General features: G+C 64.4%; 103 protein-coding genes, 2 tRNA genes and 2 pseudogenes (2 of these 107 running past the window's edge). 43 read left to right on the forward strand and 64 right to left on the reverse strand.

All coding sequences use genetic code 11. The features are described from left to right. The 3 genes from HDG33_RS15155 to HDG33_RS15165 form a co-directional block, all read left to right on the forward strand. Positions 1-77 carry the 3' end of a quinone-dependent dihydroorotate dehydrogenase gene (locus HDG33_RS15155; protein WP_184029305.1) on the forward strand. The gene continues 985 nt to the left of window position 1, outside the view, so only the last 77 of its 1,062 coding nucleotides appear in the window; its start codon lies off the left edge, out of view; its stop codon occupies positions 75-77. Between the two features lie 106 nt (positions 78-183). Then, on the forward strand, positions 184-978 hold the full coding sequence (locus tag HDG33_RS15160) for a cystine ABC transporter substrate-binding protein (protein ID WP_090805719.1): 795 nt from the start codon (positions 184-186) through the stop codon (positions 976-978). 185 nt (positions 979-1,163) lie between these two features. Beyond that, entirely contained in the window at positions 1,164-1,823 is a 660-nt protein-coding gene (locus HDG33_RS15165) for an amino acid ABC transporter permease (RefSeq protein WP_184029308.1), read from the forward strand. 34 nt (positions 1,824-1,857) lie between these two features. Here the strand turns inward: HDG33_RS15165 and HDG33_RS15170 are convergent, their stop codons facing one another. The 5 genes from HDG33_RS15170 to HDG33_RS15190 all read right to left on the reverse strand — a co-directional run bounded on the left by HDG33_RS15170 (position 1,858) and on the right by HDG33_RS15190 (position 7,469). Continuing rightward, the gene (locus HDG33_RS15170) at positions 1,858-2,904 is read right to left on the reverse strand and encodes a Gfo/Idh/MocA family protein (protein WP_221311418.1); all 1,047 of its coding nucleotides are present in this window, start codon (positions 2,902-2,904) and stop codon (positions 1,858-1,860) included. A 186-nt stretch (positions 2,905-3,090) separates the two neighbouring features. Continuing rightward, positions 3,091-3,810 carry a FadR/GntR family transcriptional regulator gene (locus tag HDG33_RS15175; RefSeq protein ID WP_184029312.1) on the reverse strand — a complete coding sequence of 240 codons (720 nt, stop codon included), beginning with the start codon at positions 3,808-3,810 and terminating at the stop codon, positions 3,091-3,093. A 374-nt stretch (positions 3,811-4,184) separates the two neighbouring features. Beyond that, positions 4,185-4,340 carry a hypothetical protein gene (locus HDG33_RS15180; RefSeq protein ID WP_409259018.1) on the reverse strand — a complete coding sequence of 52 codons (156 nt, stop codon included), beginning with the start codon at positions 4,338-4,340 and terminating at the stop codon, positions 4,185-4,187. Beyond that, positions 4,340-5,482, reverse strand: coding sequence for a sugar phosphate nucleotidyltransferase (locus HDG33_RS15185; RefSeq protein WP_184029315.1), 1,143 nt, complete (start codon positions 5,480-5,482; stop codon positions 4,340-4,342). Before HDG33_RS15185 ends, HDG33_RS15180 begins: the two co-directional genes overlap by 1 nt. Before the next feature lie 136 nt (positions 5,483-5,618). Continuing rightward, positions 5,619-7,469, reverse strand: coding sequence for an alpha/beta fold hydrolase (locus HDG33_RS15190; protein ID WP_184029318.1), 1,851 nt, complete (start codon positions 7,467-7,469; stop codon positions 5,619-5,621). Between the two features lie 470 nt (positions 7,470-7,939). On the opposite strand from HDG33_RS15190, the gene HDG33_RS15195 reads away from it, so the two are divergent. Continuing rightward, positions 7,940-9,409, forward strand: coding sequence for an oligosaccharide flippase family protein (locus HDG33_RS15195; RefSeq protein WP_184029321.1), 1,470 nt, complete (start codon positions 7,940-7,942; stop codon positions 9,407-9,409). 98 nt (positions 9,410-9,507) lie between these two features. On the opposite strand, the gene HDG33_RS15200 is transcribed toward HDG33_RS15195, so the two are convergent. Then, complete coding sequence (locus HDG33_RS15200) at positions 9,508-10,041, reverse strand: GNAT family N-acetyltransferase (RefSeq protein WP_184029325.1); 534 nt, start codon at positions 10,039-10,041, stop codon at positions 9,508-9,510. 368 nt (positions 10,042-10,409) lie between these two features. Between HDG33_RS15200 and HDG33_RS15205 the strand changes: the two genes are divergently transcribed. Genes HDG33_RS15205 through HDG33_RS15225 form a run of 5 tightly spaced genes read left to right on the forward strand, consistent with a single transcriptional unit; the run spans position 10,410 to position 16,803 of the window. Then, complete coding sequence (locus HDG33_RS15205) at positions 10,410-10,661, forward strand: acyl carrier protein (RefSeq protein ID WP_013089253.1); 252 nt, start codon at positions 10,410-10,412, stop codon at positions 10,659-10,661. Beyond that, entirely contained in the window at positions 10,658-11,965 is a 1,308-nt protein-coding gene (locus tag HDG33_RS15210; RefSeq protein ID WP_184029329.1) for an acyl-CoA dehydrogenase family protein, read from the forward strand. Before HDG33_RS15205 ends, HDG33_RS15210 begins: the two co-directional genes overlap by 4 nt. After that, entirely contained in the window at positions 11,966-13,030 is a 1,065-nt protein-coding gene (locus tag HDG33_RS15215; protein WP_184029332.1) for an amino acid--[acyl-carrier-protein] ligase, read from the forward strand. Beyond that, on the forward strand, positions 13,027-14,100 hold the full coding sequence (locus HDG33_RS15220) for a DUF1839 family protein (protein ID WP_184029335.1): 1,074 nt from the start codon (positions 13,027-13,029) through the stop codon (positions 14,098-14,100). The genes HDG33_RS15215 and HDG33_RS15220 overlap by 4 nt, the downstream gene beginning before the upstream one ends. Before the next feature lie 15 nt (positions 14,101-14,115). After that, a complete protein-coding gene (locus tag HDG33_RS15225; protein ID WP_184029338.1) occupies positions 14,116-16,803 on the forward strand; it encodes a glycoside hydrolase family 2 protein in 2,688 nt (895 codons plus the stop codon). Between the two features lie 164 nt (positions 16,804-16,967). Here HDG33_RS15225 and HDG33_RS15230 read toward each other — a convergent pair whose 3' ends face one another. Beyond that, complete coding sequence (locus HDG33_RS15230; protein ID WP_184029341.1) at positions 16,968-17,108, reverse strand: hypothetical protein; 141 nt, start codon at positions 17,106-17,108, stop codon at positions 16,968-16,970. Between the two features lie 324 nt (positions 17,109-17,432). Here HDG33_RS15230 and HDG33_RS15235 point away from each other — a divergent pair, with 324 nt between their 5' ends. Then, positions 17,433-18,167, forward strand: a complete 735-nt coding sequence (locus HDG33_RS15235) for a Crp/Fnr family transcriptional regulator (protein WP_090804319.1) — start codon at positions 17,433-17,435, stop codon at positions 18,165-18,167. A gap of 36 nt (positions 18,168-18,203) precedes the next feature. Continuing rightward, positions 18,204-19,589: an undecaprenyl-phosphate glucose phosphotransferase gene (locus HDG33_RS15240; protein WP_184029357.1), complete on the forward strand. Its 1,386-nt coding sequence runs from the start codon at positions 18,204-18,206 to the stop codon at positions 19,587-19,589. Positions 19,590-19,865: 276 nt separating this feature from the next. On the opposite strand, the gene HDG33_RS15245 is transcribed toward HDG33_RS15240, so the two are convergent. Further along, on the reverse strand, positions 19,866-20,288 hold the full coding sequence (locus tag HDG33_RS15245) for a type II toxin-antitoxin system HigA family antitoxin (protein ID WP_026225425.1): 423 nt from the start codon (positions 20,286-20,288) through the stop codon (positions 19,866-19,868). 494 nt (positions 20,289-20,782) lie between these two features. After that, positions 20,783-22,012 carry a glycosyltransferase family 4 protein gene (locus tag HDG33_RS15250; RefSeq protein ID WP_184029360.1) on the reverse strand — a complete coding sequence of 410 codons (1,230 nt, stop codon included), beginning with the start codon at positions 22,010-22,012 and terminating at the stop codon, positions 20,783-20,785. Between the two features lie 356 nt (positions 22,013-22,368). On the opposite strand from HDG33_RS15250, the gene HDG33_RS15255 reads away from it, so the two are divergent. Continuing rightward, complete coding sequence (locus tag HDG33_RS15255) at positions 22,369-22,611, forward strand: hypothetical protein (protein ID WP_184029364.1); 243 nt, start codon at positions 22,369-22,371, stop codon at positions 22,609-22,611. Positions 22,612-22,660: 49 nt separating this feature from the next. Here HDG33_RS15255 and rpiA read toward each other — a convergent pair whose 3' ends face one another. The 3 genes from rpiA to rnr form a co-directional block, all read right to left on the reverse strand. Beyond that, complete coding sequence (gene rpiA / locus HDG33_RS15260) at positions 22,661-23,356, reverse strand: ribose-5-phosphate isomerase RpiA (RefSeq protein ID WP_018418246.1); 696 nt, start codon at positions 23,354-23,356, stop codon at positions 22,661-22,663. A gap of 138 nt (positions 23,357-23,494) precedes the next feature. After that, the gene (rlmB, locus tag HDG33_RS15265; protein WP_184029367.1) at positions 23,495-24,238 is read right to left on the reverse strand and encodes a 23S rRNA (guanosine(2251)-2'-O)-methyltransferase RlmB; all 744 of its coding nucleotides are present in this window, start codon (positions 24,236-24,238) and stop codon (positions 23,495-23,497) included. A 130-nt stretch (positions 24,239-24,368) separates the two neighbouring features. Further along, the gene (rnr, locus tag HDG33_RS15270) at positions 24,369-26,852 is read right to left on the reverse strand and encodes a ribonuclease R (protein WP_184029370.1); all 2,484 of its coding nucleotides are present in this window, start codon (positions 26,850-26,852) and stop codon (positions 24,369-24,371) included. Between the two features lie 414 nt (positions 26,853-27,266). Between rnr and HDG33_RS15275 the strand changes: the two genes are divergently transcribed. From HDG33_RS15275 to tssA, 5 genes and pseudogenes are all read left to right on the forward strand, one after another. Further along, positions 27,267-27,353: transfer RNA gene (locus HDG33_RS15275), tRNA-Leu, on the forward strand. Between the two features lie 227 nt (positions 27,354-27,580). Then, a tRNA-Leu gene (locus HDG33_RS15280) sits at positions 27,581-27,667 on the forward strand. 140 nt (positions 27,668-27,807) lie between these two features. Then, positions 27,808-28,033 (forward strand): annotated as a pseudogene (locus HDG33_RS15285) (integrase arm-type DNA-binding domain-containing protein); the annotation flags it as partial. A 16-nt stretch (positions 28,034-28,049) separates the two neighbouring features. Continuing rightward, positions 28,050-28,265, forward strand: a complete 216-nt coding sequence (locus tag HDG33_RS15290) for a hypothetical protein (RefSeq protein ID WP_409259024.1) — start codon at positions 28,050-28,052, stop codon at positions 28,263-28,265. Positions 28,266-28,509: 244 nt separating this feature from the next. Beyond that, a complete protein-coding gene (gene tssA, locus HDG33_RS15295) occupies positions 28,510-29,550 on the forward strand; it encodes a type VI secretion system protein TssA (protein WP_184029384.1) in 1,041 nt (346 codons plus the stop codon). Positions 29,551-29,618: 68 nt separating this feature from the next. Here tssA and HDG33_RS15300 read toward each other — a convergent pair whose 3' ends face one another. From HDG33_RS15300 to tssB, 19 genes are all read right to left on the reverse strand, one after another. After that, entirely contained in the window at positions 29,619-29,999 is a 381-nt protein-coding gene (locus HDG33_RS15300) for a hypothetical protein (RefSeq protein WP_184029397.1), read from the reverse strand. Between the two features lie 288 nt (positions 30,000-30,287). Then, on the reverse strand, positions 30,288-31,007 hold the full coding sequence (locus HDG33_RS15305; RefSeq protein ID WP_184029407.1) for a PP2C family serine/threonine-protein phosphatase: 720 nt from the start codon (positions 31,005-31,007) through the stop codon (positions 30,288-30,290). After that, complete coding sequence (tagF, locus tag HDG33_RS15310; protein WP_184029425.1) at positions 31,004-32,560, reverse strand: type VI secretion system-associated protein TagF; 1,557 nt, start codon at positions 32,558-32,560, stop codon at positions 31,004-31,006. Before tagF ends, HDG33_RS15305 begins: the two co-directional genes overlap by 4 nt. Then, positions 32,557-36,153: a type VI secretion system membrane subunit TssM gene (tssM, locus tag HDG33_RS15315; protein WP_184029443.1), complete on the reverse strand. Its 3,597-nt coding sequence runs from the start codon at positions 36,151-36,153 to the stop codon at positions 32,557-32,559. The genes tagF and tssM overlap by 4 nt, the downstream gene beginning before the upstream one ends. 4 nt (positions 36,154-36,157) lie before the next feature. Continuing rightward, positions 36,158-37,570: a type IVB secretion system protein IcmH/DotU gene (gene icmH / locus HDG33_RS15320; RefSeq protein ID WP_184029463.1), complete on the reverse strand. Its 1,413-nt coding sequence runs from the start codon at positions 37,568-37,570 to the stop codon at positions 36,158-36,160. After that, a complete protein-coding gene (gene tssK, locus HDG33_RS15325; protein ID WP_184029478.1) occupies positions 37,567-38,904 on the reverse strand; it encodes a type VI secretion system baseplate subunit TssK in 1,338 nt (445 codons plus the stop codon). The genes icmH and tssK overlap by 4 nt, the downstream gene beginning before the upstream one ends. Before the next feature lie 105 nt (positions 38,905-39,009). Further along, positions 39,010-40,518, reverse strand: a complete 1,509-nt coding sequence (gene tagH, locus HDG33_RS15330) for a type VI secretion system-associated FHA domain protein TagH (protein WP_184029481.1) — start codon at positions 40,516-40,518, stop codon at positions 39,010-39,012. Next, the gene (locus HDG33_RS15335) at positions 40,515-41,069 is read right to left on the reverse strand and encodes a DUF6931 family protein (RefSeq protein WP_184029484.1); all 555 of its coding nucleotides are present in this window, start codon (positions 41,067-41,069) and stop codon (positions 40,515-40,517) included. Before HDG33_RS15335 ends, tagH begins: the two co-directional genes overlap by 4 nt. After that, positions 41,066-42,952 carry a type VI secretion system tip protein TssI/VgrG gene (gene tssI / locus HDG33_RS15340; protein WP_260330431.1) on the reverse strand — a complete coding sequence of 629 codons (1,887 nt, stop codon included), beginning with the start codon at positions 42,950-42,952 and terminating at the stop codon, positions 41,066-41,068. Before tssI ends, HDG33_RS15335 begins: the two co-directional genes overlap by 4 nt. A 199-nt stretch (positions 42,953-43,151) precedes the next feature. Beyond that, positions 43,152-43,352, reverse strand: a complete 201-nt coding sequence (locus HDG33_RS36955) for a hypothetical protein (protein ID WP_221311420.1) — start codon at positions 43,350-43,352, stop codon at positions 43,152-43,154. Next, positions 43,342-44,346, reverse strand: a complete 1,005-nt coding sequence (locus tag HDG33_RS15345; protein WP_184029487.1) for a TcdA/TcdB catalytic glycosyltransferase domain-containing protein — start codon at positions 44,344-44,346, stop codon at positions 43,342-43,344. The genes HDG33_RS36955 and HDG33_RS15345 overlap by 11 nt, the downstream gene beginning before the upstream one ends. Before the next feature lie 64 nt (positions 44,347-44,410). Continuing rightward, on the reverse strand, positions 44,411-47,215 hold the full coding sequence (tssH, locus tag HDG33_RS15350) for a type VI secretion system ATPase TssH (RefSeq protein ID WP_184029490.1): 2,805 nt from the start codon (positions 47,213-47,215) through the stop codon (positions 44,411-44,413). An 84-nt stretch (positions 47,216-47,299) separates the two neighbouring features. Next, positions 47,300-48,316, reverse strand: coding sequence for a type VI secretion system baseplate subunit TssG (gene tssG / locus HDG33_RS15355; protein WP_184029493.1), 1,017 nt, complete (start codon positions 48,314-48,316; stop codon positions 47,300-47,302). Then, a complete protein-coding gene (tssF, locus tag HDG33_RS15360) occupies positions 48,280-50,172 on the reverse strand; it encodes a type VI secretion system baseplate subunit TssF (protein WP_184029507.1) in 1,893 nt (630 codons plus the stop codon). The genes tssG and tssF overlap by 37 nt, the downstream gene beginning before the upstream one ends. Before the next feature lie 5 nt (positions 50,173-50,177). Next, positions 50,178-50,681 (reverse strand): type VI secretion system baseplate subunit TssE, encoded by a 504-nt coding sequence (tssE, locus tag HDG33_RS15365; protein ID WP_184029511.1) that lies wholly within the window; start codon positions 50,679-50,681, stop codon positions 50,178-50,180. Between the two features lie 13 nt (positions 50,682-50,694). Continuing rightward, positions 50,695-51,507 (reverse strand): type VI secretion system accessory protein TagJ, encoded by an 813-nt coding sequence (locus tag HDG33_RS15370; RefSeq protein WP_184029524.1) that lies wholly within the window; start codon positions 51,505-51,507, stop codon positions 50,695-50,697. A gap of 57 nt (positions 51,508-51,564) precedes the next feature. After that, the gene (locus tag HDG33_RS15375) at positions 51,565-52,068 is read right to left on the reverse strand and encodes a type VI secretion system tube protein Hcp (protein WP_090804249.1); all 504 of its coding nucleotides are present in this window, start codon (positions 52,066-52,068) and stop codon (positions 51,565-51,567) included. A 111-nt stretch (positions 52,069-52,179) separates the two neighbouring features. Next, positions 52,180-53,673, reverse strand: coding sequence for a type VI secretion system contractile sheath large subunit (gene tssC, locus HDG33_RS15380; RefSeq protein ID WP_184029554.1), 1,494 nt, complete (start codon positions 53,671-53,673; stop codon positions 52,180-52,182). An 8-nt stretch (positions 53,674-53,681) separates the two neighbouring features. Beyond that, a complete protein-coding gene (gene tssB / locus HDG33_RS15385; RefSeq protein WP_090804246.1) occupies positions 53,682-54,203 on the reverse strand; it encodes a type VI secretion system contractile sheath small subunit in 522 nt (173 codons plus the stop codon). 95 nt (positions 54,204-54,298) lie between these two features. Between tssB and HDG33_RS15390 the strand changes: the two genes are divergently transcribed. The 4 genes from HDG33_RS15390 to HDG33_RS15405 all read left to right on the forward strand — a co-directional run bounded on the left by HDG33_RS15390 (position 54,299) and on the right by HDG33_RS15405 (position 57,936). Further along, positions 54,299-54,526, forward strand: coding sequence for a hypothetical protein (locus tag HDG33_RS15390; RefSeq protein ID WP_184029557.1), 228 nt, complete (start codon positions 54,299-54,301; stop codon positions 54,524-54,526). Positions 54,527-54,621: 95 nt separating this feature from the next. After that, positions 54,622-55,614 carry a hypothetical protein gene (locus HDG33_RS15395; protein WP_184029560.1) on the forward strand — a complete coding sequence of 331 codons (993 nt, stop codon included), beginning with the start codon at positions 54,622-54,624 and terminating at the stop codon, positions 55,612-55,614. Further along, positions 55,611-56,501 (forward strand): DUF3365 domain-containing protein, encoded by an 891-nt coding sequence (locus tag HDG33_RS15400; RefSeq protein ID WP_184029563.1) that lies wholly within the window; start codon positions 55,611-55,613, stop codon positions 56,499-56,501. Before HDG33_RS15395 ends, HDG33_RS15400 begins: the two co-directional genes overlap by 4 nt. A 28-nt stretch (positions 56,502-56,529) precedes the next feature. Then, positions 56,530-57,936 (forward strand): serine/threonine-protein kinase, encoded by a 1,407-nt coding sequence (locus HDG33_RS15405; protein WP_184029566.1) that lies wholly within the window; start codon positions 56,530-56,532, stop codon positions 57,934-57,936. A 29-nt stretch (positions 57,937-57,965) separates the two neighbouring features. Here the strand turns inward: HDG33_RS15405 and HDG33_RS15410 are convergent, their stop codons facing one another. The 6 genes from HDG33_RS15410 to HDG33_RS15435 all read right to left on the reverse strand — a co-directional run bounded on the left by HDG33_RS15410 (position 57,966) and on the right by HDG33_RS15435 (position 62,895). Further along, positions 57,966-58,193: a hypothetical protein gene (locus HDG33_RS15410; protein WP_090804235.1), complete on the reverse strand. Its 228-nt coding sequence runs from the start codon at positions 58,191-58,193 to the stop codon at positions 57,966-57,968. Further along, positions 58,190-58,744, reverse strand: coding sequence for an RNA polymerase sigma factor (locus HDG33_RS15415; protein WP_184029569.1), 555 nt, complete (start codon positions 58,742-58,744; stop codon positions 58,190-58,192). The genes HDG33_RS15410 and HDG33_RS15415 overlap by 4 nt, the downstream gene beginning before the upstream one ends. Positions 58,745-59,257: 513 nt before the next feature. After that, positions 59,258-60,142, reverse strand: a complete 885-nt coding sequence (locus HDG33_RS15420; protein WP_184029572.1) for an anti-sigma factor — start codon at positions 60,140-60,142, stop codon at positions 59,258-59,260. Between the two features lie 221 nt (positions 60,143-60,363). Then, on the reverse strand, positions 60,364-61,428 hold the full coding sequence (locus tag HDG33_RS15425; RefSeq protein ID WP_184030016.1) for a catalase family peroxidase: 1,065 nt from the start codon (positions 61,426-61,428) through the stop codon (positions 60,364-60,366). Next, on the reverse strand, positions 61,412-62,344 hold the full coding sequence (locus HDG33_RS15430) for an anti-sigma factor (protein ID WP_184029575.1): 933 nt from the start codon (positions 62,342-62,344) through the stop codon (positions 61,412-61,414). Before HDG33_RS15430 ends, HDG33_RS15425 begins: the two co-directional genes overlap by 17 nt. Beyond that, positions 62,344-62,895, reverse strand: coding sequence for an RNA polymerase sigma factor (locus HDG33_RS15435; protein WP_184029578.1), 552 nt, complete (start codon positions 62,893-62,895; stop codon positions 62,344-62,346). Before HDG33_RS15435 ends, HDG33_RS15430 begins: the two co-directional genes overlap by 1 nt. Positions 62,896-62,919: 24 nt before the next feature. Here HDG33_RS15435 and HDG33_RS15440 point away from each other — a divergent pair, with 24 nt between their 5' ends. Continuing rightward, positions 62,920-63,090, forward strand: coding sequence for a hypothetical protein (locus HDG33_RS15440; protein ID WP_184029581.1), 171 nt, complete (start codon positions 62,920-62,922; stop codon positions 63,088-63,090). Positions 63,091-63,246: 156 nt separating this feature from the next. On the opposite strand, the gene HDG33_RS15445 is transcribed toward HDG33_RS15440, so the two are convergent. The 5 genes and pseudogenes from HDG33_RS15445 to HDG33_RS15465 form a co-directional block, all read right to left on the reverse strand. Next, entirely contained in the window at positions 63,247-63,996 is a 750-nt protein-coding gene (locus tag HDG33_RS15445) for an SDR family oxidoreductase (RefSeq protein ID WP_184030020.1), read from the reverse strand. Positions 63,997-64,436: 440 nt separating this feature from the next. Next, on the reverse strand, positions 64,437-64,718 hold the full coding sequence (pqqD, locus tag HDG33_RS15450; protein ID WP_184029584.1) for a pyrroloquinoline quinone biosynthesis peptide chaperone PqqD: 282 nt from the start codon (positions 64,716-64,718) through the stop codon (positions 64,437-64,439). Between the two features lie 5 nt (positions 64,719-64,723). Further along, positions 64,724-64,813, reverse strand: a pseudogene (locus tag HDG33_RS15455) (pyrroloquinoline quinone biosynthesis protein C); the annotation flags it as partial. Between the two features lie 65 nt (positions 64,814-64,878). Beyond that, complete coding sequence (pqqA, locus tag HDG33_RS38235) at positions 64,879-64,953, reverse strand: pyrroloquinoline quinone precursor peptide PqqA (protein WP_090805708.1); 75 nt, start codon at positions 64,951-64,953, stop codon at positions 64,879-64,881. A 302-nt stretch (positions 64,954-65,255) separates the two neighbouring features. Beyond that, positions 65,256-67,241: a sigma-54-dependent Fis family transcriptional regulator gene (locus HDG33_RS15465; protein ID WP_184029587.1), complete on the reverse strand. Its 1,986-nt coding sequence runs from the start codon at positions 67,239-67,241 to the stop codon at positions 65,256-65,258. A gap of 369 nt (positions 67,242-67,610) precedes the next feature. On the opposite strand from HDG33_RS15465, the gene HDG33_RS15470 reads away from it, so the two are divergent. The 4 genes from HDG33_RS15470 to HDG33_RS15485 all read left to right on the forward strand — a co-directional run bounded on the left by HDG33_RS15470 (position 67,611) and on the right by HDG33_RS15485 (position 71,730). After that, the gene (locus HDG33_RS15470) at positions 67,611-69,338 is read left to right on the forward strand and encodes a methanol/ethanol family PQQ-dependent dehydrogenase (protein ID WP_184029643.1); all 1,728 of its coding nucleotides are present in this window, start codon (positions 67,611-67,613) and stop codon (positions 69,336-69,338) included. A gap of 116 nt (positions 69,339-69,454) precedes the next feature. Continuing rightward, positions 69,455-70,726 carry a c-type cytochrome gene (locus HDG33_RS15475; protein WP_184029646.1) on the forward strand — a complete coding sequence of 424 codons (1,272 nt, stop codon included), beginning with the start codon at positions 69,455-69,457 and terminating at the stop codon, positions 70,724-70,726. A gap of 86 nt (positions 70,727-70,812) precedes the next feature. After that, positions 70,813-71,127: a high-potential iron-sulfur protein gene (locus tag HDG33_RS15480; RefSeq protein ID WP_184029648.1), complete on the forward strand. Its 315-nt coding sequence runs from the start codon at positions 70,813-70,815 to the stop codon at positions 71,125-71,127. A 192-nt stretch (positions 71,128-71,319) separates the two neighbouring features. Then, entirely contained in the window at positions 71,320-71,730 is a 411-nt protein-coding gene (locus HDG33_RS15485) for a GFA family protein (RefSeq protein ID WP_184029659.1), read from the forward strand. Positions 71,731-71,739: 9 nt separating this feature from the next. On the opposite strand, the gene HDG33_RS15490 is transcribed toward HDG33_RS15485, so the two are convergent. Continuing rightward, entirely contained in the window at positions 71,740-72,147 is a 408-nt protein-coding gene (locus HDG33_RS15490; protein WP_184029671.1) for a GFA family protein, read from the reverse strand. Positions 72,148-72,177: 30 nt separating this feature from the next. Continuing rightward, complete coding sequence (locus HDG33_RS15495; RefSeq protein WP_090804206.1) at positions 72,178-72,462, reverse strand: hypothetical protein; 285 nt, start codon at positions 72,460-72,462, stop codon at positions 72,178-72,180. Positions 72,463-72,545: 83 nt separating this feature from the next. On the opposite strand from HDG33_RS15495, the gene imuA reads away from it, so the two are divergent. The 8 genes from imuA to HDG33_RS15535 all read left to right on the forward strand — a co-directional run bounded on the left by imuA (position 72,546) and on the right by HDG33_RS15535 (position 86,656). Then, positions 72,546-73,253, forward strand: a complete 708-nt coding sequence (imuA, locus tag HDG33_RS15500; protein ID WP_184029676.1) for a translesion DNA synthesis-associated protein ImuA — start codon at positions 72,546-72,548, stop codon at positions 73,251-73,253. Continuing rightward, positions 73,183-74,652: a DNA polymerase Y family protein gene (locus tag HDG33_RS15505; protein ID WP_184029679.1), complete on the forward strand. Its 1,470-nt coding sequence runs from the start codon at positions 73,183-73,185 to the stop codon at positions 74,650-74,652. Before imuA ends, HDG33_RS15505 begins: the two co-directional genes overlap by 71 nt. A gap of 19 nt (positions 74,653-74,671) precedes the next feature. Then, positions 74,672-77,821 (forward strand): error-prone DNA polymerase, encoded by a 3,150-nt coding sequence (locus HDG33_RS15510; protein WP_184029682.1) that lies wholly within the window; start codon positions 74,672-74,674, stop codon positions 77,819-77,821. A 47-nt stretch (positions 77,822-77,868) separates the two neighbouring features. Further along, a complete protein-coding gene (locus HDG33_RS15515) occupies positions 77,869-78,828 on the forward strand; it encodes an SOS response-associated peptidase family protein (RefSeq protein ID WP_184029686.1) in 960 nt (319 codons plus the stop codon). Between the two features lie 232 nt (positions 78,829-79,060). Further along, positions 79,061-81,457 (forward strand): phosphoketolase, encoded by a 2,397-nt coding sequence (locus HDG33_RS15520; RefSeq protein WP_184029689.1) that lies wholly within the window; start codon positions 79,061-79,063, stop codon positions 81,455-81,457. A gap of 33 nt (positions 81,458-81,490) precedes the next feature. Beyond that, positions 81,491-83,986, forward strand: a complete 2,496-nt coding sequence (locus HDG33_RS15525; protein ID WP_184029695.1) for a glycogen/starch/alpha-glucan phosphorylase — start codon at positions 81,491-81,493, stop codon at positions 83,984-83,986. Continuing rightward, positions 83,976-86,072, forward strand: a complete 2,097-nt coding sequence (gene glgX, locus HDG33_RS15530; protein WP_221311421.1) for a glycogen debranching protein GlgX — start codon at positions 83,976-83,978, stop codon at positions 86,070-86,072. Before HDG33_RS15525 ends, glgX begins: the two co-directional genes overlap by 11 nt. Positions 86,073-86,188: 116 nt before the next feature. Then, positions 86,189-86,656 carry a DUF4440 domain-containing protein gene (locus HDG33_RS15535; RefSeq protein ID WP_090805706.1) on the forward strand — a complete coding sequence of 156 codons (468 nt, stop codon included), beginning with the start codon at positions 86,189-86,191 and terminating at the stop codon, positions 86,654-86,656. Between the two features lie 39 nt (positions 86,657-86,695). On the opposite strand, the gene HDG33_RS15540 is transcribed toward HDG33_RS15535, so the two are convergent. The 15 genes from HDG33_RS15540 to HDG33_RS15610 all read right to left on the reverse strand — a co-directional run bounded on the left by HDG33_RS15540 (position 86,696) and on the right by HDG33_RS15610 (position 101,771). Next, on the reverse strand, positions 86,696-88,150 hold the full coding sequence (locus HDG33_RS15540; RefSeq protein WP_184029699.1) for a DUF2252 domain-containing protein: 1,455 nt from the start codon (positions 88,148-88,150) through the stop codon (positions 86,696-86,698). Between the two features lie 63 nt (positions 88,151-88,213). After that, on the reverse strand, positions 88,214-89,950 hold the full coding sequence (locus HDG33_RS15545; protein WP_184029702.1) for a SulP family inorganic anion transporter: 1,737 nt from the start codon (positions 89,948-89,950) through the stop codon (positions 88,214-88,216). After that, the gene (locus HDG33_RS37310) at positions 89,947-90,303 is read right to left on the reverse strand and encodes a hypothetical protein (RefSeq protein WP_260330433.1); all 357 of its coding nucleotides are present in this window, start codon (positions 90,301-90,303) and stop codon (positions 89,947-89,949) included. The genes HDG33_RS15545 and HDG33_RS37310 overlap by 4 nt, the downstream gene beginning before the upstream one ends. A 4-nt stretch (positions 90,304-90,307) precedes the next feature. After that, positions 90,308-90,688 (reverse strand): potassium channel family protein, encoded by a 381-nt coding sequence (locus HDG33_RS15555; protein WP_184029705.1) that lies wholly within the window; start codon positions 90,686-90,688, stop codon positions 90,308-90,310. Between the two features lie 52 nt (positions 90,689-90,740). Next, positions 90,741-91,754, reverse strand: a complete 1,014-nt coding sequence (locus tag HDG33_RS15560; RefSeq protein ID WP_184029708.1) for a DUF2955 domain-containing protein — start codon at positions 91,752-91,754, stop codon at positions 90,741-90,743. 7 nt (positions 91,755-91,761) lie between these two features. After that, positions 91,762-92,898 (reverse strand): HlyD family secretion protein, encoded by a 1,137-nt coding sequence (locus HDG33_RS15565; RefSeq protein WP_184029711.1) that lies wholly within the window; start codon positions 92,896-92,898, stop codon positions 91,762-91,764. Further along, positions 92,895-94,436: a TolC family protein gene (locus HDG33_RS15570; protein ID WP_184030051.1), complete on the reverse strand. Its 1,542-nt coding sequence runs from the start codon at positions 94,434-94,436 to the stop codon at positions 92,895-92,897. The genes HDG33_RS15565 and HDG33_RS15570 overlap by 4 nt, the downstream gene beginning before the upstream one ends. 29 nt (positions 94,437-94,465) lie before the next feature. Next, complete coding sequence (locus HDG33_RS15575) at positions 94,466-95,587, reverse strand: AI-2E family transporter (RefSeq protein WP_184029714.1); 1,122 nt, start codon at positions 95,585-95,587, stop codon at positions 94,466-94,468. A 447-nt stretch (positions 95,588-96,034) separates the two neighbouring features. After that, positions 96,035-96,436, reverse strand: coding sequence for a GFA family protein (locus HDG33_RS15580; RefSeq protein WP_184029718.1), 402 nt, complete (start codon positions 96,434-96,436; stop codon positions 96,035-96,037). A gap of 93 nt (positions 96,437-96,529) precedes the next feature. Continuing rightward, a complete protein-coding gene (locus HDG33_RS15585; RefSeq protein WP_184029720.1) occupies positions 96,530-96,958 on the reverse strand; it encodes a nuclear transport factor 2 family protein in 429 nt (142 codons plus the stop codon). 180 nt (positions 96,959-97,138) lie between these two features. Next, entirely contained in the window at positions 97,139-98,071 is a 933-nt protein-coding gene (locus HDG33_RS15590) for a hypothetical protein (protein WP_184029722.1), read from the reverse strand. Between the two features lie 129 nt (positions 98,072-98,200). Further along, complete coding sequence (locus HDG33_RS15595) at positions 98,201-98,596, reverse strand: tautomerase (RefSeq protein ID WP_184029725.1); 396 nt, start codon at positions 98,594-98,596, stop codon at positions 98,201-98,203. A gap of 337 nt (positions 98,597-98,933) precedes the next feature. Further along, positions 98,934-99,362, reverse strand: coding sequence for a YciI family protein (locus tag HDG33_RS15600; protein ID WP_184030054.1), 429 nt, complete (start codon positions 99,360-99,362; stop codon positions 98,934-98,936). Between the two features lie 190 nt (positions 99,363-99,552). Further along, positions 99,553-100,590: a phosphate ABC transporter substrate-binding protein PstS gene (gene pstS, locus HDG33_RS15605; protein ID WP_311548307.1), complete on the reverse strand. Its 1,038-nt coding sequence runs from the start codon at positions 100,588-100,590 to the stop codon at positions 99,553-99,555. 272 nt (positions 100,591-100,862) lie between these two features. Next, on the reverse strand, positions 100,863-101,771 hold the full coding sequence (locus HDG33_RS15610; protein WP_184029730.1) for a LysR family transcriptional regulator: 909 nt from the start codon (positions 101,769-101,771) through the stop codon (positions 100,863-100,865). Between the two features lie 138 nt (positions 101,772-101,909). Here HDG33_RS15610 and HDG33_RS15615 point away from each other — a divergent pair, with 138 nt between their 5' ends. Further along, positions 101,910-102,674 (forward strand): SDR family oxidoreductase, encoded by a 765-nt coding sequence (locus HDG33_RS15615; RefSeq protein WP_184029733.1) that lies wholly within the window; start codon positions 101,910-101,912, stop codon positions 102,672-102,674. 292 nt (positions 102,675-102,966) lie between these two features. Continuing rightward, the gene (locus HDG33_RS15620; protein ID WP_184029736.1) at positions 102,967-103,269 is read left to right on the forward strand and encodes a DUF4148 domain-containing protein; all 303 of its coding nucleotides are present in this window, start codon (positions 102,967-102,969) and stop codon (positions 103,267-103,269) included. A gap of 229 nt (positions 103,270-103,498) precedes the next feature. Here HDG33_RS15620 and HDG33_RS15625 read toward each other — a convergent pair whose 3' ends face one another. The 3 genes from HDG33_RS15625 to HDG33_RS15635 form a co-directional block, all read right to left on the reverse strand. Next, positions 103,499-103,687: a hypothetical protein gene (locus HDG33_RS15625; protein WP_090805701.1), complete on the reverse strand. Its 189-nt coding sequence runs from the start codon at positions 103,685-103,687 to the stop codon at positions 103,499-103,501. Between the two features lie 208 nt (positions 103,688-103,895). After that, the gene (locus tag HDG33_RS15630; RefSeq protein ID WP_260330435.1) at positions 103,896-104,198 is read right to left on the reverse strand and encodes a hypothetical protein; all 303 of its coding nucleotides are present in this window, start codon (positions 104,196-104,198) and stop codon (positions 103,896-103,898) included. After that, the gene (locus HDG33_RS15635; RefSeq protein WP_184029739.1) at positions 104,195-104,569 is read right to left on the reverse strand and encodes a phage holin family protein; all 375 of its coding nucleotides are present in this window, start codon (positions 104,567-104,569) and stop codon (positions 104,195-104,197) included. Before HDG33_RS15635 ends, HDG33_RS15630 begins: the two co-directional genes overlap by 4 nt. A gap of 224 nt (positions 104,570-104,793) precedes the next feature. Here HDG33_RS15635 and HDG33_RS15640 point away from each other — a divergent pair, with 224 nt between their 5' ends. Beyond that, positions 104,794-105,195, forward strand: coding sequence for a DUF6566 family protein (locus tag HDG33_RS15640; protein ID WP_184029752.1), 402 nt, complete (start codon positions 104,794-104,796; stop codon positions 105,193-105,195). A 148-nt stretch (positions 105,196-105,343) separates the two neighbouring features. Here HDG33_RS15640 and HDG33_RS15645 read toward each other — a convergent pair whose 3' ends face one another. After that, positions 105,344-105,589, reverse strand: coding sequence for a hypothetical protein (locus tag HDG33_RS15645; RefSeq protein ID WP_184029767.1), 246 nt, complete (start codon positions 105,587-105,589; stop codon positions 105,344-105,346). Between the two features lie 118 nt (positions 105,590-105,707). After that, positions 105,708-107,117, reverse strand: coding sequence for a 3-deoxy-D-arabino-heptulosonate 7-phosphate synthase (locus HDG33_RS15650; RefSeq protein WP_184029782.1), 1,410 nt, complete (start codon positions 107,115-107,117; stop codon positions 105,708-105,710). A 371-nt stretch (positions 107,118-107,488) separates the two neighbouring features. Here HDG33_RS15650 and HDG33_RS15655 point away from each other — a divergent pair, with 371 nt between their 5' ends. The 6 genes from HDG33_RS15655 to HDG33_RS15680 form a co-directional block, all read left to right on the forward strand. Continuing rightward, on the forward strand, positions 107,489-108,739 hold the full coding sequence (locus HDG33_RS15655) for an MFS transporter (protein ID WP_184029795.1): 1,251 nt from the start codon (positions 107,489-107,491) through the stop codon (positions 108,737-108,739). A 332-nt stretch (positions 108,740-109,071) separates the two neighbouring features. After that, complete coding sequence (locus tag HDG33_RS15660; RefSeq protein WP_184029809.1) at positions 109,072-109,935, forward strand: TetR/AcrR family transcriptional regulator; 864 nt, start codon at positions 109,072-109,074, stop codon at positions 109,933-109,935. Positions 109,936-110,135: 200 nt separating this feature from the next. After that, complete coding sequence (locus HDG33_RS15665; RefSeq protein ID WP_184029822.1) at positions 110,136-112,634, forward strand: acyl-CoA dehydrogenase; 2,499 nt, start codon at positions 110,136-110,138, stop codon at positions 112,632-112,634. Between the two features lie 144 nt (positions 112,635-112,778). Continuing rightward, positions 112,779-114,194, forward strand: a complete 1,416-nt coding sequence (locus HDG33_RS15670; RefSeq protein ID WP_184029824.1) for a 3-oxoacyl-ACP reductase — start codon at positions 112,779-112,781, stop codon at positions 114,192-114,194. Between the two features lie 14 nt (positions 114,195-114,208). Beyond that, complete coding sequence (locus HDG33_RS15675) at positions 114,209-115,141, forward strand: MaoC/PaaZ C-terminal domain-containing protein (protein ID WP_090804158.1); 933 nt, start codon at positions 114,209-114,211, stop codon at positions 115,139-115,141. Between the two features lie 59 nt (positions 115,142-115,200). Then, positions 115,201-115,343, forward strand: the start of a protein-coding gene (locus HDG33_RS15680) for an acetyl-CoA C-acetyltransferase (protein WP_184029827.1). 1,159 nt of this gene lie beyond the right edge of the window; only the first 143 of its 1,302 coding nucleotides appear in the window; the start codon lies at positions 115,201-115,203; its stop codon lies off the right edge, out of view.

Below are 115,343 nucleotides of genomic sequence, written 5' to 3' on the forward strand. Positions count from 1 at the left end.
CGCTGGTGCAGCTTTATACTGGTTTCATCTACCGAGGTCCGGCGCTCGTCGCCGAATGCGCGCAGGCGTTGCGCTAGGCATCCGCGCCGCCGCATATAGACATAAACAAACGGTATTTAGGTTGCGATAGGCTCGTTTGCTATGCTCTCGACCGTCAAAACATCAGACGTACAAAGGAACACGATGAAATTCGGCCTGTTGAAGAAGCTCCTCGCCACCGCGCTGATCGGCGCGTCGCTGAGCGCCGTTACCGCGCACGCGGAAGACCTGCTCGACCAGGTCAAGCAGCGCGGCACGCTGCGCATCGGTCTCGAAGGCACCTTCCCGCCGTTCAACTCGAAAGCGCCGTCGGGCGAGCTGGTCGGCTATGACGTCGACATTGCCAAGGCGGTCGCGGCCAGGCTCGGCGTGAAGCCCGAGTTCGTCACGACCGAGTGGAGCGGCATCATCGCCGGTCTGCAGGCGGGCAAGTTCGATGTGATCGTCAACCAGGTCGGCATCACCGACGCGCGCAAGCAGACGCTCGATTTCTCGCCGGCGTACACGTACTCGGCGGCGCAACTGATCCAGCGCAAGAACGACACGCGCCAGTTCACCTCGCTCGAAGACCTGAAGGGCAAGAAGCTCGGCGTCGGTCTCGGCACGAACTATATGGACATGGCGAAGGCAGTGCCGGGCATCGACGTGAAGACCTACCCGGGCGCACCCGAATACCTGCGTGATCTGGCCGCCGGCCGGCTCGACGCGGCGTTGAACGACCGTCTGATGCTCGCGTACCTGCTGAAGAACTCGAACCTGCCGCTGCGCACCGGCGCGAACGTCGGCCCGGGCAACCCGTCGGGCATTCCGTTCAGAAAGGGCAACCCGAAGTTCGCGCAGGCGATCGACGACGCAATGACCCAGCTCGAAGCGGACGGCACCTTCACGAAGATCTCGGACAAGTGGTTCGGCATCGACGTCAGCAAGCCGATCAAGTAACACGCGTGGAGTCGAACGAAGGGCGGCATCGATCACGATGCCGCCCTTCGCGCTTTTGCGGCCCACGCGAGCTGCGGGAGCCGAGCCGCGCGTCGCGTATACCCCAAGCCGCATCGCGCGACCCGCGCCTGAACGCGCGCCAAAGTTTATGATGTGCGCTTTGTGCGTCAATAAGAACAATGCCCATGTCCATCACATCCCTGCTGCTCCAATCGCTGCCGGTGCTCGCACAAGGCGCGCTGCTGACGATCAAGTTCGCGATCCTGTCGATGATCTTCGGCCTGATCGGCGGCGCCATGCTCGCGCTGATGGGCATCAGCCACAGCCGTCCGCTGAACTGGATCGCGCGCGTCTATGTGAGCGTGATGCGCGGCACGCCGCTGCTCGTGCAGATCTTCGTGATTTATTACGGTCTGCCGAGCTTCGGCATTTCGCTCGATCCGACGCCGGCCGGCGTGATCGCGCTGTCGGCGAACGTCGCCGCGTATCTGTCCGAGAGCATGCGCGGCGCGATTCTGGGCATCCACCAAGGCCAGTGGCTCGCCTCGTACAGCCTCGGGCTGTCGCGGCGTCAGACGCTGCGCTACGTGATCGCGCCGCAGGCGCTGCGCATCGCGGTGCCGAGTCTGTCGAACAGCCTGATCAGCCTGATCAAGGACACCTCGCTCGTGTCCGTCATCACGGTGACCGAATTGCTGCGCAGCGCGCAGGAAATCATCGCGTCGACCTACCAGCCGCTGCCGCTTTATCTTGCGGCCGCGGCCGTGTACTGGGTGCTGTGTCAGGTGCTCGAGTGGGCGCAGCGCTGGTACGAGCGGCGGCTGTCGCTGCCGACGCGGCACTGAGCGCCGCCCGCTCCTTTTCGTTGCCCCCAGCGGCTCATTCCCCAGCGAACTTGAGCCCCAACGCCGCGCGCGCCGCGTCGGCCATCGCGATCATCTGTCGCGACGTGTCGTGCGGCATCAGCGGACTCTCCAGCACACCCGCGCGGATCAGCTCGCAAAAGTGCGCGGTCTCGTAGTTCAAGCCGCCGCCTTCGAACGGTTCGTCGAGTTCGACGACGCGGCCATCCGCGTAACGGATCGTCGCGCGCGACGGGTTCCACCACGGCTCGTGCAGCGTCACGTGACCGCCTTGGGCCATCAGCAGCGCATCGCCCTTGCCATGCAGATCGAGCCCGCAGAATAGCTGCGCGATACCACCGCGCTCGTGCTGGCTGTTCAGACTCGCGAACGTATCGACGCCGGTCGCGCCAAGCCGGCCGAAGGTCTGCACGTCGCGTGGCGCGCCGAGCCAGTCGACCGCGAGAAACATCTCGTAGATGCCGATATCGAGCAGCGCGCCGCCCGCATGCTCGAACGACAGCGACGGATGATCGGCCGGCACGCCCGGCACCGAGCAGCCCGCGCGCACGAGCCCGACCTCGCCGATCGGCTCGGCCGCGAGGTGCTCGCGCAACCTTCTGTAGAGCGGATAGAACGGCGGCTTCATCGCTTCCATGAAGAGCCGTTGCGAAGCGCGCGCGGTGTCGAGCACGCGCTCGAGCTGCGGACGATTGATACACGCGGGTTTCTCGCACAGCACGTGCAGCCCGGCTCGCAACGCGGCGATCGCATAGTCGGCGTGACTGTCCTGCAGCGTCGCGATATAGAGCGCGTCGATACCGCTCGCGAGCAGAGTATCGAAACTGTCGCAGACGGCGCCGCCGAATTCATCGGCGAACGCCTGGGCCGGTTCCACGCGACGCGACCACAGCGCCGCGAGCCGCGTCCGCGGCACGAACGCGAGCCCTTGCGCGAAGCGGCATGCAATCCGGCCGGTGCCGACGATCCCCCAGCGGATCTCGCGCGATGAAGTGGTGTCCTGCGCTGCCCGATCGGTCGGTTGGGTGCTGGCTGCGTGCGGTGCCGCTGTCGTATCTGTCATCGTGTGTGCAAAGGTCCATGCGGTTCGGAACAGCCGCTATTGTCACCGATGCCGCTTGCGAACGCGGCGAACCCGGCCAATCGAACCATGCGGCATCACTGCCGCGCACCGACCTTCGACACCCCACCCCGCCGCTCCCGCGGCCGGACGTTCACAGATACGCTCAGCCCGCGCTCGCAATCACGCTCAAACCCGCGCTGGCGGCTCCGAGGAAAACCGCCCGCCGACCTCCTCGGCCGCGTAATCGATCATCGCGAGCGCAGCGATCTCGGCCTCCTTCGGATCGCGCCGCTCGATCGCTTCGATGACGCGCTGATGCGATGCGATCGCACTCTCCCACAGCCCTTCGCGGTCGTGCACGATCGGATTGAGGGTCGACAGCGCGCCGCGAATGATCGCCGCCATCTGCTTGAAGAACTGGTTGCCGCTCGCGATCACGATGCGCGTATGGAACAGCTCGTCGGCTTCCTGATAGCCGGCCTCGCCCGGACGGATCATGCGAAACGCCTCGAACGCCTCGCGAATCGCCGCGACTTCCGCGGCACTGCCGCGCGCGGCCGCCTGCGCCGACGCGCGCGGTTCGATCAGCATGCGAAACTCGATCACGTCACGCAGAAACATCGGATCGGGCTTTGCGCGAAAACGCCAATTGACGACGTCCTCGTCGATCATGCGCCAGTCGCTCATCGGCCGGATGCGCGTGCCGATCTTCGGCCGCACGTCGAGCATGTCGCGCGCGAGCAGCATCGATAGCGCCTCGCGCATCACGGTGCGGCTCACATCGAATTCCTTCGACAGCACATCCTGCGGCGGCAGAATCGCGCCGTATTTTTCCTCGACGATGCCGCTGACGAGCCCGTCCATGACTTTGCTCACCAACGAGCGATCCTTGTTTGCGTGTTCCATGACATATCCCCGAAGCGGTGTTGACCCCGCGTGGCCTGTTGATTGAAGGGCCCGTACGTATCTGTTATGCCAATAGAATCGTTTTTCGATACGTTGCAAGCTTCGAAACGGATGCGCCAGTGGGACACTTCCTGACAGGGTTATCCCTCTGAAGATTTGTTTCGTTCGTGTAACGCCATCTGTTTCGTCAGGCACAAAGCTCGCTCGTCAAGCGTGCCTGCGTTGCGGGGATTGATTTGTGCGCATTCGCACGTTGGCGTGATGAAATTGTCTGATTTGCACGGACGTGGTCGGACGCCTGCGTGTTCCGGCGAACAAAGATGTCGTGCGAAGCGCAAGCGGCGCAGCTGGGTCCGCGGCGTGCGGACGCCGCATCACGCCGAGTCTTCGTTCGACGCGCTCGCCGCGACCGCCGCGAAGCGCGGCGCGCAAGGCGGCGCGAAGCGGCTCTGCGCCTCGCCCGCGAAATGCCGGCTGTGCGGCTCCTGCGCCTCCGACAGCACGCTGACGCCGAACAGCTCGGTGTCCATCAGCCGTGCAAGCGCACGATGTCGTCTTCGCCGGGATCGCCGCCCGAATGCACCTCGATGATTTCCAGCGGCGTCTTGCCAGCATTTTCGAGCCGATGCCTGACGCCCAGCGGAATCAACGTCGACTGATTCTCCGACAGCAGGAAGCGCTCGTCGCCGTCCTTGCTCGACGCGTCCCATACCGAGTCCCAGGCGCCGAGGTCCGACCAGCCCGCGTCGAGCGGCACCGTCACGCCGACGAGACGCGCGTCGCTGCCCATGCGCTCCATCACCGCATGGTCGACTGCGTCGGACGGACACGCGGCGAACGCGTCGCGCGCAAGATGCAGCGCGCCGGCCTCGTCGATGCTCGCGCCTGCGAATGCGTCCTTGCAGGCCGCCGCGATCAGCGGACGGCACAGGCCGATCGCGTCGAGCCACACCGACGCGCGCACCACGAACATGCCGCTGTTCCACCAGTACTCACCCGACGCGAAGTAGCGCTCGGCCAGCTCGGCATCGGGCTTCTCGACGAAGCGCTCGATCGTCCGCGCGCCCCGGTTTCCCAAGGCCGCGGCGGTGCGGATATAGCTGTAGCCGGTCGCCGCGCGCTGCGGCGGCACGCCGAGCGTGACGATCGCGTCCCGCGAAGCATGCGCGAGCGCTTCGTTGAGCGCCGCGCCGAACGCCGCTTGATCGGCGATCGGATGATCGGCGGGCAGCGCGACCAGGATCGGATCGTCGCCGGCCGCGGCCGACGCGCGCGCGGCGAGCGCCGCGACGGTCAGCGCCGGAGCGGTGTTGCGCGCCATCGGTTCGAGCAGTATGCGCACCGGCTTGCGGTACTGCTCGACGCGCTCGAGCGTCGGCAGCCGCAGTTCCTCGCAGCAGACCACCAGCGGCGCGGCGGGCGGCGTGGTGCGGGCCGCGTCGGGCGCGGCCGGGACGAACGCGTCGTCGAGCCGGCGCAGCGTCGCTTCGAGCAGCGACTGGTCGCCCATCAGCCCGATCCGCTGCTTCGGATTGCGTTCGCGCGACAGCGGCCACAGCCTCGCACCGGAGCCGCTCGCTAGAATCACCGGTTGCACGGTCAGTTCGCGCAGCGCGGCGGCGGTCCCAGCCTGCGGCGCGGGCGGATTACCTGGTTCTACCATTCGATTCATTTGCGATCCTGTCGAATCCAGATCCTGTTCACGGGCCGACATGACGCCAGCAAGTGCCTCGTGGTCGCACGCGCGTTCAGTCGTATGCGCGCGACACACACGGCGGCCTGGGCGGCCCTGTCTGTCCGCGTGCTCCCTATGCTTCTCCGAACGGACGCAACGCCCCCGCGGCGCGATGTTCATCGTGCCTGTGCAGCTCGCCGTCGAGCGCCGCGCTGTCGGGCTGACGCAGCTTCGTGAAGCCGCCGCGATAGACGTTCTCGACGTACGACATGATGTTTTCCTGCGCCACCGACGACAGGATCGCGTGATCGGTGTGCTTGCAGAAGGCCACGTGAATGCGCGTGAAGCGCGCGAGCCGCGCGCCGCGCACGCCGAAGTAGCGCTCGAGCTCCTCGACGCCTTCGTCCAGCACACCGAACACCAGGTGCGTGTCGACGCCCCGTGCTTCGAGGTTCGCGAACAGATGCCGCTCGTCACGCGCGCCGAATTCGAGGCCACACAGTTGCTCGATCCGGTCGGCCAGCGTTTCGCCGGTCCGCGCGAGCTGGCGTACCACCAGCTCGCGCACGAGGCCCCAGCCGCCCGTCTCGCCCTTGAGCACGCGCAGCCATTTGCCCGGCTGCTTCATCGAGCGCATGTAGTTGCGCGTCGAGCCGAACGCGGACACCGGGATCATCGGCTTGCCGTGTTCGTCGCAGACGTTATGCCATCTGAACTTCTGCACGTTGACGATCACCGCGCCCACCACTGCCGCTTCGTGCGTCGCCGCATGCAGGCCGGTGTAGGCGCCCGAGCAGATGCCGAGCAGCAGCGCGCCCGCATGACCGCGCGCGGCAAGCCAGCGCGACGCGTACGCGGCGTCGCCGGCACTCGACTGAGAGTACAGCGCGTCGAGGCTCAACGTGTCGCACGACGGCATGCTGTCGCCGACACCACGGACGTCGATGCGCAGCGACGCGATCCCCTGGCGTGCGAGACGCCGCGCGAAATGTACGCCGAAACGCCCATTGCCGATCCGCGACACCGCGCCGGTATTGAGCAGCAGCACCGCCGGCGCGCGCGCCGCCGCGGCGCCGTCGGGCCGGCAGTAGATGCCGAACACCTTGCCCTCGTTCAGCCACACCGGCGTCTCGTGCAGCCTCGGCGCGACATAGTGGCCGCCCGCCGGCTCTTCGCCTCGCTCAGGCACGCGCACCACCGTTTGGGCCGTTTGCGCGTTCCCCGCCAGCAGCCAGTTCTCGATGGTCTCGAACGCGGCGTGCGGTATTTCGCTTTCGAGCGGTTCCATCATGAAGCGGCTGTATTCGTCGAACGGGTGCCGCTCGAGCTCGACACCATGTTCGCTGTAATGCGCGGCGAGCGCACCGGCGCGAGCCGGGTTCAGTGAATCGAGCAGCAGCACACGCGCGGCCGGCCGGCTCGTCGCGCGATACAGATCCGCCGCGAGCAGGCTTTGCAGCGTGTCGCGATACATGCGAAAGCCATACGCTTCGACGAACTCGTCGGTATCGGGCTCGACCACGCAATCCATCGCGGCCGGATCGTTCAACCACTGCCGGTAATGCGCGCGCAATTCGCGCTGGTAAGTCTTGCCCGACAGCACCGGCGACATCAGCACGAGACCGTGCACATCCCCAAGTTCCTGCGCGGCAAGCGCGGCCAGCATGCCGCCGAGACGCAGACCGCACACGCTGACACGCTCGACGCCGGTCGCCTCGCGCAGTTGCGCGACCGCCTGCTTGACGCTGTCGATCCATGCGCGCCACAGGCCGGCGTCGGTCGGGTCGCCGGCTGAATCGCCGGTCGCCGGGTAGTCGAAGCGCAGCACCGGCATGCCGCGCGCGGCGAGGCGCTCGGCGAGCCGGCGCATGCCGCGATACGTGCACAGCGTGTCGTAGCCAAACGGGGAACACATCACAACGCCATCCGGGCCGTTGGCTGGATGCAACCAGCCGAATTTGCCGTCGAAGACGATGGGTCTCACGGTCCGCTCCTTACGATTTCTTCCTTTCAAGTGATTACAACAAAGGTGCTCTCGCGCATATGTGCGTCGCGCCACATTGGTTTGGGATCCGAATCGCGCTGCGCTGGCGTGTGTCGATGAGCGTGCTGTGCAGTGCAGCATGCCCCGCGCATGGACCGACGCGCGGCGGATCGCGTCGCTCATGCGCTGTAGTCGATGCCGGCGGCTGCGTGCAGCGTGCCGCGAGCAATACGTGGTGGAGACGGCGCGGGCGCGCCCGGGCATGCTCCGCAATGCGGTGCGCGCGGCCGGCTCGGGCCAACCACCGCGCTACCCTATGACCTTTGCCATTTAACCCCCGCCCGATCGCGGCTATCTGTACGGCCACCCACACAGTCACGCGGCGCCCGGGGGCAAGATGCAAGACCTGCGAAAAGTTGATGCCGCCGCGTGTGTCCGCGCGGCCCTTCTCACCGGCCCGGCAATGGAACATGGAACGAAGCATCGTCAGGAACATCTTCATCAACTTTGCCGGCGCCGTCGCGCCGACCTTCGTTTCCCTCGTGACCGTGCCCACCTACATTCATCTGCTGGGCGCCGAGCGTTACGGGGTGATCAATCTGGTGTGGGCGCTGATCGGCTACTTCAGCGTCCTCGATCTGGGCACCAGTCTGGCGACCGAAAACCAGATCGCCAAAGCTCGCGCGGCCAGCGACGATTCGATCGAACCGATCTTCTGGAGTGCGTGGTTCATGAATCTCGGTACCGGCATCATCGGCGGCGCGCTGATTTATGCCGGAGCCATCGTCTACATCACCTACGGCGTGAAAATCGAGCCGACGTTCCAGCATGAAGTGATGGCGAGCCTGCCGTGGATCGCGCTCGCTGTGCCGATCGCGAACGTGACCTGGGTGTTCGCGGGCGCGATTACCGGCGTCGAGTGCTTCACGAGCTACAACATCAACCAGACGCTCGGCACCGCGCTGTTCCAGTTGCTGCCGATCGCGGCGGTCCTCTGCTTTTCGCCGTCACTCGCGATCGCGATTCCAACCGCCGTGATCGCGCGTTTCGTCGGCGGCCTGATGCTGGGCGTGGCCGCCATTCGCGCGCTCGGCATTCGCCGTATGCGGATGCCGCAATGGCGCTTGATGATTGGGCTGTTCCGCAACGGCCGCTGGCTGCTGATGTTTTCCGGCGCCAACATGATCGCGTCGACGCTCGACCGCGTGTTCATCGGCGGACTGCTCGGTGCGCGCTTCGTCACTTACTACGCGACGCCGCAAAACCTGATCAATCGATTGAACCTGCTGCCGCTCGCGATGGTGCGCACCCTGTTTCCGCGACTGTCGGCGGCGTCGCGCGAGGATGCGGATGCGCTCGCGCACAACGCGCTCGCGTTTCTCAATGGAGCATTTACGCCTTGCGTGATCATCGCGCTGTTCGCCCTGAAGCCGTTTTTGCTGCTGTGGCTCGGACCGCAGCTCGCCGCCGCGGCGCCGGTCGCGAGCGTGCTGATCCTCGGCGTGTGGCTGAGCGGCCAGTCGAGCATCCTCGGCAGCCTGTTGCAGGCGCAGACCCATCCCGTGGCAGTGGCGAGCGTCAGCTGGCTTCAGTTGCCGTTCTTTACCGGCGCGTTGTGGTGCGGCATCCACTGGTTCGGCATCATGGGCGCGGCGGTCGTCGTCGTGCTGAAGGTGCTGCTCGATTACTCGGTGTTGCTCGCGTTCTCACGGCTGCATGCATGGACGATCGTGCGCAACATGCTCGCGCATCTCGCGTTTCTGCTCGTCGCGCTCGCGCTCGCGGATTCGATCAGCGCGTTGCTGTTGGCGATCGTCGTCGCGCTCGCGTTGAGCGCGGCGAACTTCGGCATGTCGCTGCGCGGGTCGAGCGAGTTGCGCGACGCGCTTTACAGGCTCTGGCTGCGTTGCGCGCCGTCGTCCGGACGGGCACGAGGCTGAGTCCCGGCGCGCGCAATCAATGACGCCGGTCCACCGCTGGTGCACGGTCGGTGGACCTGGATGCCAAGGCTGAAAACACGTACCCAGCCGACGCGGCATCACAACAGCTCGAACGTATTGACGAACGATGCGCCGTCGCGCTCGCGGCGCCTCAGACCGAAGCGCGCCTGAGCGCCGCGCACCTGACGCGTGAGACCGATGAACGGCATACCGTGTTCGAGGTACGGTCCCTCCGTCTTGCGAAAGCCGAACTGCTCGTAGAACCCGCGCAAGCCAAGCGGTGCGCTCACGCGCGTGGCGCGGCCCGGCCAGCGTTGGGCGACCGCTTCGAGCACACGCTCGATCAGCATCTCGGCGGTGCCGTCGCCGCGCCGCAGCGGACTCGTCAGCACCTTGTCGATCGTCACTTCCGGATCTTCGGAATCGCCGGGCTGCACCCGCGCATAGGCGAGCACCGGCATCGGCCGCGCCATGTCTTCGACCGCGAACACATGCAAGGCCTGCTCGTCGCGACCGTCCGCGTCGAGGCACACATGCGACTGCTCGACGACGAATACCGCACTGCGCGCACGCAGCACGACATACAACTCACGTGCAGATAGCTGATCGAACTCCAGCGTTTTCCAGTTCATCACGCCCCCGGCTGTCAAAATTTTCGGCGGGTCCGGCGATGCCTGCCGTGCGCGACGGCAGGCCGATCCATGACGGTCCCTCATCATCGACTACACGGTAACGTGCGCTAAAGATGTGCTTCCGTGCGCCATCGCACTGACGCTCGGGGTTGACGAATCTTAAATACGAGCCAACGAATCGCAGTCTTGCCACGTGCGCCCGGTAGCGCGGATGGCATCACGCAGGCCCGCCTGCAACACCGCACTGCACCATCGCGAACGCACGCCGCGGTCTTCGCACCGCACGAACCTGCACACGAAAATCAGGTGCCGACGTCATTCGACCTCGGCACCGATCGGCAGACCTTTGACCATAAGGGGAGCACTGCATGAAAACTGCATTGAGACGCATCCTTTCTGAATCCGCACGCCTGGATGTCCCGGTGGAAAGCCTCGCCGACGACGCCGACCTCTATGCTGCCGGACTCTCATCGCTCGCGACCGTGCATCTGATGCTTGCCATGGAAGACGAATTCAACGTCGAAATTCCTGACCGTATGCTGACGCGCCGCCTGTTCTCGAGCATCGACTCGATGGCCGCCGCGATGACGGAGTTGCAGCAGGCCAAGGCGGCGGCATGAGTGCGCCGCTGCTGGGTCAGGCCGCCGCAGCGGCCTGCGGGGCGGCCTCGAACTCGACTACTGACGCCCGGACCGGCGATGGCCAGGGCGCTGCCACCGGGGCGCTGAGCGCGCTCGATACCGGTCCCGAATGGCGTGCTGCAGCGCATCGTTGCGCGGCGATCGCCGCGCAGTACGCGGACGCCGTGGACCACGAGGCGCGCTTTCCGGTCGAGGCGTTCGACGCGCTCAAGGCCGAGCGTTTGCTGTCGGCGATGGTGCCGACCGCTTTCGGCGGCGCGGGCCTGTCGCTTGCCGATATCGGTGCGATCTGCGAAACACTGGCGCAGGGCTGCGCATCGACCGCGATGATCTATGCGATGCATCAGATCCAGGTCGCGTGCATCGACTCTCATCGCGGCGCCTGCGCCTGGCAAGCGAGCCTGCTTGCACAACTGGCCGAGCAGCAATGGCTGCTCGCGTCGGCGACGTCGGAAGAGACGATCGGCGGCAACATGCGCACGAGCGCGTGCTCGGTGGAGCTCGATGGCGCGCGTTTCCGGATCGAAAAGCTCGCACCGACGATCTCGTACGGCGCGCACGCCGACGGCATCCTCGTGACCGCGCGGCGCACCGCCGACGCGGCCGCGTCCGACCAGGTGCTGATCGTCGCGCTGCGCGCCGATACGCAGCTCGAGCGGCGCGGCGGCTGGGACGCGATGGGCATGCGCGGCACCTGCAGCGAGGGCTTCCGGCTGGTCGCGACGGGACTGGCCGAACAGATCCTCGCGACGCCGTTCGCCGACATCGCCGATCAGACCATGCTGCCCGTGTCGCACACGCTGTGGGCGTCGGTATGGACCGGCATCGCCGTCGACGCGGTCAATCGCGCGAAAGCGTTCTTCCGCGCGCAGGCGCGCGCGAAGCCCGGCACGATGCCGCCGGCGGGCCTGCGGCTCGCCGAAGCGGTCGGGCTGCTGCAGATGATGCAGGCGCGTCTATCGGTCGCGCTGGAGGCCGCGCGCGCCGCGCATCAGGCACGCGAGGGCGCGACCCAGGCGGACGCCCCGCTCGCGGCGATGCTCGGTTTCGCGTCGGACATGAACACGCTGAAGACCAGCATTTCGACCACCGCGCTGCAGGTCGTACAGGAAGTGCTGATGATCTGCGGCATGGCGGGCTACAAGAACGGCACGCCCTATAGCGTCGGCCGCCATCTGCGCGACCTGCACTCGGCGCCCTTGATGATCAATAACGACCGTATCGCGCAGAACACCGCGAGTCTGCTGCTCGCGCAACGTCCTGCCGCGCCGGGGAGACCCTGAATGAAGCTGATGACCGATACCGCCGCTATCGCCGCGGCCGCCGCCGCGGACGTGGGGCCTTCGCTCACGCTGCGCGACGAGATGCTGGCCGCCGGCCTGCTGATCGATACTGGTGAAAACGGACTGTATGGCCGCAGCCAGGTTTTCGAGGACGTGATCGACCGGCTGAACCTCGCGATTACGCAGCTGGGTAAAGATCAGCAAGCCGAAGTATTGCGTTTTCCGCCCGCGATGCGCCGCATCGACTTCGAGGATAGCGAATACCTGAAGAGCTTTCCGAATCTCGCGGGCACCATCCATTCGTTTTGCGGCGACGACATGGGCCACCACCGTCTGCTGCGCGCGCTCGACGATGCGATGGCCGACAGCGACGACGACCGCGGCGACGCGTGGCTCGCGCAACAGAAACCGACGCGCGTCGTGCTGACGCCGGCCGCCTGCTATCCGATCTATCCGGTGATGGCGCGGCGCGGCGCGCTGCCCGCCGACGGCCGCACCGTCGACGTGCTGTCGTACTGCTTCCGTCATGAGCCGTCGCTCGATCCGGGCCGCATGCAGATGTTCCGTCAACGGGAATACGTGCGTCTCGGCAGCCCCGAGCAGGTGATGGCGTTCCGGCAGATGTGGATCGAGCGCGGCTCGCTGCTTGTGAAGCTGCTAGGCTTGCCGGTCGAAGTCGATCTCGCGAACGATCCGTTCTTCGGCCGCGGCGGCAAGATCGTCGCCGATAGTCAGCGCGCGCAGGCGCTCAAGTTCGAGTTGCTGATCGCGGTTGCCGATCCGCGCGGCAAGACGGCCTGCCTGTCGTTCAACTATCACATGGACCACTTCGGCGCGATCTGGAAGATCGCCTGCGAAGACGGCGCGACCGCGCATACGGGCTGTGTCGGCTTCGGCATGGAACGCATCACGCTCGCGCTATTCCGTCATCATGGGCTCGACGTCGACGCGTGGCCCGACGACGTGCGCGCGCTGCTGTGGGGCGATACCGAGACCCGCGTCGCGGATGCGCTGCAGGCGGCGCAATCTACGCAAACCGCGACCGTCGCCGGGGAGCGCGCATGAATCCATCGCCGACTTCGGCGCTTGCCGGCGCGCTCGCCAACTCGTCGCTGCCGCGACGCGCAGGCGATCCGCCGACGCATCAGCAGACCCACGCGGTGCCCGGTGCCGGCACGCAGTTGCGCGAGCACGTAGCGCACGCGCTGCATCAGGGCGAACGCGTGTGGCAGGAGACCAACTGCTATGTCGATCTGTGGATCGAGCTGCTGCACGGCTTCGGGCTCGATCCGCGCGCGGCGCTCGCGTTCACGGTCACGCAGGATTTCGAAGGCGATCAGTTCACGTTCTTCAAGTTTCCGCTCGATGATCTCGAACGTCTGTATGGCACCCAGGTGCAGGAGCTCGCGATCTACGACTCGCTCGAAGAACGCGTGCTCGCGCAGACGCTGCGCGGCCACACCGTGCTCGTCGAGGTCGACGGCTACTACCTCCCCGATACGCGCGCGACCTCGTATCGCCGCGAGCATCCGAAGACCACGATCGGCATCGACTTCGTCGACACCGCCGCGCGCCGCCTCGGCTATTTCCACAACACCGGCTACCACCGGCTCGAGGGCGACGACTACGACGGCGTGTTTCGCAAGCTGCCGCATTTCACCGCGCAGCCCGATCTGCTGTTTCCCTACGTCGAGTTCGCCAAGCAGGCGCGGCCCGCGCTCGCAGGCACCGCGCTCGCGGAGGCGTCGGCGGAACTGCTGTGCGCGCATCTGGAACGGCGTCCGTTGACCAATCCGATTTCGCAATGGCGTGCCGCGTTTCCCGCGCATCTCGATACGCTGTTCGAGCGCGACGAGGCGTACTTCCATCTGTACTCGTTCAATCTGATGCGGCAGCTCGGCGCGAACTTCGAGTTCCTGTCGAAGTATCTGCAGTGGCTGTTCGCGCAAGGCTTCGAGATCCCGCCGACGATACCGGCCGCCGCGCAACGCATCGCGTCGGAGTCGATGGTGATGCAGTTCCGGCTCATTCGCGCGATCGCGCGCGGCCGTCGCGATACCTGCGAAGACTGCTTCGACGTGCTTGAAAGCGCTTATGAAAAAACGCTGCCACCGCTGGCCGCCTTGGTGCGCTAATACGGTGATGCGTTGTTGCGCGCACTTCGTGTCGCGCGGTTTTTCCGGGAATTGACCGTGGATGTGTCGACACTCGATCCCCCCGCTGACGAGGGCGATGCTGGCCGTGCGCGCGCGACCGGCGCGATCGCGCAAGCGCATCATGCAGGCACTGCCCGCGCCGCGCCCTCGCTATGGCCGCAACGGCTCGACACCGGCTGGGCCTGTCTGAGCACCCCGCCGCACGCCTATGCGTCGCCGGCCGATCTGCCCGCGCAAGGCTGGCTCGCCGCGCAGGTGCCCGGCACCGTCGCGAGCGCGCGGCTCGCCGCCGGTCTGCTCGATGTCGATCACCCGCCACCGCTCGCATTTGACGATCACTGGTATCGCGTCACGCTGATCGGTACGGGGCGGCGCCGCTTGCGTTTTCATGGACTCGCGACGCTCGCGCAAGTGTGGCTCGACGATGTGAAGCGGCTCGATTCCGCATCGATGTTCATCGCCCATGATCTGGATATCGACCTGGACGGCCGCGCGACGCTCGTGCTGTGCTTTCGCTCACTGACGCCAGCGTTGGCGGCCAAACGCTCGCGTGCGCGCTGGCGGCCGCGGCTCGTGTCGCCGCCGACGCTTCGCAACGTGCGCACCACGCTGCTCGGCCATATGCCCGGCTGGTGTCCGTCGATTCAGACGGTCGGCCCGTGGCGTCCGATCGAAATGCTCGGCGACGCGCCGCACGCATTCGACACGATTGATCTGACCAGCCGGCTCGAGCAAGAGGATGGCGTTGTTTCGTTGACTTTACGTTTCGTACGCCCCCACGACGTCGCGGCCTGCCGCGCGACACTTTCCTGCGGCGACCATGTTTCGTCTTTGCAATGGCACGATGCACATACACTCACCGGCGACGTGCGCGTGCCCCACGCGAAACGCTGGTGGCCGCATACGCATGGAGAGCCCACTTTATATCCTCTGACGTTGCAGCTCGTCGACGGCAACGTGATCTCTCAGTCTCTGGGCTCGATCGGCTTTCGTCGTATCGAAGTGGACCGCGGCGCCGATGCTGCGGGTTTCGTCTTGCGCGTGAACGAAGTGCCCGTATTCTGTCGCGGCGCGTGCTGGACCAGCGCCGATCTCGTCACGCTAGCAGGCACCGAAACGCAATTGCGCCATACGTTCGAGCTCGCGCGCGCCGCCGGCATGAACATGCTGCGCGTCGGCGGCACGATGCTCTATGAGTCCGATCTGTTTTATGCGCTCGCCGACGAGTACGGCCTGTTGATCTGGCAGGACTTCGCGCTGGCGAATTTCGACTACCCGAACGATGCAGCGTTCAGCGCACTGATCGAGCGCGAAGCGAGCCAGTTCCTGAGCCGCACGCGTCGCTTTGCCTCGCTCGCGGTGCTGTGCGGCGGCAGCGAGGTCGACCAGCAGGCGGCGATGTTCGGACTGCCCGCGGCGCAGCGAGCGCAAGCGTTGTTTACCGAGCTGCTGCCCGCGCTCGTCGCGCGCGATCGCGAGGACGTGCCCTATGTCGGCAATTCGCCATCGGGCGGCGCGTGGCCGTTTTCGACTAACGAGGGCGTCACGCACTACTACGGCGTCGGCGCGTATCAGCGCCCGCTCGCCGACGTGCGCCGCGCGCAGGTGCGCTTCGCGGCCGAATGCCTGGCATTCGCCAACGTCCCCGACGAGGCAACGCTGCACGACGCGCTCGGCACGATCCACACGCACGATCCGCGCTGGAAAGCCGCCGTGCCGCGCGATCCTGGCGCAGGCTGGGATTTCGACGACGTGCGCGATCATTATTTGCAGGCGCTTTATGGCGTCGAGCCGGCGCGCTTGCGCTATGAAGATGCGGCGCGTTATCTCGATCTGTCGCGCGCGGTGGTTGCCGAGCTGATCGGCGACGTGTTCGCCGAGTGGCGGCGCGCGGGCTCGTCGTGCGGCGGCGGCCTCGTGTGGCAGTTGCAGGATCTGCGCGCGGGCGCGGGCTGGGGCGTGATCGACGCGACGGGACGGCCGAAAAGCGCGCTGCACGGCTTCGCGCAGACACTGCAGCCGTTGCAGATCACGCTCACCGACGAAGGCCTGAACGGCCTCGATATTCATCTGATCAACGAGCGCGCACAAACGTTTTGCGGCGAACTCGAACTGGTCTGTCTGCGCGACGGCAGCGTGAAGCTCACGTCCGCGCGACGCGCGCTGACGCTTGCCCCGCGCAGCCTGCAACGCATCAGTGCGGCCGCGCATCTGGGCCAGTTCTTCGATTTCACGCATGCGTACCGCTTCGGCCCACGCGCGCACGATGTCACGATTGCAACGCTCTACGATGCCGCAAGTGGCGAGATCGTGTCCGAAGCGTTTCATCTGCCCGAGCGTAGCGTGCACGCGCGTGATGACCTCGGTATGACCGTCGAGGTCGAACGTCGTGGCGACGGCAGCGGCTGGCAGCTTGCGATCGAAACGAAGCGCTTTGCGCGCTTCGTTCATATCGTTGACCCCCGTTATCGCGCGGCGCGCGACTGGTTCCATCTCGCGCCGAACCGGCGCTGTATCGTGCCGCTGCATGCGCTCGAACCGCTGCCGAGCGCCTTCGCGGCGTCGCCGCAAGAACTCGTTGCTCGCGCATCAAACGCGGCCTTTAAAGCGGATGAAACATGCGGGGCACCCCAGGGGGAAGTCCGCGCGATCAATGCGCTATCCGCCATCTTCTACGGCTAGTGGTCATTCCGAACTAGTCGCACGGACGCGAAGCGCCCCAAAGCTCGCTTCGCAGGTCTCGAACTGTCTGCCCGGCTCGCTCACTGTTGGCTCGAACGCGACTGTTGCCTGCTTTGAAAGGCCTTACGTGCGACAGCGCACGCACTCCATTTAACACTTCTGAATCATTTCCGGCACTTCACGAGGAGCGCTTCAAAACGTGCATGCGGCGCCAGGTTCAAATCTGAGACAACTTCGACAGCACCCCCGTTTTTGGCCGTGAAGCCTTTGATATCAAGGGATTCGCCCAAACCCAAAGCTTTCATACGATGCATTCCCCATCCGGCGGGGGTGTGCAGAACTGAAACAAAAAGCCGCTTTTACTCTCCCGACGCGCTCCGGGTTTCTTCGCTGCGCCGCATCAGCAGGCGTTTTCCCTAACGTTGGCACGGTCCTCGCTACTACCTCTACGCAACAGAGTGCCACCGCACACGAGCGCAACAACAGAGGCGGTGGCAGACAGGCCTAAAACGGGGCCGATGCTGTTCATCCAAGCTGCTCGCCGGGCAGCCCACTCCCGAGGATGCGGGCATCGGATCAAATAAACGGAGAGAGTCGCGCGAGGCGCGACTTTCATGCGAGGACCGATCATGTTGACGCTTCAATCCGATTTGCACGGTAACCATCTGCTGGGCGCAATGCCGTCGCACGAATGGCAGGCACTGGCTCCCCACCTCGAACTGGTTCATCTGCGCACCGAGCAACTGCTATGCGACTCGGGTCAACGGATCCATCATGTGTACTTCCCCACCACCGCGATCATCTCGATGCTCTCGACGATGGAAGACGGCAGCTCCGTCGAGATCGCCGCGGTCGGCCGCGAAGGCATGACCGGCGTGCCGGTCCTCACGGGCGGCGAAACCATGCCCAACCGCGTACAGGTGCAATGCGCGGGCTTCGCCTACCGGATGAGCGCACAGGCGCTCAAGCAGCAGTTCGCGCGCTCCGACTTTCTGCGCCGCCTGATGCTGCTGTATATGCACGCTCTTCTGACCCAGGTCGCGCAGACCGCCGCGTGCAATCGCCATCACGCGCTCAACAAGCAACTGTGCCGCTGGCTGCTGATCGAGGTGGACCGCGTGGCGTCGAACGATCTGAACGTCACGCAGCAGCTGATTGCCGACATGCTCGGCGTGCGCCGCGAAGGCATCACCGAAGCGGCCGGCAAGCTGCACGACGAAGGCCTGATTCATCATAGCCGCGGTCATATCAAGGTGCTCGACCGCAAGGGCCTCGAAGCCCGCGCGTGCGAATGCTACGGCCTCGTGAAACGCGAATTCGATCGTCTGCTGCCGCGACTGCGCCAGGCCGAGACCGTCGAATAAGCGGCACGCGGCTCGATGACCGGGGTCGATTTTCCTATGTTCAGGATTACTGCTCGATGTCTCGACGCACTGTTCGTGATTGCAGGCGGTCTGCTCGCCCACTGGATGCGCTTTTCCGCACCGATCGCGTTGGCCGATACCGAGCGTCTTCTGGTCGCGTTCAAGTGTGTGCTGGTTCTGTTGCTGTTTCCGGGCTTCGGGGTCTATGAGACGTGGCGCGGCAAGGCGCTCGCGCCGGTGCTCGCGCGAATCGCCGCCGCGTGGCTCATGGTGGTCGCGACCGCGCTCCTGCTCGCGTTCACGCTGCATCGGACGGATGCGGTGTCGCGCCTGTGGCTCGGCTACTCGACGCTGATCTCCGGCGCGTTGATCATCGCGACACGCTGCATCATGCACGTGGTGCTGCGCTTCGTACGTCGCCGCGGCATGAACGCGCGCACCGTCGCGCTCGTCGGCGCACCGGGGTTTGCGCGCACGCTGCTCGCGCATCTCGAGCATGCGCCGCAAGCGGGCTTCAAACCGGTGTGCGTGTTCGACACCAGCGTGCAAGGCCACGACGCGTATGGCGCGCGTCTGACCCGCCTACCCGTGCTGACGGATCTGGAAGCGTTCGCGACGAAGGTACGCAATGACCGCGTGAACGAAGTGTGGCTCGCGTTGCCGCTTTCCGAGGAACACACGATCTACCGCTTCACGCGCACCTTCAGACACGACTTCGTCAATCTGCGCTTCATTCCCGACGTGCGCGGTCTGTCGCTGTTCAATCATGCGCTCGTCGATGTCGTCGGTTTGCCGACGCTGAATCTGAGCGCGACGCCATTCTCGTCGCCGCAGATGTGGCCCAAGCTGATGTTCGACCGCCTGTTCGCCGTGCTCGCGCTCATCGTGCTCGCACCGGTGTTCGCCGTGCTCGCGATCGGCATCAAGCTCACGTCGCCGGGACCGGTGTTTTTCCGGCAGGTCCGCAAGGGCGTCGACGGCCAGCCGTTCGGCATCTACAAGTTCCGCTCGATGACCGTGCACGAGGAAGAGCGCGGCCAGATCACGCAGGCGACCCGCAACGACTTGCGCGTGACGAAGCTTGGCAGCTTCATGCGCCGCACGAGTCTCGACGAGTTGCCGCAGTTTCTGAACGTGCTGCTCGGTCAGATGTCGGTGGTGGGTCCGCGTCCGCATGCGATCGAACACGATGATCTGTACAAGGACCAGGTATACGGCTACATGCACCGTTACCGCATCAAGCCCGGCATCACCGGCTGGGCCCAGGTCAACGGCTATCGCGGCGCGACCACCAAGGTCGAGAAGATGGAAGCGCGCGTGAAGTTCGATCTCTTCTATATCCAGAACTGGTCGTTCTGGTTCGACATGAAGATCGTCTTCATCACGATTTTCAAGGGCTTTGTCGGCCGCAACGCGTTCTGACCATGCCATCGAGGGAATCGCATCCGGGAGTGTCGGTCATCGTGCCGGCACTGCGGCGCATGCGAAGTGCGGGTACTGAAGGCGGTGCGCTGAAGGATCGCCGGAATGCGCCTGCGTGCCATTCGAGAAAAACACCCAACCGGGCAACAACGCGTACACGCCGCTGCGAATAGAAGCGCCAACGCCGCCGGCCCGATCGACAGCCGCCGTGGTTGACGCAAGATGAGCCGCCGCGACGGACCACGTCATGGACGGGTCCGCCGCGCGACACCGCCTCTACAGGAACGCGCTGACATCGGTCTGAAACCGTACCGCGAGCGCCTTGGCGACTTTCTTGCTGATCGCGCGGCGCCCCGCGAGAATATCGCTGACCACGGTCGGCGACGCGATGCCGGCCAGATCCTTCTGCTTGAGACCATGCGTGATCAGCAGATGGCGCAGGACCTCGCGCGGCTCCGCTTTTGGAATCGTCAGGTTGCGCGCTTGCCAATGACCGACCAGTTCCGTCACGATCGCGTGCAGATCGGCGAGCGGATCGTTGTCGTTGCCGCTTAGATGATCGGACAGCGAATTGGCGACTCGCACCATCTGGTGATAATCCTCTTCGGTGCGAATCGGCGTGATCGGCAACTGGCTCTTCAGCGCAGCCCACGTTGCGGAGATGTCGGGAAAGGGTCCCGGAAGGCGATCGGCATTCATGAGTTTAAATTCGTCCTCGTCCAAAAGCCGTCGGCGCGTTAATCGGTGACGCGCGAATGACGACTGCCTGTTGTAGTGAATCGCCGTGACACGCCGAATTGCCGGCACGGCGAACTTCGCAGTGAGGAAATTCAGCGATCACGATAGCGAACGTCTGCTTCAGGTCGTTATGGCCACGCGAGGCATGCCGCGCCGGCGAATATCTCGCCCATAGCGCGTGGCGCGCACCCCGATGTCGTTTTTTGAAGTCCAATACTGCTTGCTTGACAATGGCCCGCCGCGGCTGGCCTTGCACGCGCGGCGCCTATCGCGCGATACGCGATACGCGCTGCCGACACAAAGCGCGAAGCGGACGCGCCCACACCAAGAGCCGCCCGGACGCGTTGGTCAGAACGGCTCGTTACTGCCCGTTGCGAAATCACTGCATGACGACGAAAACCTCTTTCTCTCCTATCGAAAACTCCACGAGGCGAGAACAGCGAAAGACCCTCACCTCATTGCCTCCACCTGCTTTTCGGCGCCGTGTCGCTGGCGATGCCGAGTTCCCGGGTCGCGAGATCGGGCTGCGCCCACCTCACCTGCTCCCCCAGCTCCATCGCCGGCAGACCCTGAGCGACCGCCGCAATCGTGCGCGTGACCTCGGCCATGAACGCCCGCCGGAACACCTGAGCCGAAAACCGCTCGGCATTCGCGCGACAGGCCGCCGGCGTGATGTACGCGCTCAGCCGCTCGAAGCGGTCGATCGCGTCGAGCATTGACACCGCCGTCTGACGCGCGAAGAAAACGCCGGTCGGATGCGGGTCGCCGACCGGCACTACCGTTTCGAGCGCCCCGCCCCTGGCGAACGCAATGACCGGCGTGCCGCAGGCCTGCGCTTCGAGCGGCACGATGCCGAAATCTTCCTCGGCGGCGCACACGAAGGCTCGCGCACGCGCCAGATACTCCTTCAGTACGCCGAATGGCTGATAGCCGAGGACCGTCACGTTCGGTCCTGCCTTCGCGCGGATCGACGCCATCTGCGGCCCGTCACCGATCGCGATCAGCTTGCGCTGCGGCGTGGCGTTGAACGTCTCGACGATCAGATCGACGCGTTGGTGCGGCACCATCCGCGACACGGTCAGATAGAAATCGTCTTTTTCGGTGCGCAGTTCGAATTCGTTCACGTCGACGGGCGGCGGAATCACCGCGGCATCGCGCCGATAGGTTTTCATCATGCGCCGCGCGACCGATTGCGAATTCGCGATCAGACGATCGACACCATTCGTCGACTGCGCGTCCCAGCCGCGCAGGTAATGCAGCAATACCCGCGCGGCCCACGACTTCGGCCCGCGCAGCAGATTCGCTTCGCGCAGATACTGATGCTGCAGATCCCACGCATATCGCATCAGCGAGTGCACGTAACTGATGTGCGTCTGATGAGGGCCGACCAATACGCCCTTCGCGACTGCGCAAGAACTGGTGATGATCAGGTCATAGCTCGACAGATCGAACCGTTCGACGGCGAGCGGCATCAAGGGCAAATAGGCGCGATAACGGCTGCGCGCAAACGGCAGGCCTTGAATGAACGACGTGGTGACCGGCTTACCGGCAAGCGGCGTGCGATCTTCGAGGAAATCGACGACGCTGAAAACGTCGGCGTCGGGAAAGCACTCGATGATCTGCCCGAGCACTTTCTCGGCGCCGCCGGGAGCGACCAGCCAATCGTGCACGATCGCCACTTTCATATCCCGTCCTATCTGTCACGAATCGCCACCTGGCCTCAGAGAAGAGTGTATGTGCCACGTTCCTGACTGTGCGTGCGCGTGCCCACATTCGACGTGCGACAGTAAGCGAGTAATTCGCAGAGTCCGTTCGCGTCTGCAAAAACACGGCTTCATTCCCGCGCTTTCGTATGTGCACTACACCCGACGTATCGTCCCACGCCTGCTCGCCAGTCCAGCCCACACCTTTACGATCGGAGCGCTGCGCGAGCGACGGGCGAGCGACGTCGACGGCCGCCGTGCCGCGCGTGCCTCGCGTGCCGTTTGGCGATCGGAGCAGTCAGTTGGGAGGGCCGGGTTCGGCCCTGGGGGAATTCGCCGTGCGCTGCACGGCGCGCGACGCAGTGGTGCTGCTGTCGGACGGTCCGTTGCGCGTGCGCTTCGAAGCGCCTGGCGCGCGGATGATCGGCGACGCGCGCGTGTCGGGCATCGCGCGGCGGGCATCGACGGCTAATTGTCTGCGCACGGTGCCAGGCATTTTCCGCCAGGTGCGCGCGATTGCCGCCGCGGCGGCCGGTATAAGCGGGATCGTGCGGCACGACCGCAACAAAAAACGCGTGTGAACCGCTGGAGCGGCTCACACGCGTCAGAGCGAACAGAAACGCAATTCGCTTAATTCTGGCCGTACGTGATCGTTTGCACGCCGGTGTCCGTGCCGAGCAGGCACAGGTTCGCGCCGCGGCCCGCGAACAGGCCGACCGTGACGACGCCGGGCCATGCGTTGATATGCGCCTCGAGCGTGCGCGGGTCGCTGATGCTCAAGCCCTTCACGTCGATGATCTCGTTGCCGTTGTCGGTGATGAACGGCACACCCTCTTTCGTCACACGCACGACGGGCACGCCGCCGAGCGCCGTCACGCGCCGGCCGATCGCGGTGCGCGCCATCGGCACGACTTCGATCGGCAGCGGGAAATGGCCCAGCGTCTCGACGACCTTGCTTGCATCCGCGATGCAGACGAATACTTCCGACACCGACGCGACGATCTTCTCGCGCGTGAGCGCGCCGCCGCCGCCCTTGATCATCGCGCCGCTGTGATCGATTTCGTCGGCGCCGTCGACGTACACCGGCAGCGAGTCGATCTCATTCAGGTCGAGCACCTTGAAGCCGTGCGATTGCAGACGCGCGGTGGTGGCGAGCGAACTCGACACCGCGCCGCGATAGCGGGATTTGGTGGCGGCCAGCGCGTCGATGAAGCAGTTCGCGGTGGAGCCCGTGCCGACGCCGATCACCGAGCCTTGCGGCACGTTGGCATTCACGTAATCGGCGGCGGCCTGGCCGACCAGTTGCTTGAGTTCGTCTTGAGTCATGGGAGAGGCGGGAAAAGCGTGAAAAACCCGTAGTTTACCGGAGTGGCGCGGAGAAGGCACTCAAAGCAAAACGCCCGGAACCACCACCGCGTTCCGGGCGCCCACAATCGGCCAACGACAAGAACGACGACAGAAAAACTACTTCTTCACCGCCCGCTGCCGCACAGCCTCGAACAGACACACTCCGCTAGCCACGGATACATTCAAACTCTCCACCGTCCCCGCCATCGGAATGTTCATGACGACATCGCAGGTTTCACGCGTCAGGCGTCGCATGCCCTCGCCTTCGGCCCCCATCACGAGCGCCACCGGTCCGTCGAGCTCCGTTTCGTAGACACTCTTCTGCGCGTCGTCGGCCGTGCCGACCACCCAGACACCCGCGTCCTTCAGTTCGCGCAGCGCGCGCGCCAGATTCGTGACCGTGATGTACGGGACCGTGTCGGCCGCGCCGCTCGCGACTTTCGCGGCGGTCGCGTTCAGTCCCACCGCGCGATCGCGCGGCGCGATCACCGCGTGGGCGCCGGCCGCGTCGGCGACGCGCAGGCAGGCGCCGAGATTGTGCGGATCGGTCACGCCGTCGAGCACGAGGATCAGCGGCGAGCCGCTGATGCCGTCGAGCAGTTCGGCGAGATTCTGCGCAAGCGGCAGATCGCCCGCGCGCGCGACCACGCCCTGATGACGTTCCGTGCGCGCGAGGCCCCACAGACGCGTTTCGTCGGCGGCGATCAGACGCACGCCCGCGTCCTTCGCCGCATGCAGGAATTCGGTCATACGACGGTCCTTGCGCGTCGCGTCGTAATAGACATCCTCGACCGTCGACGCATCGTGCCGGATACGCGCGGTCACTGCGTGGAAACCGTATAAGACCTTATGACGTGCCATGACTGAACAACCTTTGATGGGGCGCGCATTCAACGCGCCACTGTGATGAATATGAAACCAAAAGGCAGACCGCGCGCAACCGGCACGTACTCACGTGCCCGCTGCGCGCGGTCCCGGCGCTGTGAAAGCCTCAGCGCTTCTTGCGTGCCTGCTTCGACGCCGCCTTGGTCGCGACACCGTGCTTCCTCGCCACGCGCGCTTCCCTGACCGCCGCGCTCTGCGCGGGCGCGGCCTTCCTGCGCCGCGGACCCGGCACCGACGCGCCGCTTTCCACCGGCGGCATCACGCGCACGCGCGGGCCAGCGCCTTCTCCCTTGTCCGCCGCGATGCCACGTGCCGCAGGCGGCTTGATCGGCGTATCGCGCACAAGGCGGAAGTCGATCTTGCGCGCGTCGAGATCGACGCGGCTCACCTGCACGCGCACGCGATCCGACAGCCGGTAGCGAATGCCGGTGCGCTCGCCGCGCAGCTCGTTCTTGATCTCGTCGTACTGGAAGTAGTCGGAGCCGAGTTCGGTCACATGCACGAGGCCTTCGATGAACAGCGAATCGAGCTGCACGAAAATACCAAACGACGTGACGCCGTTGACCATGCCGCCATACTCTTCGCCGAGCTTGTCGCGCATGAAATAGCACTTGAGCCACGCTTCGACATCGCGCGATGCTTCGTCCGCGCGGCGCTCGTTCGCCGAGCAGTGCAGCCCAAGTTCTTCCCAGATCGCCACGTTGTTCGAGCGCCCGCGGGCGCCCCGCTTTTCCTCGTCGGCCTGTTGCATCGCGCGGGCGCGCGGCGACAGTGCGGTATTGAGCTCGACGCCGTGCGGCGGCTGCGGCTGATACTTACGGCTCTGCAGGATCGCGTAGATCGCGCGATGCGTGAGCAGGTCGGGGTAACGGCGGATCGGGCTCGTGAAGTGCGCGTAGGCCTCGTAGGCGAGGCCAAAGTGGCCGATGTTGTCGGGGCTGTAGACCGCCTGCTGCATCGAGCGCAGCAGCATCGTCTGCAGCATCGAGGCGTCGGGCCGGTCGCGGATCTGCGCCATCAGTGCGGCGTAGTCGCTCGCGTGCGGCGTGTCGCCGCCGCCGAGCGTCAGGCCCATGCCGCGCAGGAAGGTACGCAGGTTCTCGAGCTTTTCCGCGCTCGGGCCCGCATGCACGCGGAACAGGCCCGGATGCTTGTTGCGCTTGAGGAAGTCCGCCGCGCACACGTTCGCGGCCAGCATGCATTCCTCGATCAGCTTGTGCGCATCGTTGCGCGTGCGCGGCACGATCTGCTCGATCTTGCCCTGCGCGTTGCAGACGATGTACGTCTCCGTCGTATCGAAGTCGATCGCGCCGCGCTTCTGACGCGCCGCGAACAGCGCCTTGTAGACGCCATACAGATTCTGCAGTTGCGGCAGCAACGCGGCGCGGCGGGTCGCTTCCGGGCCTTTGGTGTTTTTCAGCACCGCGGCGACTTCGGTGTAGGTGAGCCGCGCGGCCGAATGCATGACGCCCGGATAGAACTGATACGCCTTCACGTCGCCACGCGCGGTGACGATCATGTCGCACACGAGCACGCAGCGGTCGACTTGCGGATTCAGCGAGCACAGTCCGTTCGACAGCTTCTCCGGCAGCATCGGGATCACGCGGCGCGGGAAATACACCGACGTGCTGCGCTCGATCGCGTCGGTATCGAGCCCGCTTTGCGCAAGCACGTAATGCGACACGTCCGCGATCGCGACGATCAGGCGGAAGCCGTCGCCGCGGCCCACCTGCACCGGCTCGCAATAGACGGCGTCGTCGAAGTCGCGCGCGTCCTCGCCGTCGATCGTGACGAGCGGCACGTCGCGCAGATCGACGCGATGGCGAATGTCGGCCGGGCGCACTTCGTCGGGCAGCTTCGCCGCTTCAGCCAGCGCGGCCTCGCCGAACTCGTGCGGCACGCCGTATTTGCGCACCGCGATTTCGATTTCCATGCCGGGGTCGTCGATATCGCCCAGCACTTCGACCACGCGGCCGAGCGGCTGCGAATGACGGCTCGGAAAATCGGTCAGTTCGACCACCACGACCTGGCCAACCTTCGCCTTGCGGGTGTTCTGCGTGATCAGGATGTCGTGGCCGATGCGCTTGTCTTCGGGCGCGACGATCAGCGCGCCGTTCTCGTTGAGCAGACGGCCGATCACGCGCTTGTTCGCGCGGTCGGTGACCTCGACGATGTGCCCTTCGGGCCGCCCACGCCGGTCATAGCCGACGATGCGCGCGAGCACGCGGTCGTTGTGCATGACCTTCTGCATCTCGCCGTTGGGCAGGAACAGGTCGTCCTGGCCGTCGTCGCGAATCAGGAAACCGTAGCCGTCGCGATGGCCCTGGACGCGGCCCGCGACGAAGTTCGACGGATGGGTCAGTTGATAGAGATTGCGCTGATCGAGCCGGATCTGGCCGTCGCGCTCCATTGCGCCGAGACGCTTGAAAAATCCTTCGCGCTCCTGGCGCTTGATCGACAGGGCTTCGGCGATGTCGTTCGCAGCAAGCGGCATTTCACTCGTGCGCAGCACGCCGAGGATTTCTTCGCGGCTTGGAATCGGATACGGAAATTTGCTCAAGGGCTTGTCGATGATTTTTTCTCGTTGCATGGACGTCGGTCGGCGATGTGATCCGGCCTGGAAGGCGTTTGCGTAATGCGCGCAGTCGCGCTCGGCTGCATCTGCACGGCGGCTGCGCTGGCTCGGTCATTGCACCTGCTGCTTTCTGCTCTTCTGCTCCACTGCGATTTGCACCGGAAACTGCCTGGGTCCGGCTCGTTCGACGCCAGCCGACGCGCGTCTGCCTGATCGCATGTCGACACTCGCGTCGGGACGCCGGATGTGCATCGTGCCAACGAACTACTGCGAGGCATTCTAACACCCGTGTCGGGCGCCACGCGGGCCTGCGGCGGTGGTTGGGACGCACAGTGCGTCGGGCTCGCCGCGAGGTTGGATCGCGTTCGGCAAATCGCTTGACAGGTCGGAATCTGTCGCTATAATTGCGGTCTTTGCTGTTCATCACCTGCCCAGGTGGCGAAATTGGTAGACGCACTAGGTTCAGGTCCTAGCGGTGGCAACACTGTGGAGGTTCGAGTCCTCTCTTGGGCACCAGATTCAAACGTAGAGCCGCCTTTTGGCGGCTCTCTTTTTTTTGTAAGGCCTGGTAGTCGAAATCGTTGTTTGTGTTTCGATCGCCGGATCAGCAGGACGGTGGTTCAGCAGCGATTGCATTACTTCGCTGCGCGTTCAACCGAGCGGATGAGAAAAGCAAGTTTGTTTGAAGCAGGAATTGACAAACTTAATCATCTTGCTAAAATAGCGGTCTAGCTTGAAGACGTGCCCAGGTGGCGGAATTGGTAGACGCACTAGGTTCAGGTCCTAGCGGTGGCAACACCGTGGAGGTTCGAGTCCTCTCCTGGGCACCACAAGTTCTTCCGGCGTAAGCCGAAGTAGTTCGAGAAACCCCGTAAGATCAACGTCTTACGGGGTTTTTTGTTTTCTACAGATCCCTTGCGTTCCACTGACATCGACGATTTTTGCGCATACCAGATTCGGGGGCAAACCCATGCCCAGACGCGTCGAACCGAAGTCAGAGTTGGTGTTCCGTGCCGCCAGAGCTCGCGACCGTTCCTACCTTCTCGCGGATGGCAACGGGCTCGCCCTGAGGGTCCAGCCGAACGGCACCAAAACCTGGCTGTTCCGCTATCGACGACCGAGCACGAGCAAGGAGAACTTCCTCAGCCTCGGCCCCTACCCCCGATATCACGCTCGTTGATGCGCGACGGTCGGCCACTAGCGCGCGCAAACTTGTACACGAAGGCACCGATCCGATCGAACATCGCCGCGCCGAGTCCACCGCACGCAAACGCGTACCTGTGGGCCTGGCTGAAGCGCCACGCGCCGGCCAACTACTGCCCCAATGATCTCGGCGAACTGCACGCGAGCGCCCGCAACAAGCTCAAGAGCGCTCAAAAGCGGCCTTCGATCATTGCCGCTTGCTCGATGCAGGCTACGCTGTGGTGACGTCATGAATTATGGAAGTCTCAAATAAACGCACGCCAGCGATTTTCGAACCCAGGTTCTACGTCTTGCAAGGGAGCAAGCGCCTGGCGCTCGGTAGCAAAGCGCTCGATCTGCGTACCAGGCTGACGATCAGTTGAGACGGAATAACTACGGGGCACTAGCTGTTGTCCGTTTGATGCCGCGCACTCGTTGGACGCGCCCTGTCGTTGTAGTCTCAGCGCCCTTCCTTTTTCGCCAGCCAATCATGACGCCATTCGATCCAGATCACCTGCTCCGCCCCATCGACGACAGCACGCCGACAGGCGAGAACCTCGAATACGATCCAGAATTCATCGCGCTGGAGCGGCTCGCCACACCGACATCCGAGCGGGCGATGGGCGACAGCCTGAAGGCCGCCGTAGAACCGGACTGGGACAAGGTGGCAACCGCCGCCGAGGCTTTGTTCAACCGTACCAACGACCTGCGTGTGGCCATCCATCTGACCGCCGCCTCGACCCGCATTCATGGCATTGCAGGCTGGAGCGCCGGTCTGGGGCTGGTTCGCGGTCTGCTGGAACGTTACTGGGAAGCGGCGCACCCGCAATTGGACGCCGCCGACGACAACGACGCTACCGCGCGCACCAACGCGATCATGCCGCTCGGCGATCCCCGGAGCGTACTCGCCTATTTCCGCAACGCGCCCTTCGTGAGCTCACCGCGACTCGGCCGCTTTTCGTTGCGCGATCTGCGTATCGCGACGGGCGCAATCACCCGGCCACCCTCTGCGGAGGGCATGCCTGCGCCCACGCTGATCGACCTCGAAGCGTGCTGCATGGATTGCCCCGAACACCAGTTGCCCGATGCGGCCGCAGCACTCGCGATAGCGCTGGAGCACGCGCGCGCCATTGATGCAATTGCGAGCGAAAAGCTGGGTACCGCTGGACCCGATCTGGGCCACCTGACCGACGATATCGAAGAGTTGAAGAAGTTCGTCGATGCGCAGTTGGCGCGGCGCTTTCGAGAGCGCGGCGAAGCGCTCGCCGCCGGATTGGTGTCGACCGGCGAAGACGCGCCCACGAACCCTGCCCCTCGGCACGATAACGGACGAATCCAGGGACCCGATGACGTCGTCCTGTGCATCGACGAAATCTGCGATTACTACGAACGTCACGAACCGTCCAGTCCGCTGCCGATCCTGCTCAAGCGAGCCAGACGTCTGGTCGGCAAGCGCTTCGCGGAAGTCCTTCAAAACATCGCGCCCGGCGGCCTCGCAGAACTGCAGACGCTATCCGGGCCGGACGAATAATGATCCCTGCAGATCGGCGCAACATCGAGCGGCTGTTGCGCTCGGACTGGCCGCTTCGAAAACGCGGCTCAATATGCGAAGACAAACCAGCAAAACAGCATGACGCCCACCGCGGCCACGCCGAGCAGCACGGCGGCCCACGCGGCGAGCGGTCGCGCGCCGAGGTCCGTGCGCACTGCCCCCCCTTCAGCACTTGCCGCACTTCCGGCATCGTGACCTTCCGCCAACACGTCCGGCTGTTGCATGACGCCCGACAGCACGACCCGCCGCACGGTGTCGCCTGTACCCGCAGTGTCCCGCCCCAGCGATTCGAACAACATGCGTCGGCGGTACCGGTATTCGTTGCGCTGAATCCGCTGTAGTCGATGGGCTTCGTCGAGCGCGCGCAATGCGTCGTTGACCTGCTGCTCGTCCACACTCATGCCTGCTGCCTCCTCGGTCGCAGCCACTCGCACTGCACGACATCCTGCCCGTTCGGATCGCTGCGGACCGACAGCGCGGGCGGCACGCTAGTCATGCCGTGGTCGCGCCGCACGGATGCCGATAACGCACCGGCCATCTGTGCGGACGATGAAGTGGTGGAACGCGCGCCAGTTCTCGCGGGTGCCGACCCGCTGCGAACAACGTCGATCTGACGCTCACAACGTGTCCTGAAAGCGTCGGATAGCGCGGCCAGCTTCGGCGTGCGCCCGTGATAAGCGGAAGGGATGGGGTCCGGATGGTTCATGGCGGAAATTTCACGATGCTTCGAGCCGCACGATGACGGCGGAAATGTTGTCGCGCGCGCGACGCGCAAGGGCGAGTTCGAACAGGCGCTCGATCTGCCGGCGTGGACTGTGCTGCTCGCGACAGGCGGCGGTCAATTCGCCATCACTGAGCTCCTTGTTGACGCCATCCGAGCACAGCAGGAACTGCATGCCGGGACGGCTGCCGGCCATGGCCCAGTCGACGTAGAGCGTCTCGTCGACGCCGACCGCCCGGGTCAGCACGCCAGTGCCCACGCCTGCCGGCGCGCGTGGTCCGAAATGCGTGATGTCGACCGGTTGACCATGCACGTGGTCGCGAGTGAGTTGCGTCAGTGCGCCGTTTTCCTGAACGTACACGCGGCTATCGCCGACCCAGCCGCACAGCACGAACTGCTGGTCATGCACCAGCAGCGCGACGGTCGAACCGATCACGTCGGTTTGTCGAGCGACGGCGGCCTCGCGCAGTTCGGTGTTCACCTGCTGCAGGCTGTCTTCGATCGCAGCAATGAAGTCGAAGACGCTGCCTTCGCGCGTCAGCGCACCAAGGCGTTCGATGATCAGCGTGCTCGCGTAGTCGCCGGCCGAATGGCCGCCCAGACCGTCGGCCACAGCCCACAGTCCGAGGTCCTCGCGAACCAGAATCGCATCTTCATTGCGGCGGCGCACCTTGCCTGTCTCGGTGTGGCCGGCGGAGCAACAATGCGTCGTCATGAGCCGGCTTCGATCACGGCCAGCGGCCATTGCGCGGGCTGCGTGCCGAGGCCCGCGCACATCGCGAGATGCAGGCGGGCGTCCTCGTTCGTGGTCAATGCCAGCGCCTCGACCAGACACGCGTGCGGAAGCTGGATGAGCGCGCGGGTGACGAGCAACAGCAGGCGATCGTCATCCTCGAGCGTGATGCACGCTTCGTCGCAATCCGGCTCTTCGGAGGCGCCGATGCCGGGCATCGCGAGCCATGCATCGCCGAACAGCAGATCGTCAAATTCGCCGCCCGCGCCTGCCGCCCGCTCGACGAACAGTGGTTGCAACTGGCCGCGCCGCCAGTGCCAGGCTGCCGCGGCGCCGATCCGCAGCAGTCGCACCTGCGCTGCGTCAAAGCGCGCGACGAGGGCAGCGCCGTTTGCTGCCGCTGCGTAACGCGCATCGTGCGCATCGTGCGCATCGTGCGCATCGTGCGCATCGTGCGCATCGTGCGCATCGTGCGCATCGTGCCGGGCGCCGCGCAGTTGCGCGTGCAGCGCCAGCAGGCCGGTCCGCAGACTGGGCAGATCCGCCGCACTGCGCTGCGCCGTCTCGCGGATGGCGCGCGCTGCACGTTGGTGCGAGTGAGACGGGCCGTCATCGGCACTCAGCACCAGCGTGCGGCCGTCGTCGAGTAGCAGCAGCGCATCGCTGGCATCTGCAGCGTGACCGGCTGCCGATGAACCGACGGGCAACACTCGATCATCGTGACCATCCTCCACGTGCAGACCGGATTGCCCGGCAGCGATCTCTTCATCGCCCTGCAACGCAACAGACTCCCACTGACGAGCGGATGCCGAGCCGAACTCGCGCAGCGCATCGCCGATGTCACCCATGTCGCCCACGTCGCCCGCCCTCGACACCACTGGCTCCAGTAGCGCTGCGTAGCTCAACGGCAAACCACGCGTCGCCAGCAGGCACGCAGCACGTTCGGTCCACCAGAGGCACCACGGCCCCGGCCGCTTGCCGAGTTGCGACCATGCCTCGGCCAGCACCATCCCAACGGCCGCGCCTTCCGGCATCGCCAGTCGCCATTGACCGCCGTCCCACGGCAGCGCGCGCCAGAACGCAGCCATGTCGGTCGCAGGTCGCACGTGCGTCAGCGGACCGGGCAACGCCGCCACGCGCACATCGAAGGTTTCGACGCTCGCGACCTCGTGCTGCGCACTGCGATAGACGCGCTCGAGTGCGTCGAACCACGCGTGATTGCCGAGCACGGTCGCGACATCGCCGCCACAGGGCGCGGCCAGCACCATCGGAAAGGCACGGCCGAGCCGATCGACGGCCGGTCCGATCAGCCCGCACCACGCGAGCTCGCCGCACACCGGTGCGGGCAGCACGAAGCGCCACGCCGCGCCCTGTCGCCATGCGGCGTCCCAGTGCGCTCCGAGTTCGCGGCGCCCGGTTTCGACCGCGCGCTGGAAGTCACGGTCCCAGTCTTCGACGAACGCGGACGGCAGCCGTCGCTGAACAAAATCGCCCGCGCTGGGCAATTTCCCGAAGAAGCCGACTCCACCGTTCATCGCGGGCACCTGAAACGACGGACTTCGTCGTTGAGGAACGGGTTCTTCAGACTCGCGGGCGCGATCGGCAGCTTCACTGCATGGCCGCCGAAGTCGAAGGTCGCGAGATAGCGCAGGTCGCTTTGCTTTTGCAGACGGGCCGCATCGAGCGCGTGGAAGAACGCCCAGTCGCCATTGAATTTCAGCGGCGTGCCGACCGGCTGGCCGGACGTATCGAACGCACTGACGACCACATGTCCGGGCTGCGGTCCAGGCCACGTCATCGTCATGCTCGCGGGGCCGTTCGCCGCGTAGTCGTACTTCTGCCCGTCGATTTCGACGGTCAGCTTCGCGATTGCCGGATCGAGCTGCGGCGCGAGCAGCGTAAAGCCGACCTGCAGTTGCGCGCCGTTGCGGAAATAGATCTGGCGGATCGCGTCGGCACTCTGCGCTTCGCTCAGCACGGCGTCGGGGCCGGTTGGCGCGCCGGGCTTCCAGCGCCAGTTGCGGCCACTCGTGTCGACTGATTTCGCGAGCGTCGACTTGACGAAACTGTCGAACCGTCCGCCATTGCCGAACAGCTCGGCGAAGTTCTGCACGGGGATGTCCGATGCACGGTTCGACGCAAACGGATAGCGGCCATCGACAAAGCTCGCGCAGTCGTTGCCCGCTGCCTCGCGAAACTGGCTGGCGAGCGCGGCGCTGCTTCCGCTCGCGACCAGATCCGCACTCTTGCCGGTGAGGCCGGAAATCAGCGAAGCCACCTGCGGCGGCAACTGGTCGCTCTCCTGGCGCGCCGCGAGCACGGCCGGATTGTTCTGCGCGCCGGGCGCGCTCAGGTCAGTCATCGTCAACAGGTTCTTGCCGAGCTGGTCGAGCACGGTGGACATCTGATCGAGCGGCGTCGAGCCCGGCGTGCCGACGCTCATCTGGTTCAACTGCGCGAAATGCGCCTCGATGGCGGCGCCCGGCTGGCTGGCCGGCGCTTCGCCCGAACCCGGTTTGGTGCTTGCGGTGCCGTTGGTCGTGGTGCCGTCCGGCAGCGTTGCGCCCGCGTCGCGCAATTCGCCGGCCAGACGCGTGTTCGCCGCGCGTCTCGCAATCAGGTTCCCGCCGACGGACGCCGCCTGCGCGCCCACCGCCGAAGCCGACAAGGCCGATGAAGCCGAAGTTGCTCCGTCAGCCGTGGCGCCGCGCAACATGTCGCTGGTGTTGTCACGCACGAGATGCAGCAGCGCTTTCAGCGGCGAACTCGGACCCGACAGTTTCGCGGCCAGCGCACTCGCGGCCTGAATGTCGGACACCGGCTGAAGTTGCAGATCGGCGAGCAATGCGTCCCACGCCTTGATGTAGTCCTGCTCGTACAGTGCCAGCACCTGCCGTTCGTAGCGCGAGCGCGCGAGCGGATCGATGCGGCTGGCGTTGAAGACCCAGTAGTCCTTCACGAAGCCGTCCACCGACCGATCGATTCCGCCGTTCACCTCGGCGGCGAAAACCGGCCTCGTGAACAGCGCGGGGAACGGTTGCCACAGCGGCGCGCCACTCTTGCGGCGAAACACGCTGCCAAGCAGTCCGAGCGACTGGTCGAGTCGCACCGGCGGCGCCCCCGAACGCCCGGCGTCGAGCTGGACGCTGCCGTAGATCAGCGTCGCGAGATCAGCGGTCTTCAGCGTCGCGCGCGCCTGATCGATCAGCGCGTTGTCGAGCGTCAGCGCGCGCGGCTTCGCCGGATCGTCGACCAGCGCGGAAAAGTGTTTGTCGAGCGCGTTCTGGATCGCCGGGTCCTGCGGGAACATGCGTTGCCATTCGATGCGCGCGAGCGCGGCCAGCTCGCCGGGATCGAGATGCTGCGGCTGGCCGAGCATCAGATAGCCCTTCAGGTAGTCGTAGAGTGCCTGCGGAGCGTTGGCACTGGCGTTGAGTCCTTCCCGGAAGCGCACGCCGACGCCGGGCAGCAAGGTGCCGTCGAGTTCGCGCAGATACGCGGCATGCACCTGCCCGAACAACGCGTGTCCCTGGAACAGGCCGAAGCGCATCAGCCAGGGCACGTGGCCCTGATACTGGCCCGCGACGCCCTGCGCGCCGGAGATGACTTCGAGGCGCGCGAGCGCACGCGCGAAATACGTCTTGAGATCCGGTGCGCCGTCGAGGCTGCTGGCTGGCGGCAGGTCTTCCAGCGTGTCCTGCACCTGCGCGACGTAGAGACGGTTGCGCGTGTAACTGGTGGCGAAGCCGGTGATCAGCAGCGCCGTGACGAGCGCGATGCCGATATACATCCCGGCCTGCATCAGGAGCTTCTGCCGTTCCAGCCGCGGATTGGTGCCGGCGAGGCCCGACTCGCGGAACAGCACTTCCTTCAGCAGCCGTTCGACGAAAAAGGTCCGGCGTTGCGTGCCGCCGCCCTGCACGCGCGCCGCGTCGACGCCGAAGGTGCGCGCGACGGCGCTCAGCATGCGGTCGATCGGCGCGCCCTGCTGGGTGCCGGAGGTCAGATAGACGCCGCGCAAGAGTGGCGATGCGCCGTACTGATGACGCCCGAACGCGCCTTCGACGAACTGCCGCGCAATTTCGCGAAACGCGCCGAGCTGCTGCGGAAAGCTGAGCACGGCGGCGCGTCGGCTGCGATCGCGCTCCCCATGCAGACGCTCGATCACGCGCGTATTCAGACGCTCCAGCAACAGGTCGAACTCGCCCGCGAAGCGCGCGCAGGCGCTACCGTCGATACTCGCGTCGACGGGAAACGTCATGCCCCAGACCTGACTGCGCAGATCGGGCCCGAGATCGTCGAAGAACTCGGTGAAGCCCGCCACGAGATCGCACTTGGTGAACACGAGATACACGGGCACCGCCACCTTCAGGTGCTGCGCGAGTTCGTCGAGGCGCCGGCGCACGGTGCGGATGTGCTGCTGACGCGCGTCTTCGTCGAGCGTCAGCAGATCGGACACACTCATGGTCACGATCACGCCGTTCAGCGGCCGGCGCCGCCGATAGCGGCGCAGCAGCGACAGAAACGCCTGCCATGCGGACGCGTCGGCGGCCGCATCGGAGTCCTGCGTCGTGTAGCGGCCCGCGGTGTCGAGAAACACCGCCTCGTCGGTGAACCACCAGTCGCAGTTGCGCGTGCCGCCGATGCCGCGCAGCGCTTCCTTGCCGAAGCGCTCCGAGAGCGGAAACTCGAGCCCGGAATTCTGCACCAGGGTGCTCTTGCCCGAGCCCGGCGGACCGATCACCACATACCACGGCAGCGCGTAGAGATTGCTGCCATTCCTGCGGGTCTTGCGCAACATATCGATTGCTTCGCGAAAGCGACGCTGCAACTGCTCGCGTTCGGCGCTGCCGGGTTCGTCGAGCGGAAGCTGCGCGTCCTGTCCAGCCAGCTCGCCGGACAGTTGCGACGTCTTGCGCCGCGCGCGCCATTGCATGGCCTGTTCGACCAGCAGCCAGCCGAGCACGATCGCGAAGATCAGCGCCAGCCGGGCCGCGGCGCTCGCGAGCGGTTGCCGTTCTCCGATCCCGAGATAGGGGCCGCCCAGCCAGATCAGCGCAGCGATCAATAGCAATCCGATCGCGACGGTGAACCACCGGGACGTCACCCAGTTTTTCAGCGTGTTCATGGGTTCAGTGCTCCGGGATATACAGGATTTCCACGCGACGGTTGCGCGTGCGGTTCGCCGGCAGATCGGCCGGCGTCGCGATCGGCTGCGACGAGCCAGCGCCGCTCGCTTCGAGACGATGCGGATCGTCGAGCCCCTGCGCGAGAATCTGCTGCGTGTTCTGCGCGCGCGCCGTCGACAGCGCGAAGTTGTCCTTGAAGGTCAGCGAACGCACGGGCTGGTCGTCGGTGTGGCCGACGACGATCACCCTGCCCTTCACCTGATTCAGCGCCGACGTGATCCGGTGCAGGAGCGACACCACGTCGGGCGCGATGTCGGCGCCGCCCGACGGGAACAGTTCGGCGGCGGCGAGACGCACCGTGTCGCGGCCATCGGTTTGTTCGTCGACGGTCAACTGGCCGGCCTGTTCCTGTGGCGCGAGCAGTTGCTTGAGCGTCACGCGCGCGGCCGTGGGCGCGGGCGTCGCTACGGTTTGCGGCGGCGGCGTGTTCTCGAGACCGATCGCGGCAAGCTGTGCGCCGACTGGCGCAGCGAGCGCGTTGAGCTTCGTGAAAAACACCAGGAACGCACCCAGCAGCACGACGGCCGCAGCCGACGCGGCGACCCACATCGGCACATGCCGCATCACCGGATTGCGGCGGTCTTCGACGCCGCGCCAATGCGGCGCCAGTTCCGCGGCGGGCGCTTCGCGCAGCCCGCGAATGCGTCGATAGAGATCATCCTGAATGTCGGCCAGGCGCGCGAGGCCGCCTGGTTCCACGAGATAGCGTCCGCCGAAGCCCAGCGCGAGACAGATGTACATCAGCTCAATCAGATCGAGATGGCGCGAGAAGTCGACGCTCAGGCGATCGAGAATCTGGAAGAACTTCGCGCCGCCGTAGGCCTCGCCGTGGAATGTCACGAGCAGCGTCTTTTGCGCCCAGCCGCTCAGGTCGCCCCACGGCGCGTTGTTCACCGACTCGTCGAGCATCGTGCATAGCACGTAGCGCGCTGCCACGATGCTTTGCGTGTCGATGCCCGCACCCTGTGCGTAGCGCTCGAAGCTGCGCACCTGTGCGACCGCCTGTTCGCGCAGACGGCCGACGTCGGTGGGCGGCGCAACGCTGTGCCGCAATTGCACCGTCAGCAGCAGCAGCGGATTGGCCGCACGGACGAGCGGATTGGCGACACCGCTCAGGAAGTCACCCAGCTCGGCGCGCAGCGGCGGCGGGCCAGGCGGCTGCGACGGCCGGTTTGCCGGCATCACGCGCGAAGTGGGCGATGCTGGCCGCACGATGCGCGTGACGTCGCCGGCGTCGGTGTTGGGATCGGTGTTGGGATCGGCGTTGGGATCGCCGTTGACGGCGCGCTGCGGGCGCACCATCGTCGCATCACCGCGCCGGGTTGCGTCGGCGGAACGGTCGTTGGTGGTATTCATGCGCGTACCGCCCACAGTTGCAGGTCGAGACCGGCGAAGCCGCTACCGAAGTGCATCGCGATGCCGCCGGACGTCTTCAACATGCGCCACATCGGCGAGTTTCTGTCGCACTCGAAATAGAGGAAGCCCGACATGTAGGGCAACTGGCGCGGCGCGACCGCCATCGGCGATACGCCGATGCCCGGCAGTTGCAGGTTCACCAGATCGCGGATCTTTTCGACGGGACCGATCTTCGATTGCGTCGGCAGTTGCCGGCGCATGTCTTCGGACTTCAGGTCGGCCTTCGCGGCGAGCACGAAGGTCGCCGTGTCCAGCAGCGTGAGATCGGGCACCATGCCGACCCACACGCCATACTTGCGCTGCTGCAGCGGAATCGCGACAGCACTCTGTTCGAGCACCGCGCTCAACGCGATGCGCAGCGCCGCGATCACCGGCTCGAAGCTTTCGCGCAGCAGTTCGTGCCGGTACGGCGGAAAAGCCTGCGCGCGCTTGCCCGGCGTCGTGAATGTAGCCAGCTCGCCGGCCAGTTCGAGCAGCAGCCGGTAAAGCGCTTCGGGGTGCAGCAGCGGCGCCTCGGCAAGATGCGCGACGAGCGGCTGATAGCGGTTGATCACCTGCAGCAGCAGAAAGTCCGCGATTTCCGCGGCACCGCCGCGATCGGTCTCGCTCACACGTCCTGCGAGCGCCTCGCCGCGCTGATGCAGCAGGCCTAGCAGCTCGGACAGGAAGGTGACAAGCCGCCCGGCCGCTTCGGTGCTCTGCGAGGTCGGCACGAAGCCATCGTCGAGGATCACCCGCCGATCGGCTCGGCATTCGACGACCCGTGCCAACGGAATCCGCATCAGGCCTTCCATCGGCTGCAATTCGGGTAAAAGGCGTGTGCTCATGCCCGCGACTTCGAGCGCGGTGACGCCTTCCATGCTGCCCGACGCATCGCGCACTTCGGCTTCGCGCACGCGATAGCGGAACAACTGATCGCTGCCGGCGCCGGGCCATGCGCTGTCCGGCTGCGTGGGCGAACGCAGCGGCAAGGTCAGATGGACGATCTGGTCGCGCCAGTTCGCATCGATATCGAGCGGCGGCGGCAGTGGATCATCGCCGGGCATTGCGAACGGCGTGCCATCGGGAAACACGCCGCGTGCGCGCTTGATGCCGAGCTTGCCGATTGCGAGCAGATCGCTTTCCAGTTCGAGTTCGTGAAAGCCCCATGCGTGCGGACGCAGATTGCCCGCGCGCAGCTCGACGTAACGCTCGAAATAGCGTTCCTGCTGCTGCATGTGCTGAGGCCTGAGGAACAGGCCCTCGCTCCATACCACCTTGTTGCTCTGGGTCATGTCGGTGAACCGGATAGGGGTTGTCACACGTCGCGCGACGAGTGCGGGTCGCGACGGCCTCGGGCCTCGCCGCACCGGGTTGCGCCGGCGGGTTGCGTTGGCTGGTTACGTGGGCTCGTTGCGCCGCCTTTTCAGGCGTCCGAGCTGTTCTTCGTAGGCGCGCGCGAATTCATCGCCGAACAGCCGCCTGAAGCATTCATCGGGATTTCTCGTGACTTCTTCAAACTGTTCCTTGTAGCGCTCCCAGTGACGCGGCCGGCCACCGAGCGGCAAACGGCGCACGCTGCCTTCGGCTTCCCGTTCGATCTTCGCCGGATCGAAATGCGCGAGCAGCGACTGGAACGCGGAACGCACGCCAGCAAGCATCGCCATCTGGTGATTGCGGATGTCGTCGGCGGCATCGTTCAGCGCGGCGTTGCCGCGGAGGAAGCCGCCATCGGGCGGCGCGAGCAGCCTCATGACGGCTTCCTGCGCGGTCGGCGCGAACTTCAACGGGTTGTTTTCAGAACGCTGGATCAACGTCGCGGGCAGCCGGAAGCTGTTCTTCAGTTCGGCGCGCGCGCGTAGCACGTCCATCATCGCGTCGACGGCGATGTGGAACATTTCCATCAATTCGGGAGCGTCTTCGCCGGCGGGCGACGGGGCGGCAGAGGCGAGCGGAGCGGTCGGAACCGCAGGCACTGCCGGCGCTGCAACTGCCGCAGCGATGACGACGGGTGTTGTGTCCGGCGACGCGTGCGAATGCATCGGCGTTTCCGACTGCGTTTGATTTTGCGGCGGCCCCTGCGTCGGCGTCGATGCGTGCGTTGGCGCGGTCGCCGCGACAGCAACGCTTGTCGGGAGCCCCTGCCCGGAACGCGCGACGACCAGGCTCGCGCTCGCGTCCCAGTCTTCCGGGAGGACGGGCCCTCCAAGCCGTGCTGCCTCGGCCTGCGGCGGCCGGAAGCGGTCGGCCGCCGCAGGCGTGTGGTTCCAACCGGGCGCGGACGATACGCGAGGCAGCGGTTCGTCGGCGTAGGACGATGGCACATCGAACAACGCGAGTGGATCGAGACTCGCGCCCGGCGCCGATCCATCGGCGACGCCCGGAATCAGGCCTTCGGCCTCGCCCGCATGCTCCTGCGCCGGGGTGGCGCGCCGTGGCGCGAGCAGCAGGCTCAGGTCCAGCGGACCCCTGTTTTGCGCAGGCGCAGGCGCCGGTGCGCAGGCAGGGGCCGGCGCGGCAGCAACGAAAGACGCGGTGCGCCCCGGATCGACCGAGCCGGCCCGCGGGTTCGGTTCGGTCGCACCGTTGCCGCTCAAGCGCACGCTGACATCGAACGTGTCGATCTGCAAGCGGTCGCCTTGCTTCAGGGCGGCCGGATCGCCTTTTCGCAGTGGCGCGCCGTTCAGCGACATGCCGTTCGTGCTGCGGTCCTCGATGAAATACATGCCGTTCAGGTAGCGCACCAGCGCGTGCAGACGCGACACGCCTTCCGTGCCCAGCACCCAGTCGCACTCGTCGGAACGGCCGATGCTGCCATCGCGGCAGTCGAACACCTGCTCGCGGCTTGCGTCGAAGCCGCCAGTCCCCTCGCCTTCTATCGAGAGAATCAGCCTCTGCGCGGCGCTCATTGCATACCTCCATCGATACCTTCAGGAACACTCAGCAGGCCCAGCGCATCGCGCACGAACGCGGCACGGCGTGCATCGAACCGCGCGGGAACCAGCGCGGCCATGTAGCTCACCGCGGCCGTCGCCGCGATCGCCGTCAGATGCTCCGGCGGCGGCGTCGGCCGCTCGTGCTCCGGATTCAGGTTGCCGCCCGACCAACCTGCGGCGGCAGCCGTCCATGCGCCGATCGTCTGGTAGCGATGCGTCTTCGCGAACGCGAGCGCCGCGGCGCGTTGCGCTTCCATGGGATCGCGCACCCACGCTTCCGCGAGTTCGAGACCTGCGCGGTCGTGTTCGTCGAGCGTCTGACGGCGGCAGCACTGGCACGCCCACGCCACCGCATAACGGCGCGGCAGCAGACGACCAAGCAGGCTCAACGCATCGGCTGAATGTCCGGCGTCGAGCAATGTCTGCACCGCCGAACGCGCCGCCATCGACGGCCGCAGGCACGCTTGCGCGCGCGTGGAAAGCCGCATCTGGCGCGCTGCTTCGAAAATCGACGGCGTGCTCATAAGATCATCGGAGCCGCGCCGCCCAGTACCGCCGTCGCGGTCCCGATCAACTGCAGGTTGGTGGACTGCACGAGGCAATCGGCCTCGGACAGGATTTCCATCGCCGCGATCGAACTCATGTTCAGATTCGCTTTCGAGTTGATTTCCATCGCAAGACCCGATGCCATCGTCACGTTCATGCCTCCGTTAAGCGAGACGCTGGTGCCTTGAATCGCGATCTCGCCGGTGCTGTTCATCGTGATGCTGGCAAGTCCGGTGACCAGCCTGATCTGGTTGCCCGCCGTCAGCGTGTAGTTGCGCGCGACCTGTACATCGTGGTCGTGCTCCGACTCTTCGCGCAGATCCTTTTGCGCGTGAATCAGAACCTGCTCGCTGCCCATCCGGTCTTCGAAGCGGATCTCGTTGTAGTCGTCACTACCGCCACCTTCGTGGCTGCGGCTTTTCACACCGCTTTGGGTCTTGTTGTCCGGCAGGTTGTACGGCGGCATGTTGTCGGCGTTGTAGACACTGCCGATGATCAGCGGCCGGTCCGGATTGCCGTCGAGAAAGCTGACCACCACTTCCTGTCCGACGCGCGGGATGAACTGCGCGCCCCAGCGCTTGCCGGCCCACATCTGCGCGACCCGCACCGGGCACGAGTTCCGCGCGTTCGGTTTGCCCTGACGATTCCAGAAGAACGTGACCTGCACGCGGCCGTATTTGTCGACGGCGATGTCTTCGGGCGTATCGCCGTACACCTCCGCCGTCTGCAGGCCAGCGATCACCGGACGCGGCGTCGTCGGCATCGTGCGAAACAGCTGGCGGCTGCGGATCGCCTTGAAGCCGCACCTGAACGGCGCCTCGCCATCGTCTCCACCGCCGCCCGCCGAGTAGTCCGGCTCGACGAGGCGCGTCACCGCGTCGATCACGAGGTATTCGTGATTCGCGTCGGCAAGCGGAAAGTCCTTGAGCCTGAACAGCGCACCCGTGGCGAGACCACAGGCGTCGGTGTGGCCGGCGCTCATCGCGAGCGGCACATTCAACGCATCCGCGCGCACCTGCGCGTAGCGCTGGCCGTCGGACAGACGCTCGTCGTAGCCAACGTAGTCGTACCCATAGTCGTAGACGTCGAGGCCGCTCACGTTGTGCGCGTCCTCCATGTCGGTCAGCTCTTCGGTGGCAAGCAGCGATGCTTTCGGCTTCAGATAGTCGTAGTCGTCGAGCTGCACCTTCGTCGCGTTGACCGCGCGAGAGGTCTCCCAGTCGCTGATCGACGCCTTCATGCGCTTGCCCCGCCCGATCGGCGGCGCATAGGGAATCTGCTCGAAGCCAGCCACGCTCGAGTGCGCGCCGAGCGCATCGGCGAGCACCATCGTGTGCGTGCTCTGCGTATGCGTGAAGAAGTAGTAGATGCCTTCCTGCTCCATCAGCCGGCTGACGAAGTCGAAGTCGCTTTCGCGGTACTGCACGCAATAGTCGCGCGGCGGATAGCTACCGCTGAGGCTCACCTTCAGATCGCTATAGCCGATGTCGCCAAGTACCGACTGGACGATCTGCGGCACACTCATGCTTCGATAGATGCGGCAGTCGCGTCTGCGCGTCGCTAACCACGGTTTCGGCACGAGCGTGAACGTGTAGACTGCATAGCGCACGTTGTCGATGTTGACGAAGCCGCCCTGCTCGCCTTCGCGGACAATCGCGTTGAAGTAACGCGTATAGCCTTGCGGCGTGACAAGCTTCACCGTCATCGGCGTGCCCAGCAGCGAACGCAGATCGACTTCCGCGTTCTTGCTGATCGCTTCGAGCCGATATGAAAACAGCCGACCGAGCGACTCGGTCGCGGTCATGTTTGCGAACAGGAGACTGCTGCCGAGACTGGAAGTGAGTGTGATTGCGTGGGCCATGACGTGATCTGCGAACCTTCTTTACGTTGCGGGTAAGTCGTACTCGACGGGAAGCCGCAGCGCGGTGATCGAACCGGTATCGGCGCCGCTGTTGCGAACCGGACGCCTCCGGGTTGACGGTTTTTGCCTGCTGGCATCGCTCCATCTCCCGGCGCGATTAGTACGCCCTTTGGCAAACAGAACACCCGGCCCACGCGATCTATTCCTTCGCCATGGCGCAAATGAATTTGATATAGGTTTCCTTATAGGTCTCCTGAGTGAGCGGATCCGAACCCTTATTGACCAGTTGCCGCGAATTGTCCACCGGGTCGTTCGCGACCACGGGACGGTCGTCCTGCGTGTTATGGATCAACCCGATATTGACGTGATCCCGGATTCGCTCGAAGAACTCATGCGCCAAGCCAATCGTGAAAGTAACTGTCCTTGACCTTGTGCATGGGGAAGTACCAGTTATCTCGCATGAATAGATTGTTCTGCAGTTTCTGATCCGCGGTCTGAGAGCGGACTTGCTCCTCGAACATTTTGTCCCGGACCTTTTTGAAGCCTGAACTCTCCGCCGCTGCCGTTGGTCCCGTCATTCTGATCGTGCTCGTCCGGACGTCATTCATATATTCTGTTCGCAAAGCATCGCTGTTCCTGATCGATCTGAAGTTGCTGTGTATGAGCGATTTGTAGGACTTCAAGCCGCCGCTGCCAGCGTGACCCGCAATGATCGAGTTGCTGATCGATGGCGTCTGGTCGCCTCTGACGTTCCGTTCCCACCAGTTTGGATTCACCCAGTCGCTCTCGCTTATTCCGAGATGCCAGGCGGGATGCACGGCGGAGAATCGCGGGTAAGACTGGTGGCAGATGATTTCCCCCAAGGGACTGACGCAGCTGACGTCGGTATCGACATAGAGACCGCCATGCTGAAGAAGAATCTCGATTCGCAGAATATCGCTGGCCGAACCGAAGTTGGCTCCGCGATTGACCAATTCGCGTCGGTAAATCGTCGAGTTCTTACCCATCTTCAAATCATGCTGCACCTCGCGCAGTTTGAGCCTGTTCTGCTCGCAGAAGTTTATGATCGAGTTGACCTGGCGGCCCCGCATTCCACGCAAATCCTCGCCGCGCATGTTCAGATACTGATTCAGATATCTCATCGTTGCCGAATCGCCCCCGTCCTTACCCAAACGTTGAGCCACCTCATCCCATTGGTTCGGCGTAGTGCTGGCGTTGTGTTGTACGCTGATCTGGCGGCGACGTTCGCCTGTCAGTAACTGATTGGCGTCGATCCAGAGATTCACCTCCCAATCGGGGTTCAACCTTGGAAACGTTATGATGCAATCGCGGTTTCGTTGCGGGATATCGCCGCCAATCCAGATAATATGAATTATCTTTGGAATAGCTTTCACGTTTTGAACTCCTCGTAAAGGTCAATTTCTTTCGACCGCCTCGGCGTGCGGCGCCCCGGTCACACTAATCAGGAATGCTGGGACTTGCGGCGATGAGCGGCGCACACTCGTCGAAGCGATACGCAAAATCGCCGTCCTCGACGCTCACGCCAACCCGCTCGATCGCGACGCCGTCGATCATGCGTGCGAGAAACTCGCGGCTGATCGCAGGCAACATCGTGTTGGTCAGAATCGCATCGATCATCCGGCCACCCGATTCGCTCTCCGTGCAGCGACTCACGACCAGTTGCGCCACGCCGTCGTCATAGTCGAGCGGCACGCGATAGCGATCCTCGATACGCCGCTTGATGCGGTCCAGTTGCAGTCTCACGATCTTCGCGAGCATCGCGCCACTGAGCGGGAAGTAAGGGATCGGCACGAGCCGGCCTAGCAGCGCGGGGGGAAACACCTCGAGCAACGGTTCGCGCAGCGCTTTGGCGAGGCCCTGTGCATCCGGCATCAGCTCCGGGTCCTGGCACAGGCCGGCGATCAGATCCGTGCCGACGTTCGTGGTCAGCAGGATCAAGGTGTTCCTGAAATTGATCGAGCGGCCTTCACCGTCATCCATCACGCCCTTGTCGAACACCTGAAAGAAGATTTCGTGGACATCGGGATGCGCTTTCTCCACTTCGTCGAGCAGCACCACCGAATACGGCTTACGCCGCACGGCCTCGGTCAGCACTCCGCCTTCGCCATAACCGACATAGCCTGGCGGCGCGCCCTTCAGCGTCGAAACCGTGTGCGCTTCCTGAAACTCGCTCATGTTGATCGTGATCAGGTTGTGCTCGCCACCGTACAGCGCCTCGGCGAGCGCCAGCGCGGTCTCGGTCTTGCCGACGCCCGACGTGCCGGCGAGCATGAACACGCCGATCGGACGGTTGGGGTTGTCGAGACCGGCGCGCGATGTCTGGATGCGCCTGGCGATCATCTCCATCGCGTGGTCCTGACCGACGACGCGCTCGCACATCAGGTCGGCGAGATTCATCACGGTCCGCAGTTCGCCACGGACCATGCGCCCGACCGGAATGCCGGTCCAGTCAGCGACGACCGACGCGACCGCCTGGTAGTCGACATTCGCCAGGATCAGCGGGTTTTCGCCCTGCCGCTCGGCGAGCTGCGCCTGCAGTTGTTTCAACTCGGCAAGCACCTCTGCCCTCGTGTCATCGTCGAGCGCCGGCGGCGCGAACGAGTTTGTCGATGCGTCGGACTTCGCGTCGCCGTGCGCGGTCGGTTCCCGCGCACTGCCGGCGCGTTCGTCCGGCGCGGCCTCGCCTCCTAGCCGCGCGCGCAACGCCAGAATCTGCTGGACCAGCGATTTCTCGTTGTCCCACGCGGCTTCGAACTGCTGCAAACGCAGCCGTTCCGCTTCGAGCGTCGCTGCAGCCAGCGACTCGCGAGCCTCCACCTCCATGCCGACGCTTTTCTCGCGCGCGATGATCGTCTGCTCGGTCTCCAGCGCCTCGATCCGCTTGAGTGTGTCGTCGATTTTCGCCGGCACCGCGTGCTGGCTGATCGCGACACGCGCGCACGCGGTATCGAGCAGGCTCACGGCCTTGTCCGGCAACTGACGCGCGGGAATATAGCGATGCGACAACTTGACGGCTGCTTCGAGCGCTTCGTCGAGAATCTGCACACGATGATGCTGCTCCATCACGCTCGCGGTACCGCGCATCATCAGGATGGTCTTCTCTTCGCTCGGTTCGTCCACCTGCACGGGCTGGAAACGTCGCGTCAGCGCCGGATCCTTCTCGATGTGCTTGCGGTATTCGGCCCAGGTGGTCGCGCCGATCGTGCGCAGATTGCCGCGCGCGAGCGCGGGCTTGAGCAGGTTCGCCGCGTCGCCGGTGCCCGCCGTACCGCCCGCGCCCACCAGCGTATGCGCTTCGTCGATGAACAGGACGATCGGCTTGCGCGAAGACTGCACTTCGTCGATCACCTGACGCAGGCGGTTTTCGAACTCGCCCTTCATGCTCGCGCCGGCCTGCAACAGGCCGATATCGAGCGCACGTACCTGCACGTTGCGCAATGGCGGCGGCACGTCGGCACGCGCAATGCGCAGTGCGAACCCCTCCACCACAGCCGTCTTGCCGACGCCCGCTTCGCCGACCAGCATGGGGTTGTTCTGGCGCCGGCGCATCAGTACGTCGACCAATTGGCGAATCTCGGCGTCGCGGCCGACCACCGGGTCGATCTTGCCGTCGCGCGCCTGCGCGGTCAGATCGACCGTGAACTGCTGCAACGCCTGTTGCCTGCCCATCTGCGCGGGCGCCATCGCACCGCTGCTCTCGCCCGGCGCAACCGCGCCGGACGCAACCGCGCCGGCACGAAACCCGTCGGTGGCAAGCTGGCCGTCTTCCGGCGAGCCTTCGACGATGCCGGCGAAGTCGTCGGCCAACGTCTCGGCGCGTAGCTTGTCGAATTCCCCCGAGACATCGAGCAATGCGTGGCGCAAGTGCCGCGTACGCAACAGGCCGACGATCAGATAGCCGGTGCGCACCTGCGCTTCGCCGAACAGCAGCGTAGCGAATACCCAGCCGCGCTCGACCGCTTCTTCCACCTCGGCCGACAGATCGGAGATGCTCGTACTGCCGCGCGGCAAACGTTCGAGTGCGACCGTGACGTCGCGTGCAAGGTGCGACGGATCCAGGCCGAAATGCCTGACGATGCGATGCAGATCCGAATCCTGCAGCTGCAGGATCTGATGAATCCAGTGCGCCAGTTCGACGTACGGGTTGCCGCGCAGCCTGCAGAACACGGTAGCGCTTTCGATACCCCGATAGGCCAGCGCGTTGAGCTTGCCGAACAAGGCGCCACGACTTATTTCAGCCATGATTCCAATCCTGTATGACCAGAGGCGGCCGCGAAGCAGTCGCCAGTTCAGTTGAAAGATGCCCGGACATGCGAACGCCGGACGTCACTCGGCCGGGCTCAACACGACCTGGTCGGCATCGCTGCGCTGCGCATAGCGGCCCATCCACGTGTTGAAGCCCATGCGGGCCGCCTGACCCAGATGCGTCAGCGGCACTTCTTCTTTCTTCAGCACGAGCTGCACGTCCCAGCCCTTCTCTTCGCCCACATACAACTTGACCGCCGCCACCAGTTGCAGGAGCGTGTCGCCGCCCGGCAAAAAACGGTTGAACTCGTTGCGGGTCAGCGGCCCGACGCGCAGCCGGAAGCGCTGCTGCGCGCCGCGCACATGCGAGCCGAGCAATGCGTCGCGGCCCATCGAGGCCATGCTCTTGCCGATATGCAAACGCGCGTCCCGAGGCAATTGCATCCACCCGGCGACGAACTCGAGCACGCGCACCGGCACACCGAAGAAGTGCTCGAGAAAACGCCTGAGTCCTTCGGCATTGCGCGCTTGCGGCACCAGACGCCCGGCGAAAAAGCGCTTGTACTGATCGGGCAGCGCGTCGCGTGCGTCGAGGTGCGGCGTGGCGATGCCGATCAGCGCGCCGACATAGGTGCGAAACCGATCCTGTTCCGGACGGTCCAGCTGTACGGTGGGCTGCGCATCGGCCCACGCGCGATAGAAGAGGCTCAGCATCCGGTGATGAAACACGTCGGCAAACGCGACGAACGTCGGGTCTTTCGCGTTCCGCTCCCGATCGACGGCATATTCGGTGAGGTGCAACGGCAGCGGCCCGTTCGGTCCGAACAAACCGAGAAACAGCCCAACCAGCCGCGCCGGCCGGCCGGCCTTTCCCGCCTCGAAACGCGCGATGCTGCGCGACGGAAATTCCAGTGCCGCGGCATGGGCGAGACGCACGGGATCTTCGGCCGGCCTGGTCGAATGACCGAACCGCGGCCGTTGCGGATACGCGCATTCGAGACGGCGCATTGCCTCGAAGAACTCGAAATCTTCCGGGCTCGCGCGCAACGTGGCTTCGAGCACTACAGGATCGGGCGCTTGCCGGGATTCGCGGGCCATCGGGCCACCTCGTTTCGTTCGAGCGTGCGCAACACCGTCTCGGCAAACGAATTCAGCGAGACATAGCGCGCAAAGAAATGCTGCAATACCGACGCGAGCAGAAATGCGCCGCTGCCTTCAAAAGCGGCATCGTCGCAGCTCAGCGTAATCTCGAGCCCGCGGCCATAGGTGATCGGCCCGGGCACCGGCACGCGACGCGTGATGGGCTTCGCCGCGACATGCTTGATGCCTTCGATCTGCCGTCGCGTCGCGGCGTCGAACTCGTCGTGATACAGGCCGAGCATCTCGCGCAGCGCCGCCGCGCCCGTTTCGCCTTCCTCGTCGAGCAGTGACAGATAGTTCAACTGCAGGTGGCTGATGAGCCGCCACGCGGATTCGCCGGTCGCGGTCGGCGCGCGTGGCCGGGTCGGTCCAGCCACACAGCGGATCGACGCCACGGGCGCGTCGGTATCGAGCGTGAAATCGGTGTACGACTTGCCCACCGGCATATGCAGCGGCAAATCGCGATTCGTGCACAGCAGCCGCAGTCCTAACTGGCGCAGCGTGGTCGCATAGGGCGCGTCGTTGGCATCCACGAGCGCGATAAACGTTTCGCTGCCGACGTAGCTCGAGCGTGCGCCGCGTCGCTTCTGGCGGCTCGAGATCAGCCGCGGCTCGCGGCGCAGCGTGTAGAAGGCCGCCTGCCCGCCGTGCCATGTGCGAGCGGTGCTGTCATAGAACGGCAGGAAGCTTTGCTCCGGCTCCTGGCGATCGCCGTAGCCCTGCACTTCCAGCACGCTATGCACTTCGAAATCCATCGGCCGGGTGTGGTCGCCGAGCACGTGATACTCGGTGTCGCCCTGCTGCAGATGAATACGGTCCGCGCGGCGCTCGAACAGATTGATTGCCGGCGCGCAGAACAGGCGGAAGTTGCCTGCATCGATCGCGTTGTGCAGGCGCGTCACGCTGCGCTCGAGCCACACCACGATCTCGAACTCGTTGCCCCGCGAACGTGCGAGCAGCGGGCGCAGCTCCGTGAACTCGGCAAACAGGAAACGCTCCGGACACGCGAAATACTCCTGCAACAGCCGGTAACCGCTGAACGAACGGCCACCGTAGGGCAGTATCGCGTCATCTTCGTCGAAGCCTTTGGCGCGCAGCGCCGACGCGTCATGCTGTGTCTCGATGGTTTGCCCATCCGGCGCGGTTGCGCGCACCGTATAGCCGATGCGGTTGGCCATCAGCTGCTCGTAGAGCCATCGCGGCAGATCGTCGGCGCCGGCGAGATAAACCGGCAGGCTGTCGAGCGCGAGCGTGTTCGCCGGCACGCCGCAAAGCGTTGCGAACTTCAGGCGCAAACCCGCGCGGACCTGCCCGGCTTTCGACGGCGGCGGCACGAGGTCGGCGGCGGCAAGCGCCGCGGGTGTGTCCAGGTATCTCGCCTCGGTGATCGCGAGCGGCCACAGCGTCACGTCGTGCGCGGTGCGGTATTCGCACGCCGTGCGCTCGCCGAAGCCGGTGAGACCGCGCAACACCGTGTGCCGCGCGACCGGGTGTCCGGTGGCAGGAAGGTCTTCGGCTTGATCCGGATACAACTGCACGACCGCCATCGACGGAATCGGCGTCAGGTAATGCGGGTAGATCATCTCCAGAAGATGCTGCGTGAACACCGGATACTGCGCATCAAGCTTCATTTGCACGCGCGCCGCCAGAAACGCGAAGCCTTCGAGCAACCGTTCGACGTACGGGTCAGCGCAATCGAGACCTTCCATCCCGAGACGGCCGGCAATCTTCGGATACTCGCTCGCAAACTCCGCGCCCATCTCGCGGACGTGTTGCAGCTCACGGTTGTAATAGCGCAAGTGTCGTGGGTCCATGACGATCAGCCGAAGTGTTGCGACACATGAAACACGCCGGTCTCGAGATCGACGTCGGTGCGAAGATAGAGAGAGAGCGGCATCGGGTTCGCCCACATGTCGGCTTCGATCAGGAAACGCAGCGAACGGCTGCCCATGCGCGCTTCGTCGACCTCGACGCTCACCTGAACAGTGCTGGCGATCAGACGGGGTTCGAAGTCGAGCAGCGCCGAACGGATCCGGTTCTGCAACAGCTCGGCATCGATACCCGACAACGCCGCACCCGCAAGATCGGGGATACCGAAATTCAGTACGGAATTACCCACCTGCGCGAATCCGGTCAGCTCGTCGCTGCTCCAGTGCCGCGTGCAGTTGAGCAGCCACGCGATATCGCGTGTCACGTATTCGCGCAAACGCGCGGCCGTAATGACGCGCTGCTCCCGGCTCTCCTCGCGCTGCGCAGGATCGAAATCGGTGAGACGATCGAGCAGCGACGGCTGCAGACGCTCCTGGGGCATCAGTTCTGCCATGACGTGCGCCCCCTCAAGCTGCTTCGAACGTGATCGAGCGCACGTCGAGCAAAGGATATTCGTCGACGTCGGTGATCAGCATGCGCTGACCAACGCCGACGAAACAGCCGTCGCCGAGATCGGTCCACGCCGTACGCTTTGCCAGCGCGAGCGCGATGTCTTCACCTCGCTCGCTGCCGCAATAGCGGCAAGGCACGAAGCCGATCGCCTCATCACCGCTCTTCCAGGTGATTCGCACCGGCGCCCAGATCTTGTCGCGCAGATCAGTGGGCGCATCGAAAGACAGCGCAGCGACGCGCGAGAACGGCACCCACGCATAGCTGTCCTTCAGGATCACTTCGAGGCACGGCCCGAAACGCGGGTCGGCGTCGGCGATCCATTTGAACGGCACGCCGTCGATGCTGCCGCGCACCGTTTCCGCTTCGTCGAAGGCTCGCGCGCGCAATGCGAGCGCTTCGGCGATCCGTCCGCCGCACAGTTGTTGCAGCGACTGCAACAGCAAGCGCTCCCATTCCGACCGCTCGCCGACCGTTGCCGGGTTACGCAGGGCGGCCAGCACGGCTTCGCGTTCGCGTTCGCCGACCAGTGCCGCGCGGTAGGCGGCGACCATCAACGCGTTTTGTCGTTCCAGTTCGCCCGCCACGGTCAACTGGGTTCCGGCACGCTCCCAGTCACCCCGCAACGCAAGCAACTGAAACAGAAACACGCGCAGCGTCGCGTCCGCCGGCGAGTTTTTCACATTCGCGGCCAACGCTTGCAACGCGTCGTTCAAATGACCGTCCGCGAGCAGCTTTTCAGGTTTGACATCGACTGAAGAAAGTGTCACTGGATGTGCTCCATTCAATGAAAGAAAGCGGGCGAAAAGACCGGTATCGCCGCCTGCTTACTGCTTGGTGACCTGCTGGATATCGAATGTGAAATCCTTGGTGCCGCCGTTTGCCTTGCCTTCATCGTCCTGCGGCTGGAACGAGTACTTGAACTTCCCGAAATGCAACGTGATGTTCTCGGTGAGTCGTTCGTCGCCACCGCTGCCGCCCGTGGATACCGACGTGACCAGCACCCCTTCGCTCAGCTCGATGGTCAGGAAGTCGGTCTGCTGACCCGTTGCGTTGGTGACGTACAGATAGGCGTTGTCGACGCGCGCGCCCGTGCAGCAAGCGTTTAGCAACGCGTTCGAGCAACTGTCGATGTACTTCGTGACGGTGATGTCCTGAATGTTGGCCTTGCCGCCCGATGCATAGCCCGCACCCGTGTGCAGATTGCCGGTATTGCTGGCGCCCCACGACCACGCGATGATCGGAACCTGGTTCTTGTGCTTCGAGTGATTGGAAGCGCCCTGGATCGTGACCGCTCCGGAGCCGAATTTCAGGTGCATGTCGAATGCCATAGTGACCTCTATTTGTGAGCCAAAGAGTGCGCTCGCCGTAGCGGCGAACGATCAGGACCGGAACGCTGCCGCTCCGGACGATTACCTGCAAGGTGAGATGCAGCAGAAGCCTCAGGCCGCCTGCGCGGAAGGCAGTCGCGATACGAGCCGCAGCGATACGGTGAGTCCTTCGAGCTGGTAGTGCGGCTTCAGGAAGAACTTCGACGTGTAGTAGCCGGGATTGCCTTCGACGTCCTCGACGACGACTTGCGCGGCAGCGAGCGGCTTGCGGGCCTTGGTTTCCTCGCTGGAATTCACCGGATCGCCATCGACATAATTCATGACCCAGTTCGACAGCCAGCTCTCCATCTGCTCGCGCGTGCTGAATGAGCCGATCTTGTCGCGCACGATGCATTTGAGGTAGTGCGCGAAACGGCAGCACGCGAACATGTATGGCAAACGTGCCGACAGATTCGAATTCGCCGTGGCGGCCGGATCGTCGTACTCTTCCGGCTTCGCGACCGATTGCGCGCCGATGAATGCCGCGATGTCCGAATTCTTGCGATGCACGAGCGGCATCAACCCCATCTTGTCCAGTTCGGCCGAGCGCCGATCGGTGATCGCGATCTCGGTCGGGCACTTCATGTCGACGCCACCGTCGTCGCTCGGGAAGGTATGCACCGGCAGACTGTCGACTGCTCCTCCCGACTCGACGCCGCGAATCCGCGTGCACCATCCGTAGTACTTGAACGAACGGTTGATGTTCACCGCCATCGCATACGCAGCGTTCTGCCATGTGTACTTCGATGAATCCGCGCCTTCGGTGTCTTCTTCGAAGTCGAACCCGTCGACTGGGTCGGTCTTCGCGCCGTACGGCAGGCGTGCAAGCGTGCGCGGCATCGTCAGCGCGAGATAGCGGGCGTCGTCCATTTCGCGAAGCGAACGCCAGCCCGCGTAGTCCGGCGTCGTGAAGATCATCGACAGATCGCGCGGATTGGCCAGCTCGTTCCAGCCTTCCATGCCGAGCAACGTCGAATCCGCCGCCGAGATGAACGGCGCATGCGCGGCGGCGGCGACCTGCGAAATGCCGCGTAGCAGTTCGACGTCCTGCGGACCGTGATCGAAGTAGTAGTCGCCGATGAGGCAGCCATACGGTTCGCCGCCCAGCTGACCATATTCTTCTTCATAGATGCGCTTGAATACAGGGCTCTGATCCCATGCAACGCCCTTGAAGCGCTTGAGATTTTTTGCGAGTTCCTTCTTCGATATGTTCACCACCCGGATCTTCAGCATCGGATCCGTTTCGGTGTTGGTAACGAGATGGTGCAGCCCTCGCCACGCGCCTTCCAGCTTCTGAAAGTCCGCGTGGTGCATGATCTGGTTCAACTGCTCGCTGAGCTTGCGGTCGATCTCGGCGACATACGCGTTGATGGTTTGCGTCACGTCATCCGAAACGATGTGCGAATCCTGCAGCACCTGTGCAGCGAGCGTGCGCACGGCCGATTCGACTTCCTGCTTCGCGCGCTCGTTCTTCGGCTTGAACTCCCTGTTGAGCAGCGCGGCGAAATCATCGGCGCCGCTCAATGAGTCCTCGACGCCTTGCTCGATCTGATTCTGGCTTTCCATGATCGCGCTCACTCCTGTGCGGGTTCGGTGTCGGCGGCTTTCGGCGCCGCGCCCAGCGATTGCAGCAAGGCGGGATCCTTGATCGCCTGCGCGATCAGCTTCTCCGCGCCCGACTTGCCATCGAGATAAGTGCCGAGGTTGGCGAGCTGCGTGCGCGCCTCGAGCAGCTTCGCGAGCGAGTCGACCTTGCGCGCCACTTCCGCGGGCGAAAAATCGTCCATGCCTTCGAAGGTGATATCGACCGCCAGATTGCCTTCGCCCGTCAGCGTGTTGGGCACGCTGAAGTTCACCCGCGGCCTCATCGACTGCATGCGGCTGTCGAAGTTATCGACATCCACTTCCACCGCCTTGCGCGCTTCGAGCGGCGGAAGATCGCCGGCATTGGCGCCTGACAGATCCGACATCACACCCATCACGAACGGGATCTGCACTTTTTTCTGCGCGCCGTACAGTTCCACGTCGTACTCGATCTGTACGCGTGGCGCCCGATTGCGCGCGATGAATTTCTGACTGCTCTGTCTCGTTGCCATGCGCTGATTTCCTCTGGTATCCGTAGGGTTTCGTGAATCCGGCGATGCGTCTTACGAGCCTGCACTCGACTTGCCGCGTTGCAGACGCGTCGTCCATGCACCCAGAACAGCGCAGCATCGCGATCTATTCCACGTCTGTCGAAACCGTTGCGTTCATGTTCCAGATCACACTCGCCGCCGTCTGCGCAAATCAGAACAGCCCAGCCGGGCAGATATTCCGTTGTGTCGTGGACTGGATCTTTTCGTGCGTGCGTCACGCAGAGACAGGCTCACCATATGGGACACGCGAAGGCGAGTTTGTGATCATCGAAACCCTGGAATAAACCCGCGAGCCGGCTGTTCTGTTGATACTCGCGCGATATAACGCGCCGTATTCACCGCGCTTCGCCAATTGAAACGCTCAACCAGGCTCATCCGGATGATCTTCGGACTTTTCAAGCGGTCTGTACCGTTCGCCTTGCTGCTGCTTGCACCCTATGCCAATGCGGCGTGGACGCTCGTGCAGGCCGATGCGCCCGTCACCGTCATTCATGAGACGGGGCGTTATCAGGCAGATGTCGGGCAGCGCTTTGCGCTTGACGATATGGTCGAAACGCCGACGAGCGCAGGCGTGCAGATCCAGGACGACGCGGGCAATAGCGTCGCGCTGGGTCATGGCACTCGCGTGATGCTGATGCGCGACGCGCATATCGCGGTGCTCGGCGGCTGGCTGAAGGTGCTGCACGCGTGCGACGCAAACACGGCGAATTGCGCCGCGCCTGTGATCGACACCGCCCGCACGCGATTCACGCCCGCGGACAATACCGTGCTGGTCATCGCGGCAACGGCAAGGAATTATCGAAGTGGCAAAGAGCGGAACGCCAACGTCCAGGACACCGACGCAGTGTTCTGTGAGAGCGGCGCGGCCAGCATTCTCGGCATCGGCGCTTCGCACGGCAATGTTGCGCCGCTCAAGCTCGATGCGCATCGCTTCGCCATGCATCCCGCGGCGAGCGACACGATCGCCGTGACAGCAGGCCCTGATCCCGCTTTCGTCGCCGCGATGCCCGTTACATTCCGCGACGCGTTGCGTGTGCTGCCGATGCCGGCCCATCCACGCAACGAGCCGCCGGGCAGCATCCGACCGGTCGCTTACGACGACGTATCGGACTGGCTCGACAGCGAACTCGCTGCGCGCAGGGATCCATCGACGCGTTTCACTTCGCGCTTTCGCGCGCGCCTGACCGATCCCGCGTTTCGCCGCGCAGTCGTGCAGCGCATTCGCGATTTGCCGGACTGGCGTGCGCTGGTCTTTCCGCCGCCACCGCGTGCCGTGATACGGAGCCCCGCAATCCAGACCGGTTCCGTCTACGGTTCCGCTTACCGTTCCGCTTATCGTTCCGCTTACCCATCCGCTCCGGTTCGCCCATGAAGCTGTCACTCGCCATCAAGTTCAATCTCGTGTTCATCGCGATCTTCGCGATCGGACTGACCGCCATCGGATTCGTCGCGGATCGTGTGTTGCAACAGCAGGCGCTCGACGAAACGCGTCACGATGCGGACGTGCTTCTGAACGCCGCCAGCGCGATGCAGAACTACACGGCGCAACACATCACGCCGCTGCTCGCGACGCAGATCAAATATTCGTTCGTGCCCGAGTCGGTGCCGGCGTACTCGGCCATCGAAATGCTGAACTCGTTGCAGAGCGCGTTTCCGAACTTCTCGTACAAGTCGGCTATGCTCAATCCGACCAATCCGCGCGACCGGCCAAGCGACTGGGAAAGCGAAGTGATCGCCCATCTGCACGACCATCCGGAATTGAAACAGGCCACCGGACAGCGTCATACGCCGGGCGGCGAGCAGTTGCTGTTTCTCGCCCATCCGAGCCGCATTACCGACGCCGCGTGCATGCAATGTCACAGCACGCCGTCCGCGGCGCCGCACACGATGATCGACAAGTACGGGCCGGCCAATGGTTTCGGCTGGACCATGAACGACGTGATCGGCGCAGAATTCGTGTCGGTGCCGATGTCGGAGTCGATCGCGCGCGGCCGTGCGGTATGGCGCAGCCTGATGGTCTCACTGGCCGCTGTATTCGCGGTGGTGCTCGTCGTGCTGAACGCGATGGTGCACTTCCTCGTCACGCGGCGTTTGCAGATGTTGTCGCGCGCCGCGGACGAAGTGAGTCTCGGCAAACTCGGCGACGTCGAACTGCCGGCCGGCGGCAGCGATGAAATAGCGTCGCTCGCGGTGTCGTTCGGACGGATGCGCACGAGCCTCGTCGCAGCGTTCGAGATGATCGAAGAGCGCCAGGCGTAAGCGTGCCGCACACATCGTGGACGACTCCATGACTTCCCGAACCGGCGCGACTGAGCGACAGATCGGCCGCTATCGGGTCGAACGGGTGCTCGGTCGCGGCGCGATGGGCACGGTCTATCTCGCGACCGATCCGCATATCCAGCGCGAGGTAGCACTAAAAACGATTCGCACCCCGTCACTGAACGACGGAAAAGACACGGCGGAGCCATCCGGTGCGGAGCTGACCGCACGCTTTCTCAACGAAGCGCGCGCTGCCGGCCGTCTCGTGCATCCGCACATCGTCGGCGTGTTCGACTACGGCGAGGCGCAAGGCGTCGCGTTCATCGCGCTCGAATACGTACGCGGCGAGAACCTCGCGCAACGGCTCGCGCAGCACGCCCGCGATGGCAGCATGATGCCGTTGCTCGATGCGCTCACGTGGTTCGCGCAACTGCTCGATGCACTCGCTTATGCGCACGAACTCGGCGTGATCCATCGCGACATCAAGCCCGCCAACCTGCTGATCGCGCCGCGCGGCGAATGCAAGGTGACCGACTTCGGCATCGCACAGCTCGATACAGGGCGCCTGACGCAGGCCGGCATGATGATCGGCACGCCAAGCTACATGTCGCCGGAGCAGTATGCAGGCGCGGAGATCGACCCACGCAGCGACCTGTTTTCCGCCGGCGTCGTTCTGTACGAGATGCTGAGCGGGCAATGCCCGTTTAGCGGCGCGCCAACCGCCGTGATGCATCAGGTGATGAACGAGATGCCGCCGCCCCCATCGACGCATGTCACAAGCCTGCCCGCCGAACTCGATGCCATGGTGCTGAAGGCGCTCGCCAAACGGCCAGACGACCGCTATGCGTCCGCGCAAAGCTGGCGCAACGCCTTGTTGACGCTGCACGACTCGTTCATGGCGCGGCTCGATCCCGACCATACCGTCGTGCGCGCGCAGCCTTTGCGCCAGGCGCTTGCGCCAGCGGCGGGGGCTGCCAGACCAGACTGGCCACCCGAGTTTCTGGCCCAGCTGGAGCAACGGCTCGCCAGCCACGTCGGCCCCATTGCCTCGCTGCTCGTGCGGCGCGCCGCATCGCATGCGACCGACTCGCAAACACTGGCGGTTCGGCTTGCGCGCCATTTGTCCAACGACGCCGCTCGTCGTGAGTTCGATACGCTGCTCAAGCAGCACGTGATCGCTTCGGACGATGCATCGAAGCGCAGCACGCTGCCCATCGAATCAACATCCGCAGCGTGCATGCCGCTCGATGCCGAGCACGTCGAGGCCGCTGCGCGGCGGCTCGCATCGCACGTCGGACCGTTCGCACACGTAATCGCCGAGCGGGCCGCGCGTGGCGCGGACGCAGCGACCTTCCGTGCGCGATTGGCCGACGCGCTGCCGGCATCGGTGGATCGCGAGGCTTTTTTGCGTGCCTTCGACGACCCGCCACCCTGAATCTCCCGGCTCGCGCCGCCGATCGATCGTCAGGCGGCCGCGATCAGGCGATCGATCCGTAACCGCAGCGCTACCGGCAATGCGGGCAAGCTTTGCCGGCCAACGATCTCAGTGTATGGAAACTTCGATGCCATCAGCCATATCACGCGATTCGCAATATCGACGGACTCGTGCATCGCTCGCTCTATGTCGGCCACGCGCGCGTGAGCCAACGTACGATCGACATAAGCAAGCAGGTCGGCGTCGTCGATCGTCATCGCCCGACTTCGACCCGAGGTGGAGCCGAACGTGCGGCCGGTCCCGCGCCGCTGTCGAAGCGCGCGCCAATGCTTTGCCGCGCGCGCGACAGGCGGCTCATGATCGTGCCGATCGGAACATCGAGCACCTGCGCGGCTTCGGCGTAACTCAATCCTTCGAACGCGACGAGCAGCATCACCACGCGCTGAGCCTCGGGCAAGCGCCCGACGGCGGCGATGATCTCACGGCTCAGCAGCACGTCTTCGGGAGAACGCGCGGCGGGATCGGAGACGGCTAGCAATGCGTCATCCCACTCGACACTCGCCCGGCCTCGTACGCTGCGTGCCCGCAATTCGTTGAGCCACGTGGAATGGATGATCGAGAACATCCAGCTGAGCGGCACCGTGCCGGGCTGCAGTTGATGCGCCCGTTCGAGTCCGCGTACGCACGAACGTTGCAGCAGATCTTCGGCGTCGTGCTGATTGCCGGACAGGCGCAACGAGAAAGCCCACAATCTGGGCAGCAGTCCGGGTAAAAGATCCGGCAAACTCTCAACGACAGTGGTGGACATGGTTGAGTGGCCAATTTCGAGTAGAGCCCTTGAACGACGGCTCGACGTGCCGCTTGAGGGTCACGTCGTAACACCGATCACATCAGGAACAAGGCCAGACAGAATTTCTCTGGACCGGTTGATTGGTCTCTTCGCCGAGCAGAGGTTTGGCGGATCTGACGCCACCTCTTTATCTGGGACCGTTGCATGGAGTTCGTCAACGGCTTGAACGCGGATACTTGCAGAATTGCCAAAGGCAGCGCCGCTCCATTTCGATTTTGACCGAACGCGTGCGCAGGGGATGTTTATCCAAAAACCACTGTTGCGACCAATCGTTTGTGGCTATGACCTCGATTACGAATCGCGGCTCACGGGTCGCCGTTTACTGAATAGAGCGAAACAACGACCAGCGAGGTCATCGTTTCGTTTCACTACGACTCTCCTGTCATACCCCGTCACGCAAAAAACCGGCAGAACTTGACTCCGGACGCCGTCACGCGGAATGGCCCGCACTGCGATCAGATCGCGCCGCGCTCATGTACGCGCATCCCTCGGCTTCGCATGGGGCGCATCGTTAAGCGCGAACAACGCGTCCACGCTCCTGTTCGAGATCCGCTGTGCGATCGACTGGAGATCGGTTGAGTCCGGTTTGCCGATCAGCGCATAGACAAGATCGTTCTGCCGCCACGATACGACGGTCATGCCGTTCAACTGCTGTTGCGCGATCGCCTGGTCCGGTCGCGCGTCCTTCATCACACACAGCGCAACCGGCGCGCCGTGGTCGGGCAGATAGACGATCTGGACCAGCGGCTTGTCGTTGAAGCGCAGGCGCGCGACTGCCTTGAACGACAGCCCCGCCTCCCGCAAATCCGGCACACGCAATGCAATGCCGTCGACGTACCGGATCGCCGTGACGGTCTTCGCCGACGCGCCGAGGTCGGGCGTGATGTCGGCAACGGTATCGCGTGTATAGAGCCGTTGATAGCCCACCGCTGCATGGATCCACGACGTCGCGTCGTTCGACGCGACAATCGCGCCGCCACTGCCGGGCACGCCCAGCCATGCAGGTCCAAGCCGCATCGCGAGGCCCGCGCAAAACGCACCGGCGACAAATGCCGCGGCAAGCCACAGCCGCGCCTGCGGCTTTCTTGCGGGTATCGGCTCATGGGATGCGTGATTCGATTCGTCGCGCTGTGCGGCGCTCGCCATTGCTTCGATACGACGCTGCAATTCGCCCGGTAAAGGCGGTAGCTTCTGCGTTGCAAACGCCTCGCGATAAGGGAGCTGCGACGCGCGCAGCAGATCGACGCTCTCCTGCAACTCAGGCGAAACCGCGAGTTCCTTTTCGATCGACGCCGCCTCGGACGGGTCAAGTTCGCCATCGACATACGCGATCAATTTACTGTCGTCGGGTCTCATAGGACGATAGGCTTAAAGGAAGTTGAGCACGATCAGCATTCGCCTGCAACGCGCGGGTCGGGCACCGCCCGTTCGTCATCAAATTCTATGATAACCGTAGTTGCGCGTTGTTCGCAGGTCGTACGCAGCGCGCGGATGAAGCGTGGATCACTGGCCAGGACTTGCTATTGCCAACCGTTTTCTCAGGCGTCGCTCCCGAAACCTCGCGGTAGAGACGACATTCAATGACCATTCGATCCGGCAACGGCCTCCTCCCGAGTTCGGCGATTGAACGATACGCTATACGTCGACGACCGCGCGGCCAGCAACGGATCGGCGGATGGCGCGATGCCATCGGGCAGGATGGTCGGATCGAACGTGATGTCGCGACAGGGACCATCGATCTGCGCCTGCGCGCGATCGATGACGATCGTGCCCACGTCGACCCGCTCGCGTTGCGGTGAGTCGATCCATTGCCGCGTCGAGTCGTCGATCGGATCGCCGGGCATCGCGACGTTCAGCACCAGATGCCAGCGCAATGGCCCCTTCGCGAGTTGCGTCATCAGAGCGTGCGACAGAAAGTCTGGATCGCTTTGCGCGCGGGCTTCGACAGGACGCCAGGGACTGTCCGGCACCACCTCCCAACGCACGAAACGCTTCGCGCCCTGCGCATCCGTAGTCTGGAACGAACTGATACCGAAATAGGCCGCGTTGTCGAAGCGGGACGATGGCGGGTGCAAGCGGACCCATTCGAGAAACGCGCGGGCCTCAGGATGGCCGTCGAGAAACGCCTGCATTTTTGCGGGGTTCGTCTGACCGGTGTGCGGATCCAGCGCTTCCGCCTGAAGCTGTTCGAATAGCGCCTGCGGCGTGCGCACCGCGAAAATCGGCGTCGAATTCATCGCGAGACGCCATTGCTCGCCGCGCGGCAGCGCGATCAGCAACGCGAAGCTGCGCACCAGGGCTTCGCCGTCGTCTTGTTGCGGATTGCCGCCGGGCCTCGACAGTCGCCCGACGACGGCGTAGCTGCGGCGTTCGAACACGCTTGCGCGCGATACCGACGCGCCGTTGCCGTTGCTGTCGAAGTGTCCGGTGATGCAGATGCCCTTCGCGTGGTTGCGCCGGAAGCCCGGGTGCGGCGTCGTCGTCGCTTCGAATGCATCGACGATCCGCTGCGAAGTCAGGCGCGGCGGGAACCATCCGGCGCACCAGACGAACAGCGCCAGCAGTAACATAGGCGCCGCGAAAACCGCGAGCCAGCGCAGCAGCAAGCCATGGCCTCGCTGGTGATCAGCCCGACCGGGCATCGTCATTCGGGTTCGTGCGGCCGATGGTGGTCGACACCTGGCCGCCGTAAAGGCGTTTGCCGAGTGCTTCGAGATCGACGCCGCCGTGCTCGCCGATCAGCGCATAACCGAGTTGGCCGCGCCGCCACGCCACCACGTCCATGCCGTCGACGCGATCGCGCGCGGGCGCCGCGTCGGCCTTCGCTTCTTTCAGCACGCATAACGCGACGGGGCCGCCATGCTCCGGCAGGTAGACGATCTGCACGAGCGGTTTGCCACGAAATCTCAGGCGCTGCACGCGCTTGAACGAGAGCCCTTGACTGCGCAGGTCGGGAATCTGCAACGCCAGATTGTCGTATTGACGAATATTGGCGGCGGTGGCGGCGGTCGCGCGCATGTCGGGTTGCAACGAGGCGACGGTGTCGCGTGTGTAAAGCTGCTGATAGCCGGCCGCCGCAGCGATCCACGGCGACACGCCCGGATCATTCGATGCCGTCGTGATGGCGCCGCCACCGGTCAGTTGCGGCAACAGACGGAACGCGATGCCGCAGGAGAACACGCCCACGACGAACGCCACCGCCAGCCACGGCAATGATGCGCGCGGCTTCAGCCGATGCACATTGCCACCGGACGGGATCGATGACTCACCGCTGGTCGCGGTATCGATTGCGTCGGCGGCATTGACCTCGCTTTGTGCGGACGAACCTGCGAGGTGCTGTCGAATCAATTCGTCGACGTTGCGGCGCAATGTCTCTGGCACCGGCGGCAACGCCTGCTGGCTGAATGCTTCCGCGTACGGCAATTGCGACGCCCGCAGTATCGACAGGCGCGATGCCACGTCGTCCGACTTGCCGATCGCGCTCTCGACATGTGCGCGTTCGTCGGGCGGCAATTCTCCGTCGACGTACGCTAACAGGGTGGTGTCGTCGATCGTCATCACACTTCTCGCTCGCTGCTGGATGAGCGCGCCGCCGTGGCTTCACGATTGCCGAATTGCGCCCCAATGGTCTGCCGCGCGCGGGACAGGCGGCTCATGATCGTGCCGATCGGCACGCCGAGCGCCTTGGCGGCCTCGGCGTAACTCAGGCCCTCGACGGCCACGAGCAGCATGACGATCCGTTGTGCCTCGGGCAGACGGTTGACGGCCGCGATAATCTCGCCATTCAGCAGGTTCTCTTCCGGCGTGCGCGCATCGGGATCAGCAACGGTCTGCAGAAAATCGTCGTCCCATTCCATGCTCGAGCGGTTGCGCACGTTGCGCGCTCTCAGCTCGTTGATCCAGGTGGAATGAACGATCGAAAACATCCAGCTCAGAGGAGAAGTGCCTGGCTGCAATTGATGGGCGCGTTCGAGTCCGCGGACACAGGCCCGCTGGACGAGATCCTCGGCGTCGTGCTGGTTGCCGCACAGGCGCAGCGAGAACGCCCATAATCGCGGCAGCATTCCCGGCAGTTGACTGGGCAGACTCTCAACCTCTGCTGTTGGCATGATTGACTGGCTAATGGCGGCTTGATGGCGGCCGGGCTGGCGGCCAACGACTGGCCAATTCCGGCTGGTTTCCCCAAGCCGTATTGTGCAACGTTCGCAAAATGTTTGCCCACGCGCGGCAATCGGCTCGCAAACATCATCCGCGGCAATGAGCGTCAGATCGGCGAAGCACGCGGCCTGCGACTCAAAACCTGATTCATATCTTCGGCCCGATGTTGCGCCACACTTGAGACCGCATCAGGGCGGGGCCACCGACGAAATGCCGGAGGCCCGCTGGCGACAATCTCGCGAAGCTCTCTCACGACGGCGCCGGTACGGCGCACGGATTGCAGGCTGTTGCGATCGAGTCGTTTAAAGCTGACTCATGCCACCATCAGCGATGATCTCCGTGCCGACGATAAACGCCGATTCGGGTGACGACAGATGCAAGACGGTGGCGGCGATTTCCTCGGGCGTGCCGAAGCGTCCCAGGGGAATCTGATTGAGAATTTGAGCGGCAGTGGCTTCGAGGGTCGCTGCATCCATGCCGAGCTTGCCGTACAGCGGCGTTTGCACCGGCCCGGGGCTGACTACATTCACGCGCACGCCGCGCGGCAATAGCTCCGCGGACAAGGTCTTGGCCAGCGAGATCACGGCAGCCTTGCTGGCCGCATAAACGGATGAACCCGGCATGCCGATGTGCGCGTTTATCGAGCCATTGATCACTACCGAAGCACCCTTATTCAAATACGTCAGCAGCGACTGGATCTGAAAATAGGCGCCCTTGACGTTGGTATTGAAGCTCGCGTCCCAGAGCGCTTCGTCCACGTCAGTGAAAGGCGCAAACTTTGCAGCGCCCGCGTTGATGAAGAGCGCATCGAGCTTGATGCCCGCCTTGCCGATCGCATTGGCGAGTTCGCGCGCCGCCGCAACCGAGCCTGTGTCGTTACGAACTGCCACCGCGTCCGCGCCAAGCACCCGTCTAGCCTCTTCGAGAGCCGCGCTGTCACGGCCCGTGATGACGACTCGCGCACCTTCCGCGGCGAACGCCTTTGCTGCGGCGAGACCGATCCCGCTGCTACCGCCAGTGATCAATACAGATTTGCCATGAAATCGAGCCATGTTTTTCTCCAATGAGTCAGGTGAGTTACTGCAATTCAATGATGCGCCGCTTCAATTGAAATGCCGTACGATCTGGGCGATGCAATCGTTCGAGATTATCGAACATTTGATCAGGCGCTCGCGTGGTCCGTGCGGCGTTTTATAACGATTAACCGCCTCGATGCTGGGTTTAAACGACATTTTCTGGTTATCGGCGGTGATCTTTATCGCGATCATTCCGCTGATCCGGCTGACCAAGCCGCGCAAAGGTGCCGACGCAGGCGCAGCGGGAGCCGCTGGTCATTGATTGGCGCGCCGAGTGGCTCCGTGAGCAACTCCATCCGGCGCAACGCCAGAAAACACCGAGCCCCAGCCCTTCATGCACGCCTTCGGACGCACCGGTACGTCAATTCGGCGAGCCACCGCACAGGCACGGAAGGACGGGGTGGTCGTGGGCCAGGTCAGTCTAGCCAGCCGCGCAGCCGCGCGTGATCGAGAAAGCGATAGACGTCGGGCGCAAGTTCGGACGTGCTGAAAAGCCGTTCGAGTTCGCCGATGATGTCGTCGAGCTCGTGTTCTCCGTCGCAACGCGCGAGGATCGCGCCGGCGCTAGTGTTGAGCTTCACCATCCCTTCGGGATAGAGCAGCACGTAGGCGTCCTGCGCCGCTTCCCACTGCAGGCGGAAGACGCTCCGCAGGCGGGGGCGCAGCGGCACGCCGCTATCGGCGTCACGCGTGTTCATAGGGGTCAGGCCTTTTCGACCGCATCGAGGATCGACCAGAGAATATCGAGTTTGAACCGCAGGAGATCGAGCGCGCGCTGCTGCGCCGCGGGCGTGCCCGGCGTGGCGAGCGCCGCCCGCGGCGCCACTACGGCACTGCGGGCGGCATGCCGCAGCCCGCTCAGCGATTGGCGATATACATCGTGACTTCAAAGCCGAAACGCACCTCGGCGTACGACGGAGTGATCCATTGCATGGCATGTCTCCTTGTTTGCGATGGGACGGAAGAACCGCACTCGATGCGCGGCCGTTCCCTTCAAAGCAAAGGACATGCCGATGTCGCCACGCGAGGCTCGTTTGGCTCGCGCACAAGCCTTCGCCTGGGTATGGGCACCGACATCGTCAATTCGCTGACGTAAGCGGGACAAACGCGTCGCCATACGACGCGCTCGGGAGATGGGCAGTGTTGATTTTTGGAGCACCACTGCTGCGGGATGCAACAACGGTGTGACAGCACGTGGGCGAAACAGAAGTGCTGATGAAAGCCGCGCGGTGGGTTCAGAAGTCGTCCGCCTCACGATCCGGCTCGACCGCGGGCATCTTGCGATAGATCGTGTTGCGCGACACGCCGAGCTCGCGCGCGGCCGCCGAAACGTTGCCGCCATGCCGCGCGAGCGCGGCGGCAATCACCGACACGGTCACGTCCTGCAGGCGCGCGCACTCCGGCACGAACGCATTGCCCGAGCCCGGCGTATCCGCCGCGCCGCTCGACGAAACGCCGCGGCGCAGATCATCGAAGAAGTCATCGGGCAAATGCTCGCGCCGGATCTCGCCGTCCGCGTCGACCATGGCCGCCGCGGTGCGCAGCAGGTTGCCAAGCTGCCTGAAGTTGCCCGGCCATGGACAGCGCTCGAACATCGCCATGACATCGGGTGCGACGTGAAGCGGCCGTCCGCTCGCGCTGGCGATCGATTCGCGCAGCAAAATCTTCTGGATCACGACCGCGAGGTCGGTACGGTCGCGCAGCCGCGGCAGACGCACCACGAGGCCATTGAGCCGGTAGTAGAGATCCTCGCGGAAGCGGTTTTGCGCGATCATCTCGCGCAAGTCCCGGTGCGTCGCGCAGATGATCGCGACGTCCACCGCAATGCTCCTCGTCGAGCCGAGCGGGTTGACGACGCGTTCCTGCAGCACGCGCAGCAGCCGCACTTGCAGCGAGTACGGCATGTCGCCGATCTCGTCGAGAAACAGCGTGCCGCCGTTTGCCTGCAGCAGCTTGCCGATCGCGCCTTTGCGCCGCGCCCCGGTGAATGCGCCCTCCTCGTAGCCGAACAGCTCGGATTCGATCAGCGTCTCGGGAATCGAAGCACAGTTGACCGCCACGAACGGCCCGGCGCAGCGCGGCGAATCGTTGTGGATCGCCTGCGCGAGCAGTTCCTTGCCCGTGCCGGTCTCCCCATTGATCAGGATCGGAATGTCCTTGCCGATCACCCTCCTGACCTTCGCAACGACCGCGGCGACCTGCGGGTCACCCGTGTCGAGATAGCTCAGACGCGAGAGTCCGGCGGCGGCCTGCGGCGGCTCCTCGCGCGCCACCGCGCGGGCGCCGTCGTGCACGGCGACCGGGCGGCTGCCCTCGGCCAGCGATGCCCGCCTGAACTGCACGCGCGCGCAGACGACCGCGCCGCTGCTCAGATTGAGCATCAGGTGCGGGTCGAGGCTCACGCGCGCGCGATCGATCAGTTGCGCGCGCGTGGTCTGGAACAGCGACGACAGCGTATGCGCGCGCAGCCCGGCGAGCGACATGCCGAGCTGGAACTGGGCACTGCGATTGGCCGACAGAAAGCGTCCGTCGCTCGTGAACGCCACGATGCCTTCCATCAGCGTGCCCAGAAACTCCGGACGACTATGGAAGGACACTTGCAGCGTTTCGTGAAAGGTGGTCGTAAAGAGATGATTCTCGATCATCTGCACCGACATTTTGGCGAGCGCCATCGTGTGCTGATGATAGCTGCGGTAGTCGCCCGTCACGTCGAGCACCCCGATCGCGTCGCCATACGGATCGAGAATCGGCACGCTCGAGCAGGTCAGGAAGCGGTTTGCCGCCAGGTAGTGCTGGTCGCCGTGCACGACCATCGCGCAGCCCTCGGCCAGCGCCGTACCGATTGCATTGGTGCCCTGGCGGTCCTCGGCCCAGTTCGCGCCGGGCCGCAGCGCGACTTTCTCCGCGCGCGCGAGGAAGTCGTCGTCGCCGATCGAATGCAGGATCAGCCCTTCGGCATTGGTCAGCACGATCATGCTTTGCGTGTCGGCGATCTGCTCGTGCAGCGACTCCATCACCGGCATCGCATGCGCGCACAACACCCGGTTCTGCTCGCGTTTGAGCACGAGACCCGCGTTCGAAAGAACCTCGTATTCCGGCCGCGCCGACGCGCACAGACCAAACGTTTCGGAGCGTTCGTGCGCTTTCTGAATTGCCGGCACGGGAAAGTCATTGGACCGTACGGCAGTCTGAGCCACGGCCCGGTGAACGTCATCGCGCATTGTCTCCCTCCTGGAAAGCCTGGTACCTTGCCAGACTTTTCTCCGTCCTCTTAAGCAAGCTCCGGGCCATCCATTTCAGCGACAGCTTCGCCCGCGATCCTGGCGTCGCCCTCGACCCGAGCGATGCGCGCCGGCGCTGCAACTGTCCTGTTTCTCAACACTCCATCGCCCGGCGTTGTACCGGGACGCAACACATGGAGCGCCCTGCGCGCGATATGTGCCGCCGCACGTTTCAGGCGTGCCGCCCTTTCGGACTCGCCCACAAAAATGGCATGTGACTTGCAGTAAAGGCACCGCAACCGGATCGACACGGAACAAAGGGGCGACGCCTCTCCCGGCACTGCATCGACAAACACTCAGGAGACGACCATGAAGAACCGTTCGCCCGCCGCAGGCCGGCTGGCTGTCCTTGGAGCGAGCATCGCGATCGCGATGGCACTGAACGCGGCTGCGGTGCACGCCGCCCCGGACTACCCCGCCGTGACCTACGAGCGCCTCGCTCAAGCACAGAGCGACCCGGGCTGGCTCACCTACTACCGCAGCTATAGCGGCCAGTCACATTCGCCACTGAAGCAGATCGATGCATCGAATGTCGCCGGGCTCAAGGAGGCCTGGAGCTATCAGTTCCCCGCGGAACTCAAGCAAGGCTTCGAAGCAACCCCGATCGTCAACGGCGGCTACCTTTTCGTCAGCACGCCAAAAGACAACGTCTATGCATTCGATGTCAGGAGCGGCACGAAGCTCTGGAAATACGAGCCGAAGCTCGGCGCGGAATCGTTCAGGACCGCATGCTGCGACGTAGTGAATCGCGGCGTCGCGCTGTATGGCAAGAACGTCTACGTGGCCATGCTGAGCGGCGAGGTAGCCGCGATCGACGCGCAGAGCGGCAATGTCGTGTGGAAGAAGCAGATGTTCGAACCGGGTCTCGGCTACGCGTTCTCGCTCGCGCCGCTCGCGCTCGACGGCGCGATCGTGGTCGGTACATCAGGCGGCGAGTATGGGATTCGCGGCTATATCGCCGCACTCAATCCCGACGACGGCTCGATCATCTGGAAGCGCTATACGATCCCGAATGCCGGCGACAAGGGCGGCGATACGTGGCCCGACGGCATGCAGGAACATGGCGGCGGCGCGGCGTGGCTGACCGGCACCTACGACGCCGCCACGCGGACGCTGTACTGGGGCGTCGGCAATCCGGGACCGTGGCTCGCCGCGCTGCGTCCCGGCGACAATCTGTACTCCGATTCCCTGCTCGCGCTCGATCCGAAGAACGGCGACCTGAAGTGGCACTATCAGTACACGAGTAACGACACGTGGGACTACGACGGCGTCAACACGCCGGTTCTTGCCAACATCAGCTACAAGGGCAAGCAGTATGACGCCATCATCCATGCCGACCGCAACGGCTTCTTCCACGCGATCGACCGCAAGACCGGCAAGCTGATCTACGCGGAGCCGTTCGTCAAGGCGCTGTCGGTGACGGGCTATACCGCCGACGGCAAACCAGTTCAGGACGCCAGCCGGTTTCCCAAGGCCGGCACGACGATCAACACCTGTCCGAGCTTTCTCGGCGGCAAGAACTGGTGGTCGACTTCCTACGATCCCGAGCGGCACATCGCGGTGGTGCCCTCGCTGCATGCGTGCATGAGCCTGTCCGGCAAGTCGGTCAGCTACATGGAGGGTCTGCCCTACCTCGGCGAAGGCTTCGAGATCCAGCCTGAACCGGGCAGCCAGGGTTATGGCGAGCTTCAGGCCATCGACGTCAATACGGGCAAGAAGCTGTGGGGTCACTGGACCAGGATGCCCTGGAACGGTGGCGTCGCCACCACGGCCAGCGGCCTCGCCTTCAGCGGCTCGCTCGACGGCCATCTGTACGCGTTCGACGTGACGACGGGCAAGGTGCTGTGGGAGAGCCCGCAACTCGCGAGCGGCATCGTCGCGCAACCTTCCGTGTTCGAAGTCGACGGCAAGGAATACGTGGCCGTGCTCGCGGGCTACGGCGGTGCGAATCCGATCTGGGGCGGCCCGATGGCCGACGTCGCGAAGGACGTTCCGCGCGGCGGCACGCTGTACGTGTTCGCGCTCGATCGCAGCTAGGCGCAGCAACCGCACCCGCATCGTTCTGACCATCCGGCCTTCGCAGCCGCATCTTTCCGCGCCCGCACGCAGCCCATGCGGGCGCGGTGTTCCCGCCATCACAGGAACGCACCATCATGAACATTCGATTCACTCACCTTGCTCTCGCCGGCGCGCTCGTCGCCGGCGCCGCACATGTTGCCGCCCAGGCGGCCGCGCGGACGTCGTCCAGCGTCCGCGTGTGCACGATGCCCGGCAGCCCGTCGGCCGAGCTGGACAAGTCCGTTGCACGCGCGGTGTTGAGCGCGGCGGGCATTACCGCGACATTCGCGCCGCGCGGCATCGACGACGACGGCGGCGACGACGGCATCTCCGCTCGCGAGCTCTCGGCATCGCTGCAGCGCAACTGCGACGTGATCGCAGGCTTTCCGCGTTCGAGCGTGGCCGACGGCTCCGACTCGCACCTGCTCTTTTCCGGGAGCTATCTGCACTCCGGTTACGTCAGCGTCACGCTGCGCGGCGCCCATGCGGCCAACACCCCGGTCACGGCGCCGGACGGCAAGATCACCATTGCCGCCACCTGGTCGAGCCCGTCGCAACTGATCGCGGTCCAGCAGAAGAACGCGCGCTTCGATCTGGAAACCACCTCCGAGCTGACCGTCGACGCCCTCGCGAAAGGGCGCGCCCAGCGCGCGATCGTCTGGTACCCGGCCGTGGTGGCGTATCGGCATGCGCACCCGCAGCAGCACTTCGACGTTGCCGTCGCCGAGTCGCTCTATGCCGACTGGAATCTGGTGTTCGCGTCGGGGCCCGACACGCAGCCACTGCAAAAGCGCATCGATGACGCGCTCATGCGTCTGCGCAGCGATGGCCGGCTCGCAGCGCTCACGCGCAACTGGGCGCTGCCAACCACCCTCGCGAGCGGTTCGGCGACCGCGGCCAGCACTCACGCGAATCTTGCGCGCTATCTCGACGGCCCGACCCAGGCGCCGCCGCGTGCGGACCTATGGCGCGTGGGCGGCATGCCCGCCGCCGGCGGCTTCATCAAGGTTGCGGCGACGACCGGGACACCGTCGTTCGATCACGATCAGGTCACCCACGGTGAACATCTGTATGCCGATTCGTGTGCGAAATGCCACGGCGAGAAGCTCGAAGGCAACACCGCGCCGTCGTTGATCGGACCGGCCTTCGCGCCAGCGGCGAACTCGCATCTGACGATCGGCGGCATTTACCAGTACATGTCGACCAACATGCCCGCGGATCATCCCGGCAAGATGAGCGACGAGGAGTACGCCGATCTGATGGCCTTCCTGCTCTATACGAATGGCTACGACACCGGCAGCGCGAAGCTGACCGCGCAAGCCGCGCAATCCTCGACCACACCGCTGAACGCCGGACCGCGCCACTAACACGTTGCTTCGCACCGCATTACGACGCCACGCCGCTTCAATCGAATGCGGCATGGACGACCCATTTCTTTTCTCAGGGCATCATCATGATCTCTCGCAACCGCAGACACTTCATTCTCCAGGCCGCGGGCCTGTGTGCCGCGCTCGCCAGCGCCGACCTCGCGTTAGCCACGCCGCCCGCCGTCGATGAAAACGACGCCACGGCCAGTTCGCTCGGCTATCGTGGGAAAGCGGGCAGCGTCGACGCCGCGAAGTTCCCCAAGTACCACGCGGGCCAGAACTGCGCGAACTGTCGTTTCTACACTGGCGCAGCGGGCGACTCCGCCGGACCGTGCCCGATGTTCCCCGGCAAATCGGTTGCCGCCGACGGCTGGTGCAACGTCTATGCGCAACGAGTTTGAGCGCTGGTCCGTGGGTGCGCCGCGAAGCGGCGCACCCACGACGGCAGGCGAAGACACGTCGCCCCTGGACCCTTCGCTCGCTGATTCGATGCGATAGCTGAACGACGTTCGAGCTCTGCTAAGCTACAGTCCGCCGCACCTATTCTTAGTCTCCCGAACAAACCGCGAGATCATTTGAACCGGAGAAGATGGATGTCGACGCCCTGGCTGGGGCGCTGCCTGTGCGGCGCGGTGCAATACGAAGCTCGCGGTGATTCACTCGCGCAACTGATCTGCCATTGCCGCGATTGTCAGCGCGCGTCAGGTTCCGCGGGGTTGCCGGTCGTCGTAGTGAGAGCCGCCGGCTTTTCGTTCAAAGGCGACGTCAGGCCTTATACGAAGATCGGCGGCAGCGGAATGCCCACGACGCGCAACTTCTGCGCTCATTGCGGCAGCCTGCTATTCGCTACGCCGCATCATGCGCAGGACATCGTGACCCTCTATGCCGGCACGCTCGATGATCCTGCGCGGTTCAAGCCCGAATTCGTTCAATTCGCGTCCGAACGCCATCAACTGGATGCCCACCAGCCTGACATTCCCCACCATCTGCGAAGAGCGCCCTGACCGGTGCAATCAAAGATGCCGTGTTTGCACGGGCGGATTGCCCCAGTCGTCGTGCAGCCCATCGCGATAGGTGACTGGCGCATTCAACGCCGCATCGAGATCGAGTTCATCGAGGCACATGATGTTCACGTTGATATACGGATACCCTGTGCCGTTTGGCATATCGATGCGATCGAATACGTGGACCCCGCAGCGTTTGCAGAACGGGTGATGCGCAACCGCATTGTGCCCCTGATATTCGCTGAGCGCGGCTTCATCCGAAAGAAGGCGAAAATCTTCCCGGCGAACCTGCACGTGCCAGAATCGCAGCCTGCTGCAGTAGCTGCAATTGCACTTCGACGTGCCCTCGTCGAAATCGATGCGAGCCTCGAACTTCACGAATTGGCAATGGCAACTTCCGAGGTACGTGCGCAACATGGGGTTCTCCGGGGTTGAGGGCCGCTGCCATTATGGACGGCACGACTTCGCGCTGCCAATGCACGAGCCGTCGCAACCCTCGCAGTAATGGCGGTCGCGCACCGCGCGATCCACGCGCCAGACGTTCGCCGCAACCGGCGCCGCCGTCCCCGCCGAGCGCCCGTTTTCCCGCGCATGAAACGTCGGCTCGCCCGCCTTGCCGCGGCGAATCGCTTCATCGATGTCCGGCTCGCCGAACACCGCTTTCAGTTCGGCCACGAACGCCGCGATCTCCGGCATCGGATGCCCGGCTGGCTTGCGCACTCGCATGTCCATGAACCCGCCCCCAAAAAAAGTGCCTGTTCGCTATCTCATAAAACCATGTAGGATACTGTATATCCATACAGGTATTTTCGCAAATGACAGCCGCCCTGCCAGCACCGGAAGCCATTCACCCGTCCTTGTGGCGGGCGTCCCAGCTTGGCGCTGGCCGCGGCCGCAGCGTCGATACCGGCTATCCGGCCCTGTCGGCGGAGTTGCCCGGCGGTGGCTGGCCGCTCGGCGCGCTGGTCGATCTGCTCGTGCAGCAGGCCGGCGTCGGCGAACTGCGGCTGTTGCAGCCGGCGCTCAGCGCCGTCGGCGAGCGTCCGCTCGTCTTCGTGCAACCGCCGCATACGCCGGACGGCCTCGGGCTCAACTACATCGGCCTGTCGCTGCAGCAGGTGCTGCGGATCAATGCGCCGAAAACCGCCGACGCGCTGTGGTCCGCCGAGCAGATCCTGCGCGCCGGCAGTTGCGGCGCGCTGATCTTCTGGGCGCAGTACGCGCAGGCGTCCTCGCTGCGCCGTCTGCATCTGGCCGCGCAGTCGTCGGAGACGCTTTTCATCATGGTGCGGCCGCTCGCCACCGCGCAGGAGGCATCCCCCGCGCTGCTGCGGCTCGCGCTCAGGCCATCGGCCGAAGGCCTGACCATCGACATCGTGAAACGACGAGGGCCCGCTCGCGCAGAGCCCCTGTCGATTCCCCTTCAACCCACTCCCGTTCTGCTTTCCCGACATGCGCGTCTTTCTCGCCGTTCATCTGCCAAAGTTGCCGCTCGAGGTCTTCAGACCGAAGTGGTCGCCTGAGCCCGCGCATGGCTGCGCGGTGCTGGAGAAAGACAAGGTGGTCATGGCCGACCCCGCCGCGCGCTCGGCAGGCGTGCGTCCGGGCATGAAGCGCGGCGGCGTGCTGACGCTGTCGCCGCAGACCGAGATGTATGAGCGCGATAGCGGCCGCGAAACGGCGGCCCATCGCGAGGTGGGTATCGCGCTGATGCGCTTCTCGCCCGAAGTCGCGCTGCTCGATGAGGCGACGGTCGTCGTCGAGATCGGCGCGAGTTTGCGGCTCTTCGGCGGCCTGCTCGCGCTGTGCCGCGATACGAAAGCCATCCTCGACGCGCTCGGCTTCACCGCGCGCATCAGTGCCGCGCCGACCGGCCAGGGCGCGTGGCTGCTCGCGAAGTTCGGCAACCGGCGCGTGCTGAAGCTCGCGTCGCTCGACCAGCGCCTGTCCGCCCTGCCGATGCTCGCCGTGCCCGAAGTCCGCCCGTTCGCCGACTGGTTCACGGGCCTCGGTTGCGAGCGCATCGCCGATCTGCGCCGCCTGCCCCGCGCCGGCTTGCAGCGCCGCTGCGGCGAACATCTGCTCGACTCGCTCGACCGCGCGTTCGGGACCGCGCCCGAACTGTTCGACTGGCTCGAACTGCCGCCCACGTTCTCGGCGCGCATCGAGATGCCGGACCGGCTCGAACACGCGGATGGCGCGGTGTTCGGCGCGCAGCGCCTGATCGTGCAACTGTGCGGATGGCTGTGCGCAAAACAGCTCGCGCTCACCGGCATTCGCCTGTCGCTCGAACACGAGCGCGGACGCGCTGCGATCGAGCCGACCACGATCGACGTCGCACTCGGCGAGCCGACCTGGCGCGAAGAACATCTGATGCGCCTGCTCAAGGAGCGGCTGCATCGTATCGAGCTCGCCGCGCCCGTGATCGCGTTGCGGCTCGACGCGTCGAACGTCGAGTCGGCCGCGCCCGCGTCCGACTCGCTGTTTCCCGAACCGGGCGGCTCGCAGGAGGATCACGCGCGGCTGCTCGAACTGCTGGTCGCGCGGCTCGGCGAAGAGAACGTGCTGAAACCCGCGCCGAGCGCCGATCATCGTCCGGAGATCGCGAACCGCTGGCTGCCGGTGTCGCAGCCGGTCAAGCCCGGCCCGCTGCCGCAGAATCTGCCCCGCCCGACGTGGATGCTCGACACGCCCGTGCGTCTGCTGATGCGCCAGCACCGCCCGTTCTATGGCTCGCCGTTGCGCATGGTGTCGCCGGGCGAGCGCATCGAGAGCGGCTGGTTCGACGGCGAGCTCGTCACGCGCGACTACTTCGTCGCGCAGGCGGACGACCAGAGCTGCTACTGGATCTACCGCGAGCGCGTGAGCAGCCGCGACGCGGAAGAAGAGCAACGCTGGTTCCTGCATGGCCTGTTCGGCTGATATGCGCGGATGAGCGGCCATGGACACCACCTTCACGATGCTGCCGGCGTATGCCGAGCTGTTCTGCTTTTCCAACTTCACGTTTCTGCGCGGCGCGTCGCACGCTGAGGAACTGGCCGGGCGTGCCGCGCAACTCGGCTACTCCGCGCTCGCGATCACCGACGAATGCTCGCTCGCGGGAGTCGTGCGCGCGCATGTCGCGGCGAAAGAAGCGAAGCTGCCGTTTATCGTCGGTTCGTATTTCCGGCTCGTCAACGCCGATGGTTCGCCGGCGTTCGGGCTGATCCTGCTCGCCCGCAACCGCAACGGCTACGGCAATCTGTCCGAGCTGATCACGCTGGCGCGCATGCGCGCGCCCAAGGGCGAATACCGGCTCACGCCGCAGGATCTGTCGCGGCCGGAGAAGGAGTATCGCCACCTGCTCGGCATGCCCGACTGCCTCGCGATTCTCGTGCCGGATTTCCCGGCCAGCGAAGACGCGCTCGATGCGCAGGTCGAATGGCTCGACGAAACGTTCACGGGCCGCGCATGGGTCGGCCTCGTGCTCCATCAACGCGCGATGGACGACCTGCATCGCGGCGCGGTCGAGTTCGTCGCGCGCAGCCGCGACGTGCCCGTCGTCGCGCTCGGCGAAGTCGTGATGCACGTGCGCTCGCGCAAGCCGCTGCAAGACACGATGACCGCGATCCGGGTCGGCAAACCGGTCCATCAGTGCGGCTATGATCTGGCGCCGAACGCGGAGCAGCATCTGCGCTCGAGGTTGCGGCTCGCCAACCTGTACCCGCAAGACGCGCTGGCCGCGACGGTCGACATCATGAGCCGCTGCACGTTTTCGCTCGACGAGCTGCGCTACGAGTATCCCGACGAGCTGGTGCCGGCCGGCCATACGCCGGCCTCGTATCTTCGTCAGGAAACCTATGTCGGCGCGCAGCGGCGTTTTCCCGCGGGGATTGCGCATCACGTGCAGCAGCAGATCGAGCACGAACTCGAACTGATCGCGGACCTGCAGTACGAGCCGTATTTCCTGACCGTCTACGACATCGTCCGCTTCGCGCGCAGCCAGCACATTCTGTGTCAGGGGCGCGGGTCGGCCGCGAACTCGGCGGTCTGCTATTGCCTCGGCGTGACCGAGGTGGACCCCGCGCGCGGCAACATGCTGTTCGAGCGCTTCATCAGCAAGGAGCGCGGCGAGCCGCCCGATATCGACGTCGACTTCGAGCACCAGCGGCGCGAAGAAGTGATCCAGTACATCTATCGCAAGTACGGCCGCGACCGGGCGGCGATCGCGGCGGCGGTGTCGACCTATCGTCCGCGTGGTGCGCTGCGGGAAACGGGCAAGGCACTCGGCGTCGATCCGCAGATCGTCGACGCGGTCGCGAAGTCGCATCACTGGTTCGATACCAGTCGGGATCTGCTCGCGCGTTTCGCGGAATCCGGCCTCGATCCGAACCAGCCCCTGATTCAGGCCTGGGCGAAGCTCGCCTCGCAACTGCTGAATTTTCCGCGCCACCTGTCGCAGCATTCGGGCGGCTTCGTGATCAGCCGCGGCAAGCTCACCCGGCTCGTGCCGGTGGAAAACGCGGCGATGGCCGACCGCTCGGTGATCGAGTGGGACAAGGACGACCTCGAATCATTGGGCTTGCTGAAGGTCGACGTGCTCGCGCTCGGCATGCTGTCGGCGATCCGGCGCACCCTCGACCTCGTTTCGGAACAGCGCGGAGAACGTTTCGAAATGCAGGACATCCCCGCCGAGGATGAGGCGACCTACGCGATGATTTCGGCCGCCGATACGGTCGGCGTGTTCCAGATCGAATCGCGCGCGCAGATGAGCATGCTGCCGCGCATGCGGCCAGAGAAGTTCTACGATCTCGTCATCGAAGTCGCGATCGTGCGGCCCGGTCCGATTCAGGGCGGCGCCGTGCATCCCTATCTGCAGCGCCGTCAGGGCTTCGAGCCCGAGACCTATCCGAGCGACGCGTTGAAGACCGCGCTGGGCCGCACACTCGGCGTGCCGATCTTCCAGGAGCAGGTGATGCAGGTGGCGATTCTCGCGGCCGGCTTCACCGCCGGCGAAGCCGACCAGCTGCGACGCGCGATGGCCGCGTGGAAACGCAAGGGCGGACTCGAAAAATACTATGACCGCATCGTGCTCGGCATGCAGGAGCGCGGCTACGACCAGGCCTTCGCCGAGGCGATCTTCGAGCAGATCAAGGGCTTCGGCGAATATGGCTTCCCCGAAAGTCACGCGGCCAGTTTCGCGCTGCTGGTCTATGCGAGCAGCTGGCTCAAGCGTCACGAACCCGAAGCCTTTCTCGCCGCGATGCTGAACAGCCAGCCGATGGGCTTCTATTCGCCGTCGCAACTGGTTCAGGATGCGCAGCGGCACGGCGTCAAGGTGTTGCCGGTCGATGTGACGATCAGCGGTTGGGACTCCTCGCTCGAACACCGTGCGGGGGCGACGCGCCCCGCCGTGCGTCTCGGTCTTTCGCTGCTGCGCGGCATGAAGGACGGCGCCGCCGAACGGATCGAGAACGCGCGCGCGGTTCGCCCGTTCGCGAGCGTCAACGATCTCGCGCGCCGCTCGCAGCTCGACCGCAAAGACCTGCATGCGCTCGCGGATGCGAATGCGTTGGCAGCGCTCGCGGGAAACCGCCGCGAAGCGCTGTGGCAGTCGGTCGTCGCGGTGCCGGACAAGGATATGCTCGCGGCCGCGGCGACTCAGGACGAAACGCCCGAACTGGGCGCACCGAGCGAAGCGAACGACATCGTCGCCGACTACCGTTCGCTCGGCCTGACGCTCAACCGCCATCCGCTGGAACTGCTCCGGCCGCAGTTGCTCGCGAACCGGCTGATGCCGGCCTCGACGCTGCGGACCTATCGCGACGGCCGCCTCGCGCGCGGCTGCGGACTGGTGACGGTGCGTCAGCGTCCCGGCACGGCCAAGGGCGTCGTGTTCGTCACGCTCGAAGACGAGACGGGCAACGTCAATGTGATCATCTGGCCGAGTCTGCTCGAAAAACAGCGCAAAGAAGCGTTGGGCGCCGCGCTGCTCGCTGTGTACGGCACATGGCAGTGTCAGGGAGAAGTACGGCACCTCGTCGCGCAGCGGCTCGTCGACATGTCTCATCTGCTGGGCGAGTTGCAGACGACGAGCAGAGACTTCTGCTGACGCGAGCGCGCAAATGCGTATCATCGGAACAGCAAACGGAGGCATCCATGTGCTATTCGGCTCAGATTCTGGCGGACTACCGGCGCTACGTCCGCATGTTCGGCGCGCACATGAGCATCGAGGAATTCGCGCGTCTTTTCTTCGAACGCGCAGAGGACGGTCAGGCCAGGATTCCCAAAGCGATGGAAGACGCCTTCTCGGAACCGCAGTCCGACGCGCAACGGGAAGTCTGGGCGCTGATCGAGCGCTTCAGATCGCAGCAGACCGTGAAGCTCGAACAGGAACTGTTCAAACAGCGCACCCGCTTCGCCGATGCCGAGCGCTCTTTGCAGACCAAAGCCACCAAGGCGGCGACCGAGAGCAAACGGATCGCGAAAGACAAGATCGACCGCACGCTCGAGCGACTCGACGACCTCGGCCGAACCGCTCCCCAAGCAAGCGACTCGCGCATCTTTCCAGGCTACTACGCGCCGGTGATGGTGATGGAGAATGGCCAGCGCGTCGTCAAACCGATGCGCTATCAGTGCCGCCTGGCCGGCAAGCCCGCATCGTACGACACCCGCTATCCCGGCACGTACAACGCTCGTCGGGACAGTCTCGAAAGTTTCTGGAAAGCGCTATTCGGCTATTCGCATGGACTCGTGCTGGCCAGTTCTTTCTATGAGAACGTCTCGCGCGCGCGAATGGAAGGCCGCGAACTGGCGCCCGGCGAGAAAGATGAAAATGTCCGGCTCGAGTTCCGGCCCAATCCGCCTCACGACATGCTGGTCGCATGCTTATGGTCCCGCTGGAGCGGCAAAGGCGAGCCCGATCTATTGTCCTTCGCGGCCATCACCGATGATCCGCCACCCGAGGTGGCCGCTGCCGGCCATGATCGCTGCATCATTCCGATCAAACCTGAGCATATCGACGCGTGGTTGAATCCCGATCCGCGCGATCTGGCGGCGTTGTACGCGATTCTCGATGATCGGGACCGGCCGTTCTACGAACATCGGATCGCGGCCTGAATACAAGACGCGGTTTCGCAGGCCGCGCGAGACGGTGTCGGATCATCCTTGCAATCTTCGCGCAGTAACATATTCTGCGTTATGGATGTTCATCGGCTGGCGAAGAATACCCGGTTGCAGAGGTCCGCCAACAGGCGCGATTCGGACCCCATCAATCATCGAAGCGCCTGCGCAGCGGGCCCGACACGATCCACACCCTCGGGTTGCGGCTGCAAGCACAGGAGACGTCGGTATGGGCAAACATCCCGCGGCGGACGCTTCGCAGCAGACCGCGCTCGGCAGCGACGAACTTCAGCTGATCGACGCGTGGTGGCGCGCATGCAATTACCTTTCGGTCGGCATGATCTATCTGCTGGACAACCCGCTGCTGCGGGAGCCGCTGAAAGTCGAACACGTCAAGTATCGCCTGCTCGGACACTGGGGCGCGAGCCCGGCGTTATCGTTCGTCTGGGCGCATCTGAACCGCGTGATCAAACGCGACGATCTCGACGTCGTCTTCATGGCCGGTCCCGGACACGGCGCACCGGGCGTGCTCGGCCCCACCTATCTGGAAGGCACCTACTCGGAGATCTATCCGGACAAGAGCGCGGATGCCGAGGGCATGCAGAAGTTCTTCAAGCAGTTCTCGTTTCCCGGCCATATCGGTTCGCATGTGACGCCGGAGACGCCAGGGTCCATCCATGAAGGCGGCGAGCTTGGCTACAGCCTGTCGCATGCGTATGGCGCCGTGCTCGACAACCCGGACCTGATCGTGGCCTGCGTGGTCGGCGATGGAGAAGCGGAGACCGGGCCGCTCGCCACCGCGTGGCATTCGAATAAATTCATCAACCCGGCCCGCGACGGCACCGTGCTGCCGATCCTGAATCTGAACGGCTACAAGATCGCCAATCCGACCATCCTGTCGCGCATCAGCAGCAGAGAACTGGAAGCGCTCTTTGTCGGCTACGGCTACACCCCGCATTTCGTCGAAGGATCGGATCACGCGGAAATGCATCGGAAGATGGCGCACACGCTCGATACCGTGCTCGGCGAAATTCGCGCAATTCATCAGCGGGCACGCGCGAACGGCAATCTCGAGCGGCCGCTCTGGCCGATGATCGTGCTGCGCACGCCCAAGGGCTGGAGCGGACCGAAGCAGATCAACGGGCACAAGGTCGAAGGCTCGTGGCGCTCGCATCAGGTGCCTTTTTCCGATGTGCGCAACAACTCCGCGAATCTCGAAGTGCTCGAAGAATGGATGCGCAGCTACCGGCCCGCCGAACTTTTCGATGCCGAGGGCCGGCTGATCCCCGAACTCAAGGCGCTGTCGCCCCAAGGCCCGCGCCGCATGAGCGCCAATCCGCACGCGAACGGCGGCGTGCTGCGCCGCGAACTGAAGCTGCCCGACATCCGCGCGTACGCGGTGGATGTGCAGCACGCGGGCAAGGTGCTGCAGGAGAACACGCGGCCACTCGGCGAATTTCTGCGCGACACGATGCGCGCGAACATGAATACCTTCCGCGTGTTCGGCCCGGACGAAACGGCCTCGAACCGTCTGCAGTCGATCTACGAGGTCAGCAAGAAGGTGTGGATGGCCGAGATGCTCCCCGAGGACGAGGACGGCGGCGAACTGGCGCGCGACGGCCGCGTGATGGAGATGCTGTCCGAACATACGCTGATGGGATGGCTCGAAGGCTATCTGCTGACGGGCCGCCACGGCTTCTTCCATACCTATGAAGCGTTTGCGCACGTGGTGGATTCGATGTTCAACCAGCACGCGAAGTGGCTCGACATCAGCCGCAATCACGTGCCATGGCGCGCGTGGGTGTCGGCGGAAAACATTCTGCTGTCGTCGACCGTGTGGCGGCAGGATCACAACGGCTTTTCGCATCAGGACCCCGGCTTCATCGATCTCGTCACCAACAAGAGCCCCTCGGTCACGCGCGTCTATCTTCCGCCCGACGCGAACACGCTGCTGGTGGTCGCCGACCACTGTCTGCGCACCACCGACTGCATCAACGTGATCGTCGCCGACAAGCAGAAACACCTGCAATTCACCACCATCGACGAAGCCGTCGTGCACTGCGCCAAAGGCATCGGCGTGTGGCGGCGCGCGAGCAACGACGAGGACGCCGAACCGGACGTGGTGATGGCCTCGTGCGGCGACGTCGCCACCCAGGAAGCGCTGGCGGCGACGGCGATCCTGCGCGAACGTCTGCCCGAACTGAAGCTGCGTTTCGTCAACGTGGTCGACCTGTTCAGGATGCAGCCGGCCAGCGAGCACCCGCACGGCTCGACCGAACGCGAATTCGACAGCCTGTTTACGACCAATAAGCCGGTGATCTTCAATTTCCACGGTTACCCGTGGCTGATCCACAAGCTCGCTTATCGCTTTCGCAATCACGAGAATCTGCACGTGCGGGGCTACAAGGAGAAAGGCAACATCAACACCCCGCTCGAACTGGCGATTCTCAATCAGGTGGACCGCTTCAATCTGGTGATCGACGTGCTCGACCGCGTGCCGCGCTTGCAGGGCAGATCCGCGCATCTCAGGGAAGACATGAGGAACGCGATCGTCAGCAACCTGAACTATGCGCACACGCATGGCACGGACCGCGCCGAGGTCGCCGACTGGGTCTGGCCCTTCTGAACGTCACGCGCAGCACGCACCGAGGAAAGCATCATGGCCGACGCTCCCACCACGACCTCGCAGCAAAGCGCGGATGCAGCGCGCACCGGCCTGAGCGCCGCCGCGCTTCAACGCGGCGTGCTCGACAATCTGCTGTGCCTGCGGGGCCGCTATCCGGCGATCGCTTCCCCGCATGACTGGTACATGGCGCTCGCGTATAGCGTGCGCGACCGGCTGCTGGCCCGCTGGGCAACCTCTGTCCAGACCTACGCCGGAAGCGATGTGCGGGTCGCCTGCTACCTGTCCGCCGAGTTCCTGATCGGCCCGCAACTCGGCAACAACCTGGTCAATCTCGGCATCGAGGCCAACGCACGCGAAGCGCTGCGCGCGCTCGGCGTCGACCTCGATATGCTGCTCGAACTCGAGGAAGAGCCGGGGCTCGGCAATGGCGGGCTTGGCCGCCTCGCGGCCTGCTATCTGGATTCGCTCGCAAGTTTGGAAATACCGGCCATCGGCTATGGCATCCGCTACGAGTTCGGCATCTTCGACCAGCAGATTCGCGACGGCTGGCAAGTCGAAACCACCGACAAGTGGCTGCAAAAGGGCCATCCATGGGAGATCGTGCGCCCGGAGGTTGCGTACTACGTGGGGTTCGGCGGCAGCACCCACAACGAAACCGATGCACGCGGGCACCTGTGCGTGCGCTGGACACCCACACGGCAGGTCAAAGGCGTGGCTTGCGACACGCCGATGCCCGGCTATCACGTCAACACGTGCAACACCTTGCGGCTGTGGAAGAGCGAGGCGGTCGAGTCGTTCGACCTGCAGGACTTCAACGCCGGCGACTATTACGAGGCCGTCAACGAAAAGGTCATCTCCGAGACGCTGTCGAAGGTGCTGTATCCGAACGACGAACCCGAGATCGGCAAGCGCCTGCGTCTCGCGCAGCAATACTTCTTCGTGTCGTGCTCGCTGCAGGACATGCTGCGCCTGCTCGAAATCAGGGGCGAACCGGTCGGACACTTCGCGCAGTTGTTCAACGTGCAGTTGAACGACACGCACCCGTCGATCGCCGTCGCCGAGCTGATGCGTCTGCTGGTGGACGACAGGCAGGTGCCGTGGGACGAGGCCTGGGACATCACGCGGCGCGCGCTCGCGTACACCAATCACACCCTGCTGCCCGAAGCGCTCGAAACCTGGGGGCTGCCGCTGATGCGCGACCTGCTGCCGCGCCTGCTCGAAATCATCTACGAGATCAACCGCCGCTTCCTCGACGAGGTCCGGCAGCGCTATCCGGGCGACGACGCGCGCATCGCACGCATGTCGCTGATCGACGAGCGCGGTGACAAGCTCGTGCGCATGGCGCATCTGGCGACGGTCGGCAGCCACGCGATCAACGGCGTCGCCGAACTGCATTCCGGGCTGCTCAAGCAGACCGTGCTGCGGGACTTCGCCGAATTGTGGCCCGAGCGCTTTCACAACGTCACGAACGGCGTCACGCCGCGCCGTTTCATGCTGCTTTGCAATCCGGCGCTCGCGCGGCTGCTCGACGAGACCATCGGCGCTGGCTGGGTCACTGATCTCGCGCGACTGCGCAAGCTCGAAGCCTATGCCGACGACGCCACGTTTCAGCAGCATTGGCGTAGCGTGAAGCAGTCGAACAAGGCCGTGCTCGCCGAGCATATCCGGCGCGTCACGGGCATCGGCGTCGACACTGCCGCGCTGTTCGACGTGCAGGTCAAGCGCATCCACGAATACAAGCGGCAACATCTGAACGCGTTGCTGATCGTCACGCTGTACCGGCGCCTGCTGCGTGATCCGCAGCTCGCGCTGACACCGCGCTGTTTCGTATTCGGCGGCAAGGCGGCGCCCGGCTACGCGACGGCCAAGCTGATCATCCGTTTGATCAACGGCATCGCCGAAGTCGTGAATAACGACCCGATGGTGAACGGGCGGCTGAAAGTCGTGTTCTATCCGGACTTCAATGTGAAGAACGCGCACTTCATCTACCCTGCCGCCGACTTGTCCGAGCAGATTTCGACGGCCGGCAAGGAAGCATCGGGCACCGGCAACATGAAGTTCATGATGAACGGCGCGTTGACGATCGGCACGCTCGACGGCGCCAACGTCGAAATCCGCGAAGAGGTCGGCGACGAAAACTTCTTTCTGTTCGGCCTGAGCGCCGACGAAGTGGAACGTGTGAAGCGCGCAGGTTATCGCCCCGCGGACTATGTGAAGGATGACGCGGAACTGAGCGAAGTGCTGCAACTGATCGCCGACGGTCATTTCTCGCGAGGAGACCGCGAGATGTTTCGCCCGCTGATCGACAATCTGACGCACGCGGATCCGTTTCTCGTGCTCGCCGACTATGCCGCCTACGTGGCGCGTCAGGACGACGTGAGCGCCGCCTGGCAGGACACGCGGCGCTGGACCCGGATGTCGATCCTGAACACCGCGCGCTCGGGCAAGTTCTCTTCCGACCGCGCCATCGGCGAATACTGCGACAAGATCTGGAAGATCCGCCCGATGAGGATCACCCTTGATCAATGACCCTGAAACGGGATCGGTGCGTGCTCATGCGGTTCGCTCCGGGTCGCGGTTTCCCGTGGGCGCGTCGGCGGTGCCCGGCGGCATCAATTTCTGCATCTTCTGCCGTCACGCGACGCGCGTCGAGCTGTTGCTGTATGACGCGGCTGACAGCCCCGAGCCGTTCCAGATCATCACGCTCGCCGCCGCTTGCAACCGCACCTTCTACTACTGGCATGTGATGGTCGAAGCGCTGCCGTTCGGCACCTACTACACGTGGCGGGCGGACGGTCCGCGCGATACGCGCTCTAGCGGCCACGCGTTCGACCCCGACCGCGAGCTCCTCGACCCGTATGCCCGCGCGGTCAGCGACGTGCTGTGGACGCGGCCTCCAGTCGGCCAGCCGAATCCCGACGGGCACAAAACCCACCGCGCGATCGTAACGGAACCCCTGCCCTCGTCCCCTGGGCGTATCCCGCGCGGACTCGACGACGCGATCATCTACGAGCTGCATGTCGGCGGCTTTACACGTGATCCGTCGAGCGGCGTGCAGCATCCCGGTACCTTCGCCGGCCTGAGCGAAAAGATTCCGTACCTGACGCAGCTTGGCGTGACCCATGTCGAGCTGCTGCCGGTGATGGCCTTCGACGAACAGGACGTTCCGCCCGCCACGGCGGCCCTCGGCCTGAGCAACTACTGGGGTTACAGCACGCATAGCTATTACAGCCCGCATCCTCGCTACTGCCGCGATCCCGCGCGCGCGCCCCAGGAGTTTCGCGCGCTGACCGACGCCATGCACGCCGCGGGCATCGCCGTGCTGCTCGACGTCGTGTTCAACCATACGGCCGAAGCGGGCGAGACGGGCCCCGTCATCAACTTCAAGGGCCTCGCCAACGATATCTTCTACCACCTCGACGCGGCCGACCGGCGCCGCTACCGGGACTACACCGGCTGCGGCAACACGATCAATTGCAACCATCCACTGGTGACGACGTTCATCGTGCGCTGCCTCGAATACTGGGTGGAAGAACTCGGCGTCGATGGCTTCCGGTTCGATCTGGCGAGTGTCTTCGCGCGCGACCAGCGCGGCGAGCTGATGGTCGATCCACCGCTGCCCTGGGCGATCGAGTCTTCGCGTGTGCTGTCGCGCGTGCCATTGATCGCGGAGGCGTGGGACGCCGCCGGCATGTATCAGGTCGGCGCCTTTCCCGGCATGGCATGGGCCGAGTGGAACGGCCGCTATCGGGACGTGATTCGCCGTTTCGTGCGCGGCGACCCGGGGCTCATCGGGGCGGTCGCGACCTGCATCGCGGGCAGCTCGGACCTCTATGCGGACGACGGCAGGCTGCCCAACAACAGCGTCAACTTCGTGACGTGCCACGACGGCTTCACGCTGATCGATCTCGTGAGCTACGAATCGAAGCACAACGAAGCCAACGGCGACGAGAATCGCGACGGCAGCTCCGACAACCTGTCGTGGAACTGTGGCGCCGAGGGCGGGACCGGCGACGCCCAGATTCTCGGTCTGCGACATCGCCAGGCGCGCAACGCGATGGCCATCCTGTTCCTGAGTCTGGGTGTGCCGATGACGCTCGCCGGCGACGAGGTGCTGCGCAGCCAGCGCGGCAACAACAACGGCTATTGTCAGGACAACACGCTCAGCTGGTTCGACTGGACACCCACTGAAGCCGGCTCGGCCATGTCGCGCTTCGTGCGCGAGCTGATCGCGCTGCGCAAGCGCCACGCAAGTTTGCGGCGGCGGTATTTCCTGACCGGCCGGCCCTCGCCGGGGCAGACTCGCCCGGATGCGGCGTGGCACGGCGAGCGCCTGAACGAGCCGGGCTGGCACGATCCAGGCGCGCGGCTTCTCGCCGTCACGCTGGGCGGCGAAGCGCCTGGCGAGCCGGCACTGCACGCGGTGTTCAACATGGACGATTGCGCCCGCACGGTTCAGTTGCCCGCGTCCGACGGGCGGCACTGGCGGCGTATCGTCGATACCGCGCGCGACAGTCCGCATGACATCGTGCAAGCGGCGCAACAGGCCGCTGTCGAAAGCGATCAGTCGCGCGTGGAGGCGCGCAGTGTCGTGGTTCTGGAAGAAGCGAGTTGAACCGACGCAAATAACCCGGGTTCTTGTCCTCGAATGTCGATGCTGTGGCGGATATGCCGTGCACAGTTTCGATTTACTGGCGGAACAATCCAGCGGCAATGATCGCGGAGGGCATCATGAGAATCAGCGTAGACGGGCCGTCCGTCGTCTTTGCGATGGTTGCGGTCGTGGCCCATGGCAGCGCATTCGCGAGGTCCGAAGCCTGCCATCCCACCTCCGAAAAGCAGATTTCCGCACTGTTCGATCGCTGGAACGACTCGCTGAAAACCGGCGACCCGCAGAAGGTCGTGGCGAACTACGCGCCGAACTCGATCCTGCTGCCGACCGTCTCGAACAAGCCGCGTTTGACCGCCGACGAAAAGCTCGACTATTTCAAACACTTCCTTGAAAACAAACCGGTCGGCACGATCGACTTCCGCGACATCATGATCGAATGCAACACGGCGATCGACTCGGGGCTCTACACCTTCAAGTTCGCGGACGGCTCGGTCGTCAAGGCGCGCTATACGTTCACCTACGCGTGGAATGGGCACAAGTGGCTGATTACCAGCCATCATTCGTCGAAAATGCCGGAAGGCAATTAGCCGATGTGGTTTAGAAAAAGTCAGGCTGGGACTTGAACCTCATTCACGAATGACCTGAATACGTCCCGCCTTGACTGCCGCTTTCAATACCGTCCAGTCCGCCTCATTCTGTTCCGCGTAAGCGAGCGCGAATTGCACGACGGCTTCGTCGAATGCCTCCGACTTGCCGACATATCCGCTGAGCAACGCAGGGTCGCCTGCTTTCGCCATCGAATGGGCCAGCGCGTGAGCGCAGGACACCGCGTATTCGCCGAGATCCTCGACGTCGAACGTGGTGAAGTCGAACGCGCCCTTCATGTCGCGCAATTGCCGCACATAGAAGTCGTTGCCGGTGTGATGCATCTTCGACCAGCCGAGAAAAATGTCGCTGGCCGACTGCAGCAGACGCTGCCCGTTCACCACACGCTGGCCGTGATTGGCATAGCGGCTCGGCGCCAGATACCCCTCCAGCGCGGAAGCCCGTGCCTCCTTGAGTTGCAGGAACAGCGGGCACTCTCCGTCGGCCATGAAGAGCGCCTCGTAGCAACGCGTTCCCACCGACCCGATGCCCACGACGCGAATGGCGACATCCACCAGTTCATAGCGATCGAACAGTGCGCGCCTGTCATCGGGAAGCGTTAGCCGATAGTCGGCGAAGAAGCGCCGTACCAGCGCCTGGTACTGTTTCTGATCGTGCGGGCTCTCGAGTGGGACGTGGTACACGAGCGGCGGTGCGTCCTTGATGCGCAGCTTGCCGTTGTCCATCTCGGTTGCGTGAGTCATCACGGAGCGCGACGACTGCTGCTTCGCTTTTTCGATGACCGCCAGTTCTTTCCGTCTCTCCTCCACCGAATCGGCTATCGCCAGCATGCTCGCCGCCTTGAACTGGCAATACCAGACGTCGAGCGTGTCCATGCTGCTCAATCCGGCGAGCCGTTGCCGAAAGGTCTCGCATAGCCGGCGCACCACGGCGCGCTGGTCGCGAATCGCGAAACCGCGTTCGCGCGCGGCTATCACGAACGATGCAGCGAGCCTGCGCACGTCCCAGTCAAACGGGCCCGGCAGGGTTTCGTCGAAGTCGTTGGGTCCGAAAAGAATGCGCCGTTCCGGACTCGCGAACAGTCCGAAATTGGCCAGATGCGCGTCGCCGCCCAGTTGCACGGTCACGTCGGAATGCGGCAGCTTCGACAGGTCGTGTGCCATCAGCGGCGCGGCACCCCGATAGAACGCGAACGGACTCGCGACCATCCGCCCGTAGCGGATCGGTATCAGCTCCGGCACCCGGCCCACGTTGGACGCATCGAGCAGAGCAATAGGATCGCGATCGTCGATCTTGCAGGTCCCCAGCTCCGCGCGCGGCGCCTTTTTGCGCGCCGCCTTGCCCTGCTCGACGCGCGCGGCCAGCGAGCCACGCCCCGCGAACAGCGTGGACGGATCTTCCTGTGCCGCCAGCGTCCTCGGATCAGCCTGATCCGTGGCGGGTTGCATGGGCTTTGCAGCAGCGGAATCAGACACGCGTCACTCCTTTTTCGAATCGGGATCAAGGGGCCTCGTCATCTCACTTCACTTCACTTTGCTTCATCCCGGTTTGTCGGCGTCCGGTGCAGCCGCGGATGCGGGTGGCGACAGATCGCGTAGTGCGTCGATCGCCGCATCGACCGTCGCGAAGATCTCGCGATGCGCGCCACTCACCCGCAGGGCCTTATACCGCTCGAGTTCGTGCCGCACGCCAGACGGAACCGCGACCACGGCGATACCCAGGCCGCGCTGGTCGAGTTCCGCACCCAGCTGGAGCAACGTCTTGCCTGCCGTGTAGTCGATATTGTTGATCTCGGTTGCGTCGATCACGACCCAGCGCAACGGAACGCTCGCCTCGTTGACGAGTTTCAGCACTTCTTCCGTGAAGCGCCCCGTGTTCGCATAGAACAGATCCGCCTCGAACCGGTAGATGACGATGCCGGGTGCCGCGAGCAGATTCGGCTCGACGTGATGGGGGATCCAGTGGCCGGTGGGGTCACGCGTCAACACGCGCGTGCGCAGGCGATAGCTATGCCGCGCATGCGCGATCAGCGACAGCACGACAGCGGCAAGAATACCGTGCATCACATCGACGAACACGACCACACCCGCCGCGAGCAACGCAACGACGAATTCGTCCTTCTGCATGCGAAACAGTTCGACCATCCCCTTCACGTCGATCAGCTTCACACCGATCATGAAGACGATAGCCGACAGCACGGCGGCCGGCATCAGGCTGAGCGGCCTGGTGAGGAACAGCAGCACCAGCAGCACGATCACGGCCGTGGTGAGGTGGGCGACTTGGGTGCGCCCCCCCGCGTCGTCGATGATCTCGGTCTTGGTCGGACTGCCGTTCACGACGAAGGTGCCGGTAAACGCTGCGGCTGCGTTCGCCGCCGCGAGTCCGATGATATCGGCATTGTCGTCGCCCTTCTCGTTGTTGCGGGTAGCGTAGGCACGCGCCGTCGCCGCGCTCTGCGCGATGATGACGATGAAGCACGAGGCCGCCGTCGCCAGCACCTGGTTGATCCCGCTCATGTGCAACGGCGGCATGAACAGCGACGGCAGTCCGCCGGGCACTTCGCCCGTCACCGCGATGCCACGTCCGGCGAAATTGAACGCCCCGCTCGCCACGATGGAGCCGATCACGGCGATCAGCGCACCCGGCGCGCGCGGCGCGAAACGCTTGCACCCGATGATCACCGCGAGTACGGCAAGTGAAAGGAGCGCGGTCGGATAGTTCGCCTCGGCGACTCGTCGAACCACGCTCACCAATTGCATGACGGGGCCGTGCCCCTGCTTCGCGAGCCCGATCAGCCCGGCGAGTTCCCCCGCCGCGACCTGCACGCCTACCCCCGTCAGGAAGCCGATCAGTGCGCTACGGGAAAGAAAGTCGGCCAGAAAACCGAGCCGAAAGATACGCGCGATCACCAGCATCACGGCGACCGTCAGGGCCACCGTGCTCGTAAGGCCGATGTATTCCTTGCTGCCCAACGCAGCCACGGTCGTCAGCGTACCGGCAAGGATTGCGGCCGTCGCGGAGTCCGCCGCGACTACCAGTTGACGCGAAGCACCCAGAAGCGCAAATGCCACCAGCGGCAACAGGATCGTATAAAGACCCGTGACGGTGGGCGTGCCGGATATCTTCGTGTATCCCATCACTTCGGGAATGCCGAGTGCCGCCAGCGTGAGCCCGGCGATGATGTCGTGCGGCAGTTGAGCGGAATTGAAGGGCAAAAGCCCCTGCAGAAAGGGTGAATGTTGCAGACGGGAGCGCGTGGAAGCCGCTGGTTTCATCTGTCCACCTCCGCTCGGGTCGTGAGCTTGCCGATGGAGGTATTGGACCGGCCAAGGATGACCAGCCCAGTGGCGGCGCTGCCCGGCAGCAGCACGAGAAGGCTGATCGTATGACGCACGCGGCGGCGCCATTCCCGAATACGGACGCCCCCACGGCGAGGCGCCTCCAAACGGAAGATCCACATGGTTACCTCGGATAGTCGAACCGATCGAGACAACAGCGAACCCAAACCCAGACAGACACGCTCCCCCTTTTCGCGCCGGTAGTCAATTGTCGGGAGCCCCATCGAAAAGGCCGTTGAAGCCGGCACGCGCGCGCCGCACGGCATCGCTGACGGCCACGACGGCTTCATCCTGCTATCCCGTCCTTTCCGCCCGATGCGCGGCCTCCTGCACACCTCGTACAGCCGCGGCCACGATCAAGCCGGTGAATACCACGCCGATCAGCCCGAGGCATGCGGCGTCGATCCGGCCGAACGCCGAAGTGGGCACGACATCGCCGTACCCGATGGTGAGCGCCGTGATCGCGCAGAAGTACACCGTTTCGCCCAGCGGCGACGGTGTCCGGTTCGCTGTCTCGACGGGCGCGCCCCAGTAGTACATGCCAAACGTCAGCAGGACGAACAGTAGAAGCAGGCCGATCAGAATCGCTCTCAGAAACCACAGGGTTATCGCCATTTCCTTCAGGATCTCACCAGCCCGAGGACGGACCGCGCCATCACCTGTCGCATTTCCCATTGCACGCTCCTGTTGCGATCACCGGGTCGGCTTTGCAGCATGCTGCACCGCCTCACTCCACACGGCGGTGCTGCTCGAAAAGCAGAAGCATCAAATACGCATAGGCCGTTACGGCCAGAAAGAGCCCCATTCGCACGGCAAACGCGGTATAGACATCCTTGCCCGCCGCGCTGTCCTGCACCGATTGCCCGAGCAGAATGATCATCGTCACGAGACTGTTCAGCCAGAAGCCCGGCGAACAACGCGTGGGTTGCAGGCCGTACAGCTTGCGTCCCACCAGCAGGCCGAACAACAGCATCCATAGAAAGAACATCCACAAATGCGCGAACAGCCTCAGCGCAAACCAGAACGCGATGGCGAGCAGACCGCCGAGCAGCGTCGAGCCGATCAGATCGCGTGCGGCGCCGCGGGCCGAGGTCGTGCAGGTTTGTCTGCCGAGGCTGACGGACTTCATGATGATCGGCATGTAGTTCGCCGGGTCGGTCATCGCGAGCAGATAGGCCGGCATGACGACGAGCGCGGCACGCAGCGCGATATAGGCCGCCTCGTGTTCCGCCATCGCTGCCGCAGCGGGCTGTTCTCGCGCGCCCATGCTTTCAGGAAACAATCTGTGCGCCAGCGTCGACGCCAGCACGGCAAGCAGAAGTCCCTTCGCCAGCGCGCCGACGACCGTCAGGGCCAGTTCGAAGTCGGCCGTGCCCGCGGCGGAAATCATCGTCAGTCCCGCGACCAGAAAAGTCGCGACGAGATTGTTGCCGCCACGCAGCCCGTAACGAAACGCGAAGAACAGCATGAGGCCGACGATCATGATGCCGGCCAACGCATAGTGACGAAGCAACGGAACGAGGAGCAGGCCGCTGCCGGTGGTCGACGCCACGATCAGCGAAAGAATCACGCCGGCCTTTAACGATAGCGGGCGATTCTGCGTGGCCAGCAGAAAAACCGTGAATACCGGCGCGACGACGGGTATCGGGAAATCGAGTCCAAAGCTGACGGCAAGAGCGATCGCCGTTCCGATGGCCACACGTATCGCGCGATAACCGAGGCGCTGGGTCACGGGCTGCATGGGCTTCTCAATAGACGTAGGAAAGCCAGCTCATCAGCCGGATGAACGCGTGTCCCAGCGGATTGAGCGGATTGCCCTGGGTCGGAAACGCCATCACTTCGGCCTGCCCGCCCACCCGCAGATCGCGCAGACGCGCGCGCTCGCTGTCGTCGAATTCGACGATTACCGGGAAACGCTGCGCGGGACGCAGCCAGTCGCGGCTATTCTGCACGGTGGGCAGGCTGCCCGCCGGCGTGCTCTGCCCCACGCTCACGCCATAGCCGACACTGCGAACCCGCCCGCCGAACACTTCGCCGGGCAGCACGTCCAATGCGATCTCGACGCGCGTGCCGGGTTTGAGATGGCCCAGATTGTTCTCCGTCATGTCGGCGCTGACCCACACGTCGCGGATCGCGATCAGCGTCATGACCGGATTGCCCGCCGCGGCGAACTGACCGACTTCCGTGCGCAGATCGGTCACGACGCCGCTCGAGCGGGCTCTGATCCGCGCGTTGGCGAGATCGAGTTCGGCCTTCTCCAGCGCGCCAGCGGCGCTGCGCAACTGCGCATTCTCCGCCTCGCTTCCGCCCTGCTGCTCCCGCGCCCGCTCGACTTCGGCACGGGCCCCGTCGACCTGGCTCAGCGCCTGTACATGCGTCGCCCGCGCGACCTCGAGGCGTCGCAGGGAGACGGTGCCCTCGTCTTCACGATAGAGCCGCTCGAGACGGTCGCTGTCCTGGCGCGCCTTGACCTCGTTCGCGATGGCGGCCCGCAACGCCGCGAGTGCCGACTCGATACCGGCCGTGCTGGCACCGACCTGCCGGCGCGTGGACTCCAGATCGGCGCGCGCGCGGTCAGCGGCAATGCGGTAGGGCTCGCTATCGACTTCGAACAGCACGTCCCCAGCGTTGACATCCTGGTTGTTATGGACGAACACCCGCGTCACGCGTCCCGACACCTCGGCGGCGACGGGCACGACATAGGCCTGAATCCGCGCCTGCTGCGTATACGGCGTGAAACGGTCGGCGAGCAGATACCAGATCAGGCTCAGCACGATCAGACAGACGACCCATTTGACCGCCCTGCCCGAAGGGTCGGCGGCAGGCGTCGACGACTTCGGCGGGGCGGCGGTTCGAGGCTCGCGGGTATCCTGAGTATCGCTCATCGTGACGCCCCTTTGGCTTGCCCCGGCGTACCGGAAGACGGCGCCGTTTCGTCGAGCAGGTCGCCCCAATCGGTGCGTTGCCGCATCTGCGCGCGCGTCGCCGCGTCGACGAGCGGCTGTTCGGTTTCCCAGCCGCCTCCGAGCGCCTTGTAAAGCGCGATCACACTGCCGAGCGCATTGCTGCGATTGACCACGTACGCGTCCTGCTGCGCGAACAGCGCGCGCTGCGCATCGAGGACCCGCTGGAAGTCCGAATACCCTTCCCGATAGATCGTATTGGCGAGCGTCAGCGAGCGCCGCGCCGCGCCCTGCGCGTCATTCAGAATGGTGTCGCGCTGCAAGGCGGCGAGCAGCGCCGTCGCGGCATCGTCGGCCTCGCGCGCCGCCTCGCGCACCGTGTTCTGATAAGCGACCGTCAACTCTTGCAGCCGTGCGTCCTGGACGCGCACGTTGTTCGTGATCCTGCCGTAATCGAACACGTTCCACGTCACGCTCGGGCCCGCGGCAAAGAGCAGTGTGCTCGGTGCGCCCGCGAGCGAACTGGCGGTCCACGTCAGCGTGCCGAGCAACGATACCGACGGGTACAGATCCGCTTGTGCCACGCCGATGAGCGCCGACTGCGAAGCCATCTGATACTCGGCCGCGCGAACGTCAGGGCGGCGCAACAGCAGATCGGCCGGCACGTCCTGCAGCACGGCATGATCCACCAGCGGCACCACGCCATCCTTGCCCGACTGCACGTCGAGTTCCGGCAGCGGACCCGGCGCTCGCCCGATCAGCACCGACAGCGCATGACGCGCAAGCACGATCTGGCTTTCGAGATCGGGGATGCTGCTCAGCGTCCCAAGGTACTGCGTCTTCGCCTGCTGGAAGTCGAGTTCGTCGGATTCGCCAGCCTTGAAGAGCTTTTGAGCGATGTCGTAGCTGCGTTTTTGCAACTGGGCGTTCTCGCGAGCGATACGTAGCCGCGCCTGCGCGACCCGCAGTGTGAAATACGTATCCGCGACCTGCGCGTGCAACAGAACCAGCGCATCGTCGCGGTTGGCTTGCGCGGCGAAGAACCCGGCGTCGGCCGATTCGATCGCGCGGCTGAAACGCCCCCAGAAATCGAGTTCCCAGCCGATGCTGAAGCCCGCGCCGTACTGCACGAAGGCGCCCGAGCGCGGATTGGAACCATCCGAGCGCTTGCGCGCCGAAGCCAGTACATCGGCACTCGCCTGCTGCACCTGCGGATAGCGTCCCGCGAGCGCGATGCCGAGCTGTGCGCGCGCCTCGAGCACGCGCAGTCCGGCGATCTTCAGGTCGCCGTTGTTCGCGTCGGCTTCGGCAATCAGACGTTCGAGATTCCTATCGTCGAAGATCAGCCACCACTGGCGCACATCGGGCTGTACACCCTGTTGCGTGACCCGCGTGATCGATTCGCTACTCCAGTGCTCGCTCCACGCTTCATGCTGCGGCTTGAAGTCCGGGCCCACCCGCATGCATCCGCTCAGGCCAACCGCCGCCCCGAAAAGCACTGCGATCCCGTACGGACGCATCAACGGTGACACGGAGCCATCCTCGAGCTTCAGGTCTGCTTGTGTTCGTGGGTCTGCGTGGGTTGCGTGGGTTGCTTGGGTTGAGGCTGGTCTCGGACCCAGCGCCAGAACAGCTGATAACCGACGGCCAGCATCACGGGCCCAACGAATAGCCCGATGACACCTCCCGTCACCATGCCGCCGAGCGCTCCGATCAGCACGACGGGCATCGGCACCGCGACGCCACGGCCCAGCATCAGTGGCTTGAGCACGTTGTCGGCGAGGCCCGCGACGAACACGTAAACCGAGAAGATGATGTTTGCGGTGTTCACGCCGTCCGTGACGATCACGAAGGCGATCACCGGAATGGTGATCAGCGTGGCCGGCAATTGCATGATGCCGAGCAGCAGCACGGCCAGCGCGAGCAACCCCGCGCCGGGTATCCCCTTCACGACGAAGCCGATGCCGATCAGCAGCATCTGGATAAACGCGATGCCCACTACCCCCTGGGCCACCGCGCGAATCGTCGCCGTGCACAAGTCGGCGATCTGAGCGCCGTTCTCGGGGCCCGAGATGCGCGAGGCGATCTGCACCGCGCTGTGATAGCCCTTCTCACCGTGGGCCATCAGGATTCCTGCGACGATCAGCGCGACGAAAAATATCACCAGGCCGGCCCCGAGACCTGTCACCGTTGCAAGCACAGCGAGCCCGGCCTCCTTCAGCTGCGGGGCGAATTTATGCGCAAGACCGGTCAGGTCCGTCGATGCCTGTTGCCAGAAGTCGTACACACGCTGGCCGACCAGCGGCCAACTCGCCACCGACTCCGCGGGAGGCGGAATCCGGAAGCTACCGCTCCTGGCAATGGCTATCGATTTCTCGACCGAATCAGCTACCGCGAGACCCAGCGCATACGTTGGCACCAGAATCACGACAAGCGCGACAAGGACGATCAGCGTGGCGATCAGGCCATCCCTGCCGCCGAGCATGGAGCGAAGCAGGACCTGCAGCGGATAGAGCGTGATCGCAAGAATCACCGACCAGGCCATCAGGTTAAGAAACGGCGCGAAGATCCGAAAACAGAATACGGCCAGGACCGCGACGAGTCCGGCGCGGATCAGGACGTCGAGCATCTCTCGGGACGGAGTCCGTTGGGGAATCGGTGTGAGCAGCATAAGTTGTTCTCCCGCCAGGTCGCGTCGCGGTTCGGCGGCGACACCGTGATAGGCCTGCAATCGCGAAAACTCAAACCCACTGGAACGTTCCTGACGCCAATATCAAGGCCTGCCTGCAATTCCGGCATCTTAGGAAGAGGATCGCGCCGGCTTTGTCGTCGACAGAACGCGGCGTTTCACTACTATTGAACCCGCGCCTGAAATATTCAATTGGACTTTGGTCTCATAGACCTCGAGCCGTCCGGCGCTCAGCCGCCGAGCCGCCGCTCACTGCCGGAATCTGGTATCCCACCGAGGCGCCGGCCACGCCGCACGCCTTGGGCGACGTCACCCAGACCGTCGCGGCCGGCGCGCCGATAGCAGGCCATCACCTGCCGCTGATCGTGCTGTCGCACGGCGGCGGCTGGTACGGCGCCTTTCGAGTCGATGTTGCGATAGGAAAGGGACTCACCCGAATTCGTCGTGTTGCGGCAATTGGTCAGTGATCGAATACCACGGTGCCTTTGAACCCACGAAAATGTGGGCAGTGGGAGACATGGCGGGCGAGTCCGTGAGTGTTCCCAGGGTGACGTGAACGTACTGCCCCTGACGAACCACTGAGAACATCAGGCTTCCACAGATTTTGCAGCGCACATCATGCGACGCTCGTTCATCGCCGAAAATCAACAGGCTGTCTTCGCCCCGAGTGATGCGCAGCTTGTCGCGCTCGATTCCCGCAAAGGGTTTGAACGCCGAGCCGGTCGCGCGCCGGCAGTTTGAACAGTGGCAGTTCAACGCATAGACGAATTCGTCCTTCACCGAGTAATGGACGGCACCGCAAAGGCATCGGCCGGCAAGCAATGGTTTCATGGCTGCTTTTGAACAGAAGGTACGTCGCAAATGGGAAAATCACGCAGCCGTGATTATTCGCGAGCCGACGCGCGATGTCGAACCGCCAGACCGCTAGCGCCTGAAAATTACCTGCGCCGTGCCGACCTCGATCGGAGAGGAGGTGTGCTGGTGGACAATTTTCCATCCGTCGGCCTGCTGCCTCAGCGTCATGGTGAGGCGATTGTCCATGGAGCGCAGTTCCGATCCGTCGGCGTCGACGGCTTTATATGTCGCGAAGGCGTGAACGACGGCGAGGTCCGCGGCGACGATCGTTCGCGCCGCGCTGAAATCGACTATCACACGTTCCGTACCCAGCGAACCGAACCAGCCCTCCACCATGGCGCGCCACGATGCGATGCCGTTGTACGACCATGTCCCCCACATGTCGAAGACCACCGCATCGCGGTCGTATAGCGCAACGAACGCGTCCACGTCTTTTGCCAATACCGCGGCTTTGTAGCCTTCCAGGACTTGCAGGATCGGATTGTCGAGTCGGTTCACAGTGTGCTCCCAGGTCGGATGACGATGGCGGCCAGACTTGGCGCAAAACGGCAGATCCAAGGTTCCTGACCAATTGTCTTACCAGGTAACGACGATCGACGCGCCATCGGATCGACATCCCTCCGAAAAAACCTTCGCGATATTGCGTTGCATTGATCAGATCCCCGCCCGCTGCGCGGATCACTGGGCGATCTGCTGACGTTGATACTCGTCGTGCTTCATTTGCATATAGTCGGCGCGGCTGACCTCGTGCAATTGCCGCGGATACTGCTCGGTCGCATCGAACCAGTCAGCGAGGCGTTTGTCGAGGCGGGCGTTGGGCGGGCTGGAAAGCGCGCCAAGATAGGCATCGATGGCGAGGTAGTAGCGCATCGTATTGCGTTCGACCAGGCCGCGCACGCCGCCGATGTATTGCGGCTCGCTCGTCGACGAATCGGGCGTAGCGGAAAAGCCGACCTTGTTGCTGCCGATCGTCGCCAGGTAGGTTTTCATGGCAAACCGTCCCGCCGTGCCATATCCGTACGCGTAGGTCAGGTGAATAAAGGTGCGGTTATCGCCCACCGGTATCGCTTCCAGCACGATACGGTAGTCTTTCGTGCTCAGCGGACCCTTGGCGGCAGTGAGCTCGACGCGAAAATAATCAGGGGTGCTCGCTACCGCACGAAAGTTGAATTGCACGCGGTACGACGACGAAAGCGATTCCTCGGTTTTCTTGCCGATGTTCACGGTGAGGATCGTACCGCTGTCGCTGGTCGACGCGTGGCAGTATTTGGTGTTCAGATGCAGGATCAGCACGTCGCACCAGTTGGCCGGGCCCTGAGTCGGGTCGTTGAGCGCGCCGCTGACCACCGCGAAAGGATAGTTGAGCAGCCCGTAAATATCGCCCTTGAGTGCCGACGGCAACTCCTGCGATTCGAGGTACAGCGGTCGCTGAAACTGGTTGTGCGCGAGTTGCTGCGTCAGACTTTGATATTTCGCGTGCAGGCGAGCCGCGCCGTCGTCCTCTTGCGCGACGACGCTCTGGCATAAGAAACAGAACACCGTCGTGATCAAGACAATCCACCACGGTCGCGTCCGCCGATTACCCGCCGGGTATGTGGCAAGCCCGCTCATGGCCCTCCTCCTACTTTGGCTCAGGTCGTGGCGCAACGCAGGCGGATCCGATCCTGGCGCCCTCGTGGTTCCCGCATATCGGCGACGTCACACGGCCATGCGCAAATACAGGCCGCGGAAGCCGGACCCTCATCGCTCGCCCTGCTCCCATTCCGGGCTGTAACCTCCAAGCGTCGGGTGATACATCTCATCGCCGGAGTGCTGAGTGAACTCAACGTTGAGTCGGTCCTCGCGCAAGCCAAGAATGTCGATGCAGAGCGCGCAAAGCGCTTTGGCCACCTCCATGCGCGACTCGGGCGGCCGCCCCCTTCTGATATCCAGCATCATCAACGCGACGGGCACCGGTTCTCCGCTCTCCTGCGCAATGCGCCAGACGCTACCGGGACCGAGTTCGCGTATGGCTACGCTGATTCGCCTGACGTCCACCGACATCATCCGAGCATAAGTCTCACTCATTTTCGCCGCGAGCAGTCTTTTGCTCTCGACAGAGTAGTGATCGTTTACATCAAGCTGTAGATAAGGCATTGCGTCGATCTCCGGGGAAAGCGTTTCGCACGCGCCAACTATATGCCGAAAAGCAGTTGCGTACGGTCGTGAACCCGCCCAATGCCAACGGCGGGGTCTTCAAGCCGAACCGGATGTGGGCGATTGCTTCCCGAGCGACCTGAGCGCCGAAAAGATCGAGCAGATACCTTCGCACCGACCGGCTTCGAACGCCTGGCCGGGCGACAGCCACTGACGACGGCAATCATCGACCCGTGGCATCGGGCTTCCGGACAATGCATCGGAAGCCCGCGTCAAGTCTCAGACAGTCGGAGTGCGATTGCCTGCGCATACCCGCAGACCGATGCGGTGAAAATCGTCAACGCATCTGCCCGTCAATTTGCTTGCGTAGACGATTTTCCTCGTCTTGAAGTTCGGGCGTAAAAGCTTCGCCAAAGTCCGCAGGCTCAAAGAACGGGCGAATCTCGATCTCTGAATCACTGAGCATCGGATTCGGGCAGCGCTTTACCCATTCGATCGCTTCGTCCATCGATTGAACCTGCCAGAGCCAGTACCCGGCGATCAATTCCTTGGTTTCCGCAAACGGGCCGTCAATGACGGTGCGGTCCTTCCCTGAGAACCTAACGCGAGCGCCGGCCGAACTCGGCTTCAACCCGTCTCCGCCCTGCATGATGCCGGCCTTGACCAATTGCTCGTTGTACTGCCCCATCGCCGTGAGGAGTTCCGTACTCGGCATTTGCCCGGCTTCCGATTCGGGGGTTGCCTTGATCATGACCATAACGCGCATTTGGGTTTTCCCTTTGAAGACGAAAGTGTCTGGAGGCAACGGCGCCTCCAGTGACTACGACGAATGATCATAGGAGAAATCGACACGCGCAAGACACGATTGCGCGATTTTTCAGAACGTTTCTCGATGAGCGTAAAGGCGTCTGGCTGCCGTGACCATTGACAGAACTCCCCGATCCGCCACGAGGTGGTCACGGCACTGCGAACGCGTTGTGCACCGACTTATCGCCTGTATCGGCGGGCCATTGTGAGCGGATCTTCGTCACGACAAGCTCTGGAAGCGGTATGTAATCCAGCGCGTTGACCGTCGGCCCACCATGACTCAACGCCCATTCGAAAAACTTCAAGGTGGCTTCGTCGTGGCCCGGCTTGTTCGGCGTCGTGGGAAGCAACACATAAGTCGCGCCCATGACCGGCCAGGCATCCTTGCCCGGCTGGTTGGTCAGCGATTGCGAGAGAGAACCCGACCAGTCGGCGCTCGCCGCGGCTGCCCTGAAGGTCGCGGCGCCGGGCTGAACGACATTACCCGCCGCATTGGTCATGGCAACGTACTTCAAGCGGTTCTGTTTCGTGAAATCCCATGCGACATAGCCGATGGCGCCGGGCAGATAGCCGACGTACGTGGCAATGCCCTCGTTGCCTTTGCCGCCGATGCCGAGCGGCCATCGCACGCTAGTGCCTTCGCCTACCCTGCGCTTCCATTCGGGACTGACCTGCGCGAGGTAGTGAGTCCAGATCAGCGTCGTGCCCGAGCCATCCTGGCGACGCACCACGGCAATCGGGTAGTTAGGCATCTTGATCTTTGGGTTCAACCGCACGATTGCCGGGTCGTCCCAGAACTGAATCTTGCCGAGAAAGATGTCGGCGACGACCGGCCCCGTCAACATCACCTCGCCGGCTTTGAGCCCCGGAAGGTTCACGACGGGTACCACGCCGCCGATTACGGTTGGAAATTGCCGCAAGCCGTTGCGGGTCAGTTGATCGTCGGTCAGTGGCGCGTCCGAGCCCGCAAAGTCGACTTCCCGGGCGATGACCTGCTTGAGCCCATCGGACGAACCCGTGCCCTGATAGATCACCCTGCTGCCACCCGACTTCTGGTAGTCGGCGGCCCATCGGGTGTAGAGGGGAGCGGCGAACGTGCTACCGACTCCCTTGATGTCGGCGGCGTAGGCCGCGGCTGTGCATGAACAGCAGATCAGACCCGCCATGATGGCGTCGAATGTTCTCACGAATGTCTCCCGTCGGTTCTTGTTCCGGGACATCGCTGATCCAGACCTGCCACTGCGTGAACTCGTTGGAGGGCGACCGTGCCGGTGATTCAATCTGCAGTTTTCATCTGGTGTGTCAGGTCTCCTGCATGACGCGCCATACGACACATTAAAGAACGGTGACAGACCGAATTCCAGTTGAATCGTGCTATCGAACGCGCCGTGCCCGGCGGCCTCTTCCCCAATTGCAGGCATCCGGTTTCCGGGTAGCCGACACACATCAGACATCCCCTTCACGTCTCGTCCCACGGTGGCACGCCCGAGAACGCGTTGACCAGGAAATCGATTGCCGCACGAACTTTTGCGCTCACGTGGCGACGGCTCGGATACAGCGCGAGCACATCGATATCCGGCAAACGGTATTCAGGCAATACCTGGACGAGCCGGCCTGCGCGTAGGTCCTCGCCGATCAGAAACGTCGGCTGCCAGATCACGCCGTGCCCCGCGAGCGCCGCCGCGCGCGCGGTGTCGCCGTTATTGGTGTGCATGTGGCAGTCGACCTCGACAGCATGCGTTTTGCCGTCTTTGTCCATCAGTTGCCACTCGTCCGCCGTGGCGGCATACGTATAGCCGATACATCGATGTCCGGGCAGGTCCGTCGGCGTTTCAGGATGTCCCCAACGCTTCAGATAGTCGGGAGATGCACACAGGATGTTTGTCGACGTCGCCAGTTTGCGGGCCGCGTGATCGACCGTGCCGGCGCGCGAGATGCGGATGGCGAGATCGAAGCCCTCCTCGACGATATCGACGACGCGATCTATCAGCGTGATGTCGAGTTCGACGTCGGGATATTGCTGCATGAACCGTGGCCACAGCGGCGCGAGATGCAGGATGCCGAAGCTGACCGGTGCATTGATACGCAGCCGTCCACGCGGTTCGATCGACGTTGTCGACACGAGCCCTTCCGTTTCCGCAACGTCTTCGAGGATTGCCTTGCATCGCGAATAAAGCGTTTCACCGGCCTCGGTAAGAGACAATCTGCGTGAGGTGCGATTCAGAAGCCGCGCACCGAGATGCGCCTCCAGTTCATTCACGTAGCGGGTCACGTTCGCGGGCGAGGTTTCGAGCGCATCGGCCGCGCGCGCAAAGCTGCCCCGGTCGACTACGGTGACGAAGATCTCAAACGCGCGCAGCCGGTCCATATGGCACTCCTGTCATTCATAAAAGCTGAATGATATCGCCATATTTTTGGTCTTTTTGTCTCAAGAACGGAATCTTATAGTACGTCTCAACGAGCCGACGCATTGGGCATCGGCCGATGATCAAACCGGAGATTCAACATGCAACGCTTGACAGGAAAGGTCGCTATCGTCACTGGCGCCAGCGCGGGCATTGGTCGCGCCGCCGCCAGGCTGTTCGCCGCCGAAGGCGCGAAAGTTGTCGTGGCCGCACGCCGCGAAGCCGAACTCGAGGCGCTGGTGAGCGAGATCGCTCGCGACGGCGGCACGGCTGTCTCGCTGGCAGGGGACGTGCAATCCGAAGAATTCGCGAAAGCGCTGGTCGAACTCGCCGTCAGCCGCTTCGGCCGCCTCGACATCGCCTACAACAACGCGGGGACGCTCGGTGAAATGGGACCGTCCACAGGCGTATCGGAAGCGGGCTGGTCAGCGACGCTGGCCACCAACCTGACGAGCGCGTTTGTCGGCGCCAAGCATCAGATTCCTGAAATGATCAAGCAAGGCGGTGGGTCGATCATCTTCACGTCGACGTTCGTCGGCTACTCGTTCGCCTTCCCGGGGACCGCCGCCTATGCCGCGAGCAAAGCCGGGCTGATCGGACTGACGCAAGCGCTCGCAGCTGAATACGGCCCGCAAGGCGTGCGCGTCAACGCGATCCTCCCGGGCGCGGTGGACACGCAGATGTATCGCGGTATGAACGATACGGCCGAATCGCAGACGTTCGTGACCGGGCTGCACGCGCTCAAGCGGGTCGCAAAGCCGGAAGAGATTGCCCGCTCGGCGCTCTACCTTGCTTCCGACGATTCGTCCTTCGTGACGGGTACCGCTTCGTTGGTGGACGGTGGGGCTTCGATTACGCGCACCTGAGCTTTCTTGACGACGGCACCCGCGGGAACGCGGATGTTCGACGACGACCCGCGAACGGCTGCTTGACCCACGCTTCGATGATGTCGGCTCGTGTCCGGAGATACGGTCTCGGATGCGCGGCCGACATCGGAGCGTTCGGGCGCGAGCGTCGACCAGCGTCGGCTGATGGACGAACCCGCTACCATGAAAAATAAACGACCACTGTACGGTTCCTCACCTAACCTTTGATCAGCTGTACCGCGAAAAGCGAAGCGCGAGTCAGCTGTAGTAACCAACAAGGAGGCGGGCCATCATGAAGACGTTAGTCCACACAGCTTGCGCGGTCGCGGTCATGGCTGTGTCAGTTGCATCGCTGGCGCAGTCGGACGGGGCGCTGACGCACGCGCAAGTGCAGGCAGAAATCGCTCAGCTCGAGCAAGCCGGCTTCAATCCGGCCAATGCGAATACCGTCGACTTTCCTACCAACATGCCGACCACCAACGCCACTGCAGCAGGACAGAGCAGCGGCTACGGCCCCGCGACCAGCGGTACGCAGCAGATGGGTAATCCGGCCAGCACGAGTGGGATGAAGCCGGTGTTCTTTGGCGGATCGTAAGCCCGCCCGTCTGACCAGTTCGCCGCTGCAGAGCATGCCGTCCCCGCCGGGGACGGCATGGAGTGTCGTGCTATGCGCGCTTGCAGAGTGATTTCGGCCGCCGCCTGAACGCCCGAAGCCGTCATGACGACGATTTCGGACGCACCCGATCGAGCGCCATATTGCATGGCGCCCGTTGAATTGCCAGCCTTGTTTCGCTGAGCGCCTGGCGCGAACAGCCAACACCTCGTCAGCGTTTCTTAACGTCGATGGTCAGGATTTCGTATCCGGGGTCGGCGTGCTCGTTCGCGACTTTATTCGCTTCCTCATACGAGCGAAAGGACGTGGCTTCCTTGATCTCCGGTGCCATGCCGATATCGCCGTCCTCTGCGGTGCAGAGGAACTTTTCGCCGGTCTTTACGACGTAGACGGTCGTCATATCTCCCTCCATGGCTTGCAGGGGAACTTCCAGTCTAGCAGGCTGGTAGGGTTGCACACGGTTCGCTGAGGCGATGGGCTGGAAAAGGAAGCGAGGAAAAGTCGCGTTGCCGCGCATCGCGGCAACACGTGACGATAGCGACCGTCGTGCGTTCAAGAACCAGGCGATTCTGCTTTGCCTGGTCCGATCGCCGCTTTCGCTCAGGGCGTCACTGCGCGATCGACCGCCGCACATTGCGGGCAATCCACGCCGCAAGACCGGAACGGCCCGCGATCGACAGCGTGCGGCGCGGCCCCAGCACGACGCCGCCGATCACCAGCGCGAGAAGCAGCGCAACATGCGGCGCCTCGGCGAGCGACGCGAGCACATTGCCGGCGGAGGAGCGCGAGGCTGCCCGCACCGCCGGCAACGCGGCAGTCTGGTTCGCCGCGACCAATGCGGCTCGCGATGCCCCCATGCGTTCCAGAATGGTGACCCGGGCAAGCTCATTGGCGTGATGTGGCTGACTCATTTGAGCGACTCCCTGAGAGCGTCGAGATCGGAATGAATCTCGGCCTTGAGCACGTGAAGCGATTGCGCCGGTTTCTGCGCCCGCAAGACGAGCAAGGACACGATGCACACGAGCAGCCACGCGGCGGCCACGCCCCAGACCACCGCAAGGAAGTAAGGCGTCTGCCACGCGGTGGCGATGATCGCGATGCAAATGAAGGACAGCGTGAACAGGCCCGCGACTGCCAACGCCATGAGTGCGCTCAACTCGCGCACCAGACGCTTTCGCGTCTCCTCGACTTCCAGCGCGAACAGTTCGCTATAGTCGGTTACACGTTCGACGCAGAATCGCCCGACGTTGCGCCACCTCGTGACCTTCGCATGGATCGACATTCCGTCCTCCTTACGATTCATTTGCGGCGGCCGCCATCAGCAAAGACTTCGCCTCTCGGCCGACAGAGCGAAGCGACGCCAGCGCTGAACGCAGCGCAAGAGCCGGGCCCGCGCTGAGCGATCGCACGCCGCGTGCCCGTTCCTGGACGGATGCCTGCACGCGTTCGCCCTGTCGGCACAGCGCTTGCTCGAATCAGGCAGATCATTCGCTCGCCGAGGACAGCATGACTCCGCTCCCCCCAACCGATCACACTGACCGCAGCGCCGACGCAAGCATCGGCGAGACCGGCTCCGATATGGCTAGCGCGGACGGACGCGCGATGCCGGCCGCGCGCGCCGAGCCCGGCTCCCACCACGCGATGTATGACGCGCACCGCGGCGCGCTGATCACGGTGACCGCGCATCGGAACTCGCGAGGCGCCTGGATCGCCGACGTGTCGATTTCCCGCGAGGGCCGGCCGCTGGAGATACCCGCCAATCTGGCCAACGTGGAGCCCGTGACGCCGGAATGGCTCACCGAGGCGGAAGCGTTGCGCGCCGGCGTCGAACAGGGCCGCTATCTGATCGACCGGACGCTGGGCGGCGGCTCCGCACCTCTGTCGGCGTCGCTGGGGCCGGTGCGCTGACGCGGGCGTCGCAATACGCGCATGTCGCAATACGCGCATGTCGCAAATGTCGTGATTGCAGGTTCGACGGATTGCCCGGGTCGAGATTGTCTTTCTGATCGCCGAGGCGTTAGAACCGTGCCCGCCCCGGCGACCCGGCGCAAACGCGTTACTCGTCGCTATCGAGCCCGCCCGGCGGCGGCCCGATCGTCATGCCCGCGCCCGACCCTGTGCGGGTTCCGGGGGGATAGGCATCGGTTGCTGTCTCGGGCGGAACGTCCGCGACGCAGCGGCTCGCGTCGCCGCCGCGCAGACATTGCACGAAACGCTCCGCCTCCTGTGGCGAACGAAATCCGTAGATCTTGCTGGCAACCTGCACCTGTGTGTCCGACAGTCGCTTCGACGGCGTTTCCATCACCCCTCCTTTTTGCTCGAAGATCTATCGCTACGAGCAACGCGCGCGCCACCTCCAATGCAATCGCGCCGCGACTGCGGCACAGCGCTTGCGTTGGCCCCAGGCAGACCTGGCAGGCCTAGCGCGCCGCGCTCAACCGTCTTGCGTCGGCGATGCCGACGGCGGCCCGCAAGTCGTCCGGATGAACCATCAATTCGCGGACCTCGCGCAGCGTCGCGTACTGGTCGAGCGCCGTCCGCCATCTCGGCGATTCGAGCAACTGATGCCACACCGGTTCCAGCACCGCGCAATCGGCATCGCGGCCATCCGCCAGTGCGGCCGCGAAATCGAGGCTGGCGTGCGCCGACAGCAGCTGCATCCGGCTCGCAGGGCCCAGCACGCGCGGCGCCGCTTCGACGGGTGCGTCGCAGCAATAGAGCACGGTCCTGCGAAGACCGGCCCTGTCGCTCGTCAGCGCGGCGAGCGACGCGCCGCTCAAACCCACCGTCCCCTGCTGCGTCCGAAACGGGTAGACGGTGTGCGGGTCCGCATGCGCAAGCAGCGTCAGTCCACGCACGAGCCGCGGCAGATCGGTGGTGGCCGCATCGACCGATGCCTTCGCTTCGACGAGCAGGCAGACGTCCCACGCCGCCGCGTCGGCCGGGGGCTGTGCCTGGCGCAGCAGCACCACGTCCCATTCGGTTTTCGCGCGCTCGTGGCTCGCGGGTATCGCGGCCGGCACGCGCATCGAGTTCACGACACGGTACGAGGCGAGCGCACCCTGCGCATCATTGAGGCGCCGCGCGAGCGCGTCGAGCGCATCGGCGGCCGATGCCTCGACCGCGGCGCCGCGCTGCTTCGAGCTCAAGCCTCGTGCCACGGCAGTCGAGCTTCCCGGGCGCGGCCCCTGGCGATCCCACAGCGTCTGGTACTGACGCACGCGCTCGTCGGACGCGAGCGCGTAAAGACGGCGCAAGCGCTGCAAAGCGGCACTCTCCAGCAATTGCGAGAGGCCGCGTTGCAGCGCCGCGTCGTGCGCGATTTGCGGCGTATCGATGCAAGCTTGCACGGCTTCGGCCAGTTCGGGCCACGCTTCGGCGAACGCCAGCGCGTGCAGACGCGCCAGCGCGTCGCGTTGCAGGCCGGGTAGCAGCCGCTGCTGTTTGGCCGGATGTGCGATCGCATTGACGGCCGCGTAGATCAGCCGGCGATCGACGCTCGCGTGCGCGGCCAGCGACGCGTACTCGCGCACCACCGTGCTGCGGTGCCGTAGCAGCGTCGCCTGAAACACCGGGTCGCCGGCTTCCTCGCGCATCGCCTCCCGAATCATGCGCGCGAGCGCCTCGACGAAGAAGCGCTGGTTCGCCGCATCCGGCGCTTCGCCACGCGCGCTCGCCTCACGAGCCTGCTCGATCGCGAGCGCGAGCACGGTGGCGGGTCTCGCTTGCTGCGTCGGCGCGCAGACGGCCGCGAGCGCCGGCAGGCGATAGCGACGCGCGACAGCGTCGAGCATCTCGTCGAGCAACGAAGGCGATGGCGTCAAGGACATAGCGATATGTCGATCAGTTGGCGAAATAACTGTACATGAAGGTTCGATGCGGCGCGCGGACCGGCACGGCCCGCCCCGTCAAAACGCCATTGCCATAAACTTCATAAAAAAGGGGCGCTGGGAAATCCCGATAAACATTACAAAATACAAACATGAATCGAACCGGCAATTACATTTGCCCGACATTAAACATGCATTACGAATTCAGCACGAAAATTGCTGTCCGGATTAACGCGGAGAAAACCGGCTTCAACCATGCAGACGCTTAATGCTCGGCGTACACTCGCCGGGAAGCGCTTGCCATAAGGCGCAAGGGCTACGGTGCCGCCCGCGATCAAACGCGGTTTTGTGGAGACTCAGGAGAACAATCAATGAGCTGGACTCGGGAACAGAGAAACGTCACGATCGCCGCCTATCTGGGCTGGACGCTCGACGCATTCGATTTCTTTCTGATGGTGTTCGTATTGAAAGATATCGCGCAGGAATTCAATACGGACATTCCTTCGGTCACAGTCGCGATCATGCTGACCTTGATGATGCGCCCGCTCGGTGCATTGATTTTCGGCTGGCTCGCCGACAAATACGGCCGCCGTCCGACGCTGATGCTCAACATCGCGTGCTTCTCCCTGCTCGAACTGCTGTCCGGTCTGTCGCCGAACCTGATGACGCTGCTCGTGCTGCGCGCGCTGTTCGGTATCGCGATGGGCGGCGAATGGGGGGTCGGCGGCGCGCTGACCATGGAAACCGTGCCGACGAAGTCGCGCGGTATCGTGTCGGGTCTTCTGCAAGCCGGTTATCCGAGCGGCTACCTGCTCGCGTCGATCGTGTTCGGCCTGTTCTATCAATACATCGGCTGGCGCGGCATGTTCTTCGTCGGCGTGCTGCCCGCGCTGCTCGTGCTGTACATTCGCGCGCACGTGCCGGAGTCGCCCGCGTTCAAGACGCTCGAGAAGAAGGTCCGTCCTGGCCTCGTCGCGACGCTCAAGCTGAACGTCGGTCTGTCGATGTACGCGATCATCCTGATGACCGCCTTCAACTTCTTCTCGCACGGCTCGCAGGATCTGTATCCGACCTTCCTGCGCGTACAGCGCCAGTTCGACGCGCACACGGTGTCGTGGATCACGATCACGCTGAACATCGGCGCGATCTGCGGGGGTCTGTTCTTCGGCTGGGCGTCGGAGAAGATCGGCCGCAAGCGCGCGATTTTCATCGCCGCGTTGATCGCGCTGCCGGTGCTGCCGCTGTGGGCCTTCTCGACCACGCCGATGCTGCTCGCGCTCGGCGCGTTCCTGATGCAGATCTCGGTGCAAGGCGCCTGGGGCGTGATTCCGGTGCACCTGAACGAAATTTCGCCCGATGAAATCCGCGCGACCTTCCCCGGTCTCGTGTATCAGCTCGGCAATCTGATCGCGTCGGTCAACGGTCCGCTGCAAGCGAAAACCGCCGAACTGCACGGCAACAACTACGCGCTCGTGATGGCGGTCGTGATCGGCATCGTCGCGATCCTGATCTGCGCGCTGATTCCGTTCAGTCGCGAGCGCCGTGGCATCGACATGACGCAGTCCGCGCGTGAAGTCGTCGGCGCGGAATCGACGGGCGGCGCGGTCGGAGGACGAGTTTAAGAGCTTGAGGCTTTCGAACCAGACGGCTAGCCAATACGCGTCAACGCCTGGGAGCCGGGTCAACCCGGTCGTCGAGCGCAAGGCCAGATTACATCGCAACACGACACGAGGCCGTTCCGATTCGTTCGGAACGGTCTTTTTATTTTCCGCGCGGCATGACGCGCCGCGCTTCGCCAGCATGGCTCCCCGACAGGTCTTCTAGAGGAGTTCGTCGAGCCCGTCCCTTGATCGCACCGACCATCCTTTCTTATCCTAAAAAAACGGTCGTTTCAAATATCGATTTGAATCGCGTGTTTGCGAGCCGGCAGCCCCGGCAACTGGGAGACGGCAACATGGCAGTTCGCACACCCGGCCGGCATGCCGGCGATACGAAGTCACGCATCCTCGACGCCGCGGAGACGCTGTTCATCGAATGCGGCTATGAGGCGATGTCGCTGCGCCAGATCACTTCGCGCGCCGAAGTCAATCTTGCGGCGGTCAACTATCACTTCGGCAGCAAGGAATCGCTGATTCACTCGATGCTGTCGCGCCGGCTCGATCAGTTGAACCGGGAGCGCCTGAAGCTGCTCGACCGTTTCGACGTCATGCTCGGCGCGCGCCTGACCTGCGAGCACGTGCTCGGCGCGATGTTCATTCCGGCGCTGCGTCTGTCGAGCGATCCGCGTGTCGGCGGCAAAGCGTTTCTGCGCCTGCTCGGGCGCGCCTACACCGATCCCTCGTCGTTCATCCGCGACTTTCTGAACGCGCATTACGAAGCGGTGGCGATGCGCTTCTTCGACGCGTTCCAGCGCGCGCTGCCGCATCTGCCGCGCGAGGAACTCGGCTGGCGGTTGCATTTCGCGATCGGCGCGCTGTCGGGGGTGCTCGCCGGCACCGATACCGACAGCCTGATTGCCGAGTTCTCGCAAGGCAAGTCGATGAACGATCTGCAGCTCATCGCGCGCCTGGCGTCGCTGATGGTCTCCGCGCTGAAGGCGCCGCTGCCGGACGGCTCGCAACTGGCCGCGTTCGGCGCCGTGCTCGGCGATGCGACCGACGGCGGCATGGATAGCACGTTCGCCAGTGCGCAAGAACACACCAGCGGCGAGGCGGCCGCGTGCGCAGTGGCACGCGACTCGTTCGACAGCAAAAGCCGCGGCGGCACTATGGAAGCGGCGCCGGCAAGCTATCAGCATGGGCTGCACGGCACCGCCTGACGACGTCTCACGGCGTCATCGCGTCATCACTCGACGTAACCACCACACGTCGTACATGGAACCCGATCGAGCTCGCTTACCCGAGCAGTACATCTACGTTGCGCAGCGTCAGTCGAGTCGGTAAGACGCGGTAACGCCCGACGCAAGAGCGCGACTCGCAGCTGGCCCGGCGATTGCGTCACCACAGAGGAGGAAACGTCATGCCGTGGTTCATCCTGGCGCTCGTCATCGCCGCATTCGCTCTCGTCTACGTTCAGGCCCGCGCCTCATGGTGGCTCGCGGCGCTGATCGTCTGGGTCGCGGCCGCGCTCGTGAGCGGCGCGGCCGGCCCGCTGCTGACGACACTGCTCGCGATCGTGTTCGTACTCCCCGCCCTCGTGCTGACGATCAAACCGCTGCGCCGCGCATGGCTCGCGAAACCGGTGCTCGACACGTTCCGCAAGATCCTGCCGCAGATGTCGCCGACCGAGCGCGACGCGATCGAGGCGGGCACGGTCTGGTGGGACGCCGAGCTGTTCTCGGGCCGCCCGCACTGGGACACGCTGCTCGGCTATGGCCCGGCCATGCTCAGCGCCGAAGAGCAGACGTTCCTCGACGTCGAATGCGAGCAACTGTGCGACCTCGCGAACGACTGGGAAACCACGATGGTCTGGCAGGACCTGTCGCCGCCAACGTGGCAGTTCATCAAGCAGCACGGCTTTCTCGGCATGATCATTCCGAAGCAGTACGGCGGCAAACAGTTCTCCGCGTACGCGCATTCGCAGGTGATCATGAAGCTCGCGACGCGCTGCTCGGCCGCGGCCGTGTCGGTGATGGTGCCGAACTCGCTCGGCCCAGCCGAGTTGCTGATGCACTACGGCACCGACGCGCAGAAAAACTACTATCTGCCGCGTCTCGCGCGCGGCGAGGAAATCCCCTGCTTCGCGCTGACGAGCCCGTATGCCGGGTCCGACGCCGCCGCGATTCCCGATGTCGGCATCGCTTGCCAGGGCCTGCACGAGGGCCGCGAGACGCTCGGCTTTCGCGTCACGTGGGACAAGCGCTACATCACGCTCGGGCCGATTGCGACCGTACTCGGCCTCGCGTTCCGCGCGCTCGACCCCGACCATCTGCTCGGCGCGAACGACGAACCCGGCATCACCTGCGCGCTGATTCCGACCGACCACCCTGGCGTCGATATCGGCCGGCGTCACTGGCCGCTGAACGCGGTATTCCAGAACGGCCCGAACTCGGGCAAGGATGTGTTCATTCCGCTCGACTGGGTGATCGGCGGACGCGCCCAGGTCGGCAACGGCTGGCGCATGCTAATGGAGTGTCTGGCGGCGGGCCGCGCGATTTCGCTGCCGTCGTCGAACGTCGGGATGGCGAAGATTGCCGTGCGCGGCACCGGCGCGTATGCCGCGATTCGGCGCCAGTTCCGCACCGCCGTCGGCAAGTTCGAGGGCGTGCAGGAAGCGCTCGGCCGCATGGGCGGCAACCTGTACGTGATGGACGCCGCGCGCCGCCTGTCCGCGCAGGCGGTCGACCTCGGCGAAAAGCCCTCCGTCATTTCGGCGATCGCCAAATATCACATCACCGAGCGCGCGCGCATGGTCATCAACGACGGCATGGACGTCGTCGCCGGCAAGGGTATTTGCATGGGGCCGTCGAACTTTCTGGCGCGTGCGTATCAGCAAATGCCGATCTCGATCACCGTCGAAGGCGCGAACATTCTGACGCGCTGTCTGATCATCTTCGGCCAGGGCGCGATTCGCTGCCATCCGTACGTGTTGAAGGAAATGACGGCGACGCGCGAGCCCGATCGCGCGAAAGCCTTGCGCGAGTTCGACGCGGCGTTCTTCGGTCACGTGAATTTCACGGTGTCGAACGTGGTGCGCAGCGCCGTGTATGGGCTGAGCGGCGGCGCGCTGATCGCGAAGCCGCGCCGCGCGTATGCGCCGCTCCATGCGTACTATCGCGCGGCGACACGTCTGTCGGCCGTGTTCGCGTTGCTCGCCGACGTGTCGATGTTCGTGCTCGGCGGCGATCTGAAGCGTCGCGAACGCATCTCGGGACGCCTCGGGGACGTGCTGTCGCAGCTGTTCCTGATCTCGGCGACGCTAAAGCGTTTCGAGGACGAAGGCCGACAGCACGACGACCTGCCGCTCGTGCGGTGGGGCGTCGAGGATGCGCTGTACAAGGCGCAGCACGCGCTCGACGGCGTGCTCGCGAACTACCCGAACCGGGTCGCCGCGACGCTCGTGCGTGTGCTCGCATTCCCGTTCGGCCTGCCGCATCGCGAGCCGTCTGACCGGCTCGGCAGCGAGATCGCCGAACTGATGCAAACGCCCGGCCCCGCGCGCGAGCGGCTCGTCGCCGACTCGTACGTGCCGCACCCCGACGTCGATGCGCTCGGCTATGGCGAGCTCGCGTTCGCGCTCAATCCGCAGTTCACGCAAATCGAGCAGAAGCTGCGCGAGGCGGTGAAGCAGGGTCTGCTCGAACCGCTGCCGCAAAGCCTGCCGCAGTTCGCCGCATGGACCGATGCGGCGCAACGCCAGGGCCTCGTCGACGCGGACGAGCGGCGCGTGCTCGACGACTACGCGCGCTACGGCGCGCAGGTCGTCAAGGTCGACGATTTCCCGGCCGACTTCGACCTGCTCGCGAGCTTGCAACAGCGCAAGCACGCGCTCGAAAAGGCGCTGGAACTGGTGGCCTGATGCCCGCGCTCACGCAGAAAAAACTACCGACCCGGCGCGGCAAACCGTACCCGAGTCACGCAACTCAAGGCACACTGACACACGTCCGGCGCCCCTGAAAATCACGGGGCTGCCCGCGGCGCGTCCAGCAGAGCAACCGATAACATGAACGACTCCTACCTGAAGTTCGTCAACTCGCCGTTCGGCGGCCGTCTCGCGCGCTCGCTCGGGCTGCCGAAGCCCGAGGTGCTGCGGCGCTATCGCGCGGACCGGCCCGAGTTCGACGGACTGATCGCGATCGGCGCGGGCCGCGAGCCGCGCCTGTTCGACGCGCTCGGGAGTCTGATCGCCACCATCGGCATGACGAGCGTCGCGCACGAAAGCGCCGGGCTGTGGGTGCCGCTCGCCCATCGCCACGGCCTGATGACCGGCCGCTTCGAGCCGGCCGAAGCCGGTGCGCCGGGCAAGCTTGCCGCGTTGATGTTCGACGCGAGCGGTATCGACGACAGCAGCCTGCTCGAACCGCTGCACGGCTTTTTCCACGACACGCTGCGCTCGCTCGGCAAGTGTGGGCGCATCGTCGTGCTGGGCCGGCCGCCCGAGGCCTGCGCGAGCCCGCGTCAGTGGACTGCCCAGCGCGCGCTCGAAGGGCTCGTGCGCTCGCTCGGCAAGGAAGCGCGGCGCGGCATCGCCGCGAATCTCGTGTACGTGGAGGAAGGCGCTGAAAACGCCATCGAGGCGACGCTGCGCTTTTTCCTGTCGCCGCGCTCGGCCTATGTGTCGGGTCAGGTGGTGCGGATCGCGGCACATGGCGCGCTGCCGCACGACGCGCCCGCGTTCGACTGGCGCCAGCCGCTCGCCGGCCGGCGTGCGCTGGTCACGGGCGCGGCACGCGGCATCGGCGCGGCGATCGCGAGCGTGCTCGCGGCCGAGGGCGCGCATGTGATCGGCCTCGACATTCCGTCCGCGCGCGACGCGCTCGATGCGACGATGCGGCAGCTGAACGGCAGCCCGCTCGCGTTCGACATCGCCGCGCCCGAAGCGCCCGCGCAGATCGCCGCCGCGCTCGACGAGCTCGGCGTCGACATCGTCGTGCACAACGCCGGCATCACGAAGGACAAGACCATCGCGAAGATGACCGACGCCGTCTGGCAAAGCGTGATCGACATCAACCTGAGCGCGCAGGAACGCATCGACGACGCGCTGCTCGCGGGCGGCATCCTGCGCGACGGCGGGCGAATCGTCGCGGTGTCGTCGATCAGCGGCATCGCGGGCAATCCCGGCCAGACCAACTACGCGACGTCCAAGGCTGGCGTGATCGGCCGGGTGCGGAGCATGGCGCTGCCACTGCGCGCGCGCGGCATCACGATCAACGCGGTCGCGCCCGGCTTCATCGAAACGCAGATGACCGCGAAGATTCCGCTCGCGATCCGCGAGGCCGGCCGCCGCATGAACTCGATGAGCCAGGGCGGCCAGCCCGTCGACGTCGCGCAGACCATCGCGTGGCTCGCGCATCCGGGCTCGGCCGGCGTGACGGGCCAGGTCGTGCGCGTGTGCGGTCAAAGCCTGATTGGCGCGTGAACGGGAGCATGGGTATGGACGAACCGCGTGATCCGTTCGGCAGCCGTCAGCTCGCTCCCGCGCCGGGCGACGGCGCGCGGCCGAAAACCGTCGTCATCGAAACGCTGCCCGCGCCGGCAAAGCTGTACGGGCGCGCGCTGACGGGCATCGTCAAGCGCGGCCGCGACACGCGGCTGCCGCCGTTGCGGCTCGTGCGCCCCGCCGTCGTGCTCGAGCCCGGCCCCGTGTGGCGCTATGCGCGCGTGTGCGGCTTCATTCCCGAGCACGGCGTGCCGCTGACCTACCCGCACCTGCTCGCGTTTCCGCTGCATCTGCTGATGCTGACCGACCCCGCGTTTCCGTGGCCCGCGCTCGGTCTCGTGCATCTGGCCAATCACGTGCGGCTGCGCCGCCCGCTCGCCTACAAGGACCTGCTGCGCATCGAGGTCGAATTCGGCGCGCTGCTGCGTCACGACAAGGGCCAGGCGTTCGTCGTGCATACGCGCATCTATCGGCGCGGCGAGGCGGTGTGGGACGGCGACAGCATCTACCTGAAGCGCGCGGTGCCGGCGCTCGGCCATCCGCTCGAAGCGTTGACGCTCGGCCCCGATGCGCTGCAACGGATCGCGCGCTGGCAGCTCGCGCCGCAACTGGGCCGCGACTACGCGAGCGCGTCCGGCGACTACAACCCGATCCACATCAGCGCGCTGTCGGCGAAGGCGTTCGGCTTTCCGCGCGCGATCGCGCATGGCATGTGGACGCTCGCGCGCGCGGCGTCGTCGCTGCAGCCGCCGAAGCCGCTCGCCGAAGCAACGCTCAGCGCCGAGTTCAAGGTGCCGATGCTGCTGCCGGGCGAAGCGTCGCTGTGGAGCGCATCGCCTTCGCTGATCGAGCGCGATCTCGAGGTGCGCGATATCGCCGGGGAAAAGCCGCATTTGCGCGGGCGCATGCAGTGGCGGCTGCTGTGAACCGCGAGCGCGCCGTTCGCATCGACCAATAATCTGGGAACGACCCAAAGGAGCCGAGCATGTCCCACCCGCAACCTGCCGTGCGCCGCGTCGCCGTCATCGGGGGCAACCGGATTCCGTTTGCCCGCTCGAACACCGCTTACGCGAGCGCACCGAATCAGGACATGCTGACCTTCACGCTGCAAGGGCTGATCGATCGCTA

Origin of the sequence: Paraburkholderia sp. Cpub6, from assembly GCF_014201065.1 — a bacterium.
Classification (GTDB): Bacteria; Pseudomonadota; Gammaproteobacteria; order Burkholderiales; family Burkholderiaceae; genus Paraburkholderia; species Paraburkholderia tuberum.

What these genes read in the sequence shown, in the direction of transcription:
- HDG33_RS15250 (WP_184029360.1), bottom strand. Translation starts at nt 22,012, where the DNA reads ATGAAAGTGGCGATCGTGCACGATTGGCTGGTCGCTCCCGGCGGCGCC.
- HDG33_RS15245 (WP_026225425.1), bottom strand. Translation starts at nt 20,288, where the DNA reads ATGAATGCCGATCGCCTTCCGGGACCCTTTCCCGACATCTCCGCAACG.
- HDG33_RS15535 (WP_090805706.1), top strand. Translation starts at nt 86,189, where the DNA reads ATGAGAATCAGCGTAGACGGGCCGTCCGTCGTCTTTGCGATGGTTGCG.
- HDG33_RS15560 (WP_184029708.1), bottom strand. Translation starts at nt 91,754, where the DNA reads ATGCAGCCCGTGACCCAGCGCCTCGGTTATCGCGCGATACGTGTGGCC.
- HDG33_RS15575 (WP_184029714.1), bottom strand. Translation starts at nt 95,587, where the DNA reads ATGCTGCTCACACCGATTCCCCAACGGACTCCGTCCCGAGAGATGCTC.
- rnr (WP_184029370.1), bottom strand. Translation starts at nt 26,852, where the DNA reads ATGCAACGAGAAAAAATCATCGACAAGCCCTTGAGCAAATTTCCGTAT.
- HDG33_RS15195 (WP_184029321.1), top strand. Translation starts at nt 7,940, where the DNA reads ATGGAACGAAGCATCGTCAGGAACATCTTCATCAACTTTGCCGGCGCC.
- imuA (WP_184029676.1), top strand. Translation starts at nt 72,546, where the DNA reads ATGACAGCCGCCCTGCCAGCACCGGAAGCCATTCACCCGTCCTTGTGG.
- tssG (WP_184029493.1), bottom strand. Translation starts at nt 48,316, where the DNA reads ATGGCCCGCGAATCCCGGCAAGCGCCCGATCCTGTAGTGCTCGAAGCC.
- HDG33_RS15215 (WP_184029332.1), top strand. Translation starts at nt 11,966, where the DNA reads ATGAAGCTGATGACCGATACCGCCGCTATCGCCGCGGCCGCCGCCGCG.
- tssM (WP_184029443.1), bottom strand. Translation starts at nt 36,153, where the DNA reads ATGAACACGCTGAAAAACTGGGTGACGTCCCGGTGGTTCACCGTCGCG.
- HDG33_RS15405 (WP_184029566.1), top strand. Translation starts at nt 56,530, where the DNA reads ATGACTTCCCGAACCGGCGCGACTGAGCGACAGATCGGCCGCTATCGG.
- HDG33_RS15465 (WP_184029587.1), bottom strand. Translation starts at nt 67,241, where the DNA reads ATGCGCGATGACGTTCACCGGGCCGTGGCTCAGACTGCCGTACGGTCC.
- tssA (WP_184029384.1), top strand. Translation starts at nt 28,510, where the DNA reads ATGACGCCATTCGATCCAGATCACCTGCTCCGCCCCATCGACGACAGC.
- HDG33_RS15400 (WP_184029563.1), top strand. Translation starts at nt 55,611, where the DNA reads ATGAAGCTGTCACTCGCCATCAAGTTCAATCTCGTGTTCATCGCGATC.
- HDG33_RS15230 (WP_184029341.1), bottom strand. Translation starts at nt 17,108, where the DNA reads ATGAAAGCTTTGGGTTTGGGCGAATCCCTTGATATCAAAGGCTTCACG.
- HDG33_RS15220 (WP_184029335.1), top strand. Translation starts at nt 13,027, where the DNA reads ATGAATCCATCGCCGACTTCGGCGCTTGCCGGCGCGCTCGCCAACTCG.
- HDG33_RS15165 (WP_184029308.1), top strand. Translation starts at nt 1,164, where the DNA reads ATGTCCATCACATCCCTGCTGCTCCAATCGCTGCCGGTGCTCGCACAA.
- HDG33_RS15415 (WP_184029569.1), bottom strand. Translation starts at nt 58,744, where the DNA reads ATGTCCACCACTGTCGTTGAGAGTTTGCCGGATCTTTTACCCGGACTG.
- HDG33_RS15495 (WP_090804206.1), bottom strand. Translation starts at nt 72,462, where the DNA reads ATGGACATGCGAGTGCGCAAGCCAGCCGGGCATCCGATGCCGGAGATC.
- pqqD (WP_184029584.1), bottom strand. Translation starts at nt 64,718, where the DNA reads ATGAACACGCGTGACGCCGATAGCGGCGTGCCGCTGCGCCCCCGCCTG.
- HDG33_RS15505 (WP_184029679.1), top strand. Translation starts at nt 73,183, where the DNA reads ATGCGCGTCTTTCTCGCCGTTCATCTGCCAAAGTTGCCGCTCGAGGTC.
- HDG33_RS15645 (WP_184029767.1), bottom strand. Translation starts at nt 105,589, where the DNA reads ATGGAAACGCCGTCGAAGCGACTGTCGGACACACAGGTGCAGGTTGCC.
- HDG33_RS15655 (WP_184029795.1), top strand. Translation starts at nt 107,489, where the DNA reads ATGAGCTGGACTCGGGAACAGAGAAACGTCACGATCGCCGCCTATCTG.
- HDG33_RS15335 (WP_184029484.1), bottom strand. Translation starts at nt 41,069, where the DNA reads ATGAGCACGCCGTCGATTTTCGAAGCAGCGCGCCAGATGCGGCTTTCC.
- HDG33_RS37310 (WP_260330433.1), bottom strand. Translation starts at nt 90,303, where the DNA reads ATGAAGCCGTCGTGGCCGTCAGCGATGCCGTGCGGCGCGCGCGTGCCG.
- HDG33_RS15640 (WP_184029752.1), top strand. Translation starts at nt 104,794, where the DNA reads ATGACTCCGCTCCCCCCAACCGATCACACTGACCGCAGCGCCGACGCA.
- HDG33_RS15675 (WP_090804158.1), top strand. Translation starts at nt 114,209, where the DNA reads ATGGACGAACCGCGTGATCCGTTCGGCAGCCGTCAGCTCGCTCCCGCG.
- HDG33_RS15235 (WP_090804319.1), top strand. Translation starts at nt 17,433, where the DNA reads ATGTTGACGCTTCAATCCGATTTGCACGGTAACCATCTGCTGGGCGCA.
- HDG33_RS15410 (WP_090804235.1), bottom strand. Translation starts at nt 58,193, where the DNA reads ATGACGATCGACGACGCCGACCTGCTTGCTTATGTCGATCGTACGTTG.
- HDG33_RS15595 (WP_184029725.1), bottom strand. Translation starts at nt 98,596, where the DNA reads ATGCCTTATCTACAGCTTGATGTAAACGATCACTACTCTGTCGAGAGC.
- tssC (WP_184029554.1), bottom strand. Translation starts at nt 53,673, where the DNA reads ATGGAAAGCCAGAATCAGATCGAGCAAGGCGTCGAGGACTCATTGAGC.
- tssI (WP_260330431.1), bottom strand. Translation starts at nt 42,952, where the DNA reads ATGGCCCACGCAATCACACTCACTTCCAGTCTCGGCAGCAGTCTCCTG.
- tssK (WP_184029478.1), bottom strand. Translation starts at nt 38,904, where the DNA reads ATGACCCAGAGCAACAAGGTGGTATGGAGCGAGGGCCTGTTCCTCAGG.
- HDG33_RS15430 (WP_184029575.1), bottom strand. Translation starts at nt 62,344, where the DNA reads ATGACGATCGACGACACCACCCTGTTAGCGTACGTCGACGGAGAATTG.
- HDG33_RS15565 (WP_184029711.1), bottom strand. Translation starts at nt 92,898, where the DNA reads ATGAGCGATACTCAGGATACCCGCGAGCCTCGAACCGCCGCCCCGCCG.
- HDG33_RS15545 (WP_184029702.1), bottom strand. Translation starts at nt 89,950, where the DNA reads ATGAAACCAGCGGCTTCCACGCGCTCCCGTCTGCAACATTCACCCTTT.
- icmH (WP_184029463.1), bottom strand. Translation starts at nt 37,570, where the DNA reads ATGAATACCACCAACGACCGTTCCGCCGACGCAACCCGGCGCGGTGAT.
- tagH (WP_184029481.1), bottom strand. Translation starts at nt 40,518, where the DNA reads ATGAGCGCCGCGCAGAGGCTGATTCTCTCGATAGAAGGCGAGGGGACT.
- HDG33_RS15375 (WP_090804249.1), bottom strand. Translation starts at nt 52,068, where the DNA reads ATGGCATTCGACATGCACCTGAAATTCGGCTCCGGAGCGGTCACGATC.
- tagF (WP_184029425.1), bottom strand. Translation starts at nt 32,560, where the DNA reads ATGAACGGTGGAGTCGGCTTCTTCGGGAAATTGCCCAGCGCGGGCGAT.
- HDG33_RS15590 (WP_184029722.1), bottom strand. Translation starts at nt 98,071, where the DNA reads ATGAGCGGGCTTGCCACATACCCGGCGGGTAATCGGCGGACGCGACCG.
- HDG33_RS15635 (WP_184029739.1), bottom strand. Translation starts at nt 104,569, where the DNA reads ATGTCGATCCATGCGAAGGTCACGAGGTGGCGCAACGTCGGGCGATTC.
- tssF (WP_184029507.1), bottom strand. Translation starts at nt 50,172, where the DNA reads ATGGACCCACGACACTTGCGCTATTACAACCGTGAGCTGCAACACGTC.
- HDG33_RS15420 (WP_184029572.1), bottom strand. Translation starts at nt 60,142, where the DNA reads ATGAGACCCGACGACAGTAAATTGATCGCGTATGTCGATGGCGAACTT.
- HDG33_RS15660 (WP_184029809.1), top strand. Translation starts at nt 109,072, where the DNA reads ATGGCAGTTCGCACACCCGGCCGGCATGCCGGCGATACGAAGTCACGC.
- HDG33_RS15210 (WP_184029329.1), top strand. Translation starts at nt 10,658, where the DNA reads ATGAGTGCGCCGCTGCTGGGTCAGGCCGCCGCAGCGGCCTGCGGGGCG.
- HDG33_RS15650 (WP_184029782.1), bottom strand. Translation starts at nt 107,117, where the DNA reads ATGTCCTTGACGCCATCGCCTTCGTTGCTCGACGAGATGCTCGACGCT.
- HDG33_RS15490 (WP_184029671.1), bottom strand. Translation starts at nt 72,147, where the DNA reads ATGTTGCGCACGTACCTCGGAAGTTGCCATTGCCAATTCGTGAAGTTC.
- HDG33_RS15470 (WP_184029643.1), top strand. Translation starts at nt 67,611, where the DNA reads ATGAAGAACCGTTCGCCCGCCGCAGGCCGGCTGGCTGTCCTTGGAGCG.
- tssB (WP_090804246.1), bottom strand. Translation starts at nt 54,203, where the DNA reads ATGGCAACGAGACAGAGCAGTCAGAAATTCATCGCGCGCAATCGGGCG.
- HDG33_RS15200 (WP_184029325.1), bottom strand. Translation starts at nt 10,041, where the DNA reads ATGAACTGGAAAACGCTGGAGTTCGATCAGCTATCTGCACGTGAGTTG.
- HDG33_RS15205 (WP_013089253.1), top strand. Translation starts at nt 10,410, where the DNA reads ATGAAAACTGCATTGAGACGCATCCTTTCTGAATCCGCACGCCTGGAT.
- HDG33_RS15425 (WP_184030016.1), bottom strand. Translation starts at nt 61,428, where the DNA reads ATGCCCGGTCGGGCTGATCACCAGCGAGGCCATGGCTTGCTGCTGCGC.
- HDG33_RS15390 (WP_184029557.1), top strand. Translation starts at nt 54,299, where the DNA reads ATGCACCCAGAACAGCGCAGCATCGCGATCTATTCCACGTCTGTCGAA.
- HDG33_RS15180 (WP_409259018.1), bottom strand. Translation starts at nt 4,340, where the DNA reads ATGGACACCGAGCTGTTCGGCGTCAGCGTGCTGTCGGAGGCGCAGGAG.
- HDG33_RS15555 (WP_184029705.1), bottom strand. Translation starts at nt 90,688, where the DNA reads ATGGGAAATGCGACAGGTGATGGCGCGGTCCGTCCTCGGGCTGGTGAG.
- HDG33_RS15610 (WP_184029730.1), bottom strand. Translation starts at nt 101,771, where the DNA reads ATGGACCGGCTGCGCGCGTTTGAGATCTTCGTCACCGTAGTCGACCGG.
- HDG33_RS15160 (WP_090805719.1), top strand. Translation starts at nt 184, where the DNA reads ATGAAATTCGGCCTGTTGAAGAAGCTCCTCGCCACCGCGCTGATCGGC.
- HDG33_RS15185 (WP_184029315.1), bottom strand. Translation starts at nt 5,482, where the DNA reads ATGAATCGAATGGTAGAACCAGGTAATCCGCCCGCGCCGCAGGCTGGG.
- tssH (WP_184029490.1), bottom strand. Translation starts at nt 47,215, where the DNA reads ATGGCTGAAATAAGTCGTGGCGCCTTGTTCGGCAAGCTCAACGCGCTG.
- HDG33_RS15480 (WP_184029648.1), top strand. Translation starts at nt 70,813, where the DNA reads ATGATCTCTCGCAACCGCAGACACTTCATTCTCCAGGCCGCGGGCCTG.
- HDG33_RS15600 (WP_184030054.1), bottom strand. Translation starts at nt 99,362, where the DNA reads ATGCGCGTTATGGTCATGATCAAGGCAACCCCCGAATCGGAAGCCGGG.
- HDG33_RS15570 (WP_184030051.1), bottom strand. Translation starts at nt 94,436, where the DNA reads ATGCGTCCGTACGGGATCGCAGTGCTTTTCGGGGCGGCGGTTGGCCTG.
- rpiA (WP_018418246.1), bottom strand. Translation starts at nt 23,356, where the DNA reads ATGACTCAAGACGAACTCAAGCAACTGGTCGGCCAGGCCGCCGCCGAT.
- HDG33_RS15440 (WP_184029581.1), top strand. Translation starts at nt 62,920, where the DNA reads ATGGCGGCCGGGCTGGCGGCCAACGACTGGCCAATTCCGGCTGGTTTC.
- HDG33_RS15630 (WP_260330435.1), bottom strand. Translation starts at nt 104,198, where the DNA reads ATGAGTCAGCCACATCACGCCAATGAGCTTGCCCGGGTCACCATTCTG.
- HDG33_RS15240 (WP_184029357.1), top strand. Translation starts at nt 18,204, where the DNA reads ATGTTCAGGATTACTGCTCGATGTCTCGACGCACTGTTCGTGATTGCA.
- HDG33_RS15580 (WP_184029718.1), bottom strand. Translation starts at nt 96,436, where the DNA reads ATGAAACCATTGCTTGCCGGCCGATGCCTTTGCGGTGCCGTCCATTAC.
- HDG33_RS15670 (WP_184029824.1), top strand. Translation starts at nt 112,779, where the DNA reads ATGAACGACTCCTACCTGAAGTTCGTCAACTCGCCGTTCGGCGGCCGT.
- rlmB (WP_184029367.1), bottom strand. Translation starts at nt 24,238, where the DNA reads ATGGCACGTCATAAGGTCTTATACGGTTTCCACGCAGTGACCGCGCGT.
- HDG33_RS15510 (WP_184029682.1), top strand. Translation starts at nt 74,672, where the DNA reads ATGGACACCACCTTCACGATGCTGCCGGCGTATGCCGAGCTGTTCTGC.
- HDG33_RS15175 (WP_184029312.1), bottom strand. Translation starts at nt 3,810, where the DNA reads ATGGAACACGCAAACAAGGATCGCTCGTTGGTGAGCAAAGTCATGGAC.
- HDG33_RS15395 (WP_184029560.1), top strand. Translation starts at nt 54,622, where the DNA reads ATGATCTTCGGACTTTTCAAGCGGTCTGTACCGTTCGCCTTGCTGCTG.
- HDG33_RS15620 (WP_184029736.1), top strand. Translation starts at nt 102,967, where the DNA reads ATGAAGACGTTAGTCCACACAGCTTGCGCGGTCGCGGTCATGGCTGTG.
- HDG33_RS15475 (WP_184029646.1), top strand. Translation starts at nt 69,455, where the DNA reads ATGAACATTCGATTCACTCACCTTGCTCTCGCCGGCGCGCTCGTCGCC.
- HDG33_RS15305 (WP_184029407.1), bottom strand. Translation starts at nt 31,007, where the DNA reads ATGACGACGCATTGTTGCTCCGCCGGCCACACCGAGACAGGCAAGGTG.
- HDG33_RS15665 (WP_184029822.1), top strand. Translation starts at nt 110,136, where the DNA reads ATGCCGTGGTTCATCCTGGCGCTCGTCATCGCCGCATTCGCTCTCGTC.
- HDG33_RS15515 (WP_184029686.1), top strand. Translation starts at nt 77,869, where the DNA reads ATGTGCTATTCGGCTCAGATTCTGGCGGACTACCGGCGCTACGTCCGC.
- HDG33_RS15625 (WP_090805701.1), bottom strand. Translation starts at nt 103,687, where the DNA reads ATGACGACCGTCTACGTCGTAAAGACCGGCGAAAAGTTCCTCTGCACC.
- HDG33_RS15445 (WP_184030020.1), bottom strand. Translation starts at nt 63,996, where the DNA reads ATGGCTCGATTTCATGGCAAATCTGTATTGATCACTGGCGGTAGCAGC.
- HDG33_RS15615 (WP_184029733.1), top strand. Translation starts at nt 101,910, where the DNA reads ATGCAACGCTTGACAGGAAAGGTCGCTATCGTCACTGGCGCCAGCGCG.
- HDG33_RS15485 (WP_184029659.1), top strand. Translation starts at nt 71,320, where the DNA reads ATGTCGACGCCCTGGCTGGGGCGCTGCCTGTGCGGCGCGGTGCAATAC.
- tssE (WP_184029511.1), bottom strand. Translation starts at nt 50,681, where the DNA reads ATGGCAGAACTGATGCCCCAGGAGCGTCTGCAGCCGTCGCTGCTCGAT.
- HDG33_RS15435 (WP_184029578.1), bottom strand. Translation starts at nt 62,895, where the DNA reads ATGCCAACAGCAGAGGTTGAGAGTCTGCCCAGTCAACTGCCGGGAATG.
- HDG33_RS15525 (WP_184029695.1), top strand. Translation starts at nt 81,491, where the DNA reads ATGGCCGACGCTCCCACCACGACCTCGCAGCAAAGCGCGGATGCAGCG.
- HDG33_RS15170 (WP_221311418.1), bottom strand. Translation starts at nt 2,904, where the DNA reads ATGACAGATACGACAGCGGCACCGCACGCAGCCAGCACCCAACCGACC.
- HDG33_RS15520 (WP_184029689.1), top strand. Translation starts at nt 79,061, where the DNA reads ATGGGCAAACATCCCGCGGCGGACGCTTCGCAGCAGACCGCGCTCGGC.